Source organism: Aeromonas sp. R7-2, assembly GCF_040908105.1.
Classification (GTDB): domain Bacteria; phylum Pseudomonadota; class Gammaproteobacteria; order Enterobacterales; family Aeromonadaceae; genus Aeromonas; species Aeromonas caviae.
Genome location: NZ_JBFODC010000026.1, coordinates 113,428 through 198,839, shown reverse-complemented (window position 1 = coordinate 198,839; position 85,412 = coordinate 113,428). Strand labels below are relative to the sequence as shown.

The window sequence follows — 85,412 nt, the reverse complement described above, 5'->3', positions numbered from 1 at the left end:
GGGGCCCAGGTCGTCGCCCAGGCCCGTCACGGCATCGTCGGCCTCTCCGGTGAAATCGAACAGGTCGCCGGGGTCATCGAGTCCCTGGCGAGCCAGACCGACTCCATCGGCAGCATCCTCGACACCATCCGCAGCATCTCGGAGCAGACCAACCTGCTGGCCCTCAACGCCGCCATCGAGGCCGCCCGTGCCGGCGAGCAGGGCCGTGGCTTCGCCGTGGTGGCCGACGAGGTGCGCAACCTCGCCAGCCGCTCCGCCGCCTCCACCGCCGAGATCCAGGGCATGATCAACAGCCTCCAGGAGCAGAGCGCCCGCGCCGTCAGCGCCATGGCCCAGGGCCGCAACCAGAGCCTGCGGGTGGTGACCCAGGCCGACGAGGCCAACGGCGCCCTCGACCAGATCACCGGACACATCACCCAGATCAGCGACATGAACATCCAGGTCGCCACCGCCACCGAAGAGCAGTCGAGCGTGGTGGGCGAACTCAACCGCAACGTGGAGGACATCAACCAGCTCACCATGGAGACCGCCGATATCGCCCATCACCTGACCGAGTCGAGCCGCAACCTGCAGCACCTCTCCGGCGAGCTCGACAAGCTGGTCGGCAACTTCCGCCTCTGAGCGTCCGGCACCTCTTCCTGACCCGCACCAGGGCGCTTCGGCGCCCTTCTTCATGACCACGGCAAGCCGTGACGCACGGGGGATACGTCGTCTCCCACCGCCCTGCCACATGCCTCATAATCAGGAAAACGCGAGGAGGTATGATGGGCAAGCTGGTCGTGATGATAGTGCTGGGGGGGCTGCTCAGTGCCTGCAGCAGCGGGCCCGTGCGGGTGCACGGGGCCGATGTGAGCGTGGACGATACCCGGATCCGGGTCAGCGATGGGGATCGCGGAGGCTACGGTACCTTCTGCCCACCGGGACAGGCCAAGAAGGGGCGCTGCTGACCGCAGGGTGCCGAAAGACAGACAACAAAAAGCCGCTCCATGGAGCGGCTTTTCTTATGAAACGGGCAGAAGATTATTTTTTCTTCTTGGCCTTGGCGTTCGGCAGGTCGGTGATGGAGCCTTCGAACACTTCGGCAGCCAGACCCACGGACTCGTGCAGAGTCGGGTGAGCGTGGATGGTCAGCGCGATGTCTTCGGCGTCGGCACCCATCTCGATGGCCAGACCGATTTCACCCAGCAGTTCACCGCCGTTGGTACCCACGATGGCACCACCGATGACGCGGCCGCTCTCCTTGTCGAAGATCAGCTTGGTCATGCCGTCGGAGCAGTCGGACGCGATGGCGCGACCGGAAGCAGCCCACGGGAAGGTGGCGACTTCGAAGTTCAGACCCTGTTGCTTGGCTTCCTTCTCGGTCAGACCCACCCAGGCCATCTCAGGCTCGGTATAGGCGATGGACGGAATCACTTTCGGGTCGAAGTAGTGCTTCTTGCCGGCGATGACTTCGGCCGCCACGTGGCCTTCGTGTACACCCTTGTGGGCCAGCATGGGCTGACCGACGATGTCGCCGATGGCGTGGATGTGGGCGACGTTGGTACGCAGTTGCTTGTCGACTTCGATGAAACCGCGCTCGTTGACGGCAACACCGGCCTTCTCGGCATCCAGCATCTTGCCGTTCGGCACACGGCCTACGGCAACCAGCACGTTGTCGTAGCGAACCGGCTCTGCCGGGGCGTGCTTGCCTTCGTAGGAGACGTACAGACCGTCTTCACGGGCTTCAACGGCGGTGACCTTGGTCTCCAGCATGATGTTGAATTTCTTGGCAACGCGCTTGGTGTAGATCTTGACGATGTCTTTGTCGGCAGCCGGTACCAGCTGGTCGGCAAATTCCACCACGTCGATCTCGGAACCCAGGGAGGAGTACACGGTACCCATCTCCAGACCGATGATGCCGCCACCGATGACCAGCAGCTTGCCAGGAACGGTCGTCAGTTCCAGCGCATCGGTAGAGTCCCATACGCGGGGGTCGTCATGGGGGATGAACGGCAGCTTCACCGGACGGGAACCGGCGGCGATGATGGCGTTGTCGAAGGTGACGGTGGTCTTGCCGTCGGCGCCTTCCACTTCCAGCGTGTTTGGGCCGGTGAACTTGCCGAAGCCGTTCACGACCTGGACTTTACGCATCTTGGCCATGCCAGCCAGACCGCCGGTCAGCTGGTTGATGACCTTCTCTTTCCACAGACGCACCTTGTCGATGTCGGTCTGCGGGGCACCGAAGACGATGCCGTGCTCGGCCAGCGCCTTGGCTTCTTCAATGACTTTGGCGACGTGCAGCAGTGCCTTGGACGGGATGCAACCCACGTTCAGGCAGACGCCACCCAGGGTGGAGTAACGCTCGACGATAATGGTATCCAGACCCAAGTCAGCCGCACGGAAGGCAGCGGAATAACCGGCAGGGCCAGCACCCAGTACTACGACCTGGGTTTTGATTTCTTTACTCATCATGACCTCTTTGTCGTTCTTATATCCCCGGACAGCGCAGTCTTAAACCAGAACGAGGCGGCTGCAGCCGTGAAAAAAACGGGGCAAGTTTACAATCCTGTTAACGAAATGAGAAGTAAAAAGGGCAGGCTCTGGGCCCGCCCTCTCACTTACAGGACCAGTCGACGGATGTCGGACAACACACCACTCAGGGTGGTGATGAAGCGGGCACCGTCGGCGCCATCGATGACGCGGTGGTCGTAGCTCAGAGCCAGCGGCAGCATCAGGCGCGGCACGAACTCTTTACCGTTCCACTTCGGCTTCATCTCGGACTTGGAGACGCCCAGGATGGCCACTTCCGGCGCGTTGACGATCGGGGTAAAGCTGGTACCGCCGATGCCACCCAGGCTGGAGATGGTGAAGCAACCGCCCTGCATGTCGGCAGCGGTCAGCTTGCCGGCACGGGCCTTCTTGGAGATCTCGGCCAGATCGCGGGACAGCTCGTGGATGCCCTTCTTGTTGACGTCGCGAACCACCGGAACCACCAGACCGTTGGGGGTATCCACCGCCACACCGATGTGGATGTACTTCTTCATGATCAGCTTGCTGCCGTCTTCGGACAGGGCGCTGCAGAAGCGCGGATGGGCTTCCAGGGCCTTGGCGGCCGCCTTCAGGATGAACACCAGCGGGGTGATCTTCACGTCCAGCTTCTGCTTCTCGGCCAGGATGTTCTGCTCTTTGCGGAACGCTTCCAGATCCGTGGTATCGGCTTCGTCGAACTGGGTGACGTGGGGGATCATGGCCCAGTTGCGGTGCAGGGCAGGACCGGAGATCTTCTGGATACGGGTCAGTTCCAGCTCTTCGACAGGGCCGAACTTGCTGAAATCAACCTTCGGCCAGGCCACGACGCTCATGCCGTTGCCAGTGCCGGTACCGGCAGCCGGAGCGGACTCGGCGCGCTTGACCGCATCCTTCACGTAAGCCTGCACGTCTTCTTTGACGATGCGACCCTTGCGACCGGAGGCTTTCACCTTGGCCAGGTTGACACCGAACTCGCGCGCCAGACGGCGTACAGCCGGGGAGGCGTGGACGTAGGCGTCGTTGGCGACGAAATCGGAGGCGGCAGCAGCCTGGGCAACCGGTGCAGGAGCGGCGGCAGCCGGAGCGGCAGCAACGGGCGCTGCGGCAGGAGCCGGAGCAGCCACGGCAGCCGGAGCGGCACCCGCCACTTCGAATACCATGATCAGGGAACCGGTGGAGACCTTGTCACCCGCCTTCACCTTGATCTCCTTGACCACACCGGCGAACGGCGCAGGCACTTCCATGGAGGCCTTGTCACCTTCCACGGTGATCAGGGACTGGTCGGCTTCAACCTTGTCACCCACGGCGACCATGATTTCGGTCACTTCCACTTCGTCACCGCCGATGTCCGGCACGTTGACGTCCTTGGCACCGGCGGCAACCGGAGCAGCGGCAGCCACGGGGGCAGCAGCAGGAGCCGGCGCGGCAACAGCGGCCGGGGCAGCGCCCGCCACTTCAAAGACCATCACCAGGGAGCCGGTAGAAACCTTGGCGCCGGCGGCAACCTTGATCTCGACCACGCGACCGGCGAACGGTGCCGGCACTTCCATGGAGGCCTTGTCACCTTCCACGGCGATGATGGACTGATCGGCTTCAACCATGTCGCCCACGGCAACCATGATCTCAGTCACTTCGACTTCGTCACCACCGATGTCCGGCACGTTGACGTCCTGGCGAGCAGCAGCAGGAGCGGTGGCCGGCGCGGCAGCAACCGGGGCAGCAGCCTGGACCGGAGCCGGTGCGGCAGCACCCTCGGCTTCGAAGATCATGATCTGGGAACCGGTGGCAACCTTGTCGCCCACCTTGATCAGGATCTCTTTGACGATACCGGCGGCGGGGGCCGGGACTTCCATGGAGGCCTTGTCACCTTCCACGGCGATCAGGGACTGGTCCAGTTCGACCTTGTCACCCACGGCCACCATGATCTCGGTGACTTCAACTTCATCGGCACCGATATCCGGCACCATAATCTGTTTGGACATTGCGCTTTATCCTCTTGCGTGCATCCGCGTGGCAGCCTGAGCATCACCACGCGCATCCCGCGTTATCCGTTTAAACCCAGGCAAGGTCGCGCCGGATACCCGGCGCGACACTCAATCCTCTTACGCGTACAGCGGGTTGACCTTGTCGGCATCGATGCCGTACTTGGCGATGGCTTCGGCCACAACCTGCTTGTCTACCTCGCCGCGCTTGGCCAGTTCGGTCAGGGCAGCAACCACTACGTAGAACTCGTTCACTTCGAAGTGACGACGCAGGTTGGCACGGCTGTCGGAGCGGCCGTAACCGTCGGTACCCAGTACACGGTAGTTCTCGGTCGGAACGAAGGCACGCACCTGATCGGCGAAGGACTTCATGTAGTCGGTCGCGGCGATGGTGGCTTCGCTGCCCAGTACCTGAGCGATGTAGGGCACACGCGCTTCGGCGGTCGGGTGCAGCATGTTCCAGCGATCCGCGTCCTGACCGTCACGAGCCAGTTCGTTGAAGGAGGTGACGCTGAACACGTCGGAACCCACGCCGTACTCGCTGGCCAGGATCTGGGCGGCGGTGCGCACGTGACCCAGGATGGAACCACAACCCAGCAGCTGTACCTTGGCCTTGGTGCCGGCCACGGTTTCCAGCTTGTAGATACCCTTGCGAATGCCTTCCTCGGCGCCTTCCGGCATGGCCGGCATGGCATAGTTCTCGTTCAGGGTAGTGATGTAGTAGAACACGTTCTCCGGGTTCTCACCGTACATGCGGCGCAGGCCGTCCTGTACGATCACCGCCACTTCATAGGCGTAGGACGGATCGTAGGAGATGCAGTTCGGGATGGTGTTGGCCAGGATGTGGCTGTGACCATCTTCGTGCTGCAAGCCCTCTCCGTTAAGAGTGGTACGACCGGAGGTCGCGCCCAGCAGGAAGCCACGGGCTTGCTGGTCACCGGCTGCCCACGCCATGTCGCCGATCCGCTGGAAGCCGAACATGGAGTAGTAGATGTAGAACGGGATCATCGGGCAGTCGTTGGTGCTGTAAGAGGTGGCAGCAGCCAGCCAGGAGGACATGGCGCCCAGCTCGTTGATACCGTCTTGCAGAACCTGACCCTGCTTGTCTTCCTTGTAGTAGGAGACGATGTCGCGGTCTTGCGGGGTGTACTGCTGACCGTGCGGGCTGTAGATACCGATCTGGCGGAACAGGCCTTCCATACCGAAGGTACGGGCTTCGTCAGCCAGGATCGGGACGATGCGCTTGCCGATGGACTTGTCTTTCAGCATCACGTTCAGGGAACGCACGAACGCCATGGTGGTGGAGATTTCGCGCGCCTGTTCACCCAGCAGCGGACCGAAGGCATCCAGCGCCGGGATTTCCAGCTTGGTGGTGCTCTCGCGCAGACGGGTCGGTACATAGCCCTTCAGTGCGGCACGGCGGGCGTGCAGGTACTTGTGCTCTTCGGTACCCTCTTCGATCTTCAGGTACGGCAGGTTTTCCAGCTGCTCGTCGGTGACCGGCAGGTTGAAACGATCGCGCAGGTGACGCACGGAGCCCAGATCCATCTTCTTGACCTGGTGAGCGATGTTCTTGCCTTCGGCCGCTTCGCCCATGCCATAGCCCTTGATGGTCTTGGCCAGGATCACGGTCGGCTTGCCCTTGGTCTGTGCTGCTTTGGAGAAGGCGGCGAACAGTTTGCGGGGGTCGTGACCACCGCGGTTCAGGGCGAAGATCTCCTCGTCGGTCATGTCTTTGACCAGCGCGGCGGTTTCCGGGTAACGGTTGAAGAAGTGCTCGCGCACGTAGGCACCGTCACGGGACTTCATGGTCTGGTAGTCACCGTCCACGGTCTCGTTCATCAGCTGGATCAGCTTGCCGGAAGTGTCTTTCTTCAGCAGCTCATCCCACTTGCGACCCCAGATGACCTTGGTCACGTCCCAGCCAGCGCCGGCGAACAGGCCTTCCAGCTCGTTGATGACCTTGCCGTTGCCGACAACCGGACCATCCAGACGCTGCAGGTTGCAGTTGACCACGAACACCAGGTTGTCGAGCTTTTCACGCACGGCAACGGTCAGGGCACCCTTGGCTTCCGGCTCGTCCATCTCGCCATCACCCAGGAAGGCGTAAACGGTCTGCTCGGAGCAATCCTTGATGCCACGGTCGGTCAGGTACTTCAGGAAACGCGCCTGATAGATGGCGGCGATGGGGCCCAGACCCATGGAAACGGTCGGGAACTGCCAGAATTCCGGCATCAGTTTCGGGTGCGGGTAGGAAGGGATACCCTTGCCATCCACTTCCTGACGGAAGTTGTCCAGCTGCTCTTCGGTCAGGCGACCTTCGGCGAATGCACGGGCGTAGATGCCCGGGGAGATGTGACCCTGGAAGTAGACCAGATCGCCACCGTCCTTCTCGTTGCGGGCACGGAAGAAGTGGTTGTAGCAGACTTCGTAGATAGTCGCGGAAGAAGCGAAGGAAGACATGTGACCACCCAGGTCCAGGTCTTTCTTGGAGGCGCGCAGCACGATCATCATGGCATTCCAGCGGATGATGGCGCGAATGCGGCGTTCCATTTCCAGGTCGCCCGGGTAAGCCGGCTCGTCGCTGGACGGGATGGTGTTGATGTAGTCGCGGTTTGCCTTGGCAGCCACGTCCACACCGCTTGCGCGGGCTTTCTCGGCCAACTGTTCAAGGATGAACTGAGCGCGTTGCGGACCCTCTTCACGCAGCAGGGATTCCAGAGAGGCAAGCCACTCCAGCGTTTCTATCGGGTCCACATCGTTCTTCAGGATATCAGACATGGCTGGTTCCTATGTTGTTGTGATTGCACGGCATTGCACGGCGAAGGGCGCAAGCATTCGACAATTAAGAAAGCCTTGTGGGATTAGTTTTCCTGCTGACGGATCCGACGCATGGATCGCTGGATCCGGCTGTCTTCCCTCTGCATATCCAACAAGGTGTCCTCGATAAAGGCCAGGTGCTCATGACAAGCAGCCCTGGCCCGCTCCGGAGCCCCCGACAGGATAGCCTCGATCAGGCTCGCACGATGGCGACGGATCTTGGCGACCACTCCCGGACGGCGATTCAAAATTTCGTTATTGCGTAAAATGTTCTGCTCAAGCATGGGGCCCATGGCCCGCAACAGGTGCAGCAGCACCACGTTGTGGGAGGCCTCGGCCACGGCCAGATAGAACTGGGTCACGGCGGCCGATTCGACCACCAGCGACCCTTGCTGACCGGCTTCTTCAATGGCGGCTTGCGCCAGGCGAATCCGTTCGAAATCAGCCTCGGTGCCCCGCAGCGCCGCATAGTAGGCACAGATGCCTTCCAGTGCGTGACGAAACTCCAGCAGGTCGTACTGGGCTTCCGGGTGAGTGCTGAGCAGTTCGAACAGGGGGTCGGCGATCCCCTTGCTCAGGGCATTTTGTACGTAAGTGCCACCGCCCTGACGACGATACAAGAGTCCTCTCGCTTCCAGGCGCTGGATGGCTTCGCGCAAGGAAGGGCGCGACACCTGAAACTGGATGGCGAGTTCCCGCTCGGGCGGCAACTTCTGGCCCGGCTGCAGGCTGCCTTCCAGAATCATGCTTTCCAGCTCGGCGACGATGGCGTCGGCCAGCTTGGGCTGAGTTATCTTGATATAGGGCATGAGGCTACTTTGTTAAATTGGTATTACCAATTTTATGATTGGGGCGAAAATTAGCAGAGGGCTTGAAAAAAGTCCACCCAAAAGATGATCTGAATCAAGAAGCTAGGCTGCCACTTTGGGGGTAAAAACGCGGAATCATGATATAGCTCATAGAAAATGGTCTGACCAATATTTGTGAGCTTGCTCACCGATAACATTTGGCCAACAGCATGAAAAATGGCTTGCCAGACAAGGCAAGCCATTGATTCTAAAAACACAAAATAATTTTTAGATTTTTCACTCAAAGTGAAGCTTTTCCCGATAGCGAGGCCATTCGAAACTGTCACCCGGATCCGTCTTGCGGCCCGGCGCGATGTCGCAGTGGCCGACAATACGGTCCGCCGTGATGGCGGGATAACGGTGAACAATCGCCCGGCTGAGGTCCGACAGCACCTCGTATTGCTTGTCGCTGTAGGGAAGCTCGTCGGTCCCTTCCAGTTCGATCCCGATGGAAAAATCGTTGCACGCCTCCCTCCCCTCCCAGCTCGAGACTCCTGCATGCCATGCCCTGGCGCCAAAAGGCACGTACTGTACCAGTTCCCCATCACGGCGGATCAGGCAGTGGGCCGAGACCCTCAGTTGATGAATACCGGCGAAATAGGGGTGAGCACCGGGATCGAGCCGCCCCAGAAACAGATCGTCGATAAAGGGGCCACCAAACTGCCCGGGGGGCAGGCTGATGCCGTGTATCACCAGCAAGGAGACATCCTCCGGGCTGAGCCTCTCATTGTGATGGGGGGAAGGCACCTTGCGGGCCTGCTCGCACCATCCTTCTCGATCGATGGAAAACAGGGTTGTGGGTTGTGTCATCGTCTGCTCGACTCACAAATGGAAGCGATGTGCCTCTGGCGGGATGGGAAAACTGGGAACAAGTCTCTGAATTCATGGATAACGCTATGTTAGGCTGAGCCATTCACTCGCGCGATATGGGACACACTATGCACCCGATGGCACGCCGTCTCTGGCTGCTCACCTGGCTCTCGCTGCTGGGTCTGCTGACCCTCTACTTTCATGGTCGTGAACAACCGTCGGTGACCGCCAGCGGCGATCTGCTGCTCAGGGCCGATGCCAGCGGCCATTATCGTCTGGAGGGTGCCATCAACGACCAGCCGGTGCAACTGCTGCTGGACACAGGAGCAACCCGGGTGACCATACCGAGCCAGGTGGCCGCCCGGCTCGGCCTCGTCGCCACGGGCCGCAGCCGTGTCAATACGGCAGCCGGAGAGATCCAGGTCGAAACCGGCCGGATCGAAAGTCTGGCGATGGGTCCGCTGACCCTGTACGATTTGTCAGTCTTTATCAATCCGGCTGCCGACGGGGAGGAGATCCTGGTGGGCATGAATGCCCTGGGCAGGCTGGAATTGCGCCAGAAAGACAGGCAATTGCTTCTCAGACCCTTGCAGGAATAAGGCATGTTACAACAGGACATCCGCCGCGCCGTGCGCGCCGCACTTCTCGAAGACTTGGGCGATGCCCTCACCGCGCTGGATCAACCGGATGCCAGCGCCGACATCACGGCCCAGCTGATCCCGGCTGATCGCATCTCGACCGCGCGAGTCATCACCCGCGAGGCGGGCGTCTTCTGCGGCCAGCCCTGGGTCGACGAGGTGTTTGCCCAGCTCGGTGGCGAAGTGAAGGTCGAGTGGAAAGTGCAAGATGGTGAACGCCTTGCCCCCAATCAGGAGCTGTTCCGCCTCCATGGCCCCGCCCGCGTGCTGCTGACCGGCGAGCGCAATGCGCTGAACTTCGTGCAGACCCTTTCCGGGGTCGCCACCCTGACCGCCCGTTATGTGGCCGAGCTGGAAGGCACTGACTGCCGCCTGCTCGATACCCGCAAGACCCTGCCCGGCCTGCGCAGCGCCCAGAAGTATGCGGTCACCTGCGGGGGCGGCAAAAACCACCGTATCGGTTTGTTTGATGCCTACCTCATCAAGGAGAACCACATTCTCGCCTGCGGTGGCATCGCTGAAGCAATCAGCGAAGCGCGCCGTCTCAATCCGGACAAACCGGTGGAAGTCGAGGTCGAATCCCTGGCCGAGCTGGAGCAGGCCCTGGCCGCACGGGCCGACATCGTGATGCTGGACAACTTCGACATCCCCATGATGCAGGAAGCCGTTCGCCTCAATCAGGGCAGAGCCAAGCTGGAAGTCTCCGGCAACGTCACCCTCGATACCCTTGCCGGATACGCCGCGACCGGGATCGACTTCATCTCGGTGGGAGCGCTGACCAAGCATGTGCGGGCACTGGATCTCTCCATGCGCTTTGTCGAGGCTTGAGCAAGCCCCATCCGTTGCTCGTGCCCAAAAATATTACAGGGCTCGAAACTTGCAAAAGGCGCCATCGGCGCCTTTTCTTTATGCAGGATCCCACGACATAAGGAGTGTGAAGATGGGCCCTCCCGCCTCATAACAAGTGCCAATGGAAGCCATTTAATCTTTGATTTTTCTACACATTTCACTAAATGACATAAAAGTGGCTAACAAGGTCCCCGCCTCTGTTGCCAACCCGAAGCGCTCGGATAAGATACCAGCGTGGATAGCATTCCACCGGTGCTTATCAGGAAACATGGAAAAAAGGATATTTCACATGAAAAGACAGTCAGGGTTTACGCTAATCGAATTGATGATCGTCGTTGCGATCGTCGCCATCCTCGCCGCCATCGCTATGCCTGCGTATCAAAATTACAGCCGGAAAGCCAAGATGACCGAATTAGTCACAGCAACAGGAGCTCAAAAAACTGCGATCGAGGTGTGTGTGCAAACAAAAAGTGTGGCTGACTGTACCCCAGGCACCAATGGTATAGCGAATGTGACACCTTCTGCAGCAGCCTCAACTGGACTTCCAACTATTGCTGTTGATGTAACCGGTAATAACTACACGATTACGGCAGCAGCAAGCGCAGATCAGTCACCACTCACAGAAGGTGAAACATACAAGCTCACAGGGGACGCAAGTAATATCCCCATTGCTTGGTCAGGAAGCTGCGCGAAAGAAGATGGTACAGCTAATACTGACTATTGCCCTAACTAATGACCTCTAGCCTCAATAGCGGCCTGGCCACCAGCCTGGCCGCTTCTTCCCTCCTCAGTGAGCCGGACTCACAGCGCTATCTGAGCCAGGCCAAGGCGCAGCGCAAGCCCTTTGTCACCTTCCTGATTGAAAACGACATCCTCGACAGCAAAGCCCTCGCCGATTTCTGCGAGCTGGAATATGGGGTACCTCTGCTTGATCTGGCGGCCTTTGATCTCGCCGAGATCCCGCAGAAATACCTCAATCAAAAGCTGATTGAAAAGCACCATGTCCTGCCCATCTACACCCAGGGGCATACCCTCTATATCGCCATGTCCGATCCGACCAATGTGTCGGCTCTGGAGGACTTTGGTTTCAGTTTTGGCCTGCATACGGAAGCCCTGCTGGTCGAAGAGAGCAAGCTGACCGCCGCCATCGGCAAGCTGATGGAGAGCGAGCAGGATACCCTGGGCATGGATCATATCGACGAGGCCGAGATCTCCGAACTCGAGGTCTCCGACGAGAGTTCCCGCCTCGACGAGAGCGTCAACACCGCAGACGATGATGCCCCCATCGTCAAATACATCCACAAGATCATGATGGATGCCATCAAGCGCGGGGCCTCCGACCTGCATTTCGAACCCTACGAGACCAAGTACCGGATCCGCTTTCGGGTAGACGGCATACTGCACGAAGTCGCCACGCCGCCGGTCAACCTGGCCAACCGCTTCGCGGCTCGCCTCAAGGTGATGGCACGGCTCGACATTGCCGAACGGCGCCTGCCCCAGGATGGCCGGATCAAACTCAAGATCTCACGCAACAGATCCATGGACATGCGGGTCAACACCCTGCCCACCATGTGGGGCGAAAAGATCGTGATCCGGTTGCTGGACTCCTCGGCCGCCCGGCTCAATATCGATCAACTCGGCTTTGACGACCGGCAGAAGACGCAATACCTGCACGCCCTCTCCAAACCTCAGGGCATGATCCTGGTGACCGGCCCGACGGGGTCAGGCAAGACGGTCTCACTCTATACCGGCCTCAACATCCTCAACACCAGCGAGGTCAATATCTCCACCGCCGAAGATCCGGTCGAGATAAACCTGCCCGGCGTCAACCAGGTGCAGATCAATCCCAAGGCGGGGCTCACCTTCGCCAGCGCCCTGCGCTCCTTCCTGCGCCAGGATCCCGACATCGTCATGGTGGGGGAGATACGGGATTTGGAAACCGCCGAGATTGCTATCAAGGCCGCCCAGACCGGTCACCTGGTGCTCTCCACCCTGCACACCAACTCGGCGGCAGAAACGCTCACCCGGATGATGAACATGGGGGTGCCGGCCTTCAACATCGCCTCTTCGGTCACCCTCATCATGGCCCAGCGCCTTGCCCGCAAACTCTGCGATCACTGCAAGGCGCCGGAAGTGGTGCCGGAAGCCGAGTTGCTGGAGCTGGGCTTCACCCAGCAGCAACTGGCCGCCGGGTTGCGGCTGTTCAAGCCCGTGGGATGCAAGGAGTGCTCGGGAGGCTACAGAGGCCGGGTCGGCATCTATGAGATCATGCTGATGTCCGACAACATCGCCAAACTCATCATGCAGGGAGCCAACTCGCTGCAGATTGCCGCGATAGCCCAAAAGGAAGGGATGCGCACCCTGCGCACATCCGGCCTCGAGAAAGCGCGTCTTGGCGTCACCAGTCTGGCCGAAATCAACAGGATCACCACCAACTGAGTTCGCAGTGCCCGAGTCATCTCGCCGGGTGAAGCCGCTGCCATCACCCCGATGACCTTCTTCAAGCCAAGATGAGCCGGACAGGCAGCAACATCCGGCCACCGTCGCCCAATTGCAGGATGCAGTGATGGCCACAATAGCTCAAAAACGCAACGCACCGAAAAAAGTCTTCTCCTACCGCTGGCACGGCGTCAACCGCAAGGGACAGAAGGTCTCCGGCGAGCTGCAAGCCGACAGCATCACCACCGTCAAGGCCGAGCTGCGCAAGCAGGGCGTCAACGTCACCAGGGTCAGCAAGCAGAGCCAGGGGCTCTTCTCCAAGGGCGGCGCCAAGATCAAGCCGATGGACATCGCCGTCATCTCCCGCCAGATCACTACCATGCTCTCCGCCGGCGTGCCTCTGGTGCAGAGTCTTCAGATCATTGCTCGCGGCCACGAGAAAGCGGCGGTGCGCGAGCTCATCGGCCAGATCGCCGCCGATGTGGAAACGGGCACCCCGCTCTCGGAGGCGTTGCGCCGCCATCCCCGCCACTTCGACGACCTCTATTGCGATCTGGTCGAGGCCGGGGAGCAATCCGGTGCCCTGGAGACCATCTACGACCGTATCGCCATCTACCGCGAGAAGAACGAAGCCCTCAAATCCAAGATCAAGAAGGCCATGTTCTATCCGTCCATGGTCATTCTGGTGGCCATCGTCGTCACCTCCATCCTGCTGCTCTTCGTCATTCCCCAGTTCGAGGATATCTTCAAGAGCTTCGGTGCCGAGCTGCCCGCCTTTACCCGGTTCGTCATCGCCATCTCCCGCTTTATGCAGGAGTGGTGGTACGCCATCTTTGGCGGCGCTGCTCTCGCCGTCTTCCTCTATGTGCGGGCCTGGCGAAAATCCCAGAAGGTCAGGGACAACACGGACAAGTTCATCCTCACCATTCCCGTGGTGGGCAACATACTGCACAAGGCGGCCATGGCCCGCTTTGCCCGCACTCTCTCCACCACCTTCTCCGCCGGTATCCCGCTGGTGGATGCCCTGGTTTCGGCGGCCGGAGCATCCGGCAACTATGTCTATCGCACTGCGACCATGGCCATTCGCAACGAGGTGGTGGCCGGCATGCAGATCAACGTCGCCATGCGCACCGTGGATCTTTTCCCCGACATGGTGACCCAGATGGTGATGATCGGTGAGGAATCCGGCGCCATCGACGACATGCTCTCCAAGGTCGCCGCCATTTTCGAACAGGAGGTGGACGACATGGTCGACGGCCTCACCAGCCTGCTCGAACCCATCATCATGGTGGTGCTCGGGGTGCTGGTCGGCGGCATGGTAGTAGCCATGTACCTCCCCATTTTCAAGCTGGGCTCTGTGATACACTGACCCTCTCGACAGAGGGCCGGGCGGTGCATTTCCCCCGGCCATCTGTCATCCCCGTTCCCGACACAAGCGATTGATCTATGGTGCCTTTGATCGAACTGGCCCAGGGCTTGCCCTGGCTCTATCTCTCCTTGATTTTCCTTTTCTCCCTGATGGTGGGCAGCTTCCTGAACGTGGTGATCCATCGCCTGCCCATCATGATGGAGCGGGCCTGGCATGCCGAATACAGCGACTATTTCGGTGACGGTGAAGAGACTCCTCCTGCAACCGGACGATACAACCTCATGGTACCTCGCTCCCGCTGCCCCCACTGCGACCACCCCATAGGGGCGCTGGAGAACATTCCCCTACTGAGCTGGCTATGGCTCAGGGGGCGCTGCCGCAACTGCCACGCCTCCATTTCGGCTCGCTATCCCCTGGTCGAGCTGCTCACCGCCCTGCTGTCGGTCTCGGTAGCAGCCGCGCTTGCCCCCGGCTGGGGCACCCTTGCCGCTTTGTTGCTCACCTGGACATTGGTCGCACTGACCTTCATCGACCTGGACAAGATGCTCTTGCCGGATCAGCTCACCCTGCCCCTGCTCTGGGGTGGCCTGCTGTTCAATCTGGCGGGCGGTTTCGTGCCCCTGGCCGATGGGGTGGTCGGCGCCATGGCGGGTTATCTGGTGCTCTGGAGCCTCTACTGGGCCTTCAAGCTGCTGACCGGCAAGGAAGGGATGGGCTATGGCGACTTCAAACTGCTGGCGGCACTGGGCGCCTGGCTGGGATGGCAAGCCTTGCCCATCGTGCTGCTGCTCTCTTCGCTGGCGGGCGCCATCATCGGCATCGGTCTCATCCTGCTGCGCAACCACCACCAGGGCAAACCCATTCCCTTTGGCCCTTATCTCGCCATCGCGGGCTGGATAACGCTGCTGTGGGGCGATAGCATCACCCGCTGGTATCTTGATGTCGTGCTCTAGCAAAAGGATCTCTGACCCATGTATGTAGTCGCAATCACAGGGGGAATCGGCAGCGGCAAGACCACGGTTGCCAACCGCTTTGCCGAGCTGGGCATCGAGGTGGTGGATGCGGACATCATCGCCCGCGAGGTAGTGGAGCCCGGCACCCCTGCTCTGGCTGCCATCGCCGCCCATTTTGGCCCGGATGTCGTTGCCCCCGATGGCCAGCTCGATCGCCGCCGGCTGCGAGAGCGGATCTTCACCGATTCGCAGGCCAAGGAGTGGCTCAATGCCCTGCTCCATCCCCTCATCCGCACCGAGATGCTGCGCCAGTGTGCGGCAACCCGCTCCCCCTACTGCCTGCTGGTCGTCCCCTTGCTGGTGGAAAACAGGCTCACTTCCCTCGCCGATCGGGTACTGGTGATCGATGTGGACGAAGCGACGCAAATCGAGCGTACCTGCCGCCGCGATGGCGTCAGTCGGGAACAGGCCCAGGCGATACTGGCGTCCCAGGCGAGCCGCAGCGAGCGCCTGGCGATGGCCGACGACGTCCTGGACAACCAGAGTGGTACGAGTGAGACCATCTGGCAGCGAATTTTCGCCCTGCACCAGACATATCTGGCATTTGCCTCTCAACAAGCCCAGCAACTGTGAGTACACTAGGCCGGTTTATGGCTGGCCAGGATTAGGCATGATTTACGATTTTCCCCTCAATGAAAAAAGCCGGACCTATCTTCGTCTGGAGTCCCTGTTTTCCCAGATCCGCGACAATCTGGAGAGTGACCAGTCCTGGGCACATATCGCCTTCTTCAAGGGGTTGTTCGATTTGCAGGAGTTGCTGGAGCGTGGTGACCTGCGTGCCGATCTCATCAAGGATCTGGAGCGCCTCGGCCAACGCCTGAGCCACTGGGCCAGTCTGCCTGACGTCGATCTCGAGCAGATCCAGCGGATGCAGCAAGAGAGTACCCAGCTCTCCCGCAACCTGCTGAACTCCCCGCGCCCCGGTGCCCGTCTGAAAGAGGATCGCCTGCTCGGCTCCATTCGTCAGCGCTTCTCCATTCCGGGTGGTCTGTGCGCCTTCGATGTGCCGCAACTGCACCACTGGCTGGCGACCCCGGCCGTCACCCGCCACCAGCAGATGCAGCAATGGCTGAGTGACATCACCCTGCTGATGAACGCCATCTCCCTGTTGCTGCGCCTGTGGCGCGAGTCGGGCAACTTCAGCGACCAGGTGGCCACCAACGGCTTCTTCCAGGATACTGCCGAAGGGGCTGAACTGATCCGCATCCGTCTGGCGGGCACCCAGCCCTGCTATCCGACCCTGAGCGGCCACAAGAACCGCTTCGCCCTGCGCTTCCTGCCGACGACGGAGCAGCAGATAGGCGACGTCTCCTTCCAGCTCGCCTGTTGTTGAGGAGCGCCCCATGGTGACCAAGGTAAAGTGTCCGACCTGTCAGAGCGAGATCGAATGGGGTCCGCAGAGCCCGTTTCGCCCCTTCTGCAGCAAGCGCTGCCAGCTGATCGACCTCGGCGAGTGGGCGGATGAACAGAAGCGCATCCCGGGCGAGATCAACCCGGATCTGCTGCCCGACCCGGAACAGGGCGATCCCTGGCAATAAACACTTCACGATCAAAAAAGGGCCCTCAGGCCCTTTTTCGTTGGTATCGATCCTTTCAGGCAAGCGAGGCCTGCAACCGCGCGACGATGGGGCCGTTGGCATCCGGGAAGCGGTATTCGTGCAGCGAGGCCAGTGGCACCCAGCGGCACTCCTGCCCCTCCTTGCCAAAGGGCTCGCCGTGGAAGCGGGTCACCTTCCAGATATCCAGCAAGACCTGCTTGTCGGGGTAGTCGTGGTGCAGCTCCATGAAGGGGGCACAATCCTGCACCCGGATCCCGATCTCTTCCCACAATTCCCTGTCCAGCGCGGTGAGCAGATCCTCCCCCGACTCCACCTTGCCACCGGGAAACTCCCAGCGATCCCCCTGATGGCGATCGGCTGAGCGTTTGGCGATGAAGATATCGCCCCGTTCGTTCTCGATGACGCCCACCGCCACCCAGATCCGTTTCTTCTGTTCCATCATTGTCCTCAGCGTAAACACGGCAAACGGGCGATCCAGGGGGCAAGCCGAATGGCCTGCTGATCCCCCCGGGCCCTGAAGAGATCCTGCCCGACATGCTCATTGCCCGGCGGCGCAACCTGCGGCCAGGGCACCGCACCGGGCGGAGTGAAACAACGATCGTGTACCCGCGCGCTCTGGCGCAGATAGCGCCATAAACAGTCTCGCAAGAACCACTGGTCGATGTTCGGTGTTTCCATGGTACTGGGCTGATAGCTCGCCATCAGCGGCGCAAGGGGAGGCAGCACACCGGCCACACCGCCCCACATGCCGGCCAGCACCAGATCGGTGTGGCTCCACCAGTCACGCATGATATGGAACCAGCGCCCCGATGCAAGCCAGTCATCGACCGCCAGCCGCTCCCGCAGATTCAGCACGGAGTCCGCATCGCGCACAAGAAAGCGCCCCACTCCGGGATCATTGGCGACCTGGAAGCGCCAGCAGAGGCGCTGACGCTGGGATTGACTATCGGGCTGCACCTTTATCTCGGCGCCATGTTCCTGCAGGCAGGCCAGAAGCCCCTGAGGGACACTGCCATCCACATAGAAGCGCACCCGCCAGCCCGGATAGAGGTAAGCTGCGGCCAGCACATTGTCGAGTGCTCCCCGTAAATAGCGGGGCTGTGCTCCCCACAAGGAGAAGGCGATGACTGCCTGCTTCTCCCCCTGCTCCGCGAGCCAGTCATCCGGCCCCTCTGCCGGCAGCACCCACCCCGCGACAGGCTGCGAGACGGCCTCATCCTTGAGAGTCAGGGCACGGGTTCCCGCTTGTGCCGCTTCTTCATGGCGTCCTAGCTTGGCAAGGGAAGTGCAAAGCCCGTCATGGACCAGATAATCATCCGGCTCGCGCCGCACCAGTTCGACCAGGTGCGTCACGGCCCGCTCATGTTGATCGGAGCGCGAAAGGCAGACACAGAGATTGCGCAGCACCTCAGTGTTATCGGGTGCGGACCGGTACGCCAGCGTCAGCACCTGGGCCGCCGAGGCGGGATCGCCGGACAAAAAGAGGTAATAGGCAAACTGCAGTTGCAGGGGAACAGATTTGTTCGTCTCTGCGTTCAGCCTGCTCAGCACACAACGGATCGCCTCCTGGCGTCTCTCCTGCAGCCAGTGCCCATGTGCCTCCCCATCCCATCCCGCCGGCAATCTGCTCATCGTCCCCTCCTTGGTCCGAAAATGAATACACCGCCCGGAGGCGGTGTATTCATCATGGCAGGGTGTCAGGTCAGCTGACCGTGACAGTGCTTGTATTTTTTACCCGAACCACAGGGGCAGGGATCATTGCGCCCGATCTTCTGCTCGTCGCGCACGAAGGTGGTATGGCCCTCGGCCCCACCCGTATCCTCGTCAGCCAGCTGGTTTTCGGCCGTGGCATGGGTGTAGGTACGGGGAGCGGCTTCGGCCTGCTGGCGCTGCTGCTCTTCCATCGCCTCCACATCCCGCTCCTGCACCTGTACCCGGCTCAGGATGCTGACCACGTCGCGCTTGAGGGTTTCCAGCATCTGGGTGAACAGATCGAAGGATTCGCGCTTGTACTCCTGCTTGGGGTTCTTCTGGGCGTAGCCGCGCAGATGGATGCCCTGACGCAGGTGATCCATGGCCGCCAGGTGCTCTTTCCACAGGCCGTCCAGGGTTTGCAGCATCACCGCCTTCTCGAAGTTGCGCAGCACCTCCTTGCCGACCAGCTCTTCCTTGTGGGCATAGAGCTTGGTGGCTTCATCCAGGATGCGTTCGCGCAGCTTCTCTTCATATAGCTTGTCGTCTTCCGCCAGCCACTGCTGCAGCGGCAGATCCAGGGCGAAATCGGACTTCAGACGCGCTTCCAGACCCGGCACGTCCCACATTTCTTCCAGGGACTGGGGCGGGATGTACTCGTCGATGATGGCGCCGTAGACGTCGTCACGGATGACGTGAATGGTCTCGGAGATGTCGTTGGTGTCCAGCAGTTCGTTGCGCTGCTCGTAGACCACCTTGCGCTGATCGTTGGCCACGTCGTCGAACTCGAGCAGGTTTTTACGGATGTCGAAGTTGCGACCTTCCACCTTGCGCTGGGCATTCTCGATGGCCTTGGTTACCCAGGGATGCTCGATGGCCTCGCCCTCTTCCATGCCCAGCTTCTTCATCATGCCGGTCACGCGGTCGGAGGCGAAGATCCGCATCAGGGTATCTTCCATGGAGAGGTAGAAGCGGGAGGAACCCGGATCACCCTGACGACCGGAACGGCCGCGCAGCTGGTTGTCGATACGGCGGGATTCGTGACGCTCGGTACCGATGATGTGCAGGCCACCGGCCGCCAGTACTTCGTCATGACGCACCTGCCAGGCCGCTTTCAGCTCGGCAATCTGCTCGCTTGACGGGTTTTCCAGCTGGGCGATCTCCGCCTGCCAGTTGCCGCCCAGCACGATGTCGGTACCACGACCGGCCATGTTGGTGGCGATGGTGACGGCGCCGGTCTGGCCGGCCTGGGCGACGATCTCCGCTTCCATGGCATGGAACTTGGCGTTCAGTACCTTGTGCGGGATATTTTCCTTGGTCAGGATGCCGGAGAGCAGCTCGGAGTTCTCGATGGAGACGGTACCAACCAGCACGGGCTGGCCGCGCTTCACGCACTCGCGGATGTCCTGCACGATGGCCGCGTATTTCTCCTGGGCGGTCAGGTAGACGAGATCGCCCATGTCCTTGCGCACCATCGGCTTGTTGGTCGGGATGACCACGGTATCCAGGCCATAGATCTGCTGGAATTCAAAGGCTTCGGTATCCGCAGTACCGGTCATGCCCGCCAGCTTGTCGTACAGACGGAAATAGTTCTGGAAGGTGATGGAGGCCAGGGTCTGGTTCTCGTTCTGGATCTTGACCCCTTCCTTCGCCTCGACCGCCTGGTGCAGACCGTCTGACCAGCGACGACCCGGCATGGTGCGGCCGGTGTGCTCGTCGACGATGACGATCTCGTCTTTCTGGACGATATAGTCGACGTTGCGCTCGAACAGGGTGTGCGCACGCAGGCCTGCATTGACGTGATGCAGCAGGCTGATATTGGTGGCGGAGAACAGGGAGTCATCCTCGGCCAGCAGTCCCTCTTTCTTGAGCAGCTCTTCCACGAAGATCTGGCCGTTCTCGGTCAGCAGCGCCTGGCGGTTCTTCTCGTCCACCGTGTAGTGGCCGTCACCGGTGTACTCTTCAGAGTCTTCCTTGTCCTGCTTCACCAGCAGGGGGATCAGCTTGTTGATCTGGGTGTACATGGCGGAGCTGTCTTCCGCCGGACCGGAGATGATGAGCGGAGTACGAGCTTCATCGATGAGCACCGAGTCCACCTCATCCACCAGCGCGTAGTTGAGCGGGCGCTGTACGCGCTGCTCCGGCGAGAATGCCATGTTGTCGCGCAGGTAGTCGAAACCAAATTCGTTGTTGGTACCGTAGGTGATGTCGGCAGCGTAGGCATCGCGCTTCTGGGACGCATCCATGCCGGGCACGTTGCAGTCCACCGTCATGCCGAGGAAGGCGAACAGCGGGCGGTTGGCTTCCGCATCACGCTTGGCCAGATAGTCGTTCACCGTCACGACATGCACACCGCGGCCGGTCAGGGCGTTCAGGTAGGCCGGTAGGGTGGCCGTCAGGGTTTTACCTTCACCTGTCTTCATTTCGGCAATGCGGTTGGAGTTCAGCACCATGCCGCCGATCAGCTGGACGTCGAAGTGACGCATGCCGAACACACGGCGGGAGGCTTCACGGACGGTGGCGAACGCTTCTGGCAGCAACTGCTCCAGTGTTTCGCCCTGCTCCAGACGCTGACGGTACTCGGCGGTCTTCGCCTGCAGTTCCTGATCGGACAGTGCCTCGAACTGAGGTTCCATCGCATTGATTTGTTTTACAATTTTGCGCAAAGCCTTGAGCGTTCTGTCGTTCCGGCTGCCGATAATCTTGGTGAGCAGTGTGCTAATCATGGGTACCAACTGTTTTGGTTATATAAGCGTTCCGTCACTGGAACCTGAAGAAAAAACCTAACCCCGTCTGGCATTCAGAAAGCGCGCGGGGTTGACCTGACGACCATCTTTCAACACTTCGTAATGCAAATGAACTCCGGTTGCACGACCGGTTCGCCCCATCAGGGCAATCTTCTGGCCCTCATCGACCAGGGTGCCCACATCCACCAGCAACTTGGAATTGTGGGCATAGCGGGTGACCAGACCATTGCCATGGTCAATCTCCACCATGTTGCCAAACTCCGGATGGCGCCCTGCCCAGCTGACAATCCCCTTGCCTGTCGCCAGGATGGGGGTGCCGGGCCTGCCGCGGAAATCCACCCCTTTGTGCATCTTGGCGCGACCGTTGAACGGATCGACCCGCCCACCGAAACCGGAGGAGATCCAGACACGCTCCTGCTTGACCGGTGAGCCGGGGATGAAACCCGCATCGGTGATATGGTGGTTCATGATGAAGGATTCAAGTACCGACAGCTGTTCTTCGCGGCTGCTGAGCTGACGGCTGAGGTGTTCCATGGAATCTTGCAGTTCACCCAGGCTGACTTCCAGGTCTGCATCATAGGAAGGGCCGCCCATGGGGGGCAGCTCCTTGAAGTTGAACTCCTCGGGATCGAGGTCCGCCTTCTCGGTCAGGCGCTCGCCGAGGGCGTTGAGGCGACCAAGTTGTCCCTGCATGGTGCCCACTTGGGCGGCCAGCATGGCAAGCTGTTCGCGGGCTTCATCGGCCCCTTGCGTGGATTTTTGCTGCTGCGCCAGGGTCAGCGCCACTTCCAGCGCCTCCATTTTCTGCTGCCAGCTCTGCCAGAGCCAGCCGCCCCCCAAGGCCAATACAGTGAAGAGAATACCGCCGACCCAGGCCAGACGTTGTTTGGGTAAGTGCAACCTGCGGCGCTGCTTACCGTGGAGGATCAGGGTAATGCTCATAGAAATCTGTCTTCTCGGTCAGGTGAGGCCAAGGGCCTGCACGGGCAATAAAACCGGGAGATAATCGGTATTAAAGGATGGAATAAACAAATGACAGGACGTCGGTGCGGAGAGATGACCGACGTCCTGTTGCACAGCTATCAGGCCAGAACCAGACCGTTGTCGTAGTAAGCGATAGGCGCTTTGTCGCCCTCACCCTCGAAGGTCACCAGTTCCCAGGCCTCCTGCTGGGCCAGCAGGGCACGCAGCAGCTTGTTGTTCAGGGCATGGCCCGTCTTGTAGGCACGGAATTCACCGATGATACTGCGATTGCACATGTACAGATCGCCGATGGCATCCAGCATCTTGTGCTTCACGAACTCGTCTTCGTAGCGCAGACCATCTTCGTTCAGCACCCGGTAGTCATCCAGCACCACGGCGTTTTCCAGGCTGCCGCCCAGTGCCAGGTTCTGGGAACGCAGGTACTCGATGTCACGCATGAAGCCGAAGGTACGGGCACGGCTGATCTCTTTCACGAAGGAGCTGCCGGAGAAGTCCAGCACGCAACGCTGGTTGCGGCCTTCAAACACCGGATGCTGGAAATCGATCTCGAGATCCATCTTGAAGCCGTTGCGGTAGGGGTGGAATTCCGCCCACTTGTCGCCGTCTTCAACCCGGATGCTCTGCTTGATCCGCACGAACTGCTTGGGTGCGTTCTGTTCACGAATACCCACTTCCTGCAGCAGATAGATGAACGGATGCGCACTGCCGTCCATTACCGGGATCTCGGGGGCATCAACCTCGACATAGAGGTTGTCGATGCCCATCCCGGCCAGAGCGGCAGACAGGTGTTCGATGGTCGACACGCGAACACCGGCTTCGTTCACCAGAGCGGTACAAAGCACGGTATCACGCACCTGATCGGCGTTGGCTGGCAGCGCGACCACAGGATTCAGATCGGTACGCAAGTAAACGATCCCTGTGTTAACAGGCGCCGGACGGAACGTCATAGTGACTTTCCGGCCCGAATGCAGGCCCACACCGGTGGCCTGGACACTCGTTTTCAAGGTTCTTTGTCTAATCATGGGCGTATCCGCTTTAACAGCTCAAATTCCTGACCAGATGGTCGTTGCCGGGCCATCTTAGCACAATCCTTAAGCAACAAACAAACCAGAGCCATCAGAGGCTTAGTCTGCCTGCTTGCGCAGGAACGCAGGAATATCGAGATAATCCGGTTCGCGACGAGCTTGCGGCTCGGCGTTCACCACCTTGGCCGGGGCCTCTTCCATCACGCGAGACTGCAGGGCTTCGCTGATCAGGGGCTGACGAGCCGGACGCTCTTGAACCATGTTGTTCTTGACCAGAGTGATGTCGGGCTTGCGCTCGGCACCGATACCGGTCGCCACTACGGTAACGCGCAGTTCGTCGTGCATTTCCGGGTCGATTACGGTACCCACCACCACGGTGGCGTTCTCGGACGCGAAGGCCTTGACCGCGTTACCCACGGTCTCGAACTCTTCGATGGTCATGTCCATGCCGGCAGTGATGTTGACCAGGATGCCGCGGGCACCGGCCAGATCCACGTCTTCCAGCAGCGGGCTGGAGATGGCCTTCTCGGCCGCTTCTTCGGCACGGTCGTCACCGGAGGCGGAGCCGGTACCCATCATGGCGGTACCCATCTCGCGCATCACGGTCCGCACGTCCGCGAAGTCGACGTTGATGAGGCCCGGGCGGGTGATCAGTTCGGCGATGCCTTGCACCGCACCCAGCAGCACGTCGTTGGCCGCCTTGAAGGCGTCCAGCAGGGAGATGCCGCGACCCAGTACCTTCAGCAACTTGTCGTTGGGGATGGTGATCAGGGAGTCGACGTTCTTGGAGAGCTCTTCGATGCCGTGAGCGGCGAAGCCCATCCGCTTCTTCCCTTCGAAGGAGAACGGCTTGGTCACGACGGCAACGGTCAGGATACCCATCTCGCGGGCCACTTCGGCCACGATCGGTGCAGCACCTGTACCAGTACCACCACCCATGCCGGCAGCGATGAACACCATGTCGGAACCGGTCAGCAGCTCGCGCAGCGCTTCCCTGTCTTCCATGGCGGCGTCACGACCCACTTCCGGGTTGGCCCCGGCACCCAAACCCTTGGTGATGCCACCGCCGATCTGCAAGGTGGTATTGGCACTGGAGTTGCGCAGTGCCTGGGCGTCGGTGTTCACGGTGATGAACTCGACACCCTCGATGTTTTGACGAACCATGTGCTCGACTGCGTTGCCGCCGCCGCCACCCACACCTATCACCTTGATGACGGCTTCGTCAGTGTGGCTATCCATAAATTCAAACATGTTGTCTCTCCGCTTTATTTGCCTGACTCAGCAAAATCTTTAGAACTCGCCACGCAACCAGTTGCTGACCCGTTTGACCAGCCCACCTACGCTTGCCTTGGCGGCATATTCCTTGTTACTGCCGGTGGATTGGTTGGTGCGGCCGTACTGCAACAACCCGACCGCAGTCGAGTACACCGGTGCCTGTACGTAGTCACTCAATCCCCGGATATTCATGGGCTCGCCCACCCGGACCTGGCTCTGGAAGATCTGCTCTGCGCACTCCACAATGCCTTCGATCTGGGCCGCGCCACCGGTCAAGACCACACCGGCGGCCAGCTGATGCTTGACCCCCTGTGCCTTCAATTCGCTCTGCACCCGCACCAGCTCGTCATTCACCATGGAGAGCAACTCGGTGTAACGGGGTTCAATCACTTCCGCCAGTGTCTGCCGTTGCAGGCTGCGCGCCGGGCGACCGCCGACACTGGGCACTTCGATATTGTCTTCCTTGCTGACCAGGCGGCCGAGGGCACAGCCATAGCGCACCTTGATCGCCTCCGCATCCAGCGGCGGCGTGCCGAAGGCATAGGCGATGTCGCTGGTCACCGTGCTGCCGGCATAGGGAATCACCTTGGTGTGGCGCAGGGCGCCGCCGGTAAAGAGCGACATGTCCATGGTGCCACCACCGATGTCCACCACGCAGACACCCAGCTCCTTCTCGTCTTCGGTCAGCACGGCGTAGCTGGAGGCCAGGGCGGAGAAGATCAGCTGATCCACCCGCAGACCCACCTTCTCCACACACTTCTCGATGTTGCGCGCCATGTCGTTGTGGCAGGTGATGAGATGCACCTTGGCTGCCATCCGCACGCCGGAGAGGCCGACCGGGTTCTTGATCCCTTCCTGATAGTCGATGGCGAACTCCTGGGGCAGCACGTGCAGCACCCGCAGCTCGTCCGACAACCGCACCGACTTGGCGGTGTGGATGACGTTGTCCACATCCTCCTGGGTCACCTCTTCGTCGGAGATGGGCACCATGCCGGTCTCGTTGCGGCAATCGATGTGCTTGCCGGACAGCCCCAGATAGACGGAACTGATCTGGCAGTCTGCCATCATCTCGGCCTCTTCCACCGCGCGGCGCAGGGACTTGACCACGGAGTCGAGGTCATTGACCCCGCCCTTCTCCATACCGCGAGAAGCGTGGCTGCCCATGCCGATGACATTGAGTTCGCCATCAGGCAATACTTCGCCAACCAGTACCGCCACCTTGGTCGTGCCGATATCCAGTCCGACAATCAAATTTCTATCTGCGGTGTTGGTCATTCACTTTCTCTTCGCTTTTCTTCCAGCCAACTGCCATCCCGGTGTCGTATCGAAGATCCACGTAAGCAACCCGCTCACGGGGCTCGATGACCGGAAAGGCATCGATAAACCGCTGCAGACGAAGCGCGATATCCGAGCGCCCCACAAACAGCTGAATGTTGCCATCCAGGGTCAGTTCCCAGGCATGGCGGGGGGTCAGATTCACCCCCAGCAACTTGTATCCCTTGGCCGCCAGCAGCGTTTCGTACTGATGGCTGGCTTCCAGCACCTTGGCGGCCTGATCATCGGGCCCGGACAACTGCATCAGGGGCTTCTTCACCCTGTCCGGGGCACTGAATACCTCACCCTTGGTGTTGACGAAGCGGTTGCCGTTCCAGCGAGCCGCCACATCCTGTTCCGTGAGATAGACCTTGATCTTGTTCGGCCACTTCTTTCGTACCGAGACCTGGGCCACCCAGGGCAGAGCGTTCAGACGCGCCTGCAATTCGTTCACATCCAGCTCGAAGAAGTTGCGAAGTTCGGCACCATCCAGCACGGCAGCACGCAACTCATCGGCCTTCAAATATTCGTGTTGCCCCTGCAGCAACAGCTCGCTCATGGGCAACCGACTGGCATCCGTCAGCCAGTCTTTAACATCCAGCGCAGTCTGGTAGAGCCCCCACATGACCAGGATGAAAAATGCCACCCCGGCGATGAAGCCCCCCTTGGTGCGCCCTTGTGCCCTTGCCTCCACCCGATCGATCCCCGTAAAACGCGCCATGCCGGCCACTTGCAGACCGGTTCGCCATTATATAGGCCTCGGCTTGGCGGTCAAAATACTCATTGGGCCCTCAGGCACCGGATTTCATGCTATCCACGCTCAATTTCATCTCGCCGAGACGACGGGCCAGTGCACCGACGTTACCCGCCCCCTGGGTCAATACCAGATCCCCCTCGCCAATCAGGTCGGCCAGCACCGCGGGCACATCGTCCGGCGTTGCGACAAAGATGGGCTCCAGGGTGCCGCGGGAGCGGATGGAACGGCACAGGGCACGACCATCGGCACCGGGGATGGGCTCCTCACCGGCGGCATAGACCTCCAGCATCACCAGCACGTCCACCTTGGAGAGCACATCTGCGAAATCTTCGTAGAGATCCCGGGTCCGGCTGTAGCGGTGCGGCTGGAACACCATCACCAGCCGCTTCTCGGGCCAGCCGGCACGAGCGGCGTTGATGGTCACCTTCACTTCGCTCGGGTGATGACCGTAATCATCCACCAGCATGGCCTTGCCACGGCCGGTTTCGAACTCGCCATATTGCTGGAAGCGGCGCCCCACCCCTTCAAACTTGGAAAGTGCCTGGATGATGGCCTCGTCGCCGATGCCGTCTTCGGTTGCCACCGCGATGGCGGCGGCGGCGTTGAGGGCGTTGTGGATGCCCGGCAGATTCAGGGTCACCTCCAGCTCACCCGCCCCTGCACGGCGCACCCGGAAGCGGCTGCGATTGCTGGTCTGCACGAAGTCCAGCACCTGCACATCGGCATCATCGCTCAGACCGTAGGTGAGGGTAGGACGGGCGATCTCCGGCAGCATGCCGCGGATCACGGGGTCATCCACGCACACCACGGCCAGGCCGTAGAACGGCAGATTGTGCAGGAAATCGATGAAGGTGGCCTTCAACCTGGAGAAATCGCCACCATAGGTGTCCATGTGATCCGCTTCGATATTGGTCACGATGGAGACCATGGGTTGCAGATGCAGGAAGGAGGCGTCGCTCTCGTCCGCCTCGGCAATCAGATAACGGCTGCTGCCCAGGCGGGCATTGGTGCCGGCGCTGTTGAGCAGACCGCCGATGACGAAGGTGGGGTCGCGATCCGCCTCGGCATAGATGCTCGCCACCAGACTGGTGGTGGTGGTCTTGCCGTGGGTCCCGGCGATGGCGATGCCGTGACGGAAGCGCATCAGTTCCGCCAGCATTTCGGCGCGGCGCACCACGGGAATACGCAGCTCGCGGGCAGCCAGCAGCTCGGGGTTGTCCTGCTTGATGGCGGTGGAAACCACCACCACGCTGGCACCGTCCACATGCTCGGCACTGTGACCGACAAAAATGTGCGCGCCCAAAGAGGCCAGGCGTTCGGTCACCCCGTTGCGGGCCAGATCCGAGCCGGTCACCTGATACCCTTCATTGGCAAGCACTTCCGCAATACCGCCCATACCGGCGCCACCGATGCCGATGAAGTGGATGCGACGCACGCGGCGCATTTCGGGGATAACGGTACGCAGTTTTGCCAGTTCAACCTTGGTCATAGTTCTTTCTCAATTCGCGGCCACAGGCCATTTTCATTCGGCGACATTCATCAGTTCGAAGACAGAAGCGGGGCCTTGGCGGCACATCTTGGCCTTCCATCTCGTTTGGCTCAGCCGGTGGCGAGCCGTTTGCACTCATCGGCAACCCGTTCGGCGGCATCGATGATGGCGACCCGGCGCGCGGCCTGGGCCATGTTCAACAGGGTTTCCCTGCGCCCGGCGAGCCAGGATAGGCGCGACGCCAGAGCCGCCGGCGTCAGCTCGGACTGGGGCAGGAACTCGGCCGCACCGCCGTCGACCAGGGTCAGGGCGTTGCGGGTCTGGTGATCGTCCACCGCATGGGGCAGGGGCACGAAGATGGCGGCCACACCGGCGGCGGCCACTTCGGAGACGGTCAATGCGCCGGCGCGGCACACCACCAGGTCCGCCCAGGCATAGGCATCCGCCATGTCCTTGATAAATTCACTCACCTCGGCCTCGACCCCCAGCCCGGCATAGGAGGCAGCCACGGCCTCCCCGTTGCCCTTGCCGCACTGGTGACGCACCTCGATGGGCACACCGGCAGCTGCAACCGCAGGAGGCACCTGCTCGTTGAGGACCCGGGCCCCCAGGCTGCCACCGACCACAAGCAGGCGCAGAGGATCGCTGCTGCTGCGCAGTTGGGGATCCGGCAGCGCCACCACCTCGGGGCGCACCGGGTTGCCCACCACGGCGGTGCGGGCATTGGGGGCGAAGGCACCGGGGAAGGCCATCAGTACCCGCCTGGCGATACGGGCCAGCAGCTTGTTGGTCAGGCCAGCGGCGGCATTCTGCTCGTGCAGCAGCAGCGGAATGCCGGACAGCCAGGCGGCCACGCCACCCGGGCCGGAGGCGAAGCCCCCCATGCCCAGCACCACATCGGGCTGGATGGTCTTGAGCACCTGGCGGGCCTGCAGCACGGATTTGATGACACGGTAGGGCGCCGCGAGCAGACGCTTGATGCCGTTGCCACGCACCCCCTGGATGTCGATGAAGGAGATGGGATAACCATGGGCAGGCACCAGCTCCGCCTCCATCCGGTCGGCAGTGCCAAGCCAGTGGATGGTCCAGCCCTGGGCCTTGAGGCGATCGGCGACGGCCAGGCCGGGGAACACATGGCCCCCGGTACCACCCGCCATCACCAGTAACGTCTTGCTCACGCAACCTCCCGCACGCGCGCCTGGGCACTTGCCTGGCGCAACTCAAAATCGATACGAATCAACATGCTCACCGCCACCATCATGATGATGAGACTGGAGCCGCCATAACTGACCAGCGGCAGGGTCAGCCCCTTGGTAGGCATCATGCCGCTGGCGGCACCGACGTTGACGAAAGTCTGGAAGCTGAACCAGATGCCGATGCCGATGGCCAGATAACCTTCATAGAGCCGCTCGGCCACCAGCGCCTGGTGACCCAGCTTGAGCGCCTTCACCGCCAGCGCAAAAATCAGGAAGAGTGCGCCAAGCACCCCCACGTAGCCCAGCTCTTCGCCCAGAATGGCGAACACGAAGTCGGTGTGGGCCTCCGGCAGGTACTCCATCTTCTGGATGGAGTTGCCAAGCCCTTCGCCAAACCAGCTCCCCCGACCAAAGGCCATCAGGGACTGGGTCAGCTGATAGCCGCTGCCGAAGGGGTCTGCCCAGGGGTCGAGGAAGGAGGTCACCCGCCGCATCCGGTAGGGCTCCGCGATGATCAGGGTCACCACTGCGCTCACCCCCACCAGGATGAGACCGATGAACTGCACCAGCCGGGCTCCGGCCAGGAACAGCATCCCGAGGGAGGTGACGAACATCACCACCACTGACCCGAGATCCGGCTGGGCCAGCAGCAGGATGGCCACCACGAACAGCACCGCCATGGGTTTCATGAAACCGATGAAGCGCTCGCGCACCTCGCTTTGACGGCGCACCAGATAACCCGCCAGATAGACGAACAGCGCCAGCTTGCCGAACTCGGCCGGCTGCAGGTTGAAGGGGCCCAGCGGCAGCCAGCGTACCGAGCCGTTGACGCTGCGCCCCACCAGCAGCACCATCACCAGCAGCACGATGGCCAGCAACAACATGGGGCCGTTGTAGTGCTGCCAGCGTGCCATGGGCACCTGCAACACGAACCAGGAGATACCCAGCGCCATCACCAGGAACATGCCGTGGCGCTTCACGAACATGAAGGGATCGTTGTTGATGGCGATCCCCTCAGGAATGGAAGCGGACGCCACTATTACCAGCCCGACGCCCATCAGGGCGAGTGCCAGCACCACCAGCTGCCGATCGTAGAGACCGGCGGGGCGCGCCGGTAGCAACCAGCGCTGCAAGAATCCTGCGACGGCGCGAAGGGCGTTCATAGTGCCAGCACCAGTTCGGTGAAGCGATCGCCGCGAGCTTCGAAGGATTTGAACTGGTCCAGGCTCGCGCAGGCCGGTGCCAGCAGCACCCAGTCACCGGGCCTGGCATCGGTCGCCGCCTTGGCGACAGCAGCGTCAAGATCGGCAACCCGCTCGGTCTGTTCGCCCAGGGCCAGCAGCACCTCGGCATCCTGACCAAAGCAGTACATGTGATCGATCTGGCTGCCGAGCAGCGCCTGCACCGGGCCGAAGTCCTGCCCCTTGCCCTGGCCACCGGCCAGCAGCAGCAGGCGGCCTTTGACCGCTTCACGCACCCCGGCCACGGCGGCCAGGGTCGCCCCCACGTTGGTGGCCTTGGAGTCGTTGATCCAGCGCACCCCATTTACCTCCCGCACGAAGCGGGCACGGTGAGGCAGGCCTTCAAAGCGGCGCAGCACGGCAAGTTGTGCCTCGCGGGGAATGCCCACCGCATCGCACAGGGCCATGGCCGCCAGGGCATTGGCCTGGTTGTGGGCACCCACTATCTTCATCTCGTCCACCGCCAGGAGCGGCTCGCCGTGCAAAGTCAGCCAGTGACGGCCCTCCAGCTCGCAGCGGCCGTAGCCGTTGCAGTCGAGGCCGAAACTCTGCCAAACCTGACCCACATCGGGCAGGGTCTGGGGATCGTCGCGATTGATCAGGATGTGCTGGGAGTGCTGATGGATCTCCATCTTGGCGGCGCGGTAATCCGCCATGCCGGTATAGCGATCCATATGATCTTCACTGAGGTTCAAGACCACGGAGGCGGCGGCCCGCAGGCTGTAGGTGGTCTCGAGCTGGAAGCTGGAGAGCTCCAGCACGCAGAGATCCATGGGCTGCTTGAGGAGCGACAGCGCCGGGGTGCCAATATTGCCCCCCACACCGACCTTGAGTCCCGCCTCAGCGATCATCTCACCCACTAGCGTGGTGACCGTGCTCTTGCCGTTGGAGCCGGTGATGGCGATGACGGGCGTCTGGGTTTCACGCACGAACAGTTCGATGTCACCGACGATGCGCACCCCGAACTCGGCGGCGGCCTTCAACTCCGGAGTCGCCAGGGCGATGCCCGGGCTCGCCACTATCATGTGCGCCTGCTTGAGCCGCTCAGCGTCCACCCCGTGGATGAGCTCCACCTCGGGGGGAAGCTCGTCCTTGCCCGGCGGATTGGCACGGGTGTCCATCACCAGCGGCGTGACGCCGCGGTCGAGGAAGTAATCGACGCAGGAGAGTCCGGTTTTGCCGAGTCCGATGATGATGACCATGGCTTACCTCACCTTCAGGGTGGCGAGGCCAAGCAGCACCAGCATGAGGGTGATGATCCAGAAGCGCACGATGACGCGCGGCTCCGGCCAGCCCTTCTTCTCATAGTGGTGATGGATGGGGGCCATGCGGAAGATCCGCACGCCGCGCAGTTTGTAGGATCCGACCTGCAGGATCACCGAGACGGTCTCCATCACGAAGACACCCCCCATGATCACCAGCAGAAACTCCTGACGCACCAGCACCGCGATGGTACCGAGCGCGCCGCCCAGAGCCAGGGAACCGACGTCCCCCATGAAGACCTGGGCCGGGTAGGTGTTGAACCAGAGGAAACCCAGGCCCGCGCCCACGATGGCGGTACAGACGATCACCAGCTCGGAAGTGTAGGGCACGTAGGGAATGTGCAGGTAGTTCGCGAAGTTGACGTTGCCGGTCGCCCAGGCGATCAGGGCGAAGCCCCCCGCCACCATCACGGTGGGCATGATGGCGAGGCCATCCAGGCCATCGGTCAGGTTGACCGCGTTGGAGGTACCGACGATGACGAAGTAGGTCAGCAGGATGAACATCAGGCCGAGCTGGGGCATCACATCCTTGAGGAAGGGCACCACCAGCTGGGTCTGACCATCGTGGGTGGCCGTGGCGTAGAGGAACACCGCCACACCCAGCGCGACCGCGGACTGCCAGAAGTACTTCCAGCGGGCGATGAGGCCGTCGGTGTTCTTGCGCACCACCTTGAGATAGTCATCGGCAAAACCGATGGCGCCATAGGCCCCCAGCACGAACAGCACCAGCCAGACATAGGGGTTGTCGAGGCGGCACCAGAGTAGCACAGAAGTGAAGATGGCGGCAATGATCATCAGGCCGCCCATGGTCGGGGTGCCCTTCTTGCTGAGGTGGGATTCGGGACCGTCGTTGCGGATCACCTGGCCGAACTTCATGATCTGCAGGCGACGGATGAGGCGCGGCCCCATCCAGAGCGCCACCACCAGACCGGTGATGATCGACAGGATGGCGCGAAACGTCAGGTAGGAGAAGACGTTGAAGAAGGTGAAGTGCGGGGTGAGCAGTTCCGCCAGCCAGACTAGCATGTGGCTGACTCCTGATGGCCCTTGACCATCTCGACGATATCTTCCATGCGGGAGCCACGGGCGCCCTTGACCAGAATCGAAATTTCCTGATGTGTCTTTATCATTTGCGCAAGCACTTCAAACAACGACGCCTTGTTATCGAAATGTCGGCCATCCGCGGCATCTGCGGTGTGGCGACTCTGTTCCCCTACGGTCAGCACGGCATCGAGGCCCTGCTCACGGGCGTGGTGTCCGACCCGGGCATGCTGCGCGGCGGACTCCTCACCCAACTCTTTCATGTCACCGAATACCAGCACCTTGTAGCCGTTCATGGCGGTCAGGGCATCGATACCCGCCAGCACGGACTCCACGCTGGCGTTGTAGGTGTCATCCACCAGAGTGAGGCCACCCCAGCGTTGCACGCAGAAACGGCCCTTGACCGGCGCCATCTGCTCCAGTCCCGCCTTGACGGACGCAAGCGATGCGCCCAGGGCCAGGGTCCCGGCGGCGGCAGCCAGGGCGTTGGCCACGTTGTGGCGACCCGGAATGGCCAGGGTCAGGTTCACCTCTCCCTGGGGCGTCACCATCACGAACCCGGCACAACCCTGCTCGTTGAGCACGATGTCGCGGGCGTGGAACGGCTGACGCTGATCCTGGAGGGAGAAGGCGCACTGGATGCCCTTTTCACGCCACTTCGGCCAGAACTCGTTGTCGGCATTGACGATGGCAGTGCCGCCCTCGCCTAACCCTTCGAAGATTTCGCTCTTGGCATGGAACACCCCTTCCAGGGAGCCAAAGCCTTCCAGGTGCGCGGCAGCGACGTTGTTGATGATGGCGGCGTCGGGTCTGGCGAGCGACGTGGTCCAGGCGATCTCGCCCGGGTGGTTGGCTCCCAGCTCCATCACCGCGAACTGGTGTTGCGGCTCGAGGCGCAGCAGGGTCAGCGGCACCCCCACCTCGTTGTTGAAGTTGCCGGCGGTGGCCAGCACCTCCCCTTCACAGCGCAGGATGGCCGTCGCCATCTCCTTCACCGTGGTTTTGCCACAGCTGCCTGTGATGGCGAGCACTTTCGGATTGATGCGCTCGCGCACCAGCCTGCCCAGACGCCCAAGCCCCTTGAGGGTGTCGGCCACCACCAGTTGTGGAATGGCCAGCGGCAATTCGCGCTCTACCAGCAGGGCACTGGCGCCGGCGGCAACCGCCTGGTCGCAGAAATCGTGGGCGTCGAAACGCTCGCCGCGCAGGGCTACGAACAGCGCCCCCGCGCCCAGGGTACGGGTGTCGGTGCTGACCGCCGTGATCTCATGGTCGCCCCCGATCAGACGGGCATCGAGCACCTGCGCCAGGTCGGCAAGCCTGAGGGTCATCATTTGAATGACTCCATTAATGTGTGCAAGGCGGCTGCGACGGTTTCCCGATCGCTGTAGTGCCGCTTGTCGGTTCCAATGATCTGATAATCCTCGTGGCCTTTGCCGGCCACCAGGATGATGTCCTCTTTGCTCGCTTGGCTCAGTGCCAACTGGATTGCCTTGGTCCTGTCGTGTTCGATCTGCACGGCGCCGGGATCGCGAAGACCCGCCACCATGTCGGCCATGATCCGGGCCGGCTCCTCGGTACGGGGATTGTCGTCGGTCAGGATCACGCAGTCCGCATGCTGCTCCGCCATGGCAGCCATCATGGGACGCTTGCCGCGATCCCTGTCGCCGCCGCATCCCACCAAGCACCAGAGCCGGCCGTGACAGTGCACCCGCAGGGCCTGCAATGCCTTCTCCAGCGCATCCGGGGTGTGGGCGTAATCGACCACGGCGAGCGGCGCATCGCCACCGCCGAAGCACTCCATGCGACCGGTCACCGGTTGCAGTCTGGGGGCCGTCGCCAGCAGGTCATCGAAGTCGTAGCCGAGCACCAGCATGGCGCCCATGGCGCCCAGCACGTTGCTGACGTTGAAGCGGCCGAGCAAGGGGGCGGATAATACACCATTCCCCCAGCTGGAGTTAATGCGCGTATCGAAACCTTGTTGGTGGAAATGGGGATCCTGCGCCGTCAGTTGTCGTCCGGCATGGTTTTCAATCGGACCATGAACCCCGAAAGCCACCGCACCGGGATAGGTCGCCAGCCATTGCCGTCCCAGATGGTCATCGGCGTTGATGACGGCGCAGGGCTCATCCACCAGCTTCAGCAGCTCCTCCTTGGCGGCGGCATAGGCCTCCATGGTGCCGTGATAGTCCAGATGATCCCGGCTCAGGTTGGTGAAGACTGCCGCGGCAAACGGCAGGGCCGCTACGCGATGCTGCACCAGACCGTGGCTGGAGACCTCCATCGCCACCAGATCAGCCCCCTGCTGCTGCAAGGCGGCCAGATTGGCCTGCACCTGGACCGCGCTGCCCGTGGTGTTCTCTGCTTCGATGAGCTCGCCAAACAGACCGTTGCCTATGGTGCCCATGACCCCGGCCTTGCCCCCCAGCAGGGTGCGCCAGTTGGCCACCAGCAGGGCCGTGGTGCTCTTGCCGTTGGTGCCCGTGATGCCCACCAGTTGCAGCTTTTGCGCAGGGTGACCGTAGAAATGACCGGACAGCTCGGAGAGACGAGCGGGAAGATCCCTCATGCCGATGCAGGGGATCTGGGTCGCCGGAGGGACGAATTCTCCGTCCTCCTCAAACAGCACGGCGGTCGCTCCCTGAGCCACCGCCTGTTCGATGAAGCGCCTGCCATCCACCTGATGGCCACGAATCGCCACGAAGAGCGAGCCGGGACCGACCCGCCGGCTGTCGAGCTGGAGATCGGTGAGGGAAAGCGCCGGGGCATCGATGCCGAAGCGGCTCATCAGTTGATCAAGTGTGCGGGGCGGCATGGGAAGCCTCCGAAAATGCGGGAATGCGGGCGCTCGTACACGCCATGGAAAACGCCCCGACAGCAGCGGGGCCGATGGAAAAAGCCGGATGCCCGTCAAGTACGCGGTGCGCCATTGTTGGCCTCCGTGCGGGCAAGCTTGGCGGGTACCTCGGGCGGGATCGCATCGGGACGGATGTTGAAGAGCTGCAACACGCCTCCCATGGCCTCCGCAAAGGGCGGGGTCGCCACGGCACCGCCGTAGTAGGCATCCCCCTTGGGCTCGTTGATCACCACCACCATGACGAAACGGGGATTGCTGGCCGGCGCGAAACCGGCAAACCAGGCCATGTAGTCCTTGCCATAGCCCCCAGCCACGGCCACCTTGGCGGTACCACTCTTGCCACCGACCCGATAACCGGGGATCTGGGCCTTGGGAATGGCATTGCTGACCACGTACTCCAGCGCCTGCAACATGGCAGCGGCGTTGTTGTGATCGATGACCTGCTCACCCTTGGGCGGCTTGGTCACCTTGATGATGGAGAGCGGAACCCGCTTGCCCTTGTTGGCCAGGGTGGCGTAGGCGGAGGCCAGCTGCAGCGGGGTCACTCGCAGACCATAACCAAACGACAGGGTGGCTCGCTCGATGTCGGACCAGCGGCGACGCTGGGGCAGCATGCCGCTGCTCTCCCCCATCAGGCCGCTGCCGGTGTCCATGCCGAAGCCCACCATACTCAGGGTGTTGATCATCTCCTGGGCCGGCATCCGCAGCGCGATGCGCGACATGCCGATGTTGGAGGAGTAGCGCAGGATGTCATACAGGTTGGTCGCCTTGTGGATACTCACGTCACGGATCTGCTTGGCCCCGATGAAGAGGGGGCCGCCCGGGATGAAGTCCTTCCAGCTGGTGACACCGGCTTGCAAGGCACTAAGCAAAATCAATGGCTTGACCGTGGAGCCCGGCTCATAGGTATCGGTCACCACCCGGTTTCGCACCCGGAAACTCTGGTACTGACCGCGGTTGTTCGGGTTGTAGGAGGGGGTGTTGACCATGGCGAGCACCTCGCCGGTCTTCACATCCAGCATCACCATGGAGCCGGAGGTGGCCTTGTTCTCGTCGGTAGCCCGTTTGAGGGCGCGATAGGCCAGCGCCTGCACCCGCTGATCGATGCTCAGTTGCAGATCGTTGGCGTGCTTGCCCTCTTTCACCAGGCCCAGGCGCTCGATGACGCGGCCCTGCCTGTCCTTGCGCACCCGCATCTCGCCAGGGGTTGCGGTCAGCCACTCGTTGTAGCTGCGCTCAATCCCCTCGATGCCGCTGCCATCGATGTTGGTTACCCCCACCAGGTGGGAGCTTATCTCGCCGGTCGGGTAGAAACGGCGCGCCTCGGGGCGCAGATAGATGCCCCCCAGCTTCAACCCCTTGATGTACTCGGCCACCGCAGGCGTCACCTGTCGCTGCAGATAGACGAAGCGCTTGCTCGGGTTGGCGATGCGATGCTTGAGGGTGTTGATGTCGAGCTTGAGCACGGCGGAGAGTGCCAGCCAGGCACGCTCGTTGTGGATGGCACCGGACTCGTGCACCGTCTTGGGATCAGCCCAGACAGCTTCGACCGGCACGGATACCGCCAACTGTTCGCCATTGCGGTCCGTGATCATGCCGCGCACCGCCTGGGTGGAGGTGGTGCGCAGGGAGCGCATGTCCCCCTCCTGGCGCAGTCTGTCCGGATCTATCACCTGGATCCAGGCCAGCCGCAGGATCAGCCCCGCAAATGCGATGCCGATGAAGAAAACCAGGGTACGAAAGCGCCACGGGTAGAGTGAGGGTGCTTTCGCCTTGGCTTTGTCCTTTGCCGGAGCCTTGGTGGCGGCCTTGCGTGTCATGGTTGTGTAATTACCTTTTCAGTGGTCACCAGGGGGCGAGCCATCTGCAACTTGTCCATGGCCAGACTCGCCACCCGGGAGTGCTCAGCCAGTGTGCCCTGTTCCAGCAAGAGGTGGCGCCACTCGATGTTGAGCCTGTCCTCCTCCGCCATCAGATCGTTCTGCTTGGCCGTCAGACCCCGGGTCATGTTGGTCACCAGGATCACCGCAAAGGCGGTGACCAGCACGGCGACGGTCAACAGGACCTGCAACTTGTGGCGCCAGAGATCCGCAACGATCTCCCTGGCGAGGTGAACGCGCACATCGCTCATCGCTTACTCCGCAAGACGCTCTGCGACCCGCAGCACCGAGCTGCGGGACCGGGTGTTTTCATTGACCTCATGGTCGGAAGGCTTGAGCGCCTTGCCGATCGACTTCAGCTTGCGACCACCGGCAAGCTGGGCTTCGGTCAGGGGGATCCCGTGGGGTACTTCCGGACCTTTCTCATGCTTGCGAATAAAATGCTTCACCAGCCGATCTTCCAGAGAGTGGAAGCTGATGACGGAGAGACGACCGTGAGGAGCCAGCACGTCCAGCGCGCCGTTGAGGGCGGTTTCGATCTCGTCCAGCTCGCTGTTGATGTAGATGCGGATGGCCTGGAAGCTGCGGGTCGCCGCGTGCTTGCCCTTCTCCTTGCTCGGGTTGACCCGGGCAATCATCTCCGCCAGCTGGCGGGTGCGCACATAGGGCTCTGTCACCCGATCGTGCACGATGGCGCGAGCAATCTTCTTGGCGAAGCGCTCCTCACCGAAGGTTTTCAGCACCCAGGCGATGTCGTCCACATCGGCACGGGCCAGCCACTCGGCGGCGCTCTGACCGGAGGTGGGATCCATCCTCATGTCGAGCGGGCCGTCCTTCATGAAGCTGAAGCCACGCTCGGCATCGTCAAGCTGGGGGGAGGAGACACCGAGATCCAGCAGGAAACCATCGACCTTGCCCAGCAGGCCGCGTTCGGTCAGATAGCGGGTGATGCCGGAGAAGGGACCGTGCACGATCTCGAAACGGGGATCCTGGATCTTGGCCGCCTCGGCAATGGCCTGGGGATCCCGGTCGATGGCGATCAGACGGCCGTTCGGGCCCAGATGCTGGAGAATGAGACGAGAGTGACCACCCCGGCCAAAGGTACCGTCGACGTAGATACCGTCCGGCTTGATGGCCAGCCCTTCGACGGCTTCGTGCAACAGCACTGTGATGTGTTCAGCGGCTTGGGTCATTTATAAAGAAAAATCCTGTAGTCGTGGTGAACTTGCCCAGTCGTCCTCGGGCAGGCCCAGGATGTCGTCGTTGATCTGTTGTTGCCAGCGGGCTTCATCCCACAGCTCGAATTTGTTGAGCTGGCCCACCAGCATGACTTTCTTGTCCAGCCCGGCATGGCTGCGCAGCGGCTGGCTGAGCAGCAGACGGCCATTGCCATCCAGTTCGCATTCGGCCGCGTGGCCGAGCAGCAGACGCTGCAGGCGGCGTTCTGCCGGGTTGGTGCTGGAAAGGGTCTTCAGCTTGCGCTCCACCTCTTCCCATTCATTCAGGGGATAAAGCAGCAGACAGGGATGGGCGATGTCGATGGTGCAGACCAGCTGGCCGTCGCACTCGTCGCGCAGCCAATCACGAAATTTGGTCGGAATCGCCAACCGCCCCTTGCTGTCCAGGCTGATGGCGTGAGCGCCACGCAACAAATTGCAGTCCCCGAAAGGTGAGTTATGGGGGCTAGATGCCCAATAAAACCACTTTGATCCACTTTTCTCCACCATGAAGTTTAAGGACGAGCAGGGGGCTTTTCAAGCAAGGATCTCGGGCATGGGGAACATATTGACGCAGCGTGATGGGACTACCGATTAAATGAATTGATTTTCCACAAGTTATTTGTGTTACCCGCAACTCGATTAATTTTCAGCAATTAAAAAACTGACAAATTGCACGAATAAACATCAGCCATACAGGCCGCGCTTCTCCAGCGCCATCACGATATTCAGAACATGGAAAAATTCCACATAACAGATTGATATAAAATACATTTGTTAAACATAGCTAGCCCAACAGTAAATATCACGAGTCGACCGAGGCAGTACTTTATGGTTAATAAAAAGAGCCTTGCGATAAATCGCAAGGCTCTTCAGGAAAGAGGTCGGAGTCGGCCTGTAAGCCGGGTTCTGTACCGGGTTGCCCCGGGTAGCAATCATTCCTCTAGGCCAGCAATCGCTCGCTGGCTCAAGCAACCTACCCGCCCCCAACGCGGGCCGCGCCAATAGGGGCCTATTTGGTCTTGCTTCGGGTGGAGTTTACCGTGCCACGAACTGTTGCCAGTCGCGCGGTGCGCTCTTACCGCACCCTTTCACCCTTACCTGATCCCTTGCGGGCCATCGGCGGTCTGCTCTCTGTTGCACTGGTCGTAGGCTCGCGCCCCCCAGGCGTTACCTGGCACCCTGCCCTGTGAAGCCCGGACTTTCCTCCCCTCCGCCCGTCTGTCCCGAGGGACACAACGACGAAGCAGCGATTGCCCAGCCAACTCCGAGGCGCGGATTATAGCCTCGCGAGACGGACGGGGTAAACCGTCAATTCCGGTTTACGGCAATTAATAGTGCTCGAGGCCGTATTTGTAGAGGGAGTTCTTCTTCACCCCGTGGATCTCGGCGGTGAGGGCTGCAGCCTTCTTGAGGGGCAGCTCGCTGACCAGCAGGCCCAGGGTGCGGATCGCCTCCGCAGGCAACTCGTCATCCACCTTGCTGGCACCGGCGACCACCAGCACGATCTCCCCGCGGCAACGGTTATCGTCCTCTCCGAGCCAGGCCAGCATCTCGGAGGCGGGCAGACCGTGGATGGACTCGAAGGTCTTGGTCAGCTCGCGGCACACCACCACCTGGCGCTCGCCAAGGATGCGAGCAATCGCTTCCACGGTATCCTGCACCCGGCGCGGCGATTCGTAGAACACCAGAGAGCGGGTGTCTTCGATGACGGCTTGCAGGCGATCATCCCGCCCCTTGGCCTTGGCCGGCAGGAAACCCTCGAAGGCGAAGCGGTCGGTGGGCAGCCCGGCGGCGGACAGCGCCGTGATGGCAGCGCAGGGACCGGGCAGCGGCACCACCTTGACCCCGGCTTCGCGACAACGGGTGACCAGATGATAACCGGGGTCGCTGATGAGCGGCGTCCCCGCATCGGAGACCAGGGCCACGCTCTTGCCCTCCTTGATGCGGGCGATCAGCACATCCGCCTTTTGCTGCTCGTTGTGATCGTGCAGGGCAAAGGTCGGTACCGAGATCTGGTAGTGGCTGAGCAGGATCCCGGTATGCCGGGTATCCTCGGCGGCCACCAGATCGACGCTGCGCAGCACGTCCAGTGCTCGCTGGGTGATGTCGGCCAGATTGCCGATCGGAGTGGGGACTATATACAGGGTTGGGATGTCACTCATGGGAGCTCCGAGTGTCCCGACAATTGTGTCGCCATATTGGCCCGTTTACACTATGGAGAATTTCAACACTGGTCGGGGAATGAACTTGAACCGGGTTATAAAGCAGCTAAGTGTATCACGACTCTTCGGCATCCTACTCGCGGCAGTCCTGCTCGCCGCCTGTGCGTCGGAGCCCAATCAATCTTCCGGACAACCCGGCATGCCGTCAGCCTTCTCGGATCTGACCAAAAATGCCCAGTGGTATCTGGAGCAGGTGGATCCCGCCAAACCGGCAGAGGCCTTCGTGTGGCAGATGATGGCGGCGCGCAGCTATCTGGCGCTCGGCCAGGCCAAACCGGCTGCCGCCCTGTATCAGCAGTTGCAGAAGCAGGCGAAGAGCCCGGAGCAGCAGGCGCAGTTGCAACTGCTGCAGGCACACCTGCTGCTCGCCCAGGGCAACGCCAACCAGGCGCTGATCCTGCTGGAAGGCAAGCCGGATGTGGTGCTGGATGCCGATACCCAGAAGGACTGGTACCGCCAGCGCGTGGTGCTGCAGCTCGACATCAACAACAAGTTTGGTGCGGCCAAGTCGCTGATCCTGCTGGAACCTTATCTGGCCAAGAATGAGCTGGCCACCAATCACCAGCAGATCTGGTCACTGCTGAAAAGCATGACCCCCTCCACCCTGCAGGCGCTCGAAGAGGAGCCAGCTCCCGATGTGACCACCGGCTGGCTGCGTCTTGCGGCGCTGGTGAACGAGTTCGGGGCACAGCCGAGCCAGCTGGCCCGCCAGCTTGCCGGCTGGAAGCAGAGCTTCCCTAACCACCCTGCCCAGAGCGACATGCCGGCCGGCCTTGGGGATCTCGCTACTACGGACAACGGTTCGCTGCAGCAGATCGCCGTCTTCCTGCCGCTCTCCGGCAACCTGGAAGCCCAGGGCGCCGCCATCCGCAACGGCATGCTGATGTCCTACAAGGAAAATCAGAGCCAGTTCACCCTGAACTTCTATGATACCCAGGGCAAGGCAATGGGGGATCTCTACAAACAGGCGATTCAGGAAGGGGCCAACATGATCATCGGCCCCCTGCTCAAGGATCAGGTGGAGGAGCTGCTCAAGTCGAGTCCGACCGTGCCGGTGCTGGCGCTCAACGAGCTGGACAAGCCGATCGTCAACGACAACACCTTCTATTTCTCGCTCTCCGCCGCTGCCGATGCGAGCCAGGCGGCCCAGTACCTCTATGGTCAGGGCTACCGCAAGCCGCTGCTGATCGCGGCACAAGGCCGGATTGGCTACAGCAGTATCAAGGCGTTTGAGCAGGCCTGGGCCGGCGTCAGCCAGGAGAAGCCCGTGGTTGCCACCTTCGGGGCGCGCAACGAAGTGCAGGGCATGGTCAAGAACGCTCTGAGCGGCCGTTCCACCGCACGAGCCGGGGAGATTGTCCAGCTGTCCGATGCCGCGCCGCGCAGCATCGACGCCGTCTATGTGGTGGCCAACAGCCTGGAGACCCGGATGATCAAGCCCTATGTGGACATCTCGGTCAACCCCATGGGCAGCCTGCCCATCTACAGCAGCTCGCGGGGATACGACGGCGGGACGACCGAGGTGGCATCCGAGCTCAACGGCATGCATATCTCCGACATGCCACTGCTGCTGGGTGGCTTCGAGACGCAGCGTGAACAGATTGCCCTGCTCTGGCCCCAGACCCAGGGCGACCTGCTGCGCCTGTTCGCCCTCGGTTACGATGCCGTCAGCCTGGCAGGCAACCTGTCGCAAATGCGCAAGGTCAATGCCATGCAGCAACCCGGCATGAGCGGCCAGCTGAGCGTGGATCCCCAGGGCAACATAGTGCGCATGCTGGACTGGGCCACCTACCAGAATGGCAAGCTGGTCAGCGACAGCGCTGCCCCCCAGCTGGAGGATGCGACTCATGAAGAGGCTACTGACACAACTTCACCAGCAGTGGTTGAACCTGTTGCCGTCGGCAGCGACGAGCAAGGGACAACACTTTGAGCAAATAGCGGAACGCTGGTTGCAGGCCCGCGGCCTGCAACCCGTGACCCGCAACTACCGCTGCCGTGGCGGCGAGATCGATCTCATCATGCGCCAGGGGGAGACCCTGGTGTTCGTTGAAGTGAGATATCGCGCCAACGCCACTCATGGCGGTGCAGCCAGCTCGGTCACCCGGCGCAAGCAGCACAAGATCGTGCTGGCCGCGCGCCACTATTTCAAGCAACATGCCATCAATGAGGCCAACCAGGCCTGTCGATTCGATGTGATCGCGTTCGAGGGCGACCAGCCGGACTGGATCCAGAACGCGTTTTAAGAGGACCCCATGACTGATCCCATCAAAGAGAATTACACCGAGAGCATCCAGACCAAGATAGCTGCCGCCGAAGCACTGCCGGATGCCATCCATACGGCAGCCCAGATGCTGACCATCTGCCTGCTCAATGGCCACAAGGTGATGGCATGTGGCAATGGTCCTTCCTCGGCATTGGCACAGCTGTTCATTTCCGAACTGGTGAACTGCTATGAAACGCCTCGCCCCTCCCTGCCCGGTCTCGCCCTGACGCCCGACATGGCGACCATCAGCGCCATCGCCACGGATCACGGTTTCGAAGAGGTCTATGCCAAACAGATACGTGCTCTGGGACAACCAGGCGACATCCTGGTGGTCATCACCACGACAGGCAACAGCCGCAGCCTGATCAAGGCTGCGGAGGCCGCCCTCTCCCGCGACATGACCATCATTGTTCTCGGTGGCGGAGACGGGGGAGAGATCGCCGGTCTGCTGGGCCCCAATGACGTGGAGATCCGCGTTCCTTCCGCTCGCCGTCCTCGTATTCTGGAAGTGAACCTGTTGACCCTGCACTGTCTCTGTGATCTCATCGACCAGACACTTTTCCCGCAACAGGAAGACTGAAACCATGAAGAAGCCTATTCTCGCTCTTGCCCTGCTGACCGGCGTCCTGCTGCTGCAAGGCTGTGCTGCCGTGGTGGTCGGTGGCGCGGCTGGCACCGCCAAAGCGAGCGGCGATCGCCGCACCCTGGGTGCCCAGTGGGACGATCAGACCATAGAGCTGAAAGCCGCCAACCTGTTGGCCGACAACAAGCCCCTGAGCGCCGCCAGCAAGATCAGTGTCTACAGCAACAACGGCCGTGTGCTGCTGGTGGGTCAAACACCCTCTGACGCTTACAAACAGGAAGCGGGCAGAATCGTGAGCCGGATTGAAGGGGTTCGCCATGTCTACAACGAGCTGCGCCTTGGCAAACCAGTCAGCATCGGCGTGCGCAGCAATGACACCTGGATCACCTCCAAGGTGCGGGCCGACATGCTGGGCACCAAGAACTTCGACAGCGCCAAGGTGAAGGTTGTCACCGAGAATGGCGAGGTATTTCTCATTGGGTTGGTCACCCGCCAGGAAGGGGATCAGGCCGTGGAAATCGCCCGCCACGTCAGCGGCGTTAAACAGGTGATCAAAGCCTTCGAGTTTGCCCAGAATTGACCATCTGGCAGGATGAAAAAACGCAGCCTTCAGGCTGCGTTTTTTATTTGATGACTTTCAGGGTCGGGCGACCGCTCGGGCGCGGTGGTTCCGGCTCGGGGTCAACCGACGTGGGTGACTGTGCCTGTTCCAGCCAGAGGTCATACCCGGGCTCCGGCGGGAACAGGGTCCCCACTCCGTTCTCCCTGGCATGGATGGCCAGTACGGCCGCCATGGGAATATAGACCTGCTGCGATACGCCACCGAAACGGGCGCTGAAGCTGACAGCGTCATTGTCCATGTGGAACTGGCCCACGGCCCGGGGGGCGATGTTCAGAACAATCTGGCCATCCTGCACGAACTGCATCGGTACCATCACATGGGGAATGTTGGCATTGACCACCAGATGGGGAGTCAGATCGTTATCCAGCAACCAGTCAAAAAACGCCCGCAGCAGATACGGGCGACTGGGTGTCATTGTCGGTTCCATGCTCATACGCCGGCACGGATCTCGCGCTCGGCCTCGGTCAGGGAAGCCTGGAAAGATTCACGCTCGAACAGGCGAACCATGTAAGCCTTCAGCTCTTTGGCGCCACGACCGGTAAAGTCGATGCCCAGGCTCGGCAGACGCCACAGCAACGGCGCCATGTAGCAGTCGACCAGACCGAACTCTTCGCTCATGAAGTAGGGCATCTCACCGAAGATGGGGGCGATGGCCAGCAGGTTGTCGCGCAGCTCGGCACGGGCGGCTTCGGTATCGGTGCCCGCCATGATCTTGTCGGCCAGAGAGTACCAGTCCAGCTCGATGCGGTGCATCATCAGACGGCTGTTGCCGCGCGCGACCGGATAAACCGGCATCAGGGGCGGATGCGGGAAACGCTCGTCCAGATACTCCATGATGATGCGCGAGGTGTACAACGCCAGCTCGCGATCCACCAGAGTCGGTACAGTGTTGTACGGGTTCAGCTCGGCCAGCTCATCCGGCAGGTTGGCAGGATCAACCTGGCAGATATCCACGCTAACACCCTTCTCCGCCAGGACAATACGCACCTGATGGCTGAACATATCGTTGGCACCGGAAAACAGCGTCATTACCGAACGCTTATTGGCAGCTACAGCCATTGAACCCTCCCGTCATTAAAAAGCAGAAACGGCAATGAAGCATGTCTGTCTTCATTGCCGTGCGTCATATTACTCCGATCTGGTCGCTTAGTGAACGTCGCGCCAGAATTCCTTCTTCAACAGCACAGTGAAGATGAAGAAGATAGCGATGAATCCGAGTACCCAGAAGCCCATACGTTCGCGCTCCTGCTGCACCGGCTCAGCCGAGTAGACCAAGAAGTTTACCAGATCCAGTACCGTCTGATCATATTCTTCGTTGTTCATTTCACCGTTGCCGTCAGATTTGATGCTGACGACTTGCTGCATCTCCACGCCATCCAGGGTGTGCGTCTCGAACTCGGCGCGGGGCGTCCCCTGCAACGGCTCCAGCACATGGGGCATACCCACGGATGGGAAGACGGCGTTGTTCACCCCGAATGGACGGGTTTCGTCCACATAGAAGGAACGCAGATAGGTGTAGATCCAGTCTGCACCACGCACCCGGGCAACCAGGGTCAGGTCGGGGGGCGGCGCGCCGAACCAGCGAGCAGCATCCTTCTCGGACATGGCGCTCTTCATCAGATCGCCGATCTTGGCGCCGGTGAAGACCAGGTTCTCCTTCATCAGATCGTCCGGAATGCCAATGTCAGCCGCCACCCGGTTATAACGCTGGTACTGGGTGGAGTGACAGCCGGCACAGTAGTTCATGAAGGTGGCGGTCCCCCGTTGCAGGGATGCCTTGTCACTCAGATCGTACTCCGCCTTGTCGAGGGGGAAGCCACCGCCAGAGGCCAACACCAGACCAGGCAGCAGGGCCAGCACTGCAAAAATTATTCTTTTCATTTGAATGTCACCCTCTCCGGCAGCGGCTTGGTGTTCTCATTCTTGCTGTAGAAGAACAACAGGACGAAGAATCCGAAATAACCCAGAGTACAGAGCTGTGCAATCAGCGTCAGGGTCGGGGTTGATGGCAGCACGCCCAGCACCCCCAGGATAATGAAGCAGACCACGAACTGGGCGATGTTCAGCTTGTGCAGGGTGCTGCGGTAACGCACCGAGCGCACCTTGCAGCGATCCAGCCAGGGCAACAGGAACAGCACCACGATGGAGAGGCCCATCATGATGACCCCCAGGAGCTTGTCAGGCACCGCACGCAGGATGGCGTAGAAGGGGGTGAAGTACCAGACCGGAGCGATATGCGCCGGCGTCTTCAGGCCATTGGCCACCTCAAAGTTCGGTTTCTCGAGGAAATAGCCCCACATGTCCGGCTTGAAGAAGATGATGGCACAGAAAAAGAACAGGAAACCGGCTACCCCGATCATGTCCTTCACGGTGAAATAGGGGTGGAACGCGACCGCATCCAGTGGCCAGCCGTTCTCGTCCTTGTGCTTCTTGATGTCGATGCCATCGGGGTTGTTGGAGCCTACCTCGTGCAGCGCCAGGATATGCATGGCCACCAGCATCACCAGCACCAGCGGCAGAGCGATGACGTGCAGCGCAAAGAAGCGGTTCAGGGTCGCACCCGAGATGACATAGTCCCCCCGGATCCACAGGGTCAGATCGTCACCGATAACGGGGATGGCACCGAACAGCGAGATGATGACCTGGGCCCCCCAGAACGACATCTGCCCCCAGGGCAGCAGGTAACCCATGAAGGCCTCGGCCATCAGCACCAGGAAGATCAGCATGCCGAAGATCCACAGCAGTTCCCGTGGCTTCTGGTAAGAGCCGTAGATCATGCCGCGGAACATGTGCAGGTAGACCACGATGAAGAAGGCGGATGCCCCGGTGGAGTGCATGTAGCGAAGCAGCCAGCCGTAATCCACATCCCGCATGATGTATTCCACGGAAGCGAAGGCACCTTCCGCCGAAGGGTTGTAGTTCATGGTCAGCCAGATGCCGGTGATGATCTGGTTGACCAGCACCAACATGGCAAGAGAGCCGAAGAAGTACCAGAAGTTCAGGTTCTTGGGCGCCGGATACTTGGCCATATGGTCGTTGTACATGGCCGTGAGCGGGAAACGATCATCGATCCAGCCCATGAGTTTGGCAAACATGGTCAGGCCTCCTTGCCATCGGCACCGACCAGAATGGTGGTGTCGCTAAGAAATTGGTATGGCGGAATGACCAGGTTCAGCGGTGCGGGGACGCCCTGGAACACTCGACCAGCCATGTCGAATTTGGAGCCATGGCAGGGGCAGAAGAAGCCGGAAGTTACCCCTTGAACCTGCTCGCCGAAGCTGTCGGGCAGATAGGACGGGGAGCATCCCAGATGAGTGCAGATGCCAACGGCCACGAAGATTTCCGGTTTGATGGATCTGTAGCCATTGTGGGCATAGTCCGGTTGCTGTGGCTCGTCTGACGCAGGATCCCGCAGCTTGTCATCGTGTGCAGCCAGAGCATCCAGCGTCTGCTTGGTACGCTTCACCACCCAGACCGGTTTACCACGCCACTCGACGCGGATCAGCTGACCCGGCTCCAGCTTGCTGATATCCACTTCAACCGGGGCGCCTGCCGCCTTGGCTTTGGCACTCGGATTCCATGACTTAATAAACGGCACTGCGGTAAAAGCAGCTCCTACACCGCCAACGGCAACCGTTGACCAGGTAAGAAATCTGCGGCGACCGGTATCAACTGGCGCATTGCTCATCCAAAAACTCTCCCATGTGGACTCCGCTCATTCTTATAGTGTCCCTGTTTACTTCTCCTCTCCCTCTGACAACTGCAATGGAAGCGGAGTGGCAATTGACACAGAAAGACCATGGAAATTTTAAAGAAAAGATAACAATTTGACAAGAAAGGGAGTCGATGGGCAAAAACAATAAATACACAATTTTTTGTCTTTTGTGACGTATGCTTAGCATTGTCACATGTAACATTACCAATAAAAAAAGCCTGGCAAATTGCCAGGCTTTTTTGACACTCCTGAGAGTGCGTACCAAAAGCGAATTAACGCTTGGAGTACTGCGGACGCTTACGCGCTTTGTGCAGACCGACTTTCTTACGCTCAACCTTACGGGCATCACGAGTAACAAAGCCAGCTTTACGCAGTTCGGAACGCAGGGTCTCGTCGTACTGCATCAGAGCACGAGTGATACCGTGGCGGATCGCACCAGCTTGACCGGAGATGCCACCACCGTTAACGGTAATGTACAGATCCAGTTTCTCGGTCATCTCGACCAGTTCCAGCGGCTGACGAACTACCATGCGGGCAGTCGGACGGCCGAAGTATTGCTCCAGGGAGCGCTGGTTGATTACGATTTTACCGCTACCCGCTTTGATGAATACGCGAGCAGTGGAGCTTTTGCGACGGCCGGTACCGTAGTATTGATTTTCTGCCATGTTGCCAGTTCCCGTTAGATATCCAGTACTTGAGGTTGCTGAGCAGCATGAGCGTGCTCTGCGCCTGCGTAAACTTTCAGCTTACGGAACATGGCACGGCCCAGCGGGCCCTTCGGCAGCATGCCCTTGACGGCAGCTTCGATTACCATTTCCGGCTTACGCTGAATCAGCTTGTCGAAGCTGATGGACTTGATACCACCCGGGAAACCGGAGTGAGCGTGGTACATTTTGTCGGTAAATTTCTTACCGGTTACGTGTACCTTCTCAGCGTTTACAACGATGATGTAGTCACCGGTGTCAACGTGCGGAGTGTACTCGGCTTTGTGCTTACCACGCAGACGAGCAGCGATCTCGGTTGCGATACGACCCAGAGTTTTACCTTCTGCGTCCACAATGTACCAGTCACGTTTTACGGTTTCTGGCTTGGCAACGAAAGTTTTCATTAAGTTAAACCCAATTACCTGTTACAGACCCAATTGCTTATGGGGGCTCTCCCACAAACAACAAACGATGGCCTACCTGTACCCCTTCGAATACAAGTAAAGCTTAAAGTGTTGCTGTCTTATCGACAGCTGTAACGTGGGCCGGGCGATTATAAGTGAAGTTGCCTTAAATATCACCTGCTAATTTCACTGCCATGAAGCTAGCAAATGTCGCCCGGCCCTACCTGCCGCAGATGCCCATCCGACTGGCAGGCGCGGTATTGTGACTAAGGAAGGTGCACTCTGGCAAGGTATTCGTGCGATTGCATCTCCTGAAGCCGTGAAAGGCAACGCTTGAATTCGAAATTCAGCAGGCCTTCGCCATAGAGCCCGGTCATGGGGACCGCCGCCGATATGATGAGCTTGACGTGCCGCTCATAAAACTCGTCCACCATGGCGATGAAGCGGCGGGCCGCGTCATCCGTGCTGCTGCCCATGGGTTGCACATTGGCCAGCAGGACGGTGTGGAACTCACGGGCCAGTTCGATGTAGTCGCCCTGGGAGCGTGGAGTACAGCACAGCTGTTCAAACTCCATATAAAGCACCCCTTCCCCCACGCCCAGTGCACTCAGTTGGCGATGGTTGACTTCCAGTGCGGCGGCAGTCACCGGCCCAATCCCGGTCAACTGGCTGAAATAACGATCCAGGTTGCTCCTGGCCTGCTCATCCAGCGGGAAGTGATAGATCTCTGCCTGTTCCAGGGTTCGCAGCCGGTAATCGACACCGCCATCGACATTGATCACCTCGCAGTGACGCTCGATAAGCGCGATAGCAGGCAGGAAGCGAGCACGCTGCAACCCGTTGCGGTAGAGATCCTGAGGGGGGATGTTGGATGTGGCCACCAGCACTACGCCATGGCCAAAGAGTTCCTGGAACAGAGTGCCGAGCAGCATGGCATCCGTGATATCCGAGACGAAAAACTCGTCGAAACAGATGACGTCGGTCTCGTCGGTCAGCTTGCGGGCGATCAGCTTGAGCGGATCGGACTGACCGGTCAGCCCTCTGAGCTCGTCGTGCACACGGTGCATGAAACGGTGGAAGTGGATGCGCAGTTTGCGCTCCCCCGGCAGGCTCTCAAAAAAAGTATCCATCAGCCAGGTCTTGCCTCTGCCCACACCGCCCCACATATATAACCCCTGGACGGGGTCACGGGTTTTCGGCTTTTGCAGCCAACCCAGCAGGCCACGGGATCTGGTCGGAGTCGGGCTTGCGCACAGATCCTGATAGAGTCGCTCCAGGCGGGCGACTGCCATGGCCTGGGCCGGATCGGCCACAAAGCCGGGGCGCTGCAAATCCTGCTGATATTTTTGCTGCGGGGTCATCCTGTAAACCGCCTCCAAGTCCCTGAATGAGGGACAAAATGGTATCACGCTCTCAGGGGGCACGGTATAGTGCCAACGAGGCGTTGCGGTCCATCCGACCGCTTCAAATTCATCGTGTTAGCTGTAACAAGGAGCTTCTATGACTCTGTTTAACGGGATCCTGCTGGCGATCGCCGCCCTGATCATCGGCGTGCTGATCGGCCGCTTCTCTGTCCGTAGCCGGGATGCCGGACGCCTGGAACAGGAGCTGAAAAAAGCCCACAAGGAGCTGGAAAGCTACCAGGGGCAGATCACCACCCACTTCGCCGACAGCGCCGCCCTGATGGAGCAACTGGCCGAACAGTACCAGACCCTTTATCGCCACATGGCGGAACAGAGCAAGTTCCTGGCCAAGGTACAGGAACCACTGTTCCGCGAACCCGAAGTGGAAGAAACAGGCGATGCCGCCAACAGCGAGGAGCCGGGCCTTCCTCCCCGCGATTACGCCGGTGCGTCCGGCCTGCTCAAGCAGCCGGGCTGATCGTCGGTTGAACTAATTACGCTTTATCGTGGTCAGACCTTGACGATTGCACTGCAACTTTTTCTGGGAGCTGTTTCTCATATGCGTAAATCTCTTTCTGTATTCAGTGTCTTAGCCCTCAGTGTCGGTATCGCCATGTCCTCAGCACCGGCGCAGGCCGCACTGCCCCTGATGGCGAACAACCAGGAGATGCCGAGCCTGGCCCCCGTCCTCGAGCAGGTGACCCCTGCCGTGGTCAACATCTCCGTCTCTGGCAAGAAGATCACCCGCCAGCGCCTGCCGGAACAATTCCGCTTCTTCTTCGGCCCCAACATGCCTGACGAGCAGGTGAGCGAGCAGCCCTTCCAGGCGCTTGGTTCCGGCGTCATCATCGATGCCAAGAAAGGCTACGTGATCACCAACGCCCACGTGGTCCACGAGGCGGACGAAATCAAGGTCAACCTGAAGGATGGCCGTGAGTATGCAGCCAAGAAAATAGGGGAAGACAAACAGTCGGATATCGCCCTGCTGCAAATCAAGGCCGAGGATCTGGTGCAGATCAAGTTCGCCGACTCCGACGAGCTGAGAGTCGGTGACTACGCGCTGGCCATCGGCAACCCGTTCGGCCTGGGCCAGACCGTCACCTCCGGCATTGTCAGCGCCCTGGGTCGCAGCGGCCTCAACATCGAAAATCTGGAGAACTTCATCCAGACCGATGCGGCCATCAACTCCGGCAACTCGGGCGGCGCCCTGCTCAACCTGCGCGGGGAGCTGATCGGCATCAACACCGCCATCCTGGGCCCCAACGGCGGCAACATCGGCATCGGCTTTGCCATCCCGTCCAACATGGTGCGCGATCTCTCCGAGCAGATCGTGAAATACGGCGAAGTGCGCCGTGGCCAGCTGGGGATTACCGGCACCGAGCTCACCAGCGAAATCGCCAAGACCTTCGGCTACAACAAGAAGGACGGTGCCTTCGTCAACCAGGTCATGCCTGACTCCGCTGCCGCCAAGGCAGGCATCAAGGCAGGCGACATCATCATCAGCATCGATGGCAAGCCCATCCGCTCCTTCGGCGAGCTGCGTGCCAAAATCGCCACCATGGGGGCCGACAAGCAGGTCTCGCTCGGCCTCATCCGTGACGGCAAGGAGCAGACCGTCAAGGTCACCCTGAAGAAAGCGGATGACAGCGAGATCCTGGCCAGCGCCCTGCATCCGGCCCTGGAAGGGGCCAAGCTGAGCACCACCACAGACCCCGTGACCGGCGTGGCCGTCTCCGACATCGATCCCCGCTCACCGGCAGCCGCCTCCGGCCTGCAAAAGGGCGACATCATCATCGGGGTCAACCGCCAGCGCATCAACTCCATGGGAGAACTGACCAAGGTGTTGAAAAACAAGCCGGAAGTCCTGGCGCTGAACATCCAGCGCGGTGACTCCTCGCTCTATTTGGTGATCCGTTAAGCCCCTCACACCCGCGGCAACCGCCGCGGGTGATTTTTATCCATCGATAATGTTATTCTCTGCCCGCAGCCTGTACGGACGAGAAAGACATGAAAATCCCACCTCTGATCAGCTACTTGGGCAAGTCCGTCGGCTTTGGCCTCGCCATGGCTGCGCTTTTGTTGCTGGTGTTTCCCAATTTTCGCGGCGGCGCCCCCCTGCCGGGCCTCATCACCAATGCCCGCGAGCTGAGCTTCTCCTACGCGGCCCATCGTGCCGGCCCTGCCGTCGTCAACATCTACACCCGCAGCTTCGCCGGCAATCGCGGTGAAAAAGCCGAACTCAGACCCCAGGGGCTGGGGTCCGGCGTCATCATGAACCAGCGCGGTCACGTGCTCACCAACTATCACGTCATCGCCGATGCGGACCAGATCATCGTCGCCCTGCAAGATGGTCGGGTATTCAGTGCAGAGCTGGTCGGCACCGACAAACTGACCGATCTGGCGGTGCTCTACATCGAATCGGACAACCTGCCGGTGATCCCGCAGGACCCGGATCGTCTGCCGGACGTGGGAGACGTGGTGCTCGCCATCGGCAACCCCTACAACGTCGGCCAGACCATCACCCAAGGCATCATCAGCGCCACCGGGCGTATCGGCCTCTCCAGCATGGGGCCGGACAGCAATGGCAGACAGGATCTGCTGCAGACCGATGCCGCCATCAACGAGGGCAACTCCGGAGGCGCCCTGGTCAATGGCCGTGGCGATCTGGTGGGTATCAATACCGCCGCCTACCACCTCAACGGCAATCAGGAGAGCTATGGCATCAGTTTTGCCATCCCCTACAAGCTGGCCAAGCGCATCATGGACGAGCTGATCGCCAACGGTCGGGTCATCCGCGGCTACCTCGGCATCTCCAGCGTCGAGATCAATCCCATCGTCGCGCGCATGCTGAACCTGGGGGACTTGCAGGGGTTGGTGGTGGAGAGCCTGGATCCCAATGGCCCAGCCACCAAGGCCGGTCTCAAACGTGGGGATGTGCTGCTCAAGATCAACGGAGAGGCCATCACCGGCGTGCGTCCCGTCATGGACAAGATCGTCGAGAGCCGCCCCGGCACCAAGCTCACCATCTCGGTGATCCGCAACGGCAAGCCGCTGGACGTCGATGTCATCATCGAAGAGGACCTGCGCTACCAGAATCAGACCCTGCCGACCAGCAGTGCGGCACCCGCCACCTGAGGGGCGGATCCTCGCAGGGCCCGACAGGGCCCTTTTTTGTGCCCGCTTTCCTCCGGCTCCCACCTGTGCGTGAGACAGCTCACACATTGGGCCAATGAGCAATCGGGCGAAGGCGCCGTCAAAACGCGCCACCGATCACACTCCCTTGCCGCCAGTCCGCTCCTTTCCTCTTCTTGATCGCCAAAAGGGCTTCTTTTGATGCCTTTTCCTCCGGATTTCCACTTCGAATCGGAAAAAACCTGCCTCCTCCCGCACTCTCCTCCGCTTTATGGTGATCCCATCCTTTCTGCCAGCCTGGAGAGCAGACCTTGAACACCGACACCCATGACGCCCCCCTGACCCCGGACAGCCCGGCACTGCTGCGCAAGACCGACCTGACCCTGGCCCGCATTCACAACCTGCTGGCGGATCAGGGCATATGCCCCAACGACGTGCAGCAACAGATGCTGGCCTCCCACGTCAAGGCCATGGTGTGGCGCTCCTACAGCGGGGAATCCCTGCCGGAGGTTGACCTCAGCCTGTTCGAGGAGATCTCCCCCCTTTCCCTGCGCCTGGCCGAACAGGTCGTCGCCTGGCTCGACCGCCTCGCATACGAGGAGGCGCACCTCTTGTCCGTCCATTTTGAAGTGGCCAAAGAAAACGAACTCAGCTCAGTAAAAGGAGAAAGCTAAATGACTGCCATCAAACTCGTGATTGGAGATCGTCTCGGCAAGGGTCAGAAAGTGGGGGCAGGCGCAGAAGCCGCCGGCGCCACCGTGACCGTCATCCCCGGCATGGCCGCCGACATGAAGCTCGGTGATGTGATGAACAAGGAGCAGGCCGACCTTGGCATCTCCTTCTGTGGCAGCGGTGGCGCGGGCGCCATCACGGCCCAGACCAAGTACGGCTACAAGTGCCGCTACGGCATGCGATCCATCGAAGAGGGTGTCACCGCCATCAACGAGGGGTGCGTGGTACTGGGCTTCGGCTTCATGGACAAGGAAGAGCTGGGCCAGAAGCTGATCGAAGCCTTCGCCAAGAAACACGGGCGCACCTGATGAAAGAACACTTCACCACCCGGATCACGGTCAACGGCAAGGGGGCGACTCGCCAGCAGGCGTTCGCTGCAGCCCTCAGCCAGGTGCAACCCAGCCTGCTCAAGGAGAGCCCCAAGGTGATGCTGCGCATCGAACCCCTCGAGGTCGAGGTGCTCGAGGCCGAGGAGTCGGTACGGGTGGAGAAGTTCCTGTTCTTCTTCCTGCCACGCCAGCGCCACGAGTTCCGGGTCCGGCTGGCGATCACCGTCAAGGTCATCAGCCTGGATGTCGACAAGGTGGATTTCACCCGGGCCTGACCCCACAACCAAAAGGACAAGTTGGATGTTTCTAATCATTTTGATGAAGTCACTCATCATCGGCGGCCTGGTAGGCGTCGGGGTGGGGGCTGGCGCGGCGCGGATGTTCCACGCCCCGACCGTACAGGGGATGGGCGCGTTCCGTACCCTGGGCGAGCTCAACTCCTGCGAAGGGGACCCCGCCTCCCACTTCTCGTTCGGTCTGGGCTTCTTCTTTAACGCCTGGGCCTCCACGGTCGCGGCCGGCGCCTTCACCCAGGACGTGGATCACCGCATCCTGCCGAACTGGGGTGCAGCGACCCTGATGATCAAGAACCGGGATCTCGCCACCACCCTCCATGATCCCAAAAAGATGGCCATCGCCTGCGGCATCATTGGTGCCATCGTGGTCGCCTTCCTCAACAGCACGGCCGCCGCCGTACCTGCCGCCCTGCAGGTGACCGCGGTCAAGGTGCTGGTGCCCGCCGCCAACCTGCTGGTCAACACCGTCATGCCGGTGATCTTCTGGCTGGCCGCCATCGAGGCAGGCAAGAAGTCCGGCTTCTGGGCCACCATCTTCGGCGGTCTGGCCCAGCTCATCATGGGCAACGCGGTACCGGGCCTGGTGCTTGGCATCCTGATCGGCAAGGGGGTGGAGGAGAGCGGCTGGAACCACGTCACCAAGGTGATGATGAGTGCCATCGTCCTGCTGTTCGTGCTGAGCGGCTTCTTCCGCGGCTTTGACATGAAACTCATTGAATCCTTCCACCTGGGCGTTCCCCTGTGGCTGGAAAACGTCCACAACCTCATGAGCGGCAAATAAGGAAGCACACCATGGATGAGAAACTGAGAAACAACTTCTGGTATGCCGACTGGTCCTTCCCCATCTTTGTCGGTCTGCTCTCTTCCGGCGTCTTCGCCGGTACCCACATGTTCTACCTCTACGGGGTCGGCGCCTTCAACGAGGTGGCCTTCGTTGCCATGCTCAAGGCCGGTATGGACACGGGGGCCTATGGTGCAGTCGCCGCCTTCGGTGCCAGCTTCCTGTTCGCCCGCATCATCGAGGGCTCCCTGGTGGGGATCCTCGACATCGGCGGCGCCATCCAGACCGGAGTCGGCCTAGGGGTGCCCGCCCTGCTGCTGGGGGCCGGCATTGTCTATCCGGTGGAAAATTTCACCGCTTCCCTGATCACCGGCATGGGGATTGGGATGGCCATCGGCTACGTGATCATCCTGGCGCGCAAGTTCACCATCAACCAGAGCAACTCCACCTACGGGGCGGACGTCATGATGGGGGCTGGCAACAGCTCCGGCCGCTTCCTCGGTCCCCTCATCATCCTCTCCGCCATGGGCGCCTCCATTCCCATCGGGATAGGCTCCCTGCTGGGTGCCCTGCTGTTCTACATCTGGGAGAAGCCCATCACGGGCGGCGCCATTCTGGGGGCCATGCTGTTCGGGACCTTCTTCCCCATCGCCCTGGCTTAATCCAAGGCCGTCTCTTCGGCGGCATTCAAGAACCTGTTTGCGCTCTGCCGCGAAAGGTCGTCAGCAAGGTGAAGAGCAGCACAGGGGCCGGAGCGTATGGATAGACGTGAGAACTCCTGGTTACAAATACGCGAGCAGCATATGAGCCTTGGAAGCGGCCTCGCAGTAAGAGCACAAGCAGGTTCCAAGAGGGATATCAGCATGTACGACATGATCATCAGGGCGGGACGCCTGGGAAACGGGCAGCTTGTCGACGTCGCCATCAAGCATGGCAAGATAGCGGCGCTGGGTTCGCTGCCAGGGAGCACGGAGGCGAAGCAAACCCTCACTCTGGGCGGGCAGGTCCATGTGAGCGCCGGCTGGATCGACGGCCACACCCACTGCTACCCCGCCTCTCCCATCTATCACGATGAGCCGGACAAGGTGGGCGTGGAATCCGGCGTCACCACCGTCATCGACGCCGGCAGCACCGGAGCCGACGATGTGGACGACTTCCAGCGTCTCGCCGCCACCTGCAAGACCCGGGTGCATGCCCTGCTCAACATCTCCCGCATCGGTCTGCTGCGTCAGAACGAGCTGGCGGATCCGGCAGACATCGATCCCGTCCTCGCCCAAGCGGCCATCCGGCGCCATCCCGGCTTCATCGTCGGCATCAAGGCGCGCATGAGCGGCAGCGTGGTGGGTGAAAGCGGTCTGCAACCCCTGCGCATGGCCAAGCAGATCCAGCAGGCCAATGGCAACTTGCCGCTGATGGTGCACGTGGGCAACACGCCGCCGGATCTGGACGAGATCGTCGCCCTGCTGGGGGAGGGCGATCTGCTGACCCACTGCTTCAACGGCAAGCCCAACCGCATCCTGACCCCGGCCGGCGAACTGCGCCAGGCGGTGCGTGAGGCGATGCGGCGGGGGCTCTTGCTCGACATCGGCCACGGCGGCGCCAGCTTCAGCTTCGAAGTGGCGGAGCTGGCCATTGCTCAGGGGATCCTGCCCCACACCATCAGTTCAGACATCTACTGCAAGAACCGCATCAAGGGGCCCGTCTACAGTCTGGCCCACGTGATGTCGAAGTTCTTCGCCATCGGCATGACCCTGGAGCAGGTGCTCGCCTGCGTCACTCACCAGGCCGCCGATGCCCTGCGCCTGCTCGGCAAGGGGCGACTCGAGGTGGGCGCCGATGCAGACATCACCCTGTTCGAGGTGAGCTGCGGCCCCACTCTCTTTACCGATACCGAGGCCGGCGCCCGCAGCGGTGACCGGCAACTGCTCCCTCTCGCTGCCTTGGTGGGCGGCGAACTGGTTCTGACTCACTACGGGAAATCACACCATGCCTTCTGTGTATGAGAAATACCGGCTCAAACCGGTGATCAACGCCTCCGGGCGCATGACCATCCTCGGCGTATCCACCCCCGAGCAGGAGGTGGTCGATGCGGTCAACTTCGGCCTCGGCCACTACTTTGAGGTGAAGGATCTGGTCAACAAGACCGGCGCCTACCTGGCCGAACTGCTGGGCGTTGAAGATGCGGTGGTGGTCTCCTGCGCCAGCGCCGGCATCGCCCAGTCGGTGGCCGCCGTGATCGTGCGCGGCGACCCCTATCGCCTCGAGCAGTTGCATGCTCATGCCCACGACGTGCCGAGCGACATCGTGCTGCCCAAGGGCCACAACGTGAACTTTGGTGCCCCCGTCGGCACCATGGTCAACCTGGGGGGCGGCAGGGTGGTGGAGGCAGGCTACGCCAACGAGTGCTCACCCGCCCAGCTGGCCGCCGCCATCCATGCCAATACCGCCGCCATCCTCTACATCAAGTCCCACCACTGCGTGCAGAAGAGCATTCTGTCGGTGGCCGAGGCAGCCGAGGTGGCCAAGGCCCACGGGATCCCGCTCATCGTCGATGCAGCGGCCGAAGAGGATCTGCGTCTCTACTACAACCAGGGTGCGGATCTGGTCATCTACAGCGGCGCCAAGGCCATCGAAGGGCCCACCAGCGGCCTGGTGCTCGGCAGGCGTCAGTATGTGGAGTGGGTCAAGCAGCAGGCCAACGGCATCGGCCGTGCCATGAAGGTGGGCAAGGAGGGGATCCTCGGCCTCACTCACGCCATCGAACGCTATCTGGCCAAAGAGAAGGAGAGCGGCGCCGCCATGGTCGCCAAGATGACCCCCCTCATCGAGCGCCTCAACCAGCTGCCCGGCGTCACCGCCAAGGTGGTGTGGGACAGCGCGGGGCGCGACATCGCCCGCACCGACATCACCTTCGACCACCAGCAGATCGGCATGACCACGGCGGAAGTGGTCTCCCGTCTGCAACAGGGTACCCCCGCCATCTACTGCCGCAGCTACAAGGCCAACGAGGGGCACATCGAGATAGACGTGCGCAGCGTCACCGTGCCCCAGCTCGACCAGATCCACTCCGCCATTGCCCACCTCGTTCAGGAGAACAACTGATGTCTCTTACCCCCAATTACTACCGCGATCGGGTCTGCCTCAACGTGCTGGCAGGTTCCAAAGAGAATGCCGTCGACATTTATGAGGCCGCCGAGGGTCATGTGCTGGTCGGTGTGCTCTCCAAGAACTACCCGGACATTCCCTCTGCCGTCGCCGACATGCAGGCCTACGCCAAGCTCATCGACAACGCCCTCTCCATCGGGCTGGGAGCCGGTGATCCGCGCCAGTCCGCCATGGTGGCCGAGCTGGCCCGCCAGTTGCAGCCCCAGCACGTCAATCAGGTGTTCACCGGGGTCGGGGCCAGCCGGGCGCTGCTCGGTCAAGCTGATACCCTGGTCAATGGCCTTGTCTCCCCCACCGGCACCCCCGGCATGGTGAAGATCTCCACTGGCCCCCTCAGTAGTCAGCAGCCCGATGGCATCGTCCCCATCGATACCGCCATTGCCCTGCTCAAGGACATGGGGGGCAGCTCGGTCAAGTTCTTCCCCATGGGGGGACTCGCCTACCGCGCCGAGTATCAGGCTGTGGCCGAGGCCTGTGCCCGCCACGGCTTCTGGCTGGAGCCCACCGGCGGCATCGATCTTGAGAACTTCGAGGAGATAGTGCGGATCGCGCTGGAGGCAGGAGTCGAGAAGGTGATCCCCCACGTCTACAGCTCCATCATCGACAGTGTCAGTGGCCAGACCCGGCCGGAGGATGTGCGTACCCTCCTCGCCATGGTGAAGGCACTGCTGGCATAGCAACCCCACAGGCACCGGTCCGATCACTGGGCGGTGCCTGGCTTGTTAATGACCCCCTTGTTAACATCGCCCCACCATCCGCGACAGGAGTCCCCACCCCTCATGACCAAGCTGCCCCACCCCAGACTCCAGCAACTGCTCGCCCTGCTTCACGCCGAGCCTCTGCCACAGGAGGAGCTGGCCCGCCGTCTCAATGTTTCCACCCGCACGGTGCGTACCGACGTGGCGACCCTGAACGAGCTCATCGCCACCCGGGGCGCCCACCTGATCCATCAGCGGGGCAGCGGCTACCAGCTCAAGATCTACAATCAGGGACTGTTCGATGCGCTGCTGGCCGCCCAGGGGCAGGAGAGCCCCCTGCCTCGCACCAGCCGCGAGCGGGTGCTGCACCTCCAGGTCTTGCTGCTGACGGCGGAACAGGGGATCAAACTCGACGAGCTGGCGGACACCTGGTATCTGAGCCGGGCGGCTTTGCAAGGGGACATGACGGAGGTGCGGGAGCGGCTCGCCCACTTCGGGCTCACCATCGACAGCAAACCCAGAGTGGGGATGCGCATTGCGGGAAGCGAGATGGCGATCCGCGCCTGCCTCACCCAACTGCTCTGCCAGGAGCTGCTGCACCAGCATCCGCTCCAGAGCCTGTTGCCCACCCTCTGTCCCAGCAAGACGCTGGAGGTAGTGGGCAACCACATTCACGAGCAACTCGGTCGCCATCAGCTGCGCCTGGCCGACGAGAGCCTGCAGCAAGTCACCGTCTACTGTGCCGTCGCACTGCTTCGCCAGGCGTCTGGCCACGAGTTGCGCCAGTTTGCCAGCGACGACATCACCCCACCCCTGGCAGTGGTGGCCCGCGACATCTATGCCGAGCTGCCAACCCTGACGTCACCGGGGCAGGAAGAGATCGCCTGTCTCGCCATCCAGATCCAGGCTCGCCTCACTGCAGAGACGCCCCTGCTCAGCCCGGCCATGGCGGCCGAGAGCGAGCAGCTGACTACGCACCTGCTGGGTTACATCCACCACCACTACCCCTATGACCTGCGCGGCGACCCGCAATTGCGAGCCGACCTGCAGACCCATATCGGCGCCATGCTGCTGCGAGTCAAATACCAGATTGGCAGCCACAATCCCCTGGCGGACCACATCAAGCAGTATTACCCCCTCGCCTACGACATCACCCTGGCGGCCATCTCTGAGTGGATCAGGCAGACCCCCTACCGGTTGACCCATCACGAGATCGGCTACCTGGTGATCCACATCGGGGTCGGCCTGGAGCGCCACTACGACATCGGTTACACCCGGCGCCCCCAGGCGCTGCTGCTGTGCGATGCGGGCAACGCCACCTTCCGGGTGCTGGAAGCACGCATCCGGCGGGAATACCCCCAACTGCAGCTGACCACGCTGGAGTCGGTACGGGATTACGAAGGGCTTGCGCGGATCGAGCAGGATTTCGTCATCAGCACCCTCAAGGTGAGCGAGAAGAATGCTCCCGTGGTACAGGTCTCCCCCTTCCCGACTCAGTACCAGCTGGAGCAGCTCGGCAAGCTGGTGCTCGTCGATCGCACCCGTCCCTATCTGCTCGACAAGTATTTCGATGCCGACCACTTCATGGTGCTTGATGAACCCATCAGCCAGGGGGTGCTGTTTGATCGCATCTGCAGCCAGCTTGAGGCGGAGGATCTGGTGGAGAGCGGATTCCGGGGATCCTTGCAGGAGCGGGAGCGAATTGTCTCAACCATGCTGGGGGACGGCATCGCTCTGCCCCACTCCCTCGGCCTGCTGGCGCGCCGCACCCTGGTCTATACCGTGCTGGCCCCCCAGGGGATCGATTGGGGCAACGGCGAGAGCGCTACCCTCATCTTCGTGCTGGCCATCGCCAAGGCGGATTATGAGGAAGCCATGGGACTTTATGATCTGTTTCTGGCACTGATGAACGAAAAAGCCAGCAGAAGTCTGCTGGCTTGTCGGGATTTTGCCGCTTTCAAGGCGCTGGCTCGCAGCGCACCTTGAGCACGCCGAGGCGTATTACTCCTCATTGAAGCCCGAGGTGAACAGCGCCACCACGGCGGCCAGGGCCTCCACCTCTTCGGGGCCCTCCACCTGCACCTCCACCTGTTTGCCCTGGGCGGAGTCCAGCATCAGCAGGCCGATCACGCTGTCCGCGTCGGCCTCGACCCCCTCTTCGTTGCGCAGCAACACGTGGGCATCGAACCCCTGCACCAGCTCGAACAGCATCATGGCCGGTCGCGCGTGAATGCCTAACTTGTTTTTGACTTCTACCGAGGCGGAAACGGTCATCTGAGCATCCTGTGGATCTGTCAGGCGGGGTTTGAACGCTTGTCCAACGTGCGATGGCGGATCTGCACGTTCTTGCCAAGCAAGCGGAATGCGCTGGCCAGCCGTTCGGCGATGAACACCGAGCGGTGTTGTCCGCCGGTACAGCCAATCCCGACGGTCACATAGCTGCGATTGTTGCGCTCCAAGTGGGGCAACCAGGTCCCCAGCATATTCTCGATCTGCTGGATGAACAGCATGACATCCGGCTGGCTGGAGAGGTAGTTGGCCACGGGCTCATCCTTGCCGGTGAAGGGCTTGAGCTCCGGGATCCAGTGCGGGTTGGGCAGGAAACGGGCGTCGAACACGAAGTCCGCATCCTTGGGAATGCCGTACTTGAAGCCGAACGACTCGAACACCAGCACCAGCTCGTTCTCTTTCTTGCCGAGCACCCGGGTTTTGATGAGCTCGCTGAGATCGTGAATGCTGAGGTTGGTGGTGTCGATGCGCAGGTCGGCGGTCGAGGAGAGCGGTGCCAGCAGGTGGGTCTCTTCCCGGATCGCCTCGTCCAGCGAAAGCTTGTTGCGGGACAGAGGATGCAGACGGCGGCTCTCACCGTAGCGTTTGAGCAGGGTCGCGTTGTCCGCATCGAAGAAGAAGCTCGAAAACTTGACTCGCCCCTCGTTGCGCACCTGGCTCAGCAGGTTCTCCAGCCTGTCTGCCTGGGCAGGCAGGTTGCGCACGTCGATGCTGACAGCCAGCTTGTCATACTGGCTCTCCACCGACACGATCAACTGGGGCAGCAGGTTGACCGGCAGGTTGTCCACGCAGTAGTACCCGAGATCCTCGAGCACCCTCAGGGCCACCGTCTTGCCGGAGCCCGAACGACCGCTTACTACTATTAACTGCATCTTGTCCCCTCACGCCAACGTGGCTGTGTCAGACCCGGCCTCAGGCCGACGTCATGATCTGATAGAGTTCTTCGTCGCTGGTCGCCTGGCGCAACTGGCGGCAGACGGCCTTGTCACCCAGTTTGGATGCCATCAGGGAAAGAGTCTTGAGGTGCTGCTTGCACTCGCTTTCCGGCACCAGCAATGCAAAGAGCAGGTCAACCGGTTGATTGTCGATAGAATCGAAAGGGATGGGCTCGGAGAAGGTCATCAACACGGCGGTCGGCGCGAAGGCGTCGTCAATCCGGCCGTGGGGGATGGCGATACCGGCTCCGATCCCGGTACTGCCCATCTTTTCTCGCGCCAGCAGGCTTTCAAACAGGACCTGGCGGGAAGCGCCGAGGCGCTCTGCGGCCAGTTCACTGATGATCTCGAGCGCGCGTTTCTTGCTGGTACAAGGGACCGCACTCTTGGTGCAGTCCCGACTCAGTATGTGTTCAAGTTGCATAGTTATTTTTGATTTAACTTATCTTTGTGCTTGATGATCTGCCGATCCAGTTTATCCAGCAGGGTATCAATCGCCGCATACATGTCGGCATGCTGCGAATTGGCGAACACCTCTCCCCCGCTGACATGCAGCTTGGCTTCGGCGATCTGGTTCAGTTTTTCGACGCTCAACACCACGTGTACGTTGTTGATATGGTCAAAGTGACGCTCGAGTTTGGCAAATTTGTTGTTCACATAATCACGCAGAGCTTCGGTAATCTCGACATGGTGTCCGGTCAGGTTAATTTGCATAACGTCTTCCTTTTGTTTGCCTAAACCAGGCGTTTGCGCTGATTGGATGGCGGGATCAACAAGGATTCACGGTACTTTGCGATCGTGCGTCTCGCCACCATAATACCCTGTTCGGCCAGCAAATCCGCGATCTTGCTATCACTAAGCGGCTTGGCGGGGTTTTCCGCCGTCACCAGCTTCTTGATCAGGGCGCGAATAGCGGTCGATGAGCACTCTCCTCCTCCCTCCGTATTGACGTGACTGGAGAAAAAAAACTTCAGTTCAAAAATGCCGCGGGGCGTATGCATGTACTTCTGGGTCGTGACCCGTGAAATGGTCGACTCATGCATCTCCACCGCTTCCGCGATGTCGTTGAGTACCATGGGTTTCATGGCCTCTTCGCCGTACTCGAAAAAGCCCTGCTGCTGCTCGACGATGCAGCTGGCCACCTTGAGCAGGGTGTCGTTACGACTCTCCAGGCTCTTGATGAACCACTTGGCCTCCTGCAAATGAGAACGGATGAACTGGGTATCCGTGCTGCTGCGGGCATTGCGCGCCATGGCCGCATAGGCCTCGTTGACACGGATGCGCGGAGCAGAATCCGGATTGAGTTCAACCACCCACTTGCTGCCCTTCTTGACCACGGACACATCCGGGATCACGTACTGGGATTCACTCTGGATGATGCCGTTGCCGGGTCTGGGCTCCAGTTGCTGGATGAGATCCAGCACCTCCTTGAGATCGCTCTCCTTGAGGCGGGTCTTGCGAGCCAGGGTGCGGTAGTCGCGATTGCCGAGCAGGTCCATGTGTTCGCGGATCACCTCTCTGGCTTCGTCGAGCCAGGGCAGGTCCGGCGAATACTGGCCGAGCTGGATCAGCAGACACTCTTGCACCGAACGGGCGGCGATGCCGACCGGATCGAAATGCTGCACCCGCTTGAGCACGGCTTCGATCTCATCCAGTTCGACTTCTACCTCCTCGCTGCTGACTGCAGCCTGAATATCCTCGAGGGTGGCAGTCAGATACCCGGATTCGTCGATGGCATCGATGATGGCAAGGGCGATGGCCGCATCCACATCACTGAACGGGGTGAGCCGCATCTGCCACAGCAGGTAGTCTTGCAGGTTCTCGGTGGTCTCCCCCTGATAGACGCTGTCTTCCCCGTCATGGATGGGGCCTGCACTCTGGGCCGTACCGGCCGAGTAGACCTCGTCCCAGGTGGTGTCCACCGGCAGTTCATCCGGCATGCTCTCCTGGGCCATGGCATCGCTGGAGTCGAGTTGACTGGCGTCCTGTGTCTCTGCCTGACTGGTTTCCTGCGCCTCGTTCTCCTCTTGCTCCAGCAAGGGGTTGTTGTCGAGCGCTTGCTGAATTTCCTGCTGGAGTTCCAGGGTGGAGAGCTGGAGCAGACGAATCGCTTGTTGTAATTGTGGCGTCATGGTCAGGGACTGACCGAGACGCAACTGTAATGTCGGCTTCATCTACGTCGGGATATCCTTATGTTCAGCGAGGCAGTCACCTAACAAAAATGAGGGGTGCCCCCTTACTATAGACTGAATTGATCGCCCAAATAGACGCGCTTGACCTGCTCATCGGCGAGGATATCGGCCGGCGCGCCCTCGGCAATCATCTTGCCGTGGCTGACGATGTAGGCCTTCTCGCACACATCCAGCGTCTCTCTGACGTTGTGGTCCGTTATCAGCACACCCAACCCGCGTTCTTTCAGATGCTGGATGATCTTTTTGATATCGATGACTGAAATAGGATCAACACCTGCGAAAGGCTCATCGAGCAGAATGAATCTCGGCTCTGCCGCCAGCGCCCGGGCGATTTCCACCCGGCGCCGCTCCCCACCCGAGAGGCTCTGACCCAGGCTGTCGCGGATATGGGTGATATTGAACTCTTCCAGCAACTGTTCGACCTTATCCTCCCGCTCTTCGCGGCTCAACCCCTTGCGGGTCTGCATGACCCCCATCAAGTTGTCGAACACCGACAGGCGCCGGAAGATGGAGGCCTCCTGGGGCAGATAGCCGATGCCATTGCGGGCACGGATATGCATGGGCTGCAGGCTGATGTCCTGCTCGTCGATGGTGATGAGGCCGGCATCTCGCTGCACCAGGCCCACGATCATGTAGAAGGAGGTCGTCTTGCCCGCGCCGTTCGGGCCGAGCAGGCCCACGATCTGGCCCGTTCCCACCTCCAGGCTCACATCGCTGACCACCATGCGGCGCTTGTAGCTCTTTTGCAGACCCGTTGCTTTTAACACTGCCATGGCTGTTGTTTCCTACTTCTTCTGATCGGCGGGTTTGTCGAAGTTCTCCACCTGATCCGGCAGGAACACCGTCTTGACGCGCTGGGTGGGCCCCTTGCTCTCGGCAATCATCTTCTGCTTGACGATGTCGTAGCGAATGAGATCGCCGGTCACCTGGCTGTCTTCCTGCTTGAGCTGGCCATTGCCGGTGATGGTCACCAGCCGGTTCTTAAGCTCGTAGCGGATGCTGTTGCCATGGGCATTGACCGGTTTGCCGTTGTCCAGCACCTGGAAGAAGGTGGCTGGGTTGCCATACGCGGTCATCACCTCGGCGCCCTTGTCGCCGGAGCGGATCACCACCACCTTGTCGGCCTTAATCTTGATGGTGCCCTGGGTGATGATGACATCCTCGCTGAAGGTGATGCGGTTGTCCTGCATCTCGGCCACCTGCTTGACCGCATCCACATAGACCTTCTCGGCAAAGTCGGACTCTTTGGCATTCAGGGAACCGCACAGCAACAGGGCCGTGAGGGCCAGATTAACGTTTTTCATTGAAATAAGTGGCATGGCCTTTATCCAGTAACTCGAAATATTTACGTTCCAGGTGGCCCTTGAGGCCAACGCCCTCGGTCTGGAACTCCTGGCCCACAATGCTGATGTGCTGGTTGCTTCTCATCCCCTGCGTCACCAGATCCAGCTCCAGATAGGAGGTATCCAGCGTGGAGATGAAGGAAGCGGGCAGCAGACCGTCCAGATGCACCTTGTCACGGAGGATCACATTGTCATCGGTGTTGAGCACCCCGGTTTCGGCCGTCAGCTTCCATTCGGCCGCGCCCTTGTCATCGAACATGTAGACCACCGGCTTGGTGAAAGTGGCCTGCTCGAGCACCTGGTAGTACTCCGCATATTCGGATTCCAGCCGCTCGGTGCGCTTGCCCTGCTCGTTGAAGCGGGTCGTCACCAACTCTCTGGCGGTGAAGTCCGGTTGAAAATTTTCCGTCTTGGTGGTCGGCTCGGGGACCAGCTCGATCTCCCCCAGCTGCCAGGCCGCCAGCGCAGCCAGAAACAGCAGGCCGAACAGCACAGTCTGTTTGTTCATCGCGACGCCTCGGGTTGATAGTCAGCCAATCCCTGGGCCTGCAAGATCAGGTCGCACACCTCGCGCACGGCCCCGACGCCACCGCCAAGCCGCGTCACCAGATCCGCCTTCGCCAGCACAAGCGGATGGGCGTCGGCAACAGCGATACCCAGGCCGCAAGCCTGCATCACCGGCAGATCGATGGTGTCATCTCCCATATAGGCGGCTTGCGATCCATCCAGCCCGAGCTTGGTCAGCAAGGCCTCGAAGTGGGGCAGCTTTTTGTCTGCACCCTGCACCAGGTGCTGGACTCCCAGACTCCTCATGCGATCGCTGACGATGCGGGAGTTTCGCCCCGTGATGATGGCAATCTCGATGCCCGCATTGAGCAGGGCACGCATGCCGGCACCATCACGGGTGCAGAAAGTCTTCAGCTCTTCGCCGTTATTGCCCATATAGATGAAGCCGTTGGAGAGCACCCCATCCACATCGCACACCAGCAGGCGGATCTGCGCCGCCTTCTCGTACTGGCTGCGCGTCACCAGACCATAGAGGGTCGGTACGTCTTGCATCAAATTACTCCGGCTTTCAGCAGGTCATGCATGTTGAAGGCACCCAGCGGGTGTCTCTCCCCATCCACGACCAACAACCCGTTGATTTTCCTGGTTTCCATCAGCTTGACGGCCTCGGCCGCCATCATCTCAGGCCCTACGGTAACACAGTTCACCGTCATGACGCGGCTGATGGGGGTGTGATGAATATCCACCTGCAGGTCCAGAATGCGGCGCAGGTCACCATCGGTGAACAGACCGGCAAGCAGCCCTTGATCGTCCACCACCGCCGTCATGCCGAGCCCCTTGCGGCTCACTTCCAGCAGCGCCTGGCTGATGGTGGCATCTATCCCCACCTTGGGCAACAGCTCGCCGCTGTGCATCAGATCGCCCACTCGCAACAGCAACCGCTTGCCGAGGGACCCGCCCGGGTGCGACAGCGCAAAGTCATCGGCGGTGAAGCCACGGGCCTCCAGCAGGGCCACGGCCAGCGCGTCCCCCATCACCAGGGTGGCGGTAGTGCTGGATGTCGGGGCCAGACCGAGGGGGCAGGCCTCTTTCTCCACCTTGATGCACAGGTGCACGTTGGCCTCTTTCGCCATGGTGGAAGCAGGATTGCCTGTCATGCAGATGAGTGGAATGCCGCGGCGCTTGAGCACCGGCAGCAGGGCCAGGATCTCGTCGCTCTCGCCGGAGTTGGATATGGCGATGATGAGATCCCCGGCTGAGATCATGCCGAGATCCCCGTGGCTCGCCTCGCCCGGGTGCAGGAAGAAGGCGGGCGTTCCCGTGCTGGCCAGGGTCGCGGCAATCTTGTTACCGATATGACCCGACTTGCCCATGCCGGTCACCACTATCTTGCCGCCACAGCGCAGCACCATCTCGCAGGCGCGCTCGAACGCCTCGTCAAGGTACTGGTAGAGTCCATCAATGGCTTGTTTTTCTATGTCCAGCACCGCTCGGGCGCTGCGACGGAAATCGAACAATTCAGACACTTTTTCAGGCTTTACAGACATAAAGGCACAGCTCCGGGCCGAAATTTGCTGCGGGATTATAAAAAAGTCTGCCGAGATAAGCGAATCGGATGCGGAATGGGCGGTCATTGACGCAGGTTGTTACATAAAACTGTCGCGTACTTGGGGGGGAAACCCGCTCAATAGTTGTTCCTCGCTGTTGCTTAGACCTAGACTAGCCCATAAAATTCGCTCTTCATTTATACCGGATGGACAATTGTTTGAACGATGACCTGATCACCATCTCCGACCTGACCTTCAGTCACGGGGATCGGCTGCTGTACGACAGGATCAACCTGACCATTCCCCGTGGCAAGGTCACCGCCGTCATGGGTCCGAGCGGGATCGGCAAGACCACCTTGCTGCGCCTGATCGGGGGCCAGCTCAAGCCTGAGTCCGGTCAGATCCTGTTTGACGGGGAAGACGTTCCCACTCTCTCCCGTTCACGCCTGTATGAAGTGCGTAAACGGATGAGCATGCTGTTCCAGAGTGGCGCATTGTTCACCGGCATGACCGTCTTCGACAACGTGGCCTTCCCGCTGCGGGAGCACTCCGGCCTGCCGGAAGAGCTGATCCGCACCATCGTCATGATGAAACTGCAGGCTGTCGGTCTGCGCGGGGCGGCCAAGCTGATGCCGTCCGAGCTCTCCGGTGGCATGGCCCGCCGTGCGGCCCTGGCGAGATCCATCGCGCTGGATCCGGATCTCATCATGTATGACGAGCCCTTCGTGGGGCAGGACCCCATCACCATGGCGGTGCTGGTGAAGCTCATCAAGGAGCTCAACGATGCCCTCGGCATCACCTCCGTCATCGTCACCCACGACGTGAAGGAGGTGCTGAGCATCGCCGACTACGCCTACATCATCGCCAACCGCAAGGTAGTGGCACACGGCACACCGGAGCAGCTGCGCGAGGAGCACAATCCCGAAGTCGAGCAGTTCCTCAAGGGATTGCCCGACGGTCCTGTTCCGTTTCATTTTCCGGCAGGCGACCTGCTACAGGATCTGTGATGTTGACAAGTCAGATAAGCAAGCTGGGCCGCAGCGGTGTGCGTTTCATCAACGCCGTCGGCCGGGCAACCATCATGCTGTTTCATGCACTGGCAGGACGACCCCAGCCACGCAAGCACTTCCCGCTGCTGGTGCAGCAACTGTATGTGGTGGGAGTGCAATCCGTCGCCATCATACTGGTGTCCGGCCTCTTCATCGGCATGGTGCTCTCCCTGCAGGGTTACAACGTATTGAAGGATTTCGGCGCAGAGCAGAGCCTGGGGCCTCTGGTTTCCCTCTCCCTGCTCCGTGAGCTGGGCCCTGTGGTCACCGCCCTGCTGTTCGCCGGTCGTGCGGGCTCCGCCCTCACCGCCGAGATCGGCCTGATGAAGGCCACCGAGCAGCTCTCCAGCCTGGAGATGATGGCGGTCGATCCGCTGCGCCGGGTCGTGGCGCCCCGCTTCTGGGCCGGGGTCATCAGCATGCCGCTGCTGGCCTTCATGTTCAGCCTGATCGGCATCTTTGGCGGCAAGCTGGTTGGTGTCGACTGGCTGGGGGTGGACGAAGGCAGTTTCTGGTCCGCCATGCAGGCCTCCGTCGACTGGCAGGACGACATCATGCAGGGCGCCATCAAGAGCCTGATCTTCGCCCTGGTGGTGACCTGGATAGCGCTCTTCAACGGCTATGATGCCAAACCGACCTCGGCCGGGATCAGTCAGGCGACGACCCGTACCGTGGTTCACTCATCCCTGGCCGTGCTCGGTCTGGATTTTATACTCACCGCAGTCATGTTTGGATAAGGGAAAGATGAAGTTCAGCAAAGTAGAATTTCTGGTTGGCGCCTTCATGCTGGCTGGCATCGCGGCCATTCTGGCATTGGCACTGCAAGTGGCGGGATTGAGTTTCAAACCGGAAGGAGAAACCTATACCCTGCGCGCCCATTTCGATAATATCGGCGGCCTGAAAGTACGCTCGCCGGTCAAGGTCGGCGGCGTCGTCGTCGGTCGTGTCAGCGACATCACCCTGGATCCCAAGAGCCAGGTCCCCATCGTTTCCCTGCAGATGCAGAAGAGTGCCGGCGAGTTCTCCGAGACCAGCACCCTCTCCATCCTGACTTCTGGCCTGCTCGGTGAGCAGTACATAGGTCTAGCACCGGGGTTCAGCGATGAGGAGATGGGCACCAGCATGCTCAAGGATGGCGACATGATCGAAGACACCAAGTCCGCCATCGTGCTGGAAGATCTGATTGGCAAGTTCCTCTACAGCCAGTCCTCTCCGGCCAACACACCCGCAACCAAGGAGTAACCATGTTCAAGAAGATCGCCCTGATGCTGGGTCTGATGACCAGCATGCTGTTCTCCCTCGTCGCCCGTGCGGATGTCAATACTTCGGACCCCTATGCCCTCGTGGATCAGGCCGCCCAGCAGACCTTTGCCCGCCTGAAAGCCGATCAGGCCCAGGTGAAGAGCAACCCCGATCACCTGCGCGTCATCATCCGCGAGGAGCTGCTGCCCTACGTGGACAACCGCTTCGCCGCCTACAAGGTGCTCGGCAACCAGATCAAACAGACGACCCCTGCCCAGCGTGACGCTTTTGTGGACGTCTTCACCGAGTACATGGTGAGCTCCTACGCGGACGCACTGGCACACTTTGACAAGCAGACCGTCAAGGTACAGCCCGGCAAAGCCGCCGAGAGCAACATCACCGCCGTCAACGTCAGCGTGAAAGAGGCCGGCAAGCCGGACATCTTCCTCGAGTTCAAGCTGCGCAAGAACAACAAGACCGGCGAGTGGAAAGCCTTCGACATGGTTGCCGAAGGGATCAGCCTGCTCTCTGCCAAGCAGAACGAGCTGGGTGGCCTCATTCGCCAGAACGGCATCGATGCGGTGATCGCCCAGCTGCGTGAACACAACGCCAAGCCGCTGGTGATCAAGTCATGATCCTGAGCGGTGACTTGCAGGCCCCGCAGGTCAACGATCTGTGGCAATGCCGCGCCGACTGGTGGCAGGACGACCGGCTCGAACTCGGTACCGTGACTACCCTGGATTCCGCCGGCCTTGCCCTGCTGGTCAAGTGGGCCAAGGCGGCCCTGGCACGGGGTGCCACTCCGACACTGGTGGGTGCCTCCAACGATTTCCATACGCTGGCCAACCTTTACGGGGTGGCCAGCCTCTTTCATTCAACCCCGCTCACAACTGAGGACTCATAATGCAAGTCTCTGAAATTGAAGCGATACTCCTCGAGGCTTTGCCATTGTCCGAAGTCCATGTCAAAGGGGACGGCAGTCACTACCAGGTGATCGCCGTCGGCGACATGTTTGACGGCATGAGCCGGGTCAAGAAACAACAGGCCATCTATGCCCCGCTGATGGACAAGATCGCCACCAACGAGATCCACGCTCTCTCCATCAAGGCCTATACCGACGCCGAGTGGAAACGCGAGCGTAAATTCCAGCTGCCCTCCTGATTTGGTAAAGAAGTAAACCATGGACAAATTCAAGATCACCGGCCCCTGCACCCTCTCCGGTGAAGTGACCATCTCCGGCGCCAAGAATGCCGCCCTGCCCATCCTGTTTGCCACCCTGCTGTGTGACGAAGAGGTTCAACTCTCCAACGTACCGCGTCTGAAAGACGTGGGTACCACCCTCAAGCTGCTGGAGATGCTGGGCGCCACCACCAAGGTCAACGGCAACGTGACCGTGCTGACCGGCGCGGTAAACAATCATGTCGCCCCCTACGAGCTGGTGAAGACCATGCGAGCCTCCATCCTGGCCCTGGGCCCGCTGGCAGCCCGCTTCGGTGCAGCAGACGTCTCCCTGCCCGGCGGCTGCGCCATCGGTGCCCGCCCGGTCAACCTGCATGTCCACGGCCTGGAGCTGATGGGCGCGAAGATCGTCATCGAAGAGGGCTACATCAAAGCCCGCGTCGACGGCCGCCTGAAAGGTGCCCACATACTGATGGACATGGTTTCCGTGACCGGTACCGAGAACCTGATGATGGCCGCCACCCTGGCTGACGGTCGCACCGTGATCGAAAACGCCGCCCGTGAGCCGGAGGTGGTCGATCTGGCCAACTTCCTCAACGCGCTCGGAGCTAACATTCAGGGCGCCGGCACCGATACCCTGACCATCGACGGCGTAGAACGTCTGCACGGTGGCAGCTACAGCGTGCAGCCCGATCGCATCGAGACCGGCACCTTCCTGGTAGGCGCCGCCGTGACCGGTGGCAAGATCACCTGCCGCAACACCGACCCCAGCCTGCTGGAAGCCGTACTGGTCAAACTGGAAGAGGCTGGCGCCCTGATTGAAAAGGGTGACGACTGGATAACCCTCGACATGACAGGTCGCACACTGAAACCTGTCACCATCAAGACCGCCCCCTACCCGGCGTTCCCGACCGACATGCAGGCCCAGTTCACCGTGCTGAACGCGGTCGCCCAGGGCACCGGCATGGTCACCGAGACCATCTTCGAGAACCGCTTCATGCACGTGCCCGAGCTGGTACGGATGGGTGCCGACATCGAACTGCAGGGCAATGTGGCCATCTGCCGCGACACCCAGCAGCTCAAGGGTGCCCAGGTGATGGCGACCGATCTGCGCGCCTCCGCCAGCCTGGTGCTGGCCGGCTTCGTGGCCGAAGGGGCCACCATCGTCGATCGCATCTATCACATCGACCGTGGCTACGAAGACATCGAGCACAAGCTGCAAGGCCTGGGTGGTCGCATCGAGCGCATCAAGGAATAAGCTGGCTTCACCATGAGCCGACGATAAAAAGGCCCCCTCGCAAAGCGAGGGGGCCTTTTTCATGACTCCGAATGGCGGCACCCTCTTCTCCCCTTGCGGGAGAAGGGGGTGGGGACGAGGAGGACAAGCAGGCACCCTTTCCCCGAGGGAGAGGATCAAGGGCTCAGGCGGTCAGCCGCTCCAGCTCGCCGATAAGCCAGATGGCCTCCTGGCGATGGGAGCCGCACACGTCCACCATGGGGCGAAAGCCGCCGCACACCGCCGGGCGCTCCGGCTGGCCGAAGATCTTGCACCCCAGGTGCGCATCGAGCTGCACACAGGGCACACCGGCGGGCTTGCCGTCCGGCATGCCGGGAATGGCACTGCTGATGCTGGGGGCGATGCAGCAGGCACCGCATCCCTGACGACATTCCATGTGATTTTTCCTCTGTGGGGCACCGCAGTGTAGCAAGGAGTCCGGTTTCTCCTAAGCCTTATCCCTGCCCGGGCACCCTGGCGCCCTGCAGAGCGCAAAAAGCCCGGCAGTGCCGGGCTTTTTGCTGCGGGAGTCAGCACATCACAGGATGATGTCGCGTACCACGCTGTCTTTGCGATCCAGGAAGTGGATCGACTTGATACGACGGATGGTGCGCGATTTGCCACGGATCAGCAGGGTCTCGGTGGTCGCCATGACGCCGTCGCTGGTGATCCCTTCCAGCAGATCACCCTTGGTGATGCCGGTGGCCGAGAAGATGACGTTGTCATTCTTGGCCAGATCTTCGAGCTTGAGCACCTTGCTCACGTCGATGCCCAGCTCCTCGCAGCGCGCGATCTCCTGTTCACCCAGGGCGCGAACCTCGGGGCTGTCACCCTTGACCTGGTGGCGGGGGATCAGGCGAGCCTGCATGTCCCCGTCCAGGGCGCGGATCACCGCCGCCGAGATCACCCCTTCCGGTGCGCCACCGATGCCGTAGAGCATGTCCACTTCGCTGTCCGGCAGACAGGTGAGGATGGAGGCGGCCACGTCACCATCGGGAATGGCGAACACCCGCACCCCCAGGCCCTGCATCTCCTTGATCGCCTTGTCATGACGCGGCTTGGCCAGGGTGATGACGGTCAGACGGGAGAGGGGCTTGCCGAGCGCCTTGGCCACGGCCTTGAGGTTCAGCTCCAGAGCCTGATCGAGATCGATGGCGCCTCTCGCCTTGGGGCCCACGATCAGCTTTTCCATGTACATGTCGGGGGCCTTGAGGAAGGATCCCTTGTCGCCCACCGCCAGCACGGCCAGGGCATTGGCCTGACCCATGGCGGTCATGCGGGTCCCTTCGATGGGGTCGACCGCGATGTCCACGGCGTCGCCCTGACCCGTGCCCACCTTCTCGCCGATGTAGAGCATGGGGGCTTCGTCGATCTCCCCTTCGCCGATCACAATCTCGCCATCGATCTGGATCTGATTGAGGATGTGACGCATGGCCGCCACGGCCGCGCCATCGGCGATATTCTTGTCACCACGTCCGAGCCACTTGTAGCCAGCCAGTGCAGCCGCTTCCGTCACTCGGGAAAATTCGATTGCCAGTTCACGTCTCATCGCATATCCAACCTTAGGAGCTCGAAAACGGGCGGCATTCTACCACAAGGGCAAACCTTTGCGCGTAAAAGTGGCGACCAGCCACATAAATCCCGGTTTTCATCCCGCTGACATGGAACCGACACGGTTTGTTCATTGCACGGTCACCCGACTGTCATCTGTCACTTCTAGCATGGCCCCGTCTTTTAAAACAAAAGCTTGCAACACAAGGGATCATGATGAAAAAGCTGACAGTAGTAGCATTGGCTCTTACCGCCGCCTTCCAGGCTCAAGCCGTCGAAGTGTACAAAAACGAGAGCACCCTGCTCGACCTCTACGGCCGCATCTACGCCGGCCAGTTCTTCGGCGAGAAGAAAGAGCTGGACGCCAACGGTGACATCAAGAACGAATACAGCGACAAGCAGGGGGCCAACCAGTTTGTCCGTCTGGGCGCCAAGGTAGAGAGCGAGATCAACCCGGGTCTCAAGGCGCTGGCCCAGTACGAACTGCAGATGTACATCAACGACAGCGAGAAGACCGTCAGCGAGAACTCCGACAACCTGCGTACCCGTCTGGCGTTCGCCGGTGTCGGCGCCAACTGGGGGACCGTCACCTTCGGTCGCCAGAAGGGGGCTCCAGGCTTCCTGGCGGACTGGACTGATGTCTCTCTCTCCGACGGTTACGGCAACGAGGCACTGGGCGCCAAGACCGACACCTTCGCCACCAACCGCGCCGGCTCCGTGCTGAAGTACTCCGGCCTGTTCAACGGTTTCCAGGTTGATACCAGCTACAAGTTCGATGGCGGTGACACCGAAGAGACCTCCAGCAAGGACAGCGATGCCGCCTACGGTGCCGCCGTGGCCTACACCTTCCCGTTCAACCTCTCCCTGGGGACCGCCTACAACGTGGGCATCCGCGACAAGAGCGGTGAAGAGGATGCCAAGCTGTGGCTGCTCTCCGCCAAGTACGACAACAAGGCCCTCTACGCTGCTCTGAGCTATGCCGACGGCAGCGACTTCCTGGCCACTGGCAAGGATCACACCGGCTGGGAAGGGGCGCTGGGTTACAACTTCGAGAGCGGCTTCGGCCTGATGGCCCTGTGGAACAAGCAGAAGGTGGAGCAGGCTGGCAAGTCTGACTACGACTCCATCGACTACTACACCCTGGGTGCCCAGTACAAGTTCAACAAGAACCTGCGCGTCATCGGCGAGTACCGCATCAACAACCTCGACAGCCATGACAGCGGCAAGCTCAACACCAAGGATGACTTCCAGCTGGCGGCCCGCTACGACTTCTAAGTCGGCAACCACCTGACGACACGGCGCGCAGAGCACTCTGCGCGCCGTTTTTCATTTGGGATGATCGCGTTGTCACTGAGGCTCAGAGCTTCTTCTGCCAGAACATGGCCCGGCCCACCTCAGGATCCAGCTCATAACCCGCAAAGCCGCTGGCACGATAGGCAGCCTGGGCCACCTTGTTCCCCTCCAGCACCTCCAGGGTCAGCTTGCAGCAACCGAGCTCCCGGGCGAGCCGCTCCGCCTCCGCCAACAGCTGCTTGCCGATGCCGTGGCCGCGATGAGCAGGGTGCACCGCCACGTCGTGGATATTGAGCAGCGGCTGACAGGCGAAGGTCGAGAAGCCCTCGAAGCAGGTGGCAACGCCAGCGGGCTCCCCATCGACCCAAGCAAGCAGCACATGGGCACCGGGTCGCGCGGCCAGGGCGTCGGCCAGATTCGCCTTCACCTCGTCCGCCAGTGCACTGCCGCCCCCCATCTCATCCCTGGCGTATTCGTCCAGCATCGCGATCAGCGCCTCGCCGTGGCGAGGGTTGTGCAGATCCGCCCTGATGATCTCAACCATGTTTCTCTCCCTGTGTGTGCCGGATGGTGCGCCAAGGCGCGAGGCCACCATGGTAGCGCCCCCTCCGAACCGAACCAAGGTTCCCCCGGCCTTTTCCCCGAGGTTCCAGCCCCCTCAGTGCCTGCCCGCCAATGATCTCTTTTTCTTGCATCTTCTCCTTGCAATGCAAATGAAAATCAATATCATTAGCAACCTCTCGCGATGAGAGAAATCAATAATTACAAATAAATCAACAAGTTCAGGCCGATTGGTCGACAAAGAGTCACACCCAGATGAACCATTCCACCCCCCCGCGCGCCTTGCTGGGCGTCGCCTTGCTGGCGGTTTGCACCAGCCCCCGTGCCGAAGACGAAACCCTCACCGTGGTCGGCAAACGCAGCCAACATGAAGAGGTCGCCACCGCGACCCGCACCGCCACACCGGCCAAGCTGGTGCCCCAGAGCATCGAGAGCGTCAAGGCAAGCGAGCTGACCGCCTTCGGCCAGCCCACCCTGAGTGAAGCCCTGACCGGCATCCCTGGCGTCAACGCCAGCGGCGACACCCGCTTTGACGGCGTCACCATCCGCGGTTTCAGCGCCAGCAACGACTTCTACCTCGACGGCCTGCGCGACGACATGCAATACACCCGCGACCTTGGCAACATCGAACGGGTCGAAGTGCTCAAGGGCCCCGCCGCCGTGCTCTACGGCCGTGGCAGCACGGGCGGCATCGTCAACCGGGTCAGCAAGGTTCCCCAGAAGGGGCAGGCCTCCAGCGTCAGCGCCCAGGTCGGCAGCTTCGACAGCCGACGCTTCGCCGCCGATCTCAACGGCGAGGCAGGAGAGCGGGTACAGGTGCGCCTGAACCTGGCCCAGGAAGACAAAGACAGCTTTCGCGACGACGTGACCAGCAAGCGCACCCTGCTGGCCCCCTCCGTCAACTGGGAGATCACCGACACCCTGAACTGGCTGGTGCAATACGAGCGCAACGAGCACGATCGCACCCCGGATCGCGGCATTCCCGGCGTCGATGGTCGCCCGGCGGATGTCCCCATCGAGAGCGTCTACAGCGACACCCGCCGCGACTTCATCGACGATGTGGCCCAGTCCACCCGCTCCCGCTTCACCTGGGACATCAACGATCAGTGGCAACTGCGCCAGCAGCTCGGCTACACCACCCTCGACAGCCAGTTCGACAATACCTATGTCACCAGCGTCAAGGGTGACAAGGTGACCCGCGCCCGCTGGCAGCAGGATCTCAAGGCCAGCAGCCTCACCAGCAACACCGAGGCGGAAGGCCAGCTGCAAACCGGTCCCATCGCCCATCGTCTGCTGGTGGGCCTGGAGCAGGGCTGGCAGGATCGCACCCCCAAGCTCTACCAGAACGCCAGCCCGATCCCGGCAGGCAACCTCTATGATCCGGGCTCCCTACCCACCTACGACGGCGCCATGAAACTCTCCAGCGACGCCCATCACAGGGTGCGCGGTGTCGGCCTCTATGTGCAGGATCAGCTCAGCCTGGGCGACTGGCACCTGCTGGCAGGTCTGCGCCGCGACGACTTCACCGTCACCAGCCGCCGCAACGACCTCGACAAGGAAGAGACCCTCTCGGTCACCAGCCTGAGTCCGCGCCTGGGCCTGGTGTGGAACCCCATCGAGGAGCATGCCTTCTACACCTCCTACAGCAAGACCTTCACCCCGGTGGGCGGTGAGCTTATCGGCATCACCCCGGGGGACAAGAACAACAACCTGGATCCCCAGCACACCCGGCTCTATGAAGGGGGCGTGAAGAGCGACTGGCTGGATGGCCGCCTGGCGACCACCCTCTCCCTCTACCGGCTGGAAATGTACAACAAGCGCAGCAAGGATCCGCTGGATCCCACCCGGGTGATCCTCACCGGTCTGCAGCGCACCGACGGCATCGAGCTGAGCGCCCGTGCCCAGCTGACCGACGAGATCTATCTGCGCGGCGGCGTCGCCATCCAGGATGCCGAGCAAGTCAAGGCAGACGCGGACCTGCAAGGCAAGCGACCGATGAACGTCTCCCGCCAGAACGGTCAGCTGTTCGCCGGCTACCAGAACGGCAAGCAGGGCTGGTTCGGCGAGACCGGGATGACGGCGGTGGGGGATCGCTTCGCCGACAACGCCAACACCACCACCTTGCCCGGTTACGCCCGCTTCGACGCCCGTGCCGGCTACCGCTGGCCCCAGTGGGAAGCCCAGCTGAGCGTGGAGAACCTGACCGATCACGACTACTTCGTCAGCGCCACCAGCGCGGCCCAGATCATGCCGGGCACGCCCCGTCAGCTGCACCTGACCGCCGCCTACCGCTTCTGATCCTCCCTGTTTACCGACCCCTCTGGCCAGCGTTCGCTGGCCAGATTGTTATGAAGCACCGAACGATGACACGCAGAAAACTCCCCCTGCACAACAACAAGTGGGTGCGCCGCATCCACGCCTGGGCAGGCTTTGCCACCCTCACCCTGATGCTGCTCTACGGCCTCACCGGCCTCTGGCTGCAACACAGGGCCGTGCTGCCCCTGCCCGGTCCCCACACCGCCAAATCGAGCGAAGAGATAGTACTGAGCACGCCGCTGGCCAGCCCGGATGAATTGAAAGCCCTGCTGCAACAGCGTTATGCAGACATGTTCGAGGAGGGGCGACCCCAGATCACCCCGCCCCAGACCCTGCCCACACCATCCGGCTCCCTCACCCTGCCGGCCCGCTGGGAGCTGCGCGGCGTCACCCTCAGCCAGAGCGTGGCCGCCAGCTATGTGGAAGGCACTCTGCTGGTGCGCACCGAGCTGCAGCAGGCCAACTTCGCTGCCAGCCTCAACCGGCTGCACCGTGGCATGGGCACCGGCCTGCCCTGGCAACTGGTGGGCGATCTGGCGGCCCTGGCCATGCTGCTGCTGGCCCTCACCAGCCTGCTGATGTGGAACAAGCTGCACGGCCCCGCCGGTCGCGGCATCGCCCTGCTGCTGCTGGGCGCCCTGGTCACCGTGCTGGTGGCCCTGCTCTAGCCCTTTTACCGACACCAAAACGGGATCCTGCTCCCGGCGGCGGTAACCTTGCCCGCACCTCGGGTAACAAAGGGTAACCGGCCTCCGATGGGGGTCACAGTTGGCGACCAGGCGGCTGGATAGGGAGCACCTGCGGCTGATAGGGTGCGCCCAGCTCCCGAACGCCACGAGGAATCATGCGCATCTCCAGCATCGAATGCGGGCGAGTGGTGGCCATCCTGGCCGTGATGACCATCCATCTCTCCCCTTTCAGCAACCCCTTCGACCCCGCCCTGTGGGACGGCACGCCCTACCCTCTGGTCGGGGCCGTCATCAACCAGCTCTGCCGCTTCGCGGTACCGCTGTTCTTCCTGTGCGCCGGTTACTTCTTGCAACCCGCCCTCGCCGCGGGCCACCCGCTGACCGTCGCACTGCGCTACTGCCGACCCCTGCTGGGACTCTGGCTGGCGTGGAGCCTGCTCTACGTGCTGATACCCTTCAACCCGCTCGCGGCGGTGAGCGAGGGCTACCTGCCCGCCATGGCAGGCCAGTGGCAGATGCAGCTCGGGGATCATCTCAACGTCTGGTGGGTGGGCGGCATGATCCACCTCTGGTTCCTGCCCGCCCTGATGGTGGCGGTGCTGATCCTGGGGCTCTGCCAGCAGGCCCGCCTGCCGAGGCTGGCCCTGCTGCTGGGGGCCCTGCTCTACGCCCTGGCCCTGATCGGTGGCTCCTATGGCCCGCTGCTGCCGGGGGGCGAGTGGGCCCTGCTGACCCGCAACGGCCCCTTCTTCTCCTTGCTGTTCGTAGCTCTCGGCGCCGAGCTGCGCCTGCGTGCCTGGCAGCCGGACGCCAGGCGCTGCGCCCTGATGATGATGGCGGGGATGGGGCTCTACGCCCTGGAGGCCGCAGGTCTGCTGCGCGTTGCCGCCGTCCCCCTCGCTCGTCATGATTTCCTGCTGGGTTCGCTCCCCTGGGCGCTGGGGCTGTTCGGCCTGCTGCTGGCCAACCCCGCATGGGGCAAAGGCAGCTGGCTGGAGCGCCAGGCCCCCAAGGTGCTCGGCCTCTACTGTCTGCACATGATGCTGGTGGTGTGGCTGATGATCTTCGGCCCCCAGGGCAAACAGGTGTGGTGGGAACTCCTCAAGGTACCCGCGCTGCTGGCGCTCACTCTGCTCGGCTACCGACTGCTGGCGGCCACCGCCCTCAGCCGCTGGTTGCTGCGGGCTCGCTAGAAACAGGACCCTGACCAGCCAGCAGATCAACGTGGTTCAGCGCAAAATCGTGCATCTGCTGGAGCAGGGGGATCAGGGCGACGCCAAGCGGGCTCAGGCTGTACTCCACCCTGGGCGGTACGTCGGGGTAGAGGGTGCGAATGATGACACCGTCGCTCTCCAGCTCTTTGAGCTGGGCGGTGAGCACCTTCTGGCTCACCTCGGGCAGGCAGCGGCGCAAGTCGCCAAAGCGCAGGGTCTGTTCGCGCAGATGAAACAGAATGGCCGGCTTCCATTTGCCGGTCAGCAGGCGCAATACCTGATAGGCGGGACAGGGCAGTGAGGGCACGGTATGGCTCGCGAGTGGTTACTTTGCGGTAACTATGCCACGAAAATGTGCCTTCTTGCAGCCAAGATGCCGGCTTCCTATGATGCGGATTCCGTCAATCAACGCCCACGAGAGGTTTATCATGCCCAGCCTGCTGCAGATCCATTTCAACTTCCCCGCCGAGATGATGGGACCGACCCTCACTGCTGCGGCCATGCCGCTGGCCGACTCCATCACCCGGGAGCCGGGCTTCATCTCCAAGATCTGGACCGAGAACCCGCGCACCGGCGAGGCGGGCGGTATCTATCTGTTCGAGGATGAGGGGAGCGCCCTCGCCTACGCCACCATGCACGAGCAGCGGGTGCTCGCCATAGGCGCCAGCGCGGTGCAGTACAAGGTGTTCGACGTCAACGAGCCCCTCAGCCGCGTCACGCGCGGTCTGGTGTGATCCCCTCGCCCAGCAGTAACCGGTAGCTGGTATCCTGCTGCCAGATGAAGCCCAGCCGCTCAAATAGCCGCTGGCTGGGCAGATTGTTCGGTTCGATATCCGCAAGCAGGGTGATGATGCCAAGCTGGCGGGCATAGGCGATCAGGGCGCTCAGCGCCTCCCCCATCAGACCTTGTCCCCAGTGGCTGCGGGCCAGCATGCAGCCCACCTCCGCCTGGCGCAGGCTGGCGCCGGCCGCAAAGCTGTGCAAGCCGCAGGCGCCCACCAGGCGGCCGCTGCCGCGTAACACCAGCCCCCACTCCAGCGACTCGCCGCCAGCCAGCAACCGCTCGACGCTAGCCAGCATCTGCGACACGGTGGCAAGGGAGGGAAACGGCGGCTCCCCGACGAAGCGCATCACCAGGGGATCCCCGTAGATGGCGAAGAGATCGGCAGCATCCCGCCCATCGAAGGGGCGCAGTCGCCCCCTTGGCGTCAGCAGTACGGGCAGTTCACGGGGCAGGGATGGCACGGAGTCGTATCGCCTTGTCTGGTCAAAGGAGTCCCATCATGAGGCTCAGAACCTCAGGGTCAAGCCGATATTGGCCTGCCACTGGGTGATCAGCTCCCCCCTCACCCGAAAGGCGCAGATCTCGGGGTTGCAGAGAAACTGGCTGTCGTCGTTGACCAGGGCACCATAACCGCGCACCTCGGCCCGCACGGCCAGATGTTCGGTCAGGCGCGGCTGCACCCCAAGGGCCAGGGACATGGAAGGGGCCGTCTCGCTGTCGTAGGCATCGAAGCGGGTGACCCCTATCCCGGCACCGATATAGGGGGCCATCAGGTTGTCCGAGAGAGTCAGGGCCCCGGCAAACTGCAGGGTGTCCACCGTCAGCCTGTCGGGCAGTTCGGGGGACACCCGGGTCGACTGGTGGCTGTAGAGCAGCTCCACCATGCCGGGGTCATCCACCTCCCTGCTAATGAAGAGCCCCCAGCTGCCGGAGTGCTCCCCTTGCAGGGTGTCGATGTCGCTCCCGTGCGGCGTGGGGGCCGGCTCGTCCATGGCCCGAAAGTCGATGGCCGAGCTGTATCCCGCAAAGGGAGTCAGCTGCCAGCCCGTCGCCGGGGGCTCGGCTGCCCAGCCCGCCAGGGGCAGCAGCAGCCCCGGCACCATCCCCATCGCTCCTCTCATGTGCTCATCCTTTGGTGAAAAGACCTGCGCAAAGCATATCAGAGCGCCCGTCTCCCACACTGGACGGGGGCTGTACCAGCCCCGTTGCCCCGCTCCCGATGGAAAAATCTGTGCTCCCCGGGGTTATTCATCCGGGATTAACCTCGTCCCCGTAAGCTGGCGGCGCCACAGCGGTGGCATCAACAGACGAGGATCTCAGGAATGGTTGCCGCGCAACTCAACGACCCCCAAAGCACGCTCTCCGATACCCTGAGGGCCACCGCCCACGCCATCGAGGAGAGCCACATCAGCCTGCGCCAGATGCTGGCCCTGGTGGGCGAGCAGGGCATGCTGCTGTTTTGCGTGCTGCTCACGGTTCCCTTCCTGCTGCCGGTCTCCATTCCCGGCGTCAGCACCCCCTTTGGCCTGCTGATCCTCTTCATCGGCATCGGCATCACCCTCAACCGGGTGCCCTGGCTGCCCGCCTTCCTGATGGAGCGCCGCTTCGCCGCCGAGCACCTCAAGCCGACCCTGCACAAGGGGGCGGATCTGCTGGCCCGCATCGACCGCTTCATCCGCCCGCGCCTGCTCATCCTGACCGGCAGCGTGACCATCAACCGCTGCAACGGCCTGCTCATCATGCTGGCCGCCCTGCTGCTGATGCTGCCGCTGGGCGCCATTCCCTTCACCAACGCCATGCCCGCCTGGGCCATCCTGCTGCTGGCCATCGGCATGTTGCAGCGGGACGGTCTCTTCGTCGCCCTCGGCTATGCTCTGGTCGCCGCCACCCTGGTCTGGTTCAGCGCCCTGGCCATCGGCCTGCTGATGGCGGGGCAGAATATCTCGACCCTGTTCGGCTGATCTGGCCCGGCCAAATGAAAGAGGGCGACCCCGGGTCGCCCTCTTTCCTGTTCACTGCGCCCCTCAGGGCGCCCCATCGTGGGCCACCCGGTTGCGCCCGCCCCGCTTGGCCCGATAGAGCCACTCGTCCGCCCGGGCCAGCACGGTGCCAAGATCCTCTCCCGGCCGGATCAGGGTGGTGCCCAGACTCACGGTCACGGGGGCGGGATCCGGCGCCATGGCCGCCACTGCGGCGCGGATCCGCTCCGCCACCTTCAGCAATATCCCCTCGTCGATCTGCGGCAGCAGGATCAGAAACTCCTCGCCACCGCTGCGCACGAAGAGATCCTCCCCCCGCAACTGGGCGGAGACGCACTCGCAGACCCGGCACAGGACCTTGTCACCGGTCTGGTGGCCGAAGCGATCGTTGATCTGCTTGAAGTGATCGAGATCCAGCATGATGAGGCCGGTGAGATGCTGCCCCTGCACCCTGTGGTGATACTGGTCGAAGAAGAAGTGGCGGTTGTAGAGGCCGGTGAGCTGATCCGTCTCCCCGAGCCGCTTGAGCCGCTGTTGCAGCTCGTGCTGGCGGGTGATGCTGCGTGTCATCCAGGCCACCGCCCGCTTCCCCTCATATAAAGAGGGCAAGGGCGCTATCTTGCCCTCGAAACGCTGCATTCCCTGGGGCCCGGCGTCGGCGTCGATGCCGTCCACCTCGGCGGGGGAGAGGTCATACTCCACCACCTGCACCTGGCCGCTGGCGAGGGCCTGAGCCACCTGCGCCATCACCCACTGCGCCTTGTCCTCGGGCAGCACGTCCAGCAGTTGTCTGCCGATCAGCGGGTTGCCGTTCTGGTAGGACTGCTGCTCCATCCCGCCGATGTACTCGATGTAGTAGCCATCTTCGCTGAGGATGAAAACGGGATCCGGCAACTGGGCCATCACTTCGTAGAGTTGTGCCACTGAGAGCGCCATCCGAGCTCCTTGCTATCCGTGGGAGTGGGTCCCTGTACTCCTGTTATACAAGACTCATGGAGTATCGCACAGGGGCAGAAAGCTGCCTGCCGGGCGGGAAGGATGCGGTCGGTGACGTGCTCACCGGACAAGCCTCCGGCAAAGTGAATGGTAGCAATCGGGGATGCTGTCAGAACCAGGGTTGTCAGACAGTCAGGAAGGTTTTTTTGCCTTCAGGCAGTGCGACATGCCAACCCCTGTGACGTCAGGGGCGCCACAGGGGTATTCCCGCCCCCGGACAAGGGGGCAGGGCCGGATCCCGGTCAAGAGGGATCCGGCGAGCCGGCATCAGCGGGCAGCGGATCGACTGGCGTTCCAGAGCAGTTCGCCGCTCTTGAGATCCATCAGGCTCATGGCGAGCCGGTAGCGGCCCCCTTCAGAGAGGAGATCCCCGTAGAGCATGTAACCCGCCCCGGTCTGGCGACCCAGGCGCACCAGGGAGGCGGGGTTCATGCCCCCCTGCTGGTATTCGAGCTGACCCGTGATGGCCGCCACCTGGCCCGGGTCTGCGAAGCGAAAGCCGCTATTGGCCTGAATGCGCTGGATCATGGCCACCGCCAGGGGCTGGGTGCTGAAGGGCTCACCTGTGCCGTTCTGGGGCGCCATCAGCAGCAGTACCGGGCTGCT

The 85,412-nt window shown here is 61.4% G+C and carries 91 protein-coding genes and 1 other RNA gene (1 of these 92 running past the window's edge); 40 read left to right on the top strand and 52 right to left on the bottom strand.

From position 1 onward, the window contains the following. Window positions 1-621 (top strand): methyl-accepting chemotaxis protein (locus AB5Y47_RS11690; RefSeq protein WP_368176111.1); only part of this gene is annotated, 621 nt, incomplete at its 5' end. A 143-nt stretch (window positions 622-764) separates the two neighbouring features. Further along, window positions 765-947: a hypothetical protein gene (locus tag AB5Y47_RS11685; protein ID WP_017779057.1), complete on the top strand. Its 183-nt coding sequence runs from the start codon at window positions 765-767 to the stop codon at window positions 945-947. Between the two features lie 73 nt (window positions 948-1,020). Here the strand turns inward: AB5Y47_RS11685 and lpdA are convergent, their stop codons facing one another. From lpdA to ampD, 5 genes are all read right to left on the bottom strand, one after another. Further along, entirely contained in the window at window positions 1,021-2,448 is a 1,428-nt protein-coding gene (gene lpdA / locus AB5Y47_RS11680; RefSeq protein WP_010675812.1) for a dihydrolipoyl dehydrogenase, read from the bottom strand. Between the two features lie 149 nt (window positions 2,449-2,597). Further along, window positions 2,598-4,490, bottom strand: coding sequence for a pyruvate dehydrogenase complex dihydrolipoyllysine-residue acetyltransferase (aceF, locus tag AB5Y47_RS11675; RefSeq protein ID WP_368220251.1), 1,893 nt, complete (start codon window positions 4,488-4,490; stop codon window positions 2,598-2,600). Between the two features lie 120 nt (window positions 4,491-4,610). Continuing rightward, window positions 4,611-7,271, bottom strand: a complete 2,661-nt coding sequence (gene aceE, locus AB5Y47_RS11670; RefSeq protein WP_039040509.1) for a pyruvate dehydrogenase (acetyl-transferring), homodimeric type — start codon at window positions 7,269-7,271, stop codon at window positions 4,611-4,613. An 83-nt stretch (window positions 7,272-7,354) separates the two neighbouring features. Then, window positions 7,355-8,119, bottom strand: a complete 765-nt coding sequence (pdhR, locus tag AB5Y47_RS11665; RefSeq protein ID WP_010675815.1) for a pyruvate dehydrogenase complex transcriptional repressor PdhR — start codon at window positions 8,117-8,119, stop codon at window positions 7,355-7,357. 276 nt (window positions 8,120-8,395) lie between these two features. Then, the gene (gene ampD / locus AB5Y47_RS11660) at window positions 8,396-8,968 is read right to left on the bottom strand and encodes a 1,6-anhydro-N-acetylmuramyl-L-alanine amidase AmpD (RefSeq protein ID WP_039040507.1); all 573 of its coding nucleotides are present in this window, start codon (window positions 8,966-8,968) and stop codon (window positions 8,396-8,398) included. 128 nt (window positions 8,969-9,096) lie between these two features. Between ampD and AB5Y47_RS11655 the strand changes: the two genes are divergently transcribed. The 9 genes from AB5Y47_RS11655 (at window position 9,097) to yacG (ending at window position 16,814) form a co-directional block, all read left to right on the top strand. Then, a complete protein-coding gene (locus tag AB5Y47_RS11655) occupies window positions 9,097-9,567 on the top strand; it encodes a TIGR02281 family clan AA aspartic protease (protein ID WP_049637199.1) in 471 nt (156 codons plus the stop codon). 3 nt (window positions 9,568-9,570) lie between these two features. Then, window positions 9,571-10,434: a carboxylating nicotinate-nucleotide diphosphorylase gene (gene nadC / locus AB5Y47_RS11650; protein WP_042864860.1), complete on the top strand. Its 864-nt coding sequence runs from the start codon at window positions 9,571-9,573 to the stop codon at window positions 10,432-10,434. Window positions 10,435-10,744: 310 nt separating this feature from the next. Next, entirely contained in the window at window positions 10,745-11,188 is a 444-nt protein-coding gene (locus AB5Y47_RS11645; RefSeq protein ID WP_080988740.1) for a prepilin-type N-terminal cleavage/methylation domain-containing protein, read from the top strand. Continuing rightward, entirely contained in the window at window positions 11,188-12,894 is a 1,707-nt protein-coding gene (gene tapB, locus AB5Y47_RS11640) for a PilB family type IVa pilus assembly ATPase TapB (protein WP_041213997.1), read from the top strand. The genes AB5Y47_RS11645 and tapB overlap by 1 nt, the downstream gene beginning before the upstream one ends. Before the next feature lie 127 nt (window positions 12,895-13,021). After that, entirely contained in the window at window positions 13,022-14,263 is a 1,242-nt protein-coding gene (locus tag AB5Y47_RS11635; protein WP_216944752.1) for a type II secretion system F family protein, read from the top strand. A 77-nt stretch (window positions 14,264-14,340) separates the two neighbouring features. Beyond that, window positions 14,341-15,216: an A24 family peptidase gene (locus AB5Y47_RS11630; RefSeq protein WP_201921354.1), complete on the top strand. Its 876-nt coding sequence runs from the start codon at window positions 14,341-14,343 to the stop codon at window positions 15,214-15,216. Window positions 15,217-15,234: 18 nt separating this feature from the next. Next, window positions 15,235-15,849 (top strand): dephospho-CoA kinase, encoded by a 615-nt coding sequence (gene coaE / locus AB5Y47_RS11625; RefSeq protein WP_201921352.1) that lies wholly within the window; start codon window positions 15,235-15,237, stop codon window positions 15,847-15,849. Between the two features lie 37 nt (window positions 15,850-15,886). Next, complete coding sequence (gene zapD, locus AB5Y47_RS11620) at window positions 15,887-16,609, top strand: cell division protein ZapD (RefSeq protein WP_010675825.1); 723 nt, start codon at window positions 15,887-15,889, stop codon at window positions 16,607-16,609. A 10-nt stretch (window positions 16,610-16,619) separates the two neighbouring features. Further along, window positions 16,620-16,814, top strand: a complete 195-nt coding sequence (gene yacG / locus AB5Y47_RS11615; protein ID WP_039040499.1) for a DNA gyrase inhibitor YacG — start codon at window positions 16,620-16,622, stop codon at window positions 16,812-16,814. A gap of 55 nt (window positions 16,815-16,869) precedes the next feature. Here the strand turns inward: yacG and mutT are convergent, their stop codons facing one another. The 21 genes from mutT to rsmI all read right to left on the bottom strand — a co-directional run bounded on the left by mutT (window position 16,870) and on the right by rsmI (window position 40,977). Then, window positions 16,870-17,274 (bottom strand): 8-oxo-dGTP diphosphatase MutT, encoded by a 405-nt coding sequence (gene mutT / locus AB5Y47_RS11610; RefSeq protein WP_171864957.1) that lies wholly within the window; start codon window positions 17,272-17,274, stop codon window positions 16,870-16,872. Between the two features lie 8 nt (window positions 17,275-17,282). Next, window positions 17,283-18,467, bottom strand: a complete 1,185-nt coding sequence (locus tag AB5Y47_RS11605; protein ID WP_216944753.1) for a tetratricopeptide repeat protein — start codon at window positions 18,465-18,467, stop codon at window positions 17,283-17,285. Window positions 18,468-18,532: 65 nt separating this feature from the next. Beyond that, entirely contained in the window at window positions 18,533-21,253 is a 2,721-nt protein-coding gene (gene secA / locus AB5Y47_RS11600) for a preprotein translocase subunit SecA (protein ID WP_041211791.1), read from the bottom strand. Window positions 21,254-21,310: 57 nt separating this feature from the next. After that, on the bottom strand, window positions 21,311-22,216 hold the full coding sequence (locus tag AB5Y47_RS11595) for a M23 family metallopeptidase (RefSeq protein ID WP_039040495.1): 906 nt from the start codon (window positions 22,214-22,216) through the stop codon (window positions 21,311-21,313). Window positions 22,217-22,356: 140 nt separating this feature from the next. Next, window positions 22,357-23,280 (bottom strand): UDP-3-O-acyl-N-acetylglucosamine deacetylase, encoded by a 924-nt coding sequence (gene lpxC, locus AB5Y47_RS11590; RefSeq protein ID WP_010675831.1) that lies wholly within the window; start codon window positions 23,278-23,280, stop codon window positions 22,357-22,359. Window positions 23,281-23,382: 102 nt separating this feature from the next. Further along, window positions 23,383-24,534, bottom strand: coding sequence for a cell division protein FtsZ (gene ftsZ, locus AB5Y47_RS11585; protein WP_005305686.1), 1,152 nt, complete (start codon window positions 24,532-24,534; stop codon window positions 23,383-23,385). Window positions 24,535-24,573: 39 nt separating this feature from the next. Further along, window positions 24,574-25,833: a cell division protein FtsA gene (gene ftsA / locus AB5Y47_RS11580; RefSeq protein ID WP_010675832.1), complete on the bottom strand. Its 1,260-nt coding sequence runs from the start codon at window positions 25,831-25,833 to the stop codon at window positions 24,574-24,576. Next, window positions 25,814-26,566 carry a cell division protein FtsQ/DivIB gene (locus AB5Y47_RS11575; protein ID WP_029314839.1) on the bottom strand — a complete coding sequence of 251 codons (753 nt, stop codon included), beginning with the start codon at window positions 26,564-26,566 and terminating at the stop codon, window positions 25,814-25,816. Before AB5Y47_RS11575 ends, ftsA begins: the two co-directional genes overlap by 20 nt. A 97-nt stretch (window positions 26,567-26,663) precedes the next feature. After that, window positions 26,664-28,118, bottom strand: a complete 1,455-nt coding sequence (gene murC, locus AB5Y47_RS11570) for a UDP-N-acetylmuramate--L-alanine ligase (protein ID WP_041211792.1) — start codon at window positions 28,116-28,118, stop codon at window positions 26,664-26,666. Between the two features lie 110 nt (window positions 28,119-28,228). Next, the gene (murG, locus tag AB5Y47_RS11565) at window positions 28,229-29,296 is read right to left on the bottom strand and encodes an undecaprenyldiphospho-muramoylpentapeptide beta-N-acetylglucosaminyltransferase (protein ID WP_010675835.1); all 1,068 of its coding nucleotides are present in this window, start codon (window positions 29,294-29,296) and stop codon (window positions 28,229-28,231) included. Then, window positions 29,293-30,477 (bottom strand): cell division protein FtsW, encoded by a 1,185-nt coding sequence (gene ftsW / locus AB5Y47_RS11560; RefSeq protein ID WP_043154095.1) that lies wholly within the window; start codon window positions 30,475-30,477, stop codon window positions 29,293-29,295. The genes murG and ftsW overlap by 4 nt, the downstream gene beginning before the upstream one ends. Next, window positions 30,474-31,757 carry a UDP-N-acetylmuramoyl-L-alanine--D-glutamate ligase gene (gene murD, locus AB5Y47_RS11555; RefSeq protein WP_216944754.1) on the bottom strand — a complete coding sequence of 428 codons (1,284 nt, stop codon included), beginning with the start codon at window positions 31,755-31,757 and terminating at the stop codon, window positions 30,474-30,476. Before murD ends, ftsW begins: the two co-directional genes overlap by 4 nt. Window positions 31,758-31,760: 3 nt before the next feature. Then, window positions 31,761-32,843 carry a phospho-N-acetylmuramoyl-pentapeptide-transferase gene (mraY, locus tag AB5Y47_RS11550; protein ID WP_010675838.1) on the bottom strand — a complete coding sequence of 361 codons (1,083 nt, stop codon included), beginning with the start codon at window positions 32,841-32,843 and terminating at the stop codon, window positions 31,761-31,763. Further along, window positions 32,837-34,192, bottom strand: a complete 1,356-nt coding sequence (gene murF / locus AB5Y47_RS11545; protein WP_319910268.1) for a UDP-N-acetylmuramoyl-tripeptide--D-alanyl-D-alanine ligase — start codon at window positions 34,190-34,192, stop codon at window positions 32,837-32,839. Before murF ends, mraY begins: the two co-directional genes overlap by 7 nt. Continuing rightward, window positions 34,189-35,673, bottom strand: coding sequence for a UDP-N-acetylmuramoyl-L-alanyl-D-glutamate--2,6-diaminopimelate ligase (gene murE / locus AB5Y47_RS11540; RefSeq protein WP_049637191.1), 1,485 nt, complete (start codon window positions 35,671-35,673; stop codon window positions 34,189-34,191). Before murE ends, murF begins: the two co-directional genes overlap by 4 nt. Before the next feature lie 95 nt (window positions 35,674-35,768). After that, window positions 35,769-37,535, bottom strand: coding sequence for a peptidoglycan glycosyltransferase FtsI (locus tag AB5Y47_RS11535; protein ID WP_010675841.1), 1,767 nt, complete (start codon window positions 37,533-37,535; stop codon window positions 35,769-35,771). Further along, complete coding sequence (ftsL, locus tag AB5Y47_RS11530; RefSeq protein ID WP_010675842.1) at window positions 37,532-37,846, bottom strand: cell division protein FtsL; 315 nt, start codon at window positions 37,844-37,846, stop codon at window positions 37,532-37,534. The genes AB5Y47_RS11535 and ftsL overlap by 4 nt, the downstream gene beginning before the upstream one ends. A gap of 3 nt (window positions 37,847-37,849) precedes the next feature. Then, window positions 37,850-38,788: a 16S rRNA (cytosine(1402)-N(4))-methyltransferase RsmH gene (gene rsmH / locus AB5Y47_RS11525; RefSeq protein WP_042015088.1), complete on the bottom strand. Its 939-nt coding sequence runs from the start codon at window positions 38,786-38,788 to the stop codon at window positions 37,850-37,852. After that, window positions 38,789-39,247 carry a division/cell wall cluster transcriptional repressor MraZ gene (mraZ, locus tag AB5Y47_RS11520; RefSeq protein ID WP_039040489.1) on the bottom strand — a complete coding sequence of 153 codons (459 nt, stop codon included), beginning with the start codon at window positions 39,245-39,247 and terminating at the stop codon, window positions 38,789-38,791. A 447-nt stretch (window positions 39,248-39,694) separates the two neighbouring features. Further along, window positions 39,695-40,081, bottom strand: an RNA gene (gene rnpB / locus AB5Y47_RS11515) — RNase P RNA component class A. A gap of 62 nt (window positions 40,082-40,143) precedes the next feature. Beyond that, the gene (gene rsmI, locus AB5Y47_RS11510) at window positions 40,144-40,977 is read right to left on the bottom strand and encodes a 16S rRNA (cytidine(1402)-2'-O)-methyltransferase (protein ID WP_368220250.1); all 834 of its coding nucleotides are present in this window, start codon (window positions 40,975-40,977) and stop codon (window positions 40,144-40,146) included. Between the two features lie 199 nt (window positions 40,978-41,176). Here rsmI and AB5Y47_RS11505 point away from each other — a divergent pair, with 199 nt between their 5' ends. Genes AB5Y47_RS11505 through dolP form a run of 4 tightly spaced genes read left to right on the top strand, consistent with a single transcriptional unit; the run spans window position 41,177 to window position 44,463 of the window. Next, on the top strand, window positions 41,177-42,967 hold the full coding sequence (locus AB5Y47_RS11505) for a penicillin-binding protein activator (RefSeq protein ID WP_368220249.1): 1,791 nt from the start codon (window positions 41,177-41,179) through the stop codon (window positions 42,965-42,967). Next, window positions 42,885-43,280 (top strand): YraN family protein, encoded by a 396-nt coding sequence (locus tag AB5Y47_RS11500; protein WP_080770042.1) that lies wholly within the window; start codon window positions 42,885-42,887, stop codon window positions 43,278-43,280. Before AB5Y47_RS11505 ends, AB5Y47_RS11500 begins: the two co-directional genes overlap by 83 nt. Before the next feature lie 9 nt (window positions 43,281-43,289). Further along, a complete protein-coding gene (locus tag AB5Y47_RS11495) occupies window positions 43,290-43,880 on the top strand; it encodes an SIS domain-containing protein (RefSeq protein ID WP_010675848.1) in 591 nt (196 codons plus the stop codon). Window positions 43,881-43,884: 4 nt separating this feature from the next. Then, window positions 43,885-44,463, top strand: coding sequence for a division/outer membrane stress-associated lipid-binding lipoprotein (gene dolP / locus AB5Y47_RS11490; protein WP_010675849.1), 579 nt, complete (start codon window positions 43,885-43,887; stop codon window positions 44,461-44,463). A gap of 43 nt (window positions 44,464-44,506) precedes the next feature. Here dolP and AB5Y47_RS11485 read toward each other — a convergent pair whose 3' ends face one another. The 8 genes from AB5Y47_RS11485 to zapE all read right to left on the bottom strand — a co-directional run bounded on the left by AB5Y47_RS11485 (window position 44,507) and on the right by zapE (window position 50,689). After that, entirely contained in the window at window positions 44,507-44,938 is a 432-nt protein-coding gene (locus AB5Y47_RS11485; protein ID WP_185367287.1) for a ClpXP protease specificity-enhancing factor, read from the bottom strand. Next, complete coding sequence (gene sspA / locus AB5Y47_RS11480) at window positions 44,935-45,564, bottom strand: stringent starvation protein SspA (protein WP_039040485.1); 630 nt, start codon at window positions 45,562-45,564, stop codon at window positions 44,935-44,937. Before sspA ends, AB5Y47_RS11485 begins: the two co-directional genes overlap by 4 nt. A gap of 87 nt (window positions 45,565-45,651) precedes the next feature. Next, complete coding sequence (locus AB5Y47_RS11475) at window positions 45,652-46,386, bottom strand: cytochrome c1 (protein WP_336591372.1); 735 nt, start codon at window positions 46,384-46,386, stop codon at window positions 45,652-45,654. After that, window positions 46,383-47,600: a cytochrome bc complex cytochrome b subunit gene (locus AB5Y47_RS11470; RefSeq protein ID WP_010675853.1), complete on the bottom strand. Its 1,218-nt coding sequence runs from the start codon at window positions 47,598-47,600 to the stop codon at window positions 46,383-46,385. The genes AB5Y47_RS11475 and AB5Y47_RS11470 overlap by 4 nt, the downstream gene beginning before the upstream one ends. Window positions 47,601-47,602: 2 nt before the next feature. Then, window positions 47,603-48,193: a ubiquinol-cytochrome c reductase iron-sulfur subunit gene (gene petA / locus AB5Y47_RS11465; protein WP_010675854.1), complete on the bottom strand. Its 591-nt coding sequence runs from the start codon at window positions 48,191-48,193 to the stop codon at window positions 47,603-47,605. Between the two features lie 299 nt (window positions 48,194-48,492). Continuing rightward, entirely contained in the window at window positions 48,493-48,885 is a 393-nt protein-coding gene (gene rpsI / locus AB5Y47_RS11460) for a 30S ribosomal protein S9 (protein WP_005336286.1), read from the bottom strand. Window positions 48,886-48,899: 14 nt separating this feature from the next. After that, window positions 48,900-49,328 (bottom strand): 50S ribosomal protein L13, encoded by a 429-nt coding sequence (rplM, locus tag AB5Y47_RS11455; protein ID WP_005336289.1) that lies wholly within the window; start codon window positions 49,326-49,328, stop codon window positions 48,900-48,902. Between the two features lie 266 nt (window positions 49,329-49,594). Continuing rightward, on the bottom strand, window positions 49,595-50,689 hold the full coding sequence (gene zapE / locus AB5Y47_RS11450; RefSeq protein ID WP_049637186.1) for a cell division protein ZapE: 1,095 nt from the start codon (window positions 50,687-50,689) through the stop codon (window positions 49,595-49,597). Window positions 50,690-50,828: 139 nt separating this feature from the next. Between zapE and AB5Y47_RS11445 the strand changes: the two genes are divergently transcribed. The 12 genes from AB5Y47_RS11445 to AB5Y47_RS11390 all read left to right on the top strand — a co-directional run bounded on the left by AB5Y47_RS11445 (window position 50,829) and on the right by AB5Y47_RS11390 (window position 61,850). Further along, window positions 50,829-51,209, top strand: a complete 381-nt coding sequence (locus AB5Y47_RS11445; RefSeq protein WP_010675856.1) for a YhcB family protein — start codon at window positions 50,829-50,831, stop codon at window positions 51,207-51,209. An 81-nt stretch (window positions 51,210-51,290) separates the two neighbouring features. Next, the gene (locus tag AB5Y47_RS11440; protein ID WP_042015057.1) at window positions 51,291-52,649 is read left to right on the top strand and encodes a Do family serine endopeptidase; all 1,359 of its coding nucleotides are present in this window, start codon (window positions 51,291-51,293) and stop codon (window positions 52,647-52,649) included. 89 nt (window positions 52,650-52,738) lie between these two features. Continuing rightward, window positions 52,739-53,866: an outer membrane-stress sensor serine endopeptidase DegS gene (degS, locus tag AB5Y47_RS11435; protein ID WP_010675858.1), complete on the top strand. Its 1,128-nt coding sequence runs from the start codon at window positions 52,739-52,741 to the stop codon at window positions 53,864-53,866. Window positions 53,867-54,174: 308 nt separating this feature from the next. Continuing rightward, complete coding sequence (locus tag AB5Y47_RS11430; protein ID WP_041211840.1) at window positions 54,175-54,537, top strand: transcriptional regulator; 363 nt, start codon at window positions 54,175-54,177, stop codon at window positions 54,535-54,537. Beyond that, complete coding sequence (locus AB5Y47_RS11425; RefSeq protein ID WP_049637185.1) at window positions 54,538-54,903, top strand: SFCGS family glycine-rich protein; 366 nt, start codon at window positions 54,538-54,540, stop codon at window positions 54,901-54,903. Further along, the gene (locus AB5Y47_RS11420; protein WP_049637184.1) at window positions 54,903-55,199 is read left to right on the top strand and encodes a DUF4312 family protein; all 297 of its coding nucleotides are present in this window, start codon (window positions 54,903-54,905) and stop codon (window positions 55,197-55,199) included. Before AB5Y47_RS11425 ends, AB5Y47_RS11420 begins: the two co-directional genes overlap by 1 nt. Window positions 55,200-55,224: 25 nt before the next feature. Continuing rightward, on the top strand, window positions 55,225-56,001 hold the full coding sequence (locus AB5Y47_RS11415; RefSeq protein ID WP_049637183.1) for a DUF4311 domain-containing protein: 777 nt from the start codon (window positions 55,225-55,227) through the stop codon (window positions 55,999-56,001). 11 nt (window positions 56,002-56,012) lie between these two features. Next, window positions 56,013-56,663, top strand: coding sequence for a DUF4310 family protein (locus AB5Y47_RS11410; RefSeq protein ID WP_041211843.1), 651 nt, complete (start codon window positions 56,013-56,015; stop codon window positions 56,661-56,663). Between the two features lie 201 nt (window positions 56,664-56,864). Next, a complete protein-coding gene (locus tag AB5Y47_RS11405) occupies window positions 56,865-58,004 on the top strand; it encodes an amidohydrolase/deacetylase family metallohydrolase (RefSeq protein WP_049637182.1) in 1,140 nt (379 codons plus the stop codon). Next, complete coding sequence (locus AB5Y47_RS11400; RefSeq protein WP_049637181.1) at window positions 57,988-59,103, top strand: DgaE family pyridoxal phosphate-dependent ammonia lyase; 1,116 nt, start codon at window positions 57,988-57,990, stop codon at window positions 59,101-59,103. The genes AB5Y47_RS11405 and AB5Y47_RS11400 overlap by 17 nt, the downstream gene beginning before the upstream one ends. Further along, window positions 59,103-59,843, top strand: coding sequence for a KDGP aldolase family protein (locus tag AB5Y47_RS11395; RefSeq protein WP_049637180.1), 741 nt, complete (start codon window positions 59,103-59,105; stop codon window positions 59,841-59,843). Before AB5Y47_RS11400 ends, AB5Y47_RS11395 begins: the two co-directional genes overlap by 1 nt. A 102-nt stretch (window positions 59,844-59,945) precedes the next feature. Then, window positions 59,946-61,850, top strand: coding sequence for a transcription antiterminator (locus AB5Y47_RS11390; RefSeq protein ID WP_103244145.1), 1,905 nt, complete (start codon window positions 59,946-59,948; stop codon window positions 61,848-61,850). Window positions 61,851-61,865: 15 nt separating this feature from the next. On the opposite strand, the gene npr is transcribed toward AB5Y47_RS11390, so the two are convergent. The 10 genes from npr to AB5Y47_RS11340 form a co-directional block, all read right to left on the bottom strand. Next, window positions 61,866-62,138, bottom strand: a complete 273-nt coding sequence (gene npr, locus AB5Y47_RS11385) for a PTS phosphocarrier protein NPr (protein WP_010675868.1) — start codon at window positions 62,136-62,138, stop codon at window positions 61,866-61,868. Between the two features lie 20 nt (window positions 62,139-62,158). Further along, window positions 62,159-63,025 carry an RNase adapter RapZ gene (rapZ, locus tag AB5Y47_RS11380; protein WP_010675869.1) on the bottom strand — a complete coding sequence of 289 codons (867 nt, stop codon included), beginning with the start codon at window positions 63,023-63,025 and terminating at the stop codon, window positions 62,159-62,161. Between the two features lie 40 nt (window positions 63,026-63,065). Next, window positions 63,066-63,512, bottom strand: coding sequence for a PTS IIA-like nitrogen regulatory protein PtsN (gene ptsN / locus AB5Y47_RS11375; protein WP_010675870.1), 447 nt, complete (start codon window positions 63,510-63,512; stop codon window positions 63,066-63,068). A gap of 2 nt (window positions 63,513-63,514) precedes the next feature. After that, a complete protein-coding gene (gene hpf, locus AB5Y47_RS11370; RefSeq protein ID WP_005305957.1) occupies window positions 63,515-63,802 on the bottom strand; it encodes a ribosome hibernation promoting factor in 288 nt (95 codons plus the stop codon). Between the two features lie 20 nt (window positions 63,803-63,822). Next, on the bottom strand, window positions 63,823-65,262 hold the full coding sequence (locus AB5Y47_RS11365; protein WP_041211850.1) for an RNA polymerase factor sigma-54: 1,440 nt from the start codon (window positions 65,260-65,262) through the stop codon (window positions 63,823-63,825). 65 nt (window positions 65,263-65,327) lie between these two features. Next, entirely contained in the window at window positions 65,328-66,053 is a 726-nt protein-coding gene (lptB, locus tag AB5Y47_RS11360) for an LPS export ABC transporter ATP-binding protein (protein ID WP_010675872.1), read from the bottom strand. A gap of 12 nt (window positions 66,054-66,065) precedes the next feature. Continuing rightward, complete coding sequence (gene lptA / locus AB5Y47_RS11355) at window positions 66,066-66,584, bottom strand: lipopolysaccharide transport periplasmic protein LptA (RefSeq protein WP_010675873.1); 519 nt, start codon at window positions 66,582-66,584, stop codon at window positions 66,066-66,068. Next, a complete protein-coding gene (gene lptC, locus AB5Y47_RS11350) occupies window positions 66,571-67,131 on the bottom strand; it encodes an LPS export ABC transporter periplasmic protein LptC (RefSeq protein WP_039040473.1) in 561 nt (186 codons plus the stop codon). Before lptC ends, lptA begins: the two co-directional genes overlap by 14 nt. Further along, window positions 67,128-67,682, bottom strand: a complete 555-nt coding sequence (kdsC, locus tag AB5Y47_RS11345; RefSeq protein ID WP_049637178.1) for a 3-deoxy-manno-octulosonate-8-phosphatase KdsC — start codon at window positions 67,680-67,682, stop codon at window positions 67,128-67,130. The genes lptC and kdsC overlap by 4 nt, the downstream gene beginning before the upstream one ends. After that, complete coding sequence (locus tag AB5Y47_RS11340) at window positions 67,682-68,677, bottom strand: KpsF/GutQ family sugar-phosphate isomerase (protein ID WP_029314845.1); 996 nt, start codon at window positions 68,675-68,677, stop codon at window positions 67,682-67,684. The genes kdsC and AB5Y47_RS11340 overlap by 1 nt, the downstream gene beginning before the upstream one ends. Before the next feature lie 206 nt (window positions 68,678-68,883). On the opposite strand from AB5Y47_RS11340, the gene mlaF reads away from it, so the two are divergent. From mlaF to murA, 7 genes are read left to right on the top strand one after another with little or no spacing between them, the layout of a single operon-like run. Continuing rightward, a complete protein-coding gene (gene mlaF, locus AB5Y47_RS11335) occupies window positions 68,884-69,684 on the top strand; it encodes a phospholipid ABC transporter ATP-binding protein MlaF (protein WP_069785529.1) in 801 nt (266 codons plus the stop codon). Continuing rightward, complete coding sequence (gene mlaE, locus AB5Y47_RS11330; protein WP_010675878.1) at window positions 69,684-70,463, top strand: lipid asymmetry maintenance ABC transporter permease subunit MlaE; 780 nt, start codon at window positions 69,684-69,686, stop codon at window positions 70,461-70,463. The genes mlaF and mlaE overlap by 1 nt, the downstream gene beginning before the upstream one ends. Window positions 70,464-70,470: 7 nt before the next feature. Then, window positions 70,471-70,968, top strand: coding sequence for an outer membrane lipid asymmetry maintenance protein MlaD (gene mlaD / locus AB5Y47_RS11325; protein ID WP_010675879.1), 498 nt, complete (start codon window positions 70,471-70,473; stop codon window positions 70,966-70,968). 2 nt (window positions 70,969-70,970) lie between these two features. Further along, window positions 70,971-71,603, top strand: a complete 633-nt coding sequence (gene mlaC, locus AB5Y47_RS11320; protein WP_039040470.1) for a phospholipid-binding protein MlaC — start codon at window positions 70,971-70,973, stop codon at window positions 71,601-71,603. Next, window positions 71,600-71,872 carry a lipid asymmetry maintenance protein MlaB gene (locus AB5Y47_RS11315; protein ID WP_368220248.1) on the top strand — a complete coding sequence of 91 codons (273 nt, stop codon included), beginning with the start codon at window positions 71,600-71,602 and terminating at the stop codon, window positions 71,870-71,872. The genes mlaC and AB5Y47_RS11315 overlap by 4 nt, the downstream gene beginning before the upstream one ends. Further along, entirely contained in the window at window positions 71,872-72,129 is a 258-nt protein-coding gene (ibaG, locus tag AB5Y47_RS11310; protein WP_010675882.1) for a BolA family iron metabolism protein IbaG, read from the top strand. Before AB5Y47_RS11315 ends, ibaG begins: the two co-directional genes overlap by 1 nt. A gap of 19 nt (window positions 72,130-72,148) precedes the next feature. Then, entirely contained in the window at window positions 72,149-73,405 is a 1,257-nt protein-coding gene (gene murA / locus AB5Y47_RS11305; RefSeq protein ID WP_041211853.1) for a UDP-N-acetylglucosamine 1-carboxyvinyltransferase, read from the top strand. A gap of 163 nt (window positions 73,406-73,568) precedes the next feature. Here the strand turns inward: murA and AB5Y47_RS11300 are convergent, their stop codons facing one another. Together AB5Y47_RS11300 and glpX are read right to left on the bottom strand one after the other, a co-directional pair. Continuing rightward, window positions 73,569-73,820 (bottom strand): YkgJ family cysteine cluster protein, encoded by a 252-nt coding sequence (locus AB5Y47_RS11300; RefSeq protein WP_049637177.1) that lies wholly within the window; start codon window positions 73,818-73,820, stop codon window positions 73,569-73,571. 141 nt (window positions 73,821-73,961) lie between these two features. Beyond that, entirely contained in the window at window positions 73,962-74,972 is a 1,011-nt protein-coding gene (gene glpX, locus AB5Y47_RS11295) for a class II fructose-bisphosphatase (protein ID WP_039040467.1), read from the bottom strand. Between the two features lie 218 nt (window positions 74,973-75,190). Here glpX and AB5Y47_RS11290 point away from each other — a divergent pair, with 218 nt between their 5' ends. Further along, window positions 75,191-76,249, top strand: a complete 1,059-nt coding sequence (locus AB5Y47_RS11290) for a porin (RefSeq protein WP_029313567.1) — start codon at window positions 75,191-75,193, stop codon at window positions 76,247-76,249. Window positions 76,250-76,331: 82 nt separating this feature from the next. Here AB5Y47_RS11290 and AB5Y47_RS11285 read toward each other — a convergent pair whose 3' ends face one another. Then, window positions 76,332-76,811 (bottom strand): GNAT family N-acetyltransferase, encoded by a 480-nt coding sequence (locus AB5Y47_RS11285; protein ID WP_161646688.1) that lies wholly within the window; start codon window positions 76,809-76,811, stop codon window positions 76,332-76,334. Between the two features lie 272 nt (window positions 76,812-77,083). Here AB5Y47_RS11285 and AB5Y47_RS11280 point away from each other — a divergent pair, with 272 nt between their 5' ends. The 3 genes from AB5Y47_RS11280 to AB5Y47_RS11270 all read left to right on the top strand — a co-directional run bounded on the left by AB5Y47_RS11280 (window position 77,084) and on the right by AB5Y47_RS11270 (window position 81,026). Next, window positions 77,084-79,126: a TonB-dependent siderophore receptor gene (locus tag AB5Y47_RS11280; protein WP_049637274.1), complete on the top strand. Its 2,043-nt coding sequence runs from the start codon at window positions 77,084-77,086 to the stop codon at window positions 79,124-79,126. 65 nt (window positions 79,127-79,191) lie between these two features. Next, the gene (locus AB5Y47_RS11275) at window positions 79,192-79,812 is read left to right on the top strand and encodes a PepSY-associated TM helix domain-containing protein (RefSeq protein WP_042015357.1); all 621 of its coding nucleotides are present in this window, start codon (window positions 79,192-79,194) and stop codon (window positions 79,810-79,812) included. Between the two features lie 176 nt (window positions 79,813-79,988). Next, complete coding sequence (locus AB5Y47_RS11270) at window positions 79,989-81,026, top strand: acyltransferase (RefSeq protein ID WP_049637275.1); 1,038 nt, start codon at window positions 79,989-79,991, stop codon at window positions 81,024-81,026. Here AB5Y47_RS11270 and AB5Y47_RS11265 read toward each other — a convergent pair. After that, a complete protein-coding gene (locus tag AB5Y47_RS11265; RefSeq protein ID WP_042015355.1) occupies window positions 80,998-81,354 on the bottom strand; it encodes a helix-turn-helix domain-containing protein in 357 nt (118 codons plus the stop codon). The genes AB5Y47_RS11270 and AB5Y47_RS11265 overlap by 29 nt on opposite strands. Window positions 81,355-81,475: 121 nt before the next feature. Between AB5Y47_RS11265 and AB5Y47_RS11260 the strand changes: the two genes are divergently transcribed. After that, window positions 81,476-81,781, top strand: a complete 306-nt coding sequence (locus tag AB5Y47_RS11260) for a monooxygenase (RefSeq protein ID WP_049637326.1) — start codon at window positions 81,476-81,478, stop codon at window positions 81,779-81,781. On the opposite strand, the gene AB5Y47_RS11255 is transcribed toward AB5Y47_RS11260, so the two are convergent. Both AB5Y47_RS11255 and AB5Y47_RS11250 read right to left on the bottom strand, forming a co-directional pair. Continuing rightward, window positions 81,762-82,292 carry a GNAT family N-acetyltransferase gene (locus tag AB5Y47_RS11255; RefSeq protein WP_368220247.1) on the bottom strand — a complete coding sequence of 177 codons (531 nt, stop codon included), beginning with the start codon at window positions 82,290-82,292 and terminating at the stop codon, window positions 81,762-81,764. The two genes, AB5Y47_RS11260 and AB5Y47_RS11255, sit on opposite strands and share 20 nt — an antisense overlap. A 45-nt stretch (window positions 82,293-82,337) precedes the next feature. After that, the gene (locus tag AB5Y47_RS11250) at window positions 82,338-82,952 is read right to left on the bottom strand and encodes an outer membrane beta-barrel protein (protein ID WP_029313562.1); all 615 of its coding nucleotides are present in this window, start codon (window positions 82,950-82,952) and stop codon (window positions 82,338-82,340) included. Window positions 82,953-83,153: 201 nt separating this feature from the next. On the opposite strand from AB5Y47_RS11250, the gene AB5Y47_RS11245 reads away from it, so the two are divergent. After that, the gene (locus AB5Y47_RS11245) at window positions 83,154-83,792 is read left to right on the top strand and encodes an exopolysaccharide biosynthesis protein (RefSeq protein ID WP_010672675.1); all 639 of its coding nucleotides are present in this window, start codon (window positions 83,154-83,156) and stop codon (window positions 83,790-83,792) included. 63 nt (window positions 83,793-83,855) lie between these two features. On the opposite strand, the gene AB5Y47_RS11240 is transcribed toward AB5Y47_RS11245, so the two are convergent. Next, a complete protein-coding gene (locus AB5Y47_RS11240) occupies window positions 83,856-84,746 on the bottom strand; it encodes a sensor domain-containing diguanylate cyclase (protein WP_042015352.1) in 891 nt (296 codons plus the stop codon). A gap of 327 nt (window positions 84,747-85,073) precedes the next feature. Next, on the bottom strand, window positions 85,074-85,412 hold the 3' portion of the coding sequence (locus tag AB5Y47_RS11235; protein WP_223953995.1) for a penicillin-binding protein activator LpoB. The gene runs 246 nt beyond the window's last position; 339 of the gene's 585 nt are visible here — the last part of the coding sequence; its start codon lies off the right edge, out of view — the gene reads right to left on this strand; the stop codon is at window positions 85,074-85,076.

What these genes read in the sequence shown, in the direction of transcription:
- AB5Y47_RS11685 (WP_017779057.1), top strand. Translation starts at nt 765, where the DNA reads ATGGGCAAGCTGGTCGTGATGATAGTGCTGGGGGGGCTGCTCAGTGCC.
- lpdA (WP_010675812.1), bottom strand. Translation starts at nt 2,448, where the DNA reads ATGAGTAAAGAAATCAAAACCCAGGTCGTAGTACTGGGTGCTGGCCCT.
- aceF (WP_368220251.1), bottom strand. Translation starts at nt 4,490, where the DNA reads ATGTCCAAACAGATTATGGTGCCGGATATCGGTGCCGATGAAGTTGAA.
- aceE (WP_039040509.1), bottom strand. Translation starts at nt 7,271, where the DNA reads ATGTCTGATATCCTGAAGAACGATGTGGACCCGATAGAAACGCTGGAG.
- pdhR (WP_010675815.1), bottom strand. Translation starts at nt 8,119, where the DNA reads ATGCCCTATATCAAGATAACTCAGCCCAAGCTGGCCGACGCCATCGTC.
- ampD (WP_039040507.1), bottom strand. Translation starts at nt 8,968, where the DNA reads ATGACACAACCCACAACCCTGTTTTCCATCGATCGAGAAGGATGGTGC.
- AB5Y47_RS11655 (WP_049637199.1), top strand. Translation starts at nt 9,097, where the DNA reads ATGCACCCGATGGCACGCCGTCTCTGGCTGCTCACCTGGCTCTCGCTG.
- nadC (WP_042864860.1), top strand. Translation starts at nt 9,571, where the DNA reads ATGTTACAACAGGACATCCGCCGCGCCGTGCGCGCCGCACTTCTCGAA.
- AB5Y47_RS11645 (WP_080988740.1), top strand. Translation starts at nt 10,745, where the DNA reads ATGAAAAGACAGTCAGGGTTTACGCTAATCGAATTGATGATCGTCGTT.
- tapB (WP_041213997.1), top strand. Translation starts at nt 11,188, where the DNA reads ATGACCTCTAGCCTCAATAGCGGCCTGGCCACCAGCCTGGCCGCTTCT.
- AB5Y47_RS11635 (WP_216944752.1), top strand. Translation starts at nt 13,022, where the DNA reads ATGGCCACAATAGCTCAAAAACGCAACGCACCGAAAAAAGTCTTCTCC.
- AB5Y47_RS11630 (WP_201921354.1), top strand. Translation starts at nt 14,341, where the DNA reads ATGGTGCCTTTGATCGAACTGGCCCAGGGCTTGCCCTGGCTCTATCTC.
- coaE (WP_201921352.1), top strand. Translation starts at nt 15,235, where the DNA reads ATGTATGTAGTCGCAATCACAGGGGGAATCGGCAGCGGCAAGACCACG.
- zapD (WP_010675825.1), top strand. Translation starts at nt 15,887, where the DNA reads ATGATTTACGATTTTCCCCTCAATGAAAAAAGCCGGACCTATCTTCGT.
- yacG (WP_039040499.1), top strand. Translation starts at nt 16,620, where the DNA reads ATGGTGACCAAGGTAAAGTGTCCGACCTGTCAGAGCGAGATCGAATGG.
- mutT (WP_171864957.1), bottom strand. Translation starts at nt 17,274, where the DNA reads ATGGAACAGAAGAAACGGATCTGGGTGGCGGTGGGCGTCATCGAGAAC.
- AB5Y47_RS11605 (WP_216944753.1), bottom strand. Translation starts at nt 18,467, where the DNA reads ATGAGCAGATTGCCGGCGGGATGGGATGGGGAGGCACATGGGCACTGG.
- secA (WP_041211791.1), bottom strand. Translation starts at nt 21,253, where the DNA reads ATGATTAGCACACTGCTCACCAAGATTATCGGCAGCCGGAACGACAGA.
- AB5Y47_RS11595 (WP_039040495.1), bottom strand. Translation starts at nt 22,216, where the DNA reads ATGAGCATTACCCTGATCCTCCACGGTAAGCAGCGCCGCAGGTTGCAC.
- lpxC (WP_010675831.1), bottom strand. Translation starts at nt 23,280, where the DNA reads ATGATTAGACAAAGAACCTTGAAAACGAGTGTCCAGGCCACCGGTGTG.
- ftsZ (WP_005305686.1), bottom strand. Translation starts at nt 24,534, where the DNA reads ATGTTTGAATTTATGGATAGCCACACTGACGAAGCCGTCATCAAGGTG.
- ftsA (WP_010675832.1), bottom strand. Translation starts at nt 25,833, where the DNA reads ATGACCAACACCGCAGATAGAAATTTGATTGTCGGACTGGATATCGGC.
- murC (WP_041211792.1), bottom strand. Translation starts at nt 28,118, where the DNA reads ATGACCAAGGTTGAACTGGCAAAACTGCGTACCGTTATCCCCGAAATG.
- ftsW (WP_043154095.1), bottom strand. Translation starts at nt 30,477, where the DNA reads ATGAACGCCCTTCGCGCCGTCGCAGGATTCTTGCAGCGCTGGTTGCTA.
- murD (WP_216944754.1), bottom strand. Translation starts at nt 31,757, where the DNA reads ATGGTCATCATCATCGGACTCGGCAAAACCGGACTCTCCTGCGTCGAT.
- mraY (WP_010675838.1), bottom strand. Translation starts at nt 32,843, where the DNA reads ATGCTAGTCTGGCTGGCGGAACTGCTCACCCCGCACTTCACCTTCTTC.
- murF (WP_319910268.1), bottom strand. Translation starts at nt 34,192, where the DNA reads ATGATGACCCTCAGGCTTGCCGACCTGGCGCAGGTGCTCGATGCCCGT.
- murE (WP_049637191.1), bottom strand. Translation starts at nt 35,673, where the DNA reads ATGCCGCCCCGCACACTTGATCAACTGATGAGCCGCTTCGGCATCGAT.
- AB5Y47_RS11535 (WP_010675841.1), bottom strand. Translation starts at nt 37,535, where the DNA reads ATGACACGCAAGGCCGCCACCAAGGCTCCGGCAAAGGACAAAGCCAAG.
- ftsL (WP_010675842.1), bottom strand. Translation starts at nt 37,846, where the DNA reads ATGAGCGATGTGCGCGTTCACCTCGCCAGGGAGATCGTTGCGGATCTC.
- rsmH (WP_042015088.1), bottom strand. Translation starts at nt 38,788, where the DNA reads ATGACCCAAGCCGCTGAACACATCACAGTGCTGTTGCACGAAGCCGTC.
- rsmI (WP_368220250.1), bottom strand. Translation starts at nt 40,977, where the DNA reads ATGAGTGACATCCCAACCCTGTATATAGTCCCCACTCCGATCGGCAAT.
- AB5Y47_RS11505 (WP_368220249.1), top strand. Translation starts at nt 41,177, where the DNA reads ATGCCGTCAGCCTTCTCGGATCTGACCAAAAATGCCCAGTGGTATCTG.
- AB5Y47_RS11500 (WP_080770042.1), top strand. Translation starts at nt 42,885, where the DNA reads ATGAAGAGGCTACTGACACAACTTCACCAGCAGTGGTTGAACCTGTTG.
- AB5Y47_RS11495 (WP_010675848.1), top strand. Translation starts at nt 43,290, where the DNA reads ATGACTGATCCCATCAAAGAGAATTACACCGAGAGCATCCAGACCAAG.
- dolP (WP_010675849.1), top strand. Translation starts at nt 43,885, where the DNA reads ATGAAGAAGCCTATTCTCGCTCTTGCCCTGCTGACCGGCGTCCTGCTG.
- AB5Y47_RS11485 (WP_185367287.1), bottom strand. Translation starts at nt 44,938, where the DNA reads ATGAGCATGGAACCGACAATGACACCCAGTCGCCCGTATCTGCTGCGG.
- sspA (WP_039040485.1), bottom strand. Translation starts at nt 45,564, where the DNA reads ATGGCTGTAGCTGCCAATAAGCGTTCGGTAATGACGCTGTTTTCCGGT.
- AB5Y47_RS11475 (WP_336591372.1), bottom strand. Translation starts at nt 46,386, where the DNA reads ATGAAAAGAATAATTTTTGCAGTGCTGGCCCTGCTGCCTGGTCTGGTG.
- AB5Y47_RS11470 (WP_010675853.1), bottom strand. Translation starts at nt 47,600, where the DNA reads ATGTTTGCCAAACTCATGGGCTGGATCGATGATCGTTTCCCGCTCACG.
- petA (WP_010675854.1), bottom strand. Translation starts at nt 48,193, where the DNA reads ATGAGCAATGCGCCAGTTGATACCGGTCGCCGCAGATTTCTTACCTGG.
- rpsI (WP_005336286.1), bottom strand. Translation starts at nt 48,885, where the DNA reads ATGGCAGAAAATCAATACTACGGTACCGGCCGTCGCAAAAGCTCCACT.
- rplM (WP_005336289.1), bottom strand. Translation starts at nt 49,328, where the DNA reads ATGAAAACTTTCGTTGCCAAGCCAGAAACCGTAAAACGTGACTGGTAC.
- zapE (WP_049637186.1), bottom strand. Translation starts at nt 50,689, where the DNA reads ATGACCCCGCAGCAAAAATATCAGCAGGATTTGCAGCGCCCCGGCTTT.
- AB5Y47_RS11445 (WP_010675856.1), top strand. Translation starts at nt 50,829, where the DNA reads ATGACTCTGTTTAACGGGATCCTGCTGGCGATCGCCGCCCTGATCATC.
- AB5Y47_RS11440 (WP_042015057.1), top strand. Translation starts at nt 51,291, where the DNA reads ATGCGTAAATCTCTTTCTGTATTCAGTGTCTTAGCCCTCAGTGTCGGT.
- degS (WP_010675858.1), top strand. Translation starts at nt 52,739, where the DNA reads ATGAAAATCCCACCTCTGATCAGCTACTTGGGCAAGTCCGTCGGCTTT.
- AB5Y47_RS11425 (WP_049637185.1), top strand. Translation starts at nt 54,538, where the DNA reads ATGACTGCCATCAAACTCGTGATTGGAGATCGTCTCGGCAAGGGTCAG.
- AB5Y47_RS11420 (WP_049637184.1), top strand. Translation starts at nt 54,903, where the DNA reads ATGAAAGAACACTTCACCACCCGGATCACGGTCAACGGCAAGGGGGCG.
- AB5Y47_RS11415 (WP_049637183.1), top strand. Translation starts at nt 55,225, where the DNA reads ATGTTTCTAATCATTTTGATGAAGTCACTCATCATCGGCGGCCTGGTA.
- AB5Y47_RS11410 (WP_041211843.1), top strand. Translation starts at nt 56,013, where the DNA reads ATGGATGAGAAACTGAGAAACAACTTCTGGTATGCCGACTGGTCCTTC.
- AB5Y47_RS11405 (WP_049637182.1), top strand. Translation starts at nt 56,865, where the DNA reads ATGTACGACATGATCATCAGGGCGGGACGCCTGGGAAACGGGCAGCTT.
- AB5Y47_RS11400 (WP_049637181.1), top strand. Translation starts at nt 57,988, where the DNA reads ATGCCTTCTGTGTATGAGAAATACCGGCTCAAACCGGTGATCAACGCC.
- AB5Y47_RS11395 (WP_049637180.1), top strand. Translation starts at nt 59,103, where the DNA reads ATGTCTCTTACCCCCAATTACTACCGCGATCGGGTCTGCCTCAACGTG.
- AB5Y47_RS11390 (WP_103244145.1), top strand. Translation starts at nt 59,946, where the DNA reads ATGACCAAGCTGCCCCACCCCAGACTCCAGCAACTGCTCGCCCTGCTT.
- npr (WP_010675868.1), bottom strand. Translation starts at nt 62,138, where the DNA reads ATGACCGTTTCCGCCTCGGTAGAAGTCAAAAACAAGTTAGGCATTCAC.
- rapZ (WP_010675869.1), bottom strand. Translation starts at nt 63,025, where the DNA reads ATGCAGTTAATAGTAGTAAGCGGTCGTTCGGGCTCCGGCAAGACGGTG.
- ptsN (WP_010675870.1), bottom strand. Translation starts at nt 63,512, where the DNA reads ATGCAACTTGAACACATACTGAGTCGGGACTGCACCAAGAGTGCGGTC.
- hpf (WP_005305957.1), bottom strand. Translation starts at nt 63,802, where the DNA reads ATGCAAATTAACCTGACCGGACACCATGTCGAGATTACCGAAGCTCTG.
- AB5Y47_RS11365 (WP_041211850.1), bottom strand. Translation starts at nt 65,262, where the DNA reads ATGAAGCCGACATTACAGTTGCGTCTCGGTCAGTCCCTGACCATGACG.
- lptB (WP_010675872.1), bottom strand. Translation starts at nt 66,053, where the DNA reads ATGGCAGTGTTAAAAGCAACGGGTCTGCAAAAGAGCTACAAGCGCCGC.
- lptA (WP_010675873.1), bottom strand. Translation starts at nt 66,584, where the DNA reads ATGAAAAACGTTAATCTGGCCCTCACGGCCCTGTTGCTGTGCGGTTCC.
- lptC (WP_039040473.1), bottom strand. Translation starts at nt 67,131, where the DNA reads ATGAACAAACAGACTGTGCTGTTCGGCCTGCTGTTTCTGGCTGCGCTG.
- kdsC (WP_049637178.1), bottom strand. Translation starts at nt 67,682, where the DNA reads ATGCAAGACGTACCGACCCTCTATGGTCTGGTGACGCGCAGCCAGTAC.
- AB5Y47_RS11340 (WP_029314845.1), bottom strand. Translation starts at nt 68,677, where the DNA reads ATGTCTGTAAAGCCTGAAAAAGTGTCTGAATTGTTCGATTTCCGTCGC.
- mlaF (WP_069785529.1), top strand. Translation starts at nt 68,884, where the DNA reads ATGGACAATTGTTTGAACGATGACCTGATCACCATCTCCGACCTGACC.
- mlaE (WP_010675878.1), top strand. Translation starts at nt 69,684, where the DNA reads ATGTTGACAAGTCAGATAAGCAAGCTGGGCCGCAGCGGTGTGCGTTTC.
- mlaD (WP_010675879.1), top strand. Translation starts at nt 70,471, where the DNA reads ATGAAGTTCAGCAAAGTAGAATTTCTGGTTGGCGCCTTCATGCTGGCT.
- mlaC (WP_039040470.1), top strand. Translation starts at nt 70,971, where the DNA reads ATGTTCAAGAAGATCGCCCTGATGCTGGGTCTGATGACCAGCATGCTG.
- AB5Y47_RS11315 (WP_368220248.1), top strand. Translation starts at nt 71,600, where the DNA reads ATGATCCTGAGCGGTGACTTGCAGGCCCCGCAGGTCAACGATCTGTGG.
- ibaG (WP_010675882.1), top strand. Translation starts at nt 71,872, where the DNA reads ATGCAAGTCTCTGAAATTGAAGCGATACTCCTCGAGGCTTTGCCATTG.
- murA (WP_041211853.1), top strand. Translation starts at nt 72,149, where the DNA reads ATGGACAAATTCAAGATCACCGGCCCCTGCACCCTCTCCGGTGAAGTG.
- AB5Y47_RS11300 (WP_049637177.1), bottom strand. Translation starts at nt 73,820, where the DNA reads ATGGAATGTCGTCAGGGATGCGGTGCCTGCTGCATCGCCCCCAGCATC.
- glpX (WP_039040467.1), bottom strand. Translation starts at nt 74,972, where the DNA reads ATGAGACGTGAACTGGCAATCGAATTTTCCCGAGTGACGGAAGCGGCT.
- AB5Y47_RS11290 (WP_029313567.1), top strand. Translation starts at nt 75,191, where the DNA reads ATGAAAAAGCTGACAGTAGTAGCATTGGCTCTTACCGCCGCCTTCCAG.
- AB5Y47_RS11285 (WP_161646688.1), bottom strand. Translation starts at nt 76,811, where the DNA reads ATGGTTGAGATCATCAGGGCGGATCTGCACAACCCTCGCCACGGCGAG.
- AB5Y47_RS11280 (WP_049637274.1), top strand. Translation starts at nt 77,084, where the DNA reads ATGAACCATTCCACCCCCCCGCGCGCCTTGCTGGGCGTCGCCTTGCTG.
- AB5Y47_RS11275 (WP_042015357.1), top strand. Translation starts at nt 79,192, where the DNA reads ATGACACGCAGAAAACTCCCCCTGCACAACAACAAGTGGGTGCGCCGC.
- AB5Y47_RS11270 (WP_049637275.1), top strand. Translation starts at nt 79,989, where the DNA reads ATGCGCATCTCCAGCATCGAATGCGGGCGAGTGGTGGCCATCCTGGCC.
- AB5Y47_RS11260 (WP_049637326.1), top strand. Translation starts at nt 81,476, where the DNA reads ATGCCCAGCCTGCTGCAGATCCATTTCAACTTCCCCGCCGAGATGATG.
- AB5Y47_RS11250 (WP_029313562.1), bottom strand. Translation starts at nt 82,952, where the DNA reads ATGAGAGGAGCGATGGGGATGGTGCCGGGGCTGCTGCTGCCCCTGGCG.
- AB5Y47_RS11245 (WP_010672675.1), top strand. Translation starts at nt 83,154, where the DNA reads ATGGTTGCCGCGCAACTCAACGACCCCCAAAGCACGCTCTCCGATACC.
- AB5Y47_RS11240 (WP_042015352.1), bottom strand. Translation starts at nt 84,746, where the DNA reads ATGGCGCTCTCAGTGGCACAACTCTACGAAGTGATGGCCCAGTTGCCG.